The 115,343-nt window shown below is 46.6% G+C and carries 101 protein-coding genes, 2 tRNA genes, 1 other RNA gene and 7 pseudogenes (2 of these 111 running past the window's edge); 77 read left to right on the top strand and 34 right to left on the bottom strand.

The features are described 5' to 3' along the window. On the top strand, positions 1-1,982 hold the 3' portion of the coding sequence (locus UNITIG_RS18415) for a class I SAM-dependent methyltransferase (protein WP_101759818.1). The gene continues 316 nt to the left of window position 1, outside the view; only the last 1,982 of its 2,298 coding nucleotides appear in the window; its start codon lies beyond the left edge, outside the window; its stop codon occupies positions 1,980-1,982. Between the two features lie 591 nt (positions 1,983-2,573). Here the strand turns inward: UNITIG_RS18415 and UNITIG_RS18410 are convergent. The 3 genes from UNITIG_RS18410 to UNITIG_RS18400 form a co-directional block, all read right to left on the bottom strand. After that, the gene (locus UNITIG_RS18410) at positions 2,574-3,971 is read right to left on the bottom strand and encodes a cyclodeaminase/cyclohydrolase family protein (protein ID WP_101759817.1); all 1,398 of its coding nucleotides are present in this window, start codon (positions 3,969-3,971) and stop codon (positions 2,574-2,576) included. Positions 3,972-4,445: 474 nt separating this feature from the next. Then, positions 4,446-4,841, bottom strand: a transfer-messenger RNA (tmRNA) gene (gene ssrA / locus UNITIG_RS18405). Between the two features lie 270 nt (positions 4,842-5,111). Continuing rightward, positions 5,112-5,732: a TetR/AcrR family transcriptional regulator gene (locus tag UNITIG_RS18400; RefSeq protein WP_101759816.1), complete on the bottom strand. Its 621-nt coding sequence runs from the start codon at positions 5,730-5,732 to the stop codon at positions 5,112-5,114. Positions 5,733-5,850: 118 nt separating this feature from the next. Here UNITIG_RS18400 and UNITIG_RS18395 point away from each other — a divergent pair, with 118 nt between their 5' ends. From UNITIG_RS18395 to UNITIG_RS25200, 3 genes and pseudogenes are all read left to right on the top strand, one after another. Beyond that, entirely contained in the window at positions 5,851-7,008 is a 1,158-nt protein-coding gene (locus UNITIG_RS18395) for an efflux RND transporter periplasmic adaptor subunit (protein ID WP_159931211.1), read from the top strand. Then, positions 7,005-8,597, top strand: coding sequence for an efflux RND transporter permease subunit (locus tag UNITIG_RS25205; RefSeq protein WP_200821378.1), 1,593 nt, complete (start codon positions 7,005-7,007; stop codon positions 8,595-8,597). Before UNITIG_RS18395 ends, UNITIG_RS25205 begins: the two co-directional genes overlap by 4 nt. Then, positions 8,567-10,098, top strand: a pseudogene (locus UNITIG_RS25200) (efflux RND transporter permease subunit). Before UNITIG_RS25205 ends, UNITIG_RS25200 begins: the two are co-directional and overlap by 31 nt. 44 nt (positions 10,099-10,142) lie before the next feature. Here UNITIG_RS25200 and smpB read toward each other — a convergent pair. Continuing rightward, a complete protein-coding gene (gene smpB, locus UNITIG_RS18385) occupies positions 10,143-10,619 on the bottom strand; it encodes an SsrA-binding protein SmpB (RefSeq protein WP_101759814.1) in 477 nt (158 codons plus the stop codon). 189 nt (positions 10,620-10,808) lie between these two features. On the opposite strand from smpB, the gene UNITIG_RS18380 reads away from it, so the two are divergent. From UNITIG_RS18380 to UNITIG_RS18370, 3 genes are all read left to right on the top strand, one after another. Then, positions 10,809-12,179: a sodium-dependent transporter gene (locus UNITIG_RS18380; RefSeq protein WP_101759813.1), complete on the top strand. Its 1,371-nt coding sequence runs from the start codon at positions 10,809-10,811 to the stop codon at positions 12,177-12,179. A gap of 87 nt (positions 12,180-12,266) precedes the next feature. Continuing rightward, positions 12,267-12,704, top strand: a complete 438-nt coding sequence (locus UNITIG_RS18375) for a type II toxin-antitoxin system RatA family toxin (RefSeq protein WP_101759812.1) — start codon at positions 12,267-12,269, stop codon at positions 12,702-12,704. A gap of 28 nt (positions 12,705-12,732) precedes the next feature. Beyond that, on the top strand, positions 12,733-13,053 hold the full coding sequence (locus tag UNITIG_RS18370) for an RnfH family protein (RefSeq protein ID WP_101759811.1): 321 nt from the start codon (positions 12,733-12,735) through the stop codon (positions 13,051-13,053). 47 nt (positions 13,054-13,100) lie between these two features. Here UNITIG_RS18370 and UNITIG_RS18365 read toward each other — a convergent pair whose 3' ends face one another. Continuing rightward, positions 13,101-13,472, bottom strand: a complete 372-nt coding sequence (locus UNITIG_RS18365) for an outer membrane protein assembly factor BamE (RefSeq protein WP_101759810.1) — start codon at positions 13,470-13,472, stop codon at positions 13,101-13,103. 104 nt (positions 13,473-13,576) lie between these two features. Between UNITIG_RS18365 and fur the strand changes: the two genes are divergently transcribed. Further along, positions 13,577-13,990, top strand: coding sequence for a ferric iron uptake transcriptional regulator (fur, locus tag UNITIG_RS18360; RefSeq protein ID WP_101759809.1), 414 nt, complete (start codon positions 13,577-13,579; stop codon positions 13,988-13,990). A gap of 97 nt (positions 13,991-14,087) precedes the next feature. On the opposite strand, the gene UNITIG_RS18355 is transcribed toward fur, so the two are convergent. The 6 genes from UNITIG_RS18355 to UNITIG_RS18330 all read right to left on the bottom strand — a co-directional run bounded on the left by UNITIG_RS18355 (position 14,088) and on the right by UNITIG_RS18330 (position 20,173). Then, a complete protein-coding gene (locus UNITIG_RS18355) occupies positions 14,088-15,077 on the bottom strand; it encodes a PA2778 family cysteine peptidase (RefSeq protein ID WP_159931210.1) in 990 nt (329 codons plus the stop codon). A 28-nt stretch (positions 15,078-15,105) separates the two neighbouring features. Beyond that, positions 15,106-15,504, bottom strand: coding sequence for a PA2779 family protein (locus tag UNITIG_RS18350; protein ID WP_101759807.1), 399 nt, complete (start codon positions 15,502-15,504; stop codon positions 15,106-15,108). Positions 15,505-15,670: 166 nt separating this feature from the next. Further along, on the bottom strand, positions 15,671-16,483 hold the full coding sequence (locus UNITIG_RS18345) for an enoyl-CoA hydratase/isomerase family protein (RefSeq protein ID WP_101759806.1): 813 nt from the start codon (positions 16,481-16,483) through the stop codon (positions 15,671-15,673). Positions 16,484-16,499: 16 nt separating this feature from the next. Further along, the gene (locus tag UNITIG_RS18340; RefSeq protein WP_101759805.1) at positions 16,500-17,252 is read right to left on the bottom strand and encodes an SDR family NAD(P)-dependent oxidoreductase; all 753 of its coding nucleotides are present in this window, start codon (positions 17,250-17,252) and stop codon (positions 16,500-16,502) included. 251 nt (positions 17,253-17,503) lie between these two features. After that, a complete protein-coding gene (gene recN, locus UNITIG_RS18335; protein WP_101759804.1) occupies positions 17,504-19,165 on the bottom strand; it encodes a DNA repair protein RecN in 1,662 nt (553 codons plus the stop codon). 447 nt (positions 19,166-19,612) lie between these two features. Next, positions 19,613-20,173, bottom strand: a complete 561-nt coding sequence (locus tag UNITIG_RS18330) for a pyridoxamine 5'-phosphate oxidase family protein (RefSeq protein WP_101759803.1) — start codon at positions 20,171-20,173, stop codon at positions 19,613-19,615. A 149-nt stretch (positions 20,174-20,322) separates the two neighbouring features. On the opposite strand from UNITIG_RS18330, the gene hrcA reads away from it, so the two are divergent. From hrcA to UNITIG_RS18285, 9 genes and pseudogenes are all read left to right on the top strand, one after another. Next, the gene (hrcA, locus tag UNITIG_RS18325) at positions 20,323-21,366 is read left to right on the top strand and encodes a heat-inducible transcriptional repressor HrcA (protein WP_101759802.1); all 1,044 of its coding nucleotides are present in this window, start codon (positions 20,323-20,325) and stop codon (positions 21,364-21,366) included. A gap of 222 nt (positions 21,367-21,588) precedes the next feature. After that, a complete protein-coding gene (grpE, locus tag UNITIG_RS18320) occupies positions 21,589-22,182 on the top strand; it encodes a nucleotide exchange factor GrpE (protein ID WP_235015494.1) in 594 nt (197 codons plus the stop codon). A gap of 147 nt (positions 22,183-22,329) precedes the next feature. Continuing rightward, positions 22,330-24,255 carry a molecular chaperone DnaK gene (gene dnaK, locus UNITIG_RS18315; RefSeq protein WP_101759801.1) on the top strand — a complete coding sequence of 642 codons (1,926 nt, stop codon included), beginning with the start codon at positions 22,330-22,332 and terminating at the stop codon, positions 24,253-24,255. Between the two features lie 239 nt (positions 24,256-24,494). Then, positions 24,495-25,628, top strand: coding sequence for a molecular chaperone DnaJ (dnaJ, locus tag UNITIG_RS18310; protein WP_101759800.1), 1,134 nt, complete (start codon positions 24,495-24,497; stop codon positions 25,626-25,628). Between the two features lie 358 nt (positions 25,629-25,986). After that, positions 25,987-26,793: a 4-hydroxy-tetrahydrodipicolinate reductase gene (gene dapB / locus UNITIG_RS18305; protein WP_101759799.1), complete on the top strand. Its 807-nt coding sequence runs from the start codon at positions 25,987-25,989 to the stop codon at positions 26,791-26,793. Positions 26,794-27,133: 340 nt separating this feature from the next. Continuing rightward, positions 27,134-27,919 carry a hypothetical protein gene (locus UNITIG_RS18300; RefSeq protein ID WP_101759798.1) on the top strand — a complete coding sequence of 262 codons (786 nt, stop codon included), beginning with the start codon at positions 27,134-27,136 and terminating at the stop codon, positions 27,917-27,919. 467 nt (positions 27,920-28,386) lie between these two features. After that, positions 28,387-29,508 carry a nitronate monooxygenase family protein gene (locus UNITIG_RS18295; RefSeq protein WP_101759797.1) on the top strand — a complete coding sequence of 374 codons (1,122 nt, stop codon included), beginning with the start codon at positions 28,387-28,389 and terminating at the stop codon, positions 29,506-29,508. A 178-nt stretch (positions 29,509-29,686) separates the two neighbouring features. After that, the gene (locus tag UNITIG_RS18290) at positions 29,687-30,037 is read left to right on the top strand and encodes a DUF4212 domain-containing protein (RefSeq protein WP_101759796.1); all 351 of its coding nucleotides are present in this window, start codon (positions 29,687-29,689) and stop codon (positions 30,035-30,037) included. After that, a pseudogene (locus UNITIG_RS18285) lies at positions 30,037-31,811 on the top strand (sodium:solute symporter family protein). Before UNITIG_RS18290 ends, UNITIG_RS18285 begins: the two are co-directional and overlap by 1 nt. A 36-nt stretch (positions 31,812-31,847) precedes the next feature. On the opposite strand, the gene UNITIG_RS18280 reads toward UNITIG_RS18285, so the two are convergent. Further along, positions 31,848-32,459 (bottom strand): TetR/AcrR family transcriptional regulator, encoded by a 612-nt coding sequence (locus tag UNITIG_RS18280; RefSeq protein WP_101759795.1) that lies wholly within the window; start codon positions 32,457-32,459, stop codon positions 31,848-31,850. Positions 32,460-32,537: 78 nt separating this feature from the next. Further along, positions 32,538-33,647: a DUF1214 domain-containing protein gene (locus UNITIG_RS18275; protein WP_235015492.1), complete on the bottom strand. Its 1,110-nt coding sequence runs from the start codon at positions 33,645-33,647 to the stop codon at positions 32,538-32,540. 154 nt (positions 33,648-33,801) lie between these two features. On the opposite strand from UNITIG_RS18275, the gene UNITIG_RS18270 reads away from it, so the two are divergent. Beyond that, a complete protein-coding gene (locus tag UNITIG_RS18270) occupies positions 33,802-35,016 on the top strand; it encodes a sulfotransferase (protein ID WP_101759794.1) in 1,215 nt (404 codons plus the stop codon). Between the two features lie 92 nt (positions 35,017-35,108). Here the strand turns inward: UNITIG_RS18270 and UNITIG_RS18265 are convergent. Together UNITIG_RS18265 and UNITIG_RS18260 are read right to left on the bottom strand one after the other, a co-directional pair. Continuing rightward, positions 35,109-37,278, bottom strand: a pseudogene (locus tag UNITIG_RS18265) (malate synthase G). A 155-nt stretch (positions 37,279-37,433) separates the two neighbouring features. Beyond that, the gene (locus tag UNITIG_RS18260; RefSeq protein WP_101759793.1) at positions 37,434-38,393 is read right to left on the bottom strand and encodes a LysR family transcriptional regulator; all 960 of its coding nucleotides are present in this window, start codon (positions 38,391-38,393) and stop codon (positions 37,434-37,436) included. Between the two features lie 551 nt (positions 38,394-38,944). Between UNITIG_RS18260 and UNITIG_RS18255 the strand changes: the two are divergent. The 11 genes and pseudogenes from UNITIG_RS18255 to UNITIG_RS18205 all read left to right on the top strand — a co-directional run bounded on the left by UNITIG_RS18255 (position 38,945) and on the right by UNITIG_RS18205 (position 53,250). Then, positions 38,945-40,541: pseudogene (locus UNITIG_RS18255) on the top strand (isocitrate lyase). A gap of 178 nt (positions 40,542-40,719) precedes the next feature. After that, on the top strand, positions 40,720-41,199 hold the full coding sequence (rraA, locus tag UNITIG_RS18250; protein ID WP_101759792.1) for a ribonuclease E activity regulator RraA: 480 nt from the start codon (positions 40,720-40,722) through the stop codon (positions 41,197-41,199). Between the two features lie 73 nt (positions 41,200-41,272). After that, positions 41,273-42,316 (top strand): LLM class F420-dependent oxidoreductase, encoded by a 1,044-nt coding sequence (locus tag UNITIG_RS18245; protein WP_235015491.1) that lies wholly within the window; start codon positions 41,273-41,275, stop codon positions 42,314-42,316. A gap of 58 nt (positions 42,317-42,374) precedes the next feature. Further along, entirely contained in the window at positions 42,375-44,132 is a 1,758-nt protein-coding gene (aceK, locus tag UNITIG_RS18240; protein ID WP_101759791.1) for a bifunctional isocitrate dehydrogenase kinase/phosphatase, read from the top strand. Between the two features lie 90 nt (positions 44,133-44,222). Next, a complete protein-coding gene (locus tag UNITIG_RS18235) occupies positions 44,223-44,684 on the top strand; it encodes a thioesterase family protein (RefSeq protein WP_101759790.1) in 462 nt (153 codons plus the stop codon). 421 nt (positions 44,685-45,105) lie between these two features. After that, the gene (carA, locus tag UNITIG_RS18230; RefSeq protein ID WP_101759789.1) at positions 45,106-46,257 is read left to right on the top strand and encodes a glutamine-hydrolyzing carbamoyl-phosphate synthase small subunit; all 1,152 of its coding nucleotides are present in this window, start codon (positions 45,106-45,108) and stop codon (positions 46,255-46,257) included. Positions 46,258-46,369: 112 nt separating this feature from the next. Further along, positions 46,370-49,597 carry a carbamoyl-phosphate synthase large subunit gene (gene carB, locus UNITIG_RS18225; RefSeq protein WP_101759788.1) on the top strand — a complete coding sequence of 1,076 codons (3,228 nt, stop codon included), beginning with the start codon at positions 46,370-46,372 and terminating at the stop codon, positions 49,595-49,597. Further along, complete coding sequence (gene greA / locus UNITIG_RS18220; RefSeq protein ID WP_101759787.1) at positions 49,594-50,073, top strand: transcription elongation factor GreA; 480 nt, start codon at positions 49,594-49,596, stop codon at positions 50,071-50,073. Before carB ends, greA begins: the two co-directional genes overlap by 4 nt. A 155-nt stretch (positions 50,074-50,228) precedes the next feature. After that, positions 50,229-51,314 (top strand): DUF3089 domain-containing protein, encoded by a 1,086-nt coding sequence (locus UNITIG_RS18215; protein WP_101759786.1) that lies wholly within the window; start codon positions 50,229-50,231, stop codon positions 51,312-51,314. 214 nt (positions 51,315-51,528) lie between these two features. Next, complete coding sequence (locus UNITIG_RS18210) at positions 51,529-52,347, top strand: mechanosensitive ion channel domain-containing protein (RefSeq protein ID WP_200821376.1); 819 nt, start codon at positions 51,529-51,531, stop codon at positions 52,345-52,347. Positions 52,348-52,389: 42 nt separating this feature from the next. After that, a complete protein-coding gene (locus UNITIG_RS18205) occupies positions 52,390-53,250 on the top strand; it encodes a DUF481 domain-containing protein (protein WP_101759784.1) in 861 nt (286 codons plus the stop codon). Between the two features lie 102 nt (positions 53,251-53,352). On the opposite strand, the gene UNITIG_RS18200 is transcribed toward UNITIG_RS18205, so the two are convergent. The 3 genes from UNITIG_RS18200 to UNITIG_RS18190 form a co-directional block, all read right to left on the bottom strand. Next, the gene (locus UNITIG_RS18200; protein ID WP_101759783.1) at positions 53,353-54,081 is read right to left on the bottom strand and encodes a YebC/PmpR family DNA-binding transcriptional regulator; all 729 of its coding nucleotides are present in this window, start codon (positions 54,079-54,081) and stop codon (positions 53,353-53,355) included. A 147-nt stretch (positions 54,082-54,228) separates the two neighbouring features. Next, positions 54,229-54,411 carry a DUF2798 domain-containing protein gene (locus tag UNITIG_RS18195; protein WP_200821400.1) on the bottom strand — a complete coding sequence of 61 codons (183 nt, stop codon included), beginning with the start codon at positions 54,409-54,411 and terminating at the stop codon, positions 54,229-54,231. Between the two features lie 87 nt (positions 54,412-54,498). Beyond that, positions 54,499-54,735 (bottom strand): VF530 family DNA-binding protein, encoded by a 237-nt coding sequence (locus tag UNITIG_RS18190; protein WP_101759781.1) that lies wholly within the window; start codon positions 54,733-54,735, stop codon positions 54,499-54,501. Positions 54,736-54,844: 109 nt separating this feature from the next. On the opposite strand from UNITIG_RS18190, the gene UNITIG_RS18185 reads away from it, so the two are divergent. Next, on the top strand, positions 54,845-55,099 hold the full coding sequence (locus UNITIG_RS18185; protein ID WP_101759780.1) for an RNA-binding protein: 255 nt from the start codon (positions 54,845-54,847) through the stop codon (positions 55,097-55,099). 42 nt (positions 55,100-55,141) lie between these two features. Here UNITIG_RS18185 and UNITIG_RS18180 read toward each other — a convergent pair whose 3' ends face one another. Both UNITIG_RS18180 and UNITIG_RS18175 read right to left on the bottom strand, forming a co-directional pair. Beyond that, on the bottom strand, positions 55,142-56,035 hold the full coding sequence (locus UNITIG_RS18180) for a phosphatase PAP2 family protein (RefSeq protein ID WP_101759779.1): 894 nt from the start codon (positions 56,033-56,035) through the stop codon (positions 55,142-55,144). 291 nt (positions 56,036-56,326) lie between these two features. Next, positions 56,327-58,273, bottom strand: a complete 1,947-nt coding sequence (locus tag UNITIG_RS18175) for a TonB-dependent siderophore receptor (RefSeq protein ID WP_101759778.1) — start codon at positions 58,271-58,273, stop codon at positions 56,327-56,329. Between the two features lie 467 nt (positions 58,274-58,740). On the opposite strand from UNITIG_RS18175, the gene UNITIG_RS18170 reads away from it, so the two are divergent. The 20 genes and pseudogenes from UNITIG_RS18170 to UNITIG_RS18080 all read left to right on the top strand — a co-directional run bounded on the left by UNITIG_RS18170 (position 58,741) and on the right by UNITIG_RS18080 (position 76,249). Further along, positions 58,741-59,469 (top strand): beta-ketoacyl synthase chain length factor, encoded by a 729-nt coding sequence (locus UNITIG_RS18170; RefSeq protein WP_101759777.1) that lies wholly within the window; start codon positions 58,741-58,743, stop codon positions 59,467-59,469. After that, positions 59,423-60,253, top strand: coding sequence for a 1-acyl-sn-glycerol-3-phosphate acyltransferase (locus UNITIG_RS18165; protein WP_159931209.1), 831 nt, complete (start codon positions 59,423-59,425; stop codon positions 60,251-60,253). Before UNITIG_RS18170 ends, UNITIG_RS18165 begins: the two co-directional genes overlap by 47 nt. After that, the gene (locus UNITIG_RS18160) at positions 60,234-60,488 is read left to right on the top strand and encodes a phosphopantetheine-binding protein (RefSeq protein ID WP_101759775.1); all 255 of its coding nucleotides are present in this window, start codon (positions 60,234-60,236) and stop codon (positions 60,486-60,488) included. Before UNITIG_RS18165 ends, UNITIG_RS18160 begins: the two co-directional genes overlap by 20 nt. A 17-nt stretch (positions 60,489-60,505) precedes the next feature. After that, entirely contained in the window at positions 60,506-60,754 is a 249-nt protein-coding gene (locus tag UNITIG_RS18155) for an acyl carrier protein (RefSeq protein WP_101759774.1), read from the top strand. Between the two features lie 6 nt (positions 60,755-60,760). Next, positions 60,761-61,327 carry a hypothetical protein gene (locus tag UNITIG_RS18150; RefSeq protein WP_101759773.1) on the top strand — a complete coding sequence of 189 codons (567 nt, stop codon included), beginning with the start codon at positions 60,761-60,763 and terminating at the stop codon, positions 61,325-61,327. Next, positions 61,324-63,066: an AMP-binding protein gene (locus tag UNITIG_RS18145; RefSeq protein WP_145999226.1), complete on the top strand. Its 1,743-nt coding sequence runs from the start codon at positions 61,324-61,326 to the stop codon at positions 63,064-63,066. Before UNITIG_RS18150 ends, UNITIG_RS18145 begins: the two co-directional genes overlap by 4 nt. A 4-nt stretch (positions 63,067-63,070) precedes the next feature. Then, positions 63,071-64,159: a glycosyltransferase family 2 protein gene (locus UNITIG_RS18140; protein WP_101759771.1), complete on the top strand. Its 1,089-nt coding sequence runs from the start codon at positions 63,071-63,073 to the stop codon at positions 64,157-64,159. Beyond that, entirely contained in the window at positions 64,069-64,761 is a 693-nt protein-coding gene (locus UNITIG_RS18135; protein WP_145999225.1) for a hypothetical protein, read from the top strand. Before UNITIG_RS18140 ends, UNITIG_RS18135 begins: the two co-directional genes overlap by 91 nt. 5 nt (positions 64,762-64,766) lie before the next feature. Further along, entirely contained in the window at positions 64,767-66,356 is a 1,590-nt protein-coding gene (gene hutH, locus UNITIG_RS18130; protein WP_101759769.1) for a histidine ammonia-lyase, read from the top strand. Next, the gene (locus tag UNITIG_RS18125; protein ID WP_101759768.1) at positions 66,349-66,774 is read left to right on the top strand and encodes a thioesterase family protein; all 426 of its coding nucleotides are present in this window, start codon (positions 66,349-66,351) and stop codon (positions 66,772-66,774) included. The genes hutH and UNITIG_RS18125 overlap by 8 nt, the downstream gene beginning before the upstream one ends. Beyond that, positions 66,771-67,421: an outer membrane lipoprotein carrier protein LolA gene (locus UNITIG_RS18120; RefSeq protein ID WP_145999224.1), complete on the top strand. Its 651-nt coding sequence runs from the start codon at positions 66,771-66,773 to the stop codon at positions 67,419-67,421. The genes UNITIG_RS18125 and UNITIG_RS18120 overlap by 4 nt, the downstream gene beginning before the upstream one ends. Beyond that, positions 67,411-69,753 carry an MMPL family transporter gene (locus tag UNITIG_RS18115; RefSeq protein ID WP_101759766.1) on the top strand — a complete coding sequence of 781 codons (2,343 nt, stop codon included), beginning with the start codon at positions 67,411-67,413 and terminating at the stop codon, positions 69,751-69,753. The genes UNITIG_RS18120 and UNITIG_RS18115 overlap by 11 nt, the downstream gene beginning before the upstream one ends. Position 69,754: 1 nt before the next feature. Beyond that, a complete protein-coding gene (locus UNITIG_RS18110; protein ID WP_159931207.1) occupies positions 69,755-70,918 on the top strand; it encodes a sulfotransferase in 1,164 nt (387 codons plus the stop codon). Positions 70,919-70,939: 21 nt separating this feature from the next. Then, complete coding sequence (locus UNITIG_RS18105) at positions 70,940-72,007, top strand: methyltransferase (protein WP_101759764.1); 1,068 nt, start codon at positions 70,940-70,942, stop codon at positions 72,005-72,007. 15 nt (positions 72,008-72,022) lie between these two features. Continuing rightward, positions 72,023-72,634: a DUF3261 domain-containing protein gene (locus UNITIG_RS18100; protein ID WP_101759763.1), complete on the top strand. Its 612-nt coding sequence runs from the start codon at positions 72,023-72,025 to the stop codon at positions 72,632-72,634. After that, on the top strand, positions 72,631-72,861 hold the full coding sequence (locus tag UNITIG_RS23730) for a hypothetical protein (protein ID WP_200821375.1): 231 nt from the start codon (positions 72,631-72,633) through the stop codon (positions 72,859-72,861). Before UNITIG_RS18100 ends, UNITIG_RS23730 begins: the two co-directional genes overlap by 4 nt. Then, positions 72,861-73,841, top strand: a complete 981-nt coding sequence (locus tag UNITIG_RS18095; protein ID WP_235015490.1) for a beta-ketoacyl-ACP synthase — start codon at positions 72,861-72,863, stop codon at positions 73,839-73,841. Before UNITIG_RS23730 ends, UNITIG_RS18095 begins: the two co-directional genes overlap by 1 nt. Before the next feature lie 2 nt (positions 73,842-73,843). Next, positions 73,844-74,278 carry a hotdog family protein gene (locus UNITIG_RS18090; protein WP_101759762.1) on the top strand — a complete coding sequence of 145 codons (435 nt, stop codon included), beginning with the start codon at positions 73,844-73,846 and terminating at the stop codon, positions 74,276-74,278. Between the two features lie 17 nt (positions 74,279-74,295). Further along, positions 74,296-75,026, top strand: a pseudogene (locus tag UNITIG_RS18085) (3-ketoacyl-ACP reductase FabG2). Further along, on the top strand, positions 75,026-76,249 hold the full coding sequence (locus UNITIG_RS18080) for a beta-ketoacyl-ACP synthase (RefSeq protein WP_101759761.1): 1,224 nt from the start codon (positions 75,026-75,028) through the stop codon (positions 76,247-76,249). The pseudogene UNITIG_RS18085 and the gene UNITIG_RS18080 overlap by 1 nt, the downstream one beginning before the upstream one ends. Before the next feature lie 51 nt (positions 76,250-76,300). Here UNITIG_RS18080 and UNITIG_RS18075 read toward each other — a convergent pair whose 3' ends face one another. After that, on the bottom strand, positions 76,301-77,056 hold the full coding sequence (locus tag UNITIG_RS18075) for a hypothetical protein (RefSeq protein WP_101759760.1): 756 nt from the start codon (positions 77,054-77,056) through the stop codon (positions 76,301-76,303). A 420-nt stretch (positions 77,057-77,476) separates the two neighbouring features. On the opposite strand from UNITIG_RS18075, the gene UNITIG_RS18070 reads away from it, so the two are divergent. From UNITIG_RS18070 to UNITIG_RS18050, 5 genes are all read left to right on the top strand, one after another. After that, positions 77,477-79,741 (top strand): serine/threonine-protein kinase, encoded by a 2,265-nt coding sequence (locus tag UNITIG_RS18070; RefSeq protein WP_101759759.1) that lies wholly within the window; start codon positions 77,477-77,479, stop codon positions 79,739-79,741. A gap of 117 nt (positions 79,742-79,858) precedes the next feature. Next, positions 79,859-80,974, top strand: a complete 1,116-nt coding sequence (locus UNITIG_RS18065; RefSeq protein ID WP_101759758.1) for an acyltransferase — start codon at positions 79,859-79,861, stop codon at positions 80,972-80,974. Between the two features lie 38 nt (positions 80,975-81,012). Beyond that, complete coding sequence (locus UNITIG_RS18060) at positions 81,013-81,816, top strand: phytanoyl-CoA dioxygenase family protein (protein WP_101759757.1); 804 nt, start codon at positions 81,013-81,015, stop codon at positions 81,814-81,816. A gap of 216 nt (positions 81,817-82,032) precedes the next feature. Continuing rightward, positions 82,033-82,623, top strand: a complete 591-nt coding sequence (locus tag UNITIG_RS18055; RefSeq protein ID WP_101759756.1) for a hypothetical protein — start codon at positions 82,033-82,035, stop codon at positions 82,621-82,623. Positions 82,624-82,713: 90 nt separating this feature from the next. Continuing rightward, entirely contained in the window at positions 82,714-82,971 is a 258-nt protein-coding gene (locus tag UNITIG_RS18050; protein ID WP_200821373.1) for a transposase, read from the top strand. Between the two features lie 292 nt (positions 82,972-83,263). Here UNITIG_RS18050 and UNITIG_RS18040 read toward each other — a convergent pair. The 9 genes from UNITIG_RS18040 to UNITIG_RS18000 all read right to left on the bottom strand — a co-directional run bounded on the left by UNITIG_RS18040 (position 83,264) and on the right by UNITIG_RS18000 (position 90,880). Continuing rightward, positions 83,264-83,340: transfer RNA gene (locus tag UNITIG_RS18040), tRNA-Met, on the bottom strand. A 265-nt stretch (positions 83,341-83,605) separates the two neighbouring features. After that, positions 83,606-84,697 carry a redox-regulated ATPase YchF gene (ychF, locus tag UNITIG_RS18035; protein ID WP_101759754.1) on the bottom strand — a complete coding sequence of 364 codons (1,092 nt, stop codon included), beginning with the start codon at positions 84,695-84,697 and terminating at the stop codon, positions 83,606-83,608. A 59-nt stretch (positions 84,698-84,756) separates the two neighbouring features. Further along, on the bottom strand, positions 84,757-85,341 hold the full coding sequence (pth, locus tag UNITIG_RS18030) for an aminoacyl-tRNA hydrolase (protein WP_101759753.1): 585 nt from the start codon (positions 85,339-85,341) through the stop codon (positions 84,757-84,759). A gap of 95 nt (positions 85,342-85,436) precedes the next feature. Further along, positions 85,437-86,090 carry a 50S ribosomal protein L25/general stress protein Ctc gene (locus tag UNITIG_RS18025; protein WP_101759752.1) on the bottom strand — a complete coding sequence of 218 codons (654 nt, stop codon included), beginning with the start codon at positions 86,088-86,090 and terminating at the stop codon, positions 85,437-85,439. Between the two features lie 185 nt (positions 86,091-86,275). Further along, a complete protein-coding gene (locus tag UNITIG_RS18020) occupies positions 86,276-87,220 on the bottom strand; it encodes a ribose-phosphate pyrophosphokinase (RefSeq protein ID WP_200821372.1) in 945 nt (314 codons plus the stop codon). 370 nt (positions 87,221-87,590) lie between these two features. Next, positions 87,591-87,665, bottom strand: a tRNA-Gln gene (locus tag UNITIG_RS18015). Between the two features lie 16 nt (positions 87,666-87,681). Further along, a complete protein-coding gene (gene ispE / locus UNITIG_RS18010; RefSeq protein ID WP_101759751.1) occupies positions 87,682-88,536 on the bottom strand; it encodes a 4-(cytidine 5'-diphospho)-2-C-methyl-D-erythritol kinase in 855 nt (284 codons plus the stop codon). Next, positions 88,536-89,159, bottom strand: a complete 624-nt coding sequence (gene lolB / locus UNITIG_RS18005; protein WP_159931206.1) for a lipoprotein insertase outer membrane protein LolB — start codon at positions 89,157-89,159, stop codon at positions 88,536-88,538. The genes ispE and lolB overlap by 1 nt, the downstream gene beginning before the upstream one ends. 5 nt (positions 89,160-89,164) lie before the next feature. Beyond that, positions 89,165-90,880: a tetratricopeptide repeat protein gene (locus UNITIG_RS18000; protein ID WP_235015489.1), complete on the bottom strand. Its 1,716-nt coding sequence runs from the start codon at positions 90,878-90,880 to the stop codon at positions 89,165-89,167. Positions 90,881-91,263: 383 nt separating this feature from the next. Here UNITIG_RS18000 and hemA point away from each other — a divergent pair, with 383 nt between their 5' ends. The 6 genes from hemA (at position 91,264) to rhlB (ending at position 97,435) form a co-directional block, all read left to right on the top strand. After that, positions 91,264-92,556: a glutamyl-tRNA reductase gene (gene hemA, locus UNITIG_RS17995; RefSeq protein WP_101759748.1), complete on the top strand. Its 1,293-nt coding sequence runs from the start codon at positions 91,264-91,266 to the stop codon at positions 92,554-92,556. 10 nt (positions 92,557-92,566) lie between these two features. Then, positions 92,567-93,652 carry a peptide chain release factor 1 gene (gene prfA / locus UNITIG_RS17990; protein WP_101759747.1) on the top strand — a complete coding sequence of 362 codons (1,086 nt, stop codon included), beginning with the start codon at positions 92,567-92,569 and terminating at the stop codon, positions 93,650-93,652. 4 nt (positions 93,653-93,656) lie between these two features. Continuing rightward, complete coding sequence (prmC, locus tag UNITIG_RS17985) at positions 93,657-94,499, top strand: peptide chain release factor N(5)-glutamine methyltransferase (protein ID WP_101759746.1); 843 nt, start codon at positions 93,657-93,659, stop codon at positions 94,497-94,499. 3 nt (positions 94,500-94,502) lie between these two features. Then, positions 94,503-95,252: a molybdopterin-synthase adenylyltransferase MoeB gene (locus tag UNITIG_RS17980; RefSeq protein ID WP_101759745.1), complete on the top strand. Its 750-nt coding sequence runs from the start codon at positions 94,503-94,505 to the stop codon at positions 95,250-95,252. 77 nt (positions 95,253-95,329) lie between these two features. Beyond that, positions 95,330-95,956, top strand: a complete 627-nt coding sequence (locus UNITIG_RS17975) for a DoxX family protein (protein WP_235015488.1) — start codon at positions 95,330-95,332, stop codon at positions 95,954-95,956. Positions 95,957-96,019: 63 nt separating this feature from the next. Beyond that, positions 96,020-97,435, top strand: coding sequence for an ATP-dependent RNA helicase RhlB (rhlB, locus tag UNITIG_RS17970; RefSeq protein ID WP_101759744.1), 1,416 nt, complete (start codon positions 96,020-96,022; stop codon positions 97,433-97,435). A 24-nt stretch (positions 97,436-97,459) separates the two neighbouring features. Here the strand turns inward: rhlB and cysZ are convergent, their stop codons facing one another. Further along, positions 97,460-98,200, bottom strand: a complete 741-nt coding sequence (cysZ, locus tag UNITIG_RS17965) for a sulfate transporter CysZ (RefSeq protein ID WP_101759743.1) — start codon at positions 98,198-98,200, stop codon at positions 97,460-97,462. A gap of 2 nt (positions 98,201-98,202) precedes the next feature. After that, positions 98,203-98,415: a cysteine-rich CWC family protein gene (locus UNITIG_RS25760; protein ID WP_101759742.1), complete on the bottom strand. Its 213-nt coding sequence runs from the start codon at positions 98,413-98,415 to the stop codon at positions 98,203-98,205. A gap of 300 nt (positions 98,416-98,715) precedes the next feature. Here UNITIG_RS25760 and UNITIG_RS17955 point away from each other — a divergent pair, with 300 nt between their 5' ends. Both UNITIG_RS17955 and UNITIG_RS17950 read left to right on the top strand, forming a co-directional pair. After that, on the top strand, positions 98,716-99,261 hold the full coding sequence (locus tag UNITIG_RS17955; RefSeq protein ID WP_101759741.1) for a YfiR family protein: 546 nt from the start codon (positions 98,716-98,718) through the stop codon (positions 99,259-99,261). Next, complete coding sequence (locus UNITIG_RS17950; RefSeq protein ID WP_101759740.1) at positions 99,258-101,384, top strand: TonB-dependent receptor; 2,127 nt, start codon at positions 99,258-99,260, stop codon at positions 101,382-101,384. The genes UNITIG_RS17955 and UNITIG_RS17950 overlap by 4 nt, the downstream gene beginning before the upstream one ends. A gap of 209 nt (positions 101,385-101,593) precedes the next feature. Here the strand turns inward: UNITIG_RS17950 and UNITIG_RS17945 are convergent, their stop codons facing one another. Then, on the bottom strand, positions 101,594-102,403 hold the full coding sequence (locus tag UNITIG_RS17945; protein ID WP_101759739.1) for an ABC transporter substrate-binding protein: 810 nt from the start codon (positions 102,401-102,403) through the stop codon (positions 101,594-101,596). A 192-nt stretch (positions 102,404-102,595) separates the two neighbouring features. On the opposite strand from UNITIG_RS17945, the pseudogene UNITIG_RS17940 reads away from it, so the two are divergent. The 14 genes and pseudogenes from UNITIG_RS17940 (at position 102,596) to UNITIG_RS17880 (ending at position 114,827) form a co-directional block, all read left to right on the top strand. Further along, positions 102,596-103,851: pseudogene (locus tag UNITIG_RS17940) on the top strand (glutamate-5-semialdehyde dehydrogenase). Positions 103,852-103,884: 33 nt separating this feature from the next. Further along, positions 103,885-104,541 carry a nicotinate-nucleotide adenylyltransferase gene (gene nadD, locus UNITIG_RS17935; RefSeq protein WP_101759738.1) on the top strand — a complete coding sequence of 219 codons (657 nt, stop codon included), beginning with the start codon at positions 103,885-103,887 and terminating at the stop codon, positions 104,539-104,541. A gap of 18 nt (positions 104,542-104,559) precedes the next feature. Further along, positions 104,560-104,892 carry a ribosome silencing factor gene (gene rsfS / locus UNITIG_RS17930; protein WP_101759737.1) on the top strand — a complete coding sequence of 111 codons (333 nt, stop codon included), beginning with the start codon at positions 104,560-104,562 and terminating at the stop codon, positions 104,890-104,892. A 103-nt stretch (positions 104,893-104,995) separates the two neighbouring features. Further along, complete coding sequence (gene rlmH, locus UNITIG_RS17925) at positions 104,996-105,463, top strand: 23S rRNA (pseudouridine(1915)-N(3))-methyltransferase RlmH (protein WP_101759736.1); 468 nt, start codon at positions 104,996-104,998, stop codon at positions 105,461-105,463. 18 nt (positions 105,464-105,481) lie between these two features. Then, positions 105,482-106,252 carry a hypothetical protein gene (locus UNITIG_RS25755; RefSeq protein WP_369809222.1) on the top strand — a complete coding sequence of 257 codons (771 nt, stop codon included), beginning with the start codon at positions 105,482-105,484 and terminating at the stop codon, positions 106,250-106,252. Then, entirely contained in the window at positions 106,228-107,379 is a 1,152-nt protein-coding gene (mrdA, locus tag UNITIG_RS25750) for a penicillin-binding protein 2 (protein WP_369809221.1), read from the top strand. The genes UNITIG_RS25755 and mrdA overlap by 25 nt, the downstream gene beginning before the upstream one ends. Beyond that, positions 107,376-108,517, top strand: a pseudogene (rodA, locus tag UNITIG_RS17915) (rod shape-determining protein RodA). Before mrdA ends, rodA begins: the two are co-directional and overlap by 4 nt. An 81-nt stretch (positions 108,518-108,598) precedes the next feature. Further along, entirely contained in the window at positions 108,599-109,597 is a 999-nt protein-coding gene (gene mltB, locus UNITIG_RS17910; RefSeq protein ID WP_101759735.1) for a lytic murein transglycosylase B, read from the top strand. A 15-nt stretch (positions 109,598-109,612) separates the two neighbouring features. Further along, positions 109,613-110,470, top strand: coding sequence for a septal ring lytic transglycosylase RlpA family protein (locus UNITIG_RS17905; protein WP_101759734.1), 858 nt, complete (start codon positions 109,613-109,615; stop codon positions 110,468-110,470). 83 nt (positions 110,471-110,553) lie between these two features. Then, entirely contained in the window at positions 110,554-111,711 is a 1,158-nt protein-coding gene (locus UNITIG_RS17900; protein WP_101759733.1) for a D-alanyl-D-alanine carboxypeptidase family protein, read from the top strand. 1 nt (position 111,712) lies between these two features. Further along, complete coding sequence (locus tag UNITIG_RS17895; RefSeq protein WP_235015487.1) at positions 111,713-112,009, top strand: YbeD family protein; 297 nt, start codon at positions 111,713-111,715, stop codon at positions 112,007-112,009. Positions 112,010-112,056: 47 nt separating this feature from the next. Beyond that, positions 112,057-112,755, top strand: coding sequence for a lipoyl(octanoyl) transferase LipB (gene lipB / locus UNITIG_RS17890; protein ID WP_101759731.1), 699 nt, complete (start codon positions 112,057-112,059; stop codon positions 112,753-112,755). A 2-nt stretch (positions 112,756-112,757) separates the two neighbouring features. Next, positions 112,758-113,759 (top strand): lipoyl synthase, encoded by a 1,002-nt coding sequence (gene lipA / locus UNITIG_RS17885; protein WP_101759730.1) that lies wholly within the window; start codon positions 112,758-112,760, stop codon positions 113,757-113,759. Positions 113,760-113,864: 105 nt separating this feature from the next. After that, on the top strand, positions 113,865-114,827 hold the full coding sequence (locus UNITIG_RS17880) for a DUF1838 family protein (RefSeq protein ID WP_159931205.1): 963 nt from the start codon (positions 113,865-113,867) through the stop codon (positions 114,825-114,827). Positions 114,828-114,868: 41 nt separating this feature from the next. Here UNITIG_RS17880 and UNITIG_RS17875 read toward each other — a convergent pair whose 3' ends face one another. After that, positions 114,869-115,343: the 3' end of an EAL domain-containing protein gene (locus tag UNITIG_RS17875; protein ID WP_101760323.1), read on the bottom strand. It continues 1,661 nt past the right edge of the window; the window shows 475 of its 2,136 coding nt (coding positions 1,662-2,136); the start codon falls outside the window, past its right edge; the stop codon is at positions 114,869-114,871.

Below are 115,343 nucleotides of genomic sequence, written 5' to 3'. Positions count from 1 at the left end.
ATTTTATAAAAGTGCACAACAGTCTGGGCACAGTTTTGCAAAAGCAAGGTAAGTTAAAAGCTGCAGCTGCCAGCTACCAAAAAACCATTGCACTTAAAGCTGATCATTTTGGGGCATACTATAATCTTGGTAATGTTCGACAAGAACAAGGTGATCTGGATGCAGCGGTTACCAGCTACAAAAAAGCTATTGCAATAAAACCGAAATTTGCGGAGGCATATACTAATCTTGGTGCTGTTCTTCAATTTCAGAATAAATTGGAAGAAGCTATTGTCAGTCATAAAAAGGCTATTGAACTTAAACCTGATTTTGCAAATGCTTACTACAACCTTGGTACGGCCCAAATGGATGCGGGTAAGTATGAGCTTGCTTTTTTTGAATTGCAGCACGCGGTTACTATTGAGCCAAATAAGAGTACATATTGGAATTCTCTAGCTTTATGTGTTGAAAAAATCACAATAGACTCATATCACCAGGATTTAGAACAATTGTTTTTGCGCATGCTTGACCAGCCCATAGTTTTGCCAAAGCGTGTTATGGGGACAATAACAAACATGTTGTTTCAGCACCCAAACTTTATCTCGGTTCTTGAGTTTGCACGTACAGATGATTTAGAAAATAATCTGCAAGAAGCCATTACGCAATTAACTCAAATACCACTTTTTTTAAAAATATTAGAATTATCGCCTAACCAGAATTTGGACGGTGAAATGATGCTTAGCGGAATGCGTTCCGCCATCATAAATTCCTGGGATGAAAGAACTGATGACCCGAATAGGCTGTTGTTCTGCATTAGCCTGGCGCATCAATGTTTTATCAATGAATATGTTTATATCGAAACTCCACAGGAAACGTTTGCCGTAAACAAAATAATAGGAGAAGTAGAACGTTTCCTCGAGGAAAAACGACCTATCCCACCTGTATTAATTGCCATTTTAGGGTGTTACCGCCCGCTTTATACTTTCTCCTGGGCAAAAAGTTTACTTGAATTCAGCTGGCCAAATAAATTTCTGGAAGTAATTAAAAGTCAGATTTCAGAGCCGCTGGAAGAACAGGCTATTCGGCCTACATTGCCTTCAATGACAACCGTTGAGAATGTGACATCGATGGCAGTTCGTGATCAATATGAGGATAACCCCTATCCGCGTTGGACGAAGGCAGGGCTAGGTGATGAGCCTAAAGCTGTGGCGCAAGCGCTTAAGGTATATGCGATTGATCTCAGTAATTATAAATCGCCCGCACAACCCAGGATTTTGATTGCAGGGTGTGGCACTGGTCATCAAGCTCTCCAGGCCGCTTCCCGATACGCTGATTCCCATATTCTGGCAGTTGATCTAAGTTTGAGTAGCCTTTCTTATGCGTTAAGAAAAACCAAGGAGCTGCAATTCAATAATATTGAATACATGCAAGGGGATATACTTGAATTGGGTAGTTGCGGGAGAGACTTTGACCTTATTGAATGCAGGGGCGTATTACACCATTTAAAGGAACCTTTGGTGGGGTGGCAGGTATTGGTAGACTTATTGCGGAAAGGCGGCATTATGAAAATAGGTTTGTACAGTAAAATTGCAAGACGTCAGGTTATCGCAGCACGCGAGATGATTTCTGAATTGGGTTACGACGCGTCTCGCGAGAATATCCGCCAGTTCAGGCAGGAACTAATCACCATGTCGAGGAAGCCAGGTTCGGAGGTGGATTCTCTTGTAGGGTCCGAAGATTTTTTTAGTCTCAGTGATTGTCGGGATTTACTTTTTCATGTTCAGGAACATCAGTTTACATTGCCAGAAATTGAATTAATTTTAAAGGATCTTGGTCTTCAGTTTCTTGGTTTTGAAATTAATAACAACCATACGATGAGTAACTTTAAAGAACTTAATCAGGAAAAGAATTCGTTGGTTTCGTTATCACGGTGGCACGACTTTGAACTTCAAAATCCATATACTTTCGGTAATATGTATGAGTTTTGGGTGAAAAAAATATAAGGGTGTTTTGGCATGTTTGTAACAGGCGAGTGTTATTTTTAGGACGCTTGATTAATAGGTTCTATTATCGGATTGATGGGGGCTCTCGAGCATGGGTAGTGCCAGCGGGAATTGTTCGTAGCTAAAGCTACGAATCCCTGCGGGACCGCCTGTTCAGGCGTCGTCTCTGCGAGCGTTGTTCGTTCCGGCTCAGAGTGGCCCGCGAGTGTAACAAGTGCTTTGGCCAGAGCCCGGCGATATGCCTCTACGCCAGTGGATCGACCAATAAAAAAAACCCGCCCTTTCGGGTTGGGGTTTTGTATTGGTGGAGCCGGCGGGATACGTACACGTACAATTGGCTGAAAAGTACAGTTTTTAAGTTATTGTTTTTAAAGGGTAAAGTATAAAATTGGTGGAGTTGTAGTCGTACATTTGTTTATACATTGTACGACCAGATTGTACGACCTATGCGGCTTTAATACGGGCTTGCTAGCGGCGTTATGGGTGTGTTGAAGCGTGCTTGGTCGAGTGTTGCGTATTGTTCTTGTATGGGTGGTGCAATGTGCAAAAGTCAGTTGTTGGCTTTGTAGTAGCTCTCAGGCTGATAAAACTTTAAAAGCGAACAAGGTCTAATTCTTCAAGCCTTCTAGCCATAGCTGTAGTGGATACATTGAACAGCTTGGCCAAAGATGATCTCGGCTTGCCATTATAATATTCGAGGGAGGTTAGTATTATTGAAAGGTCTCTAATGTTGCTAGCATTACGAAGTTTGTCCGCATCCTTAGCTAGTGCTAAATTTACTCTCAGGTCACTGATCTCGAAAAGGCTAGTTAGGTACATTGTTTCAAATGCTCTTCTTACCTGTTTTTCAGGCATTAAGAAGTATGTTGCAAATTTGTCAGCTTGATACTCGATGTTATCTTTTTGGGGTGAGTTATTTGAGCCGTCTAACGGTCTATCCCTGTGCAAGACATTTTGTTCATGCATTAAGGCATGCCCAAGCTCGTGTGCGGCTGTAAAATTACGGTATTCCAAGGGGAATTGCTCAGAAATAGAGATGCTCTTCTCAGGGTTGTGAATTATCCCCGCAACATCAAATGTGATGCCCTTGTCTACATGTTGCCCGAGTGTGACCATTTCTTGGAAATTATAGCCAATAAATCGGATGGCAAGTTCCGGCTTTAACATCTCTAAGGGCAATTTGGGTGCGTCTTTTCCCCAAATCTTCTTACGGTATACCCACATAAAGCGCTGTAAATAAATGGTATAGTCTTCAATCTCTTTATCAGAAGATAATGCTTGCGGAGTCTTAAAAGCATTGGCTCTACTATAAAAATCAATATTTTTAGTAAGCTCGCCACTAAGGTCATCGAGCCCAGCAAATGACTTGGCAGATAAAGTTTCGTACTTGGTTCGCAACAGTTTGGCTTGTGTAGATATGTTCGCTGACCAATCAGATGGCTCAAACTTTAGTAGGTTGAGATCAATAATCGATAGGCAGCCAGCTATTGCTGAAACAGCCCCATTCATTGCGACGCTGGCATCGCCACGAGCAGATTTAAAACCATTATCAAAAATAAAAACCCCATAAACAGCAAGCTCTGCGCATAGTTCAGCAATCTCAACAGGAATCTCTGTCGCAGGGGTTAGTGCAGCAGTTGCTTCATCGTCAAATTGCTGCTTTTTAATAGGGTTTTTTTCAGCATCGCGCTGTACACGTAGTTTGATTACCTTATCAAATAATGCAGAATCTTCGAGAAATAGACGTTGAAGCGTCGGATAGATACGACTTCTAATATCCTCAGCCGCCTCTTTAGTCTTTTCGACACAGTGTTTGTATGCATCATGGCGCTTGGGGTCAATTGTAAGGCTGATGACCGTAAGTATCAGTTGAGCAGATAGCATACCTTGTAATGCTGCAGCACTACCTGAACCAGGTTTATGCTCACCAGCACCGAACATATCCAGCAGCTCAGATGTGGTTTTAGTATCAAGTAAATTTCTATCCATAAAATATTTTGTAATACATGCCTACATAGGAAGTGGTTATAAGTGGGTCAAATATTAGTCAATTATGGCAGAGTTCATAGGATAACTAAACTACCAATGGGCTGTTAACAAACAATTTAAAGCGTGCTTTAGCGCGGTGCTTTCAAATGCGCCAGATCAAGCCCTCAGTAAATAAAGGTGCCGGAGGGAATATTTTTTAACCACTTACTCCGGGTTTAAACTTATGACTCGCTACCTGTTGGTCGACCAATACAAAAAAGGCCCCACCTTGGAAAGGCTGGCTGGTGGGTGCTGCGAGATCACCGGCGGGAATTGTTCGTAGCTAAAGCTACGAATCCCTTCGGGACCGCCCGTTCGGGCGTCGTCTTCGTTCGCTGCGCTCTCTACGGCTGAACCCGGGCGATATGCCTCAATACCAGTTGGTCGACCAAATAAAAAAGCCCATCCGGTGAAAACTGGATGGGCTTTTTTATTTGGTGGAGCCGGCGGGAATTGAACCCGCGTCCGTCAGTCCGCTGCTTAGCGCTCTACATGCTTAGATTCCGTCAATTAAATTTAACCGCATTCAGCCCGACGGGCAGGACGAGTTTGGCGATCCTGATTAAAATTTAGCAGATCCGCCTCAGGCGCGGCTTCACAGCGATCCAGTTCTGAGTGACAGACGGTAGCGCGGTACTGGCACCTTGCTAAAGTCCGCTAGCGGACGCATCCACTAGATGGTACTACAAAGAGCTACTTACGCAGCTAGTTGTGCACCGTAGTTGTCATCGTTGGCAACTAATAGTTTGCAGCTTTGGATTAACGTGATTGGCTACCATCACGGCATGCACACATAAGTTTTGTAACCGGCGTCGAATCCAAATCGGCCCCGAAAACTGTGTAACGTGACTATTCTACACTAACTGCGAGAAATTGCTCAGGATGATTTGGGGAATTGTTGGGGGAGGAAATGGAGATGTTGTTAAAGTAAATATTGGGGCGCGGGGGGAGTATTGCGCTCCTCCCGGTCCCCTGGCCTTCTCTCATTGAAGGCAATTGTGGTCACTTGGACCAATTAAATAATGGCACAGATTAATGGGAATACAATCTTCTGGTTAGAGCGATTATGATTAAAAATCCCTTTATTTATAGAGCTAAAAACTATTTCTTGGCGTAGGCGCTCAGAAATAGAGTGACGCAGCTTTGTAAGTAGGCGGGTAGTTCAGCTTCTGGTTTGCCATCGCTGAGGCCAAAGATGCGGCGGTGGTGATATTCGCCCTTTAGCATGAAAATTAATTGCTGTGCGGCAAAATCAATATTGGGAATACTCAATGTGCCGCGTTCAACTTGTTGCTTTAAGTAGTGGGACAGGCGCGCTTTAAGCTTGACCGGGCCTGCGCTCCAGAAGAGTTCTGCGATGGTGGAGCGCTGATCCGTACTGGCGACGCAAATTCGGTGCAGGCGGATGGCTTGCTCGCTCAGTAATAAATCGGTGAAATGCGTCGCGAGCTCTAACAGTACTTGCTCGACGGGGCGCTCCGGGTCGAATAGTTGATCATTGATCTCATGCTTATCACATTCAAATTCAACCGACGCAGAAAATAACTCTTCTTTATTGCCAAAATGGCTATAGACCGTCTGCTTTGAAACATCGGCACTTTTTGCCACGGCATCCATGCTAACCCCTTCAAAACCCTCTTTCAAAAATAGGTTGCAGGCGGCATCGAGTATTTGCTGGCGTTTCTGTTCACTTTTGCCGCGGTTGCGGATGGGGTTTTCCACTGTGGGGGTGGCTCCAAGAAAAATTTTAACTAGTGTAATAAAAATTAAACTAGACCGTCCAGTCTATTTTTGATAGTTTTGCCATTCTTTAAGCATATTCCTCAGGAGGATCCGGATTGTGCGTCCCACATTTCCATTGTTATTGACTCGTTTGGGTCTGTTTACCTTGATATTGCTGGTGCTGCCTGCTTGTGAATATGGTGTCAGTAGCCCCGAGCCCTATTACCACAAAGTCAGTGCCTTGACGGTGGTTAGTCGGTCGGATTACCAGGTACTGCGCCATTTTGTCGGGCATGCGGAGGCTGGGCAGCGGGCTACCCTTGGTTTTGAAGTTGCAGGCACTATCGAAAAGGTGCTGGTGGATGAGGGTGATAGCGTGGTGGCGGGTCAGGTGCTGGCACGGCTGGATAGCCGATTGCTGGAAACCCAATTACGGGTAATTGCAGCAGAGGCGGAAGATTTGGTGGCCAGCAAAAAACTAGCCCAGTTAGATTTGCAGCGTCAGTTTGAGCTCAATACCAAAGGTTTAGCGGCACAGCAGCGGATTGATCAATTGCAGTCTGAGCTGTCGTCGTTGGACGCGCGCTTGAAGCGTCAGCAGGCGTTATTAGAATCCACTCAAACCCAGCTAGAAAAACAAACGCTGTTAGCACCTTACAGTGGTGAGATTAGTCGTCGACTGGGTGATATTGGTACTGCAGTTAGCCCTGGTATGGGCATTTTGCAGTTGCTGGAGCGTGGCAATAATGAAGTTCGTGTTGGCGTCCCCGCCGATTTATTAGCGGCATTGACAGTTGGCGATAAAGTAACAGCGCTGATTAAAGGTGAGCCAGTAGAGGCGACAGTATTGGCATTGGTGCGCAATGTGGACACAGTTACCAATACCGCTACATTACGAGCGTTACTCCCTAACGGTAGCGCTGTGGCAGATGGCGAAGTCGTGTATGTCGCTTTGTCGGAAGTACTAAAGCAACAAGGTTTTTGGTTACCAGAAACAGCCCTGAGCGGTGGTGTTAGGGGGATGTGGAATGTCTATGCGCTGGTGCCAGCAGATGATAGTTTGTTTCGGATAGAAGCGCGTAGCATTGATGTTTTGTATATGGATCAGGGCAAGGCCTTTGTCAGTGGCGCGGTAAAAGATGGCGAGCAAGTAGTCGCGACTGGCTTGCATCGAGTTGCGCCTGATCTGTTGGTCAGAATTGAGCCTTTTACCGATGTGCTGATGGATAGTGTTGCAGTGAGTACTAACGAGAACGCTAAGGTTCTTGAACCATGAATAGTTTGTTAACCAACCCGCGTGCGTTTGCACTGATTATAGCGCTCATTATTGTTGCTGGGTTGGCTGCGTTAAATGATTTACCCCGGAATGAAGATCCTCGCCCCGCCAATCGTCACGCTATTGTTATGACCGAATTTCCCGGAGCCAGTGCTGAGCGAGTAGAAGCATTGGTGACTGAGCCGTTGGAAAACCTGATTAGAGAAATGCCTGAAGTCAGCCATATTGATTCGCGTTCCAGTGCAGGTTTTTCATCCATGTCGGTGACATTGGTTGATGAAGTAGCTAGGTCTCAAACTGAAGCTGTGTGGTCAGAGTTACGCGATAAATTGGAAAAATCACAGTCGATGTTACCGGTGGAAGCGAGCAAGCCGCTGGCGGAAGAGCGTCGATCTTATCCTTTCACAACGATTGTCGCGTTAACCTGGGCACATGTTGATACCGAACCGGACGTGATGATTCTGGGGCGCTATGCGGAAGAGTTGGAGAGCAGGGTTCGGCGATTGCCAGGTATTGATTTTGTCGATATTCAAGGCCAGCCACGGGAAGAAATTGTAGTAGCTGTGGATAGCGGCAGAGCGGCTGCGTTAGGTCTGGCACCACATTATATTGGTGAACAGGTTTATCGAGCGGACGCAAAAAATACGGCTGGCGAGATTCATAATTCGCATATGCGAGTGGCGGTGGAGGTTGAAGGTGCGCTGGATTCGCTAGAGCGTATACGCCGTATACCCTTGCGGCAAATGGCGGATGGTAGTGCTATTTTATTGGGCGATGTGGCGCAAATAAAACGTCAGCCGAAATTACCGCACAGTGAAATAGCTATCGTCAATGGCCGTGCTGCGGTCACGATAGGGGTGCGGATGCAACCCGATCAACGCAGTGATTTATGGTCACTGGCGGTGCAGGCTGAATTAGAGGCGTTTCGTCAGCGATTGCCTGCGAATGTTGCATTGGAGGTTATTTTTGATCAGGAGCGCTATACCACTGCACGCTTAAGTGAGCTTATCGGCAATATTATTATAGGTTTTTGTCTGATTGTGGTGGTGCTATTAGTCACTTTGGGTTGGCGGTCAGCCATTGTAGTGGCGGCTGCGTTGCCGTTAACGGTTTTATTTGCGCTAGCGTGCATGAACTTTACTGGTCTGCCAATCCATCAAATGTCGGTTACCGGCTTAATAGTTGCGTTAGGTATTATGGTGGATAACGCTATAGTAATGACCGATACAGTCAACCGCAAAAAACAGGAGGGTATGAGTGGTTTGCAGGCCACGCAGTATGCGGTAAAACATTTGTGGTTGCCTTTATTGGGGAGTACGTTAACCACCATGCTGGCGTTTATGCCCATCATTGTTATGCCGGGTAGCGCCAGTGAATTTGTCGGTGCGATCGGTATTACTGTTATTTTTTCTCTATTGGGTTCTTATCTTATTTCTCACTGTATTGTGGCGGGCTTGGCGGGAAGGTTTTTAACCAAACATCGTCGCACAGGTTGGTGGCAAGATGGTCTGGATGCACCGCAATTATCAGAAAAATTCAAAGCATCAATTAACTGGGGATGGCGCGACCATTACCGGTATTGTTGTTAGTGCTAGTGTTGCCGCTGATGGGTTTTGGTATCGGTTCGACTTTACCTGAGCAATTTTTCCCGCCTTCGGATCGGGATATGCTTAGCCTGGAAGTTTATCTACCTGCGGCTTCCAGTATTGAAAAAACGGTGGCATTAACCAAAAAAGTGAGTGAGGAATTTAATAAGCAGCCTGGGCTAAAAAGTTTACATTGGTTCGTGGGCCGCAATGCACCACTGTATTACTACAATCTGAAACAAGGGAATGATAATTCGCAGTATTATGCACAGGCGATGCTGACCGCTGATAATTTTAGTATCGCCAATAATATGGTTGCAGTGATGCAGCGGCGGTTGGATGAAAAATTTCCAGAAGCACAAATTATTATTCGGCGTTTGGAGCAAGGGCCGCCTTTCGGTGCGCCGGTAGAATTGCGTTTGCTTGGTCCGGATTTAGATGTTCTCAAAACGCTTGGCGATCAGTTGCGATCTGATGTGTTGGCCGTTGAAGATGTTGTGCATGTGCGTAATAGTTTGTCTGAGGCTGTGCCTAAAATATGGTTGCAGGTTAATGAAAACCAGGCGCTAAAAGCACAGCTTGGGCTGAGGGATGTTGCTTCACAGTTGCATCGAGTAGTCGATGGTGAAGTGACAGGTTCAGTGTTGGAAGGGACGCAATCTTTGCCGGTAAGAGTAAAGGCGGGCGGCCAAAAACAGATTAGCTTAGGCGCGGCACATAGTTGGTTTTTAGTACCTGAAGGCGGTTCGTTTAGTCGTCCTGTACCCTATTCCGCTCTCGGTGAAGTGGATATTCGCCCTGAGCTAGGGGTGATTTCAAGACGTGATGGTGAGCGAGTTAACACCGTGCAGGTTTATCTTCGGGATGGACAATTACCGGCAGTAGTATTAGCACGAATTAAAAAATTGTTAGCGCAAAGCGAGCTAGCGCTGCCGTCAGGCTATCACCTGGAAGTAGGGGGTGAGGATGCGGAGCGCTCCGAGGCAATTAGCCAGCTAATGGGCAGCATGGGTTTGATTTTTGTGTTGTTGGTAGTAGCCATCGTGATGTCGTTTAATTCATTTCGCTTAAGTGTGGTTATTTTTCTGATCGCTATCCAGGCTGCTGGTTTGGGGATGTTGGCGTTGTCGCTGTCGGGGCGCCTTTTGGTTTTACTTCCATTGTCGGCCTGATGGGGTTGATTGGTTTGGCCATTAATGCCGCGATCGTTATTCTAGCTGAATTAAAATCTGATCCGGATGCTGTCGCTGGCAATCAGCAGGCAATTGTATTGGGTGTAGTGCGGTGTAGTCGTCATATCTTATCGACGACAATAACTACCGTGATGGGCTTCTTACCATTGATTTTAGCTGGGGGAGGATTCTGGCCTCCGTTTGCGGTCGTAATTGCTGGCGGTACTGTGTTAACCACTATCCTGTCGTTTTATTTTGTGCCAGTGGTGTTTTATTTAATGACTAGAAAACGCCGGTTTGAATTAACCGAAGTAGCGCTAGCGGCGGCTTAATTGTTGGGGCCGATTCAGGCGGTGGGGAGCCAGCAACTAACGACCTAGTTATGCTGGCGAACGACACGCTGCTTTTGTTTGTCCCAGTCTCGTTCTTTTTCAGTTTGGCGCTTATCATGTTGCTGCTTACCTTTGGCAATACAGACTTCTGCTTTCACTAAATGATTTTTCCAGTACAACGATGTGCACACTACGGTGTGACCATCTTGTGAAATAGCCACCAACAGCTTGGCCAGTTCCCGTTTATTAAGCAATAACTTGCGGTTGCGGTTGGGGTCGGTGACAAAATGGGTAGAAACGGTATTGAGTGGCGAGATATGCGCGCCATGTAAAAACGCTTCGCCCTTATGCATCATCACATAGCAATCAGTAATTTGAACCTTGCCCATACGCAAGCTTTTGACTTCCCAGCCTTGTAAAGCCACGCCCGCCTCAAATTTATCTTCAAGGTGATAATCGTGTCGCGCTTTTTTGTTCTGCGCGATCGTATTGCTGGAGGTTTTTGGTTTCTTTTTAGACATAGCCGCGCATTATAGCGGTAGTGGCTGGTAATGGGCATGGTTCTGGGTTAAAAAGTCTGCGATATTTTACGGTCCTGCTTTTCTTCGTGGAGTGGGTAGTGAGTCGTTCAGTTTTTAGCCAGACTGCTGCGTTGAGTGATTGCACGGGGCGGCTACCAACCAATTGAGCATAATGAATAGAATTAACACATGAGTTTTTACGATTCCAAGCGCCGCGGCTGGCGCAGAAGCTGGTCCTTTGTGGCGGCGACCATTGGCGCCACCTTGGGTCTGGGCAATCTATGGAAGTTTTCTTACCTTGCTGGTGAAAATGGTGGCGCAGCTTTTGTGCTGGCCTATTTAGTGTGCACGTTACTGGTAGCTATGCCGATCATGGTGGCAGAAGTTGTATTGGGCAGCCGTGGTCGTGCTAACACTGTAACTGCGATGGAGTCTTTAAGTTTAGAAGCGGGGGTGTCTCGCGGCTGGCAGATCATTGGTTGGCTGGGTCCTATCGCAGCGCTGTTGGTGTTGTCGTATTACGCGGTTATTGCTGGCTGGAGCTTTGCGTATGTTGGCAAACTCGTTACGGGTGAATTTATCGCCGGTAGTGCGCAATTGGCAGGAGATAGTTTTAATCAGCTATTAGCATCTCCTTTGGTGTTAATGCAGTGGCAATCATTGTACTTAATCCTGCTGTTATTTATTGCGATCGCCGGAGTCCGAAAGGGACTTGGTGGTGTTGCGCGTTTTTTAGTGCCGTTACTTTTTATATTGCTAATCGCCTTAGTGATTTACAGCTATCAGGTAGGTGATTTTTATGCCGCGGTAGATTTTTTGTTTGCAACGGATTTTTCGGTGATGACCGCGCAGCTGTGGTTAAAAGCGTTGGGACATGCTTTTTTTACCTTAACTATTGGTGTTGGAGCGATGATGACCTACGGCGCTTACGTGCCTGACAAACGGTCTATTACCCGGATGGTGGGTATCGCCGTTACTGTAGATGTGTTGGTGTCATTGCTAGCGGGGCTGGCTATTTTCCCTTTGGTATTCAGTTTAAATATGGCACCGGCTATGGGCCCAGGCTTGATGTTTGTGGCCATGCCCTATGGTTTTGGAAATATGCTATACGGAAATTATTTTGGCGGTTTGTTTTTTTTGATGGTGTCACTGACCGCTATTGTGTCCGGGGTGGCTTTACTAGAGCCAGCGATTGTCTGGTTATCGGAACGGTTTGGTTGGTGGCGTCCAGCCGCTGCGGTAGTAGTTACTCTACTCGTATGGTCGCTGGGCTTGGTGACGATATTTTCCTTTAGCGCATTGCAGCATATTCAACTATTGGGTTTGTCTGTATTTGGTTTGCTGGATTTTTTAACCGCGAATATATTATTGCCCGTTGGCGGTTGTTTAATTGCATTTTTCGTAGGTTGGCGGATGCGTATAGAAGTGCTGCGGGATGAATTGTATGTGGAGAGCGATAAAGTATTTGCGCTTTGGTATTGGCTTTTAAGGTATATTGCTGCGCCCAGCGTGTTGCTGGTATTTGTCTGGACTTTATCGAAGGCGTTATTATCCCAATGAGGGTGTCGCTGTCGTCCATGTTGATTAGAGCGTACTTATGCTCAATTACCGCTATATTCATCACTTCATCTATAGGTAAAAGCTGATATGACTGAGATTAGTCGCAGTGCTTTACTGCCCTATCCGGCGGTAGAAGTGTATGACTTAATTAATGATGTAGCAGCGTACCCGCAGTTTATGGATGGTTGTGTCGGAGCCGAAATCTTGTCCCGGGACGAGCAGCATATGGAAGCTCGATTGGATTTATCGAAAGCGGGGTTGCAATACAGCTTTACTACCCGTAACCGTTTGCAGGCGCCCCATACGGTGGCGATGGAGTTGGTCAATGGCCCCTTTTCCGAGTTTTCAGGGGTGTGGACGGTACTGGCTTTGAGCGACGAAGCTTGTAAAATTAGTCTGCAATTAAGCTTCTCTTTATCGAGTCGCGTATTAGCTGTGGCTGCCAAGGCTCTATTTAATCCCATGGCGGATAATTTGGTGGATGCGCTGGTGAAACGTGCACACCATCTGCATCAAAATAATTAGAACGAACAGATCGAGAGTGCAAACTGGTATGAGTGATATCAAGATTAAGGTAGAAGTGTGTTATGCACTGCCAAATAAGCAGCAAATTATTGCTTTGGAAGTGGCTGAAGGCACCACCGTTTTTGATGCGGCGGAGCAGTCCGGTATTGTTAAACAGTTTCCAGAGCTGGATTTAGCCACGGCTAAAATGGGGGTTTTTGGCAAGGCAGTAGCCAATCCGAAAAAAGAAGTACTATCAGCTAACGATCGAGTGGAAATCTACCGCCCCCTGATTGCTGATCCCAAAGAAGTACGGAAGGTCAGGGCTGCTAAGGTTAAAGCTGAAAAAGCTGCCGATAAAACGCATTAAGGTGAAAGTGAAGCGGGATGGGATGTTTCCGCTGTTGCTGAGCTTATTTAGCTTTCGCTGTCGTCGTCAGCATCGGTGGCCGCTTGTTGGTCGGTGGCTGATGGCAGAAAATCGCCAGTAAAATAATTTAAATTGCCATCTTTGAAGAAAATAGCCATGCGGTATTGCTCACGAGTATCGTTGCCGCGTTTTATATAATAAACGTAGTCCCAGCGATCGACATTGAAGGTGTCTTTTACCAGCGGGCTGCCCATAATATATTCCACCTGGTCTTTGGACATGCCGGGTTTTAGCTGGTCAATCATTTCCTGATTCACCACATTGCCCTGCTCAATAGCGATTTTGTAAACCCCTGGGAATTGCAGGGTGCTACAGGCACTTAATGCTGCTAAGGTGAGGATAAGAATAAATTTTTGCATTTGGGTTCCACTCGATAACCGGGACGTGGATAATACCTCAAACCAATCATGAACGCTAAGGGCTAGCCGGCTTGAGCTAGCACTAAAATCAGAGATCCGTCGTTATGACCATGGAAAATCAGGAATTGCGTAAAGCGGGGCTTAAAGTCACGTTACCGCGGGTAAAAATCTTACAGTTAATGGAACAGGCTGAAGAGAACGAACACCATCTCAGTGCTGAAGATGTCTATAAAGCGTTGCTAGAAGCCGGTGATGATGTGGGCTTGGCCACGGTTTATAGAGTATTGACCCAGTTTGAAACGGCGGGTTTGGTAGTACGTCATAATTTTGAAGGGGGTCACTCGGTATTTGAAATGGCCAAAGGCGATCATCATGATCATATGGTGTGTTTGGAAACTAATCAGGTGATTGAGTTTCTGGACCCTGTTATTGAGCGTCGTCAGCACGAGCTGGCTTCTGAGCATGGTTATGAGATTGTCGATCACAGTTTGGTGTTGTACGTGAAACCAAAGAAATAGCAGCAATTTAATTAATCTATAGTTTAAAGGCCGTCTTTCGTACGGCCTTTTTGCTATTTGGTTCTATATTAGGCGTTGAGAAAGTTTGCTGCCGGTGTTAAAGCTTGCTTAAGTCATTTTGTGAACAGTTTATGGGCCGGCAGTCGTCTTTGGTTAAACTGCTTTTAGTCTGAGTTATCTCCTGCTGACTTTCAATTAGAATAATATTCTCCGGTTGAATCCTTAACCCGCAGTTGATGGCTGTTTTGGCTTGAATCACACAACCTGTTTGAAATAAGGTGTGAGCCAAATTATTCCAGCCCTCGACAGCGCTGGGTCGCAGTGTTACATAGGCCGAAAAATACTGTTCTGCTGTTCGGTAATCAGCTAGCGAATAAGCCGCGTTTCCTGCGCCGAACTGAGCAACTGGATGATCGGGCCACTGCGCAAGTATGGCTTGATAAACTGCCAAAGCTGCTTTTGTTTCACCCACCTGCTCCAGTTCATTGGCAGCGCTGATCATGGTCTTAGCCTCGGCAGTTGCCGGTAGCCTTTCCGGGCGGAGTATTACCAACGCCCATGAGTCAGCCCGTTGCCAGGTTCTAACAAACAAGTCAAAGTCGACCTCGTGAGCTTTTTCTTTTCCAGAGCGCAAGCTGATTGTTTGCTGGTTGAGGTCGTAGCCTATGGCCACACTAAAATGCCAACGTGGTAGCCAGTTGTAGGCAAGATTTTGCATGACTAGCACTGGGTTACCGGCATTAATCTCAGTGAGTACATCGATAAGTTCCGGACGTAAAGGGTACGGCAGCAACCCATATCTTCTGGAACGAGCCACAATTTCAGTAGTGACTGTACCTTCTTTGCCCGGGATGTAAATTTTGCTGCGCAATTGCTCCGGGCTGGCGTCAATTCCCTGCACCGCCAGCATAGTGGCTAAAGAAGCGGGACCGCACTGATCTTCAATTTGAGGGAAAAAGGGGATGTTGTCGAGTTGCCGGGATGAATCGAGTTTCGCAACCTCCGGGATTTGATACCAGAGGTTGCTGGTGCAAGCCGTTAACAGAAATAGGCTGGCTAGTATTATTTTTCTTGCAGCTTTACTCAAAGTATTAGCAGCGAAAAGCATGAAATTTTTACTTATTAATACATTTTACAAAGGTAAATACATCAGTGGCACAAAGCATATCGGTAATAACGAAAACAATAAAAATCGTTAGTAGCACACCTACAATCCCGCCTGCTGGTTGTTGCTCAAGCTGGGTGTTAAGTTGCTGAATTTCTGCCGGCGTTAAACTCGCAATGCGATCATTTAATTGATCGGTATCGACACCCATCTCTTGTAATTGTTGTTTTAGTTCAACAGAAGCCAGTGCAGATTGCAGGCTCTGCTGGTTGTATTGCATGTTATCTGAGTGAATGATAGTGGTAGTGGGGATCATGCCTGCTTGTGCATAAGCGGCAAGCATTCCGGTTATGACTATGACAGTTGCCAATACTTTTTTCAGACCTTTGCTATTGAATAAGCGATTCATTATGTAGTCTCCTGTTAGTGGGCGATGTAATAAGTTTCCGATATCTGCCGTGTAATAGCTATCAAATTATTTTTTTGGATATTGAACATTATCGGTGGTTGTTATTTTTCTGATGATTTCTTCAGCTTTAGCTGGGGGTTACCCTGAAGTTTGTTAATTATCGTATTTATAGTGGCCGCCACTTGGGTGTGCGGCCCTCGCTGAAGGCCGCCATCATTTCTTCCATGCAGCCGGTGAAGTAACCAAGGGCCTGGGTGCGGTTTTCGATTTCCATGGCATGACGTAAGCTGGGCGCATTGATATTGTTCCAAAATCCTTTCTTGGTCATCCAGACGCCATATTCCGAGTTTTCAGCAATTGCGCTAGCGTATTCGATGGCTTTTTCCCTTAGTTGCTCAGGTTCAACCAATGCGTTGAGCAGCCCTAGTTGATCGGCTTCCTCGGCTTTAAAAATACGTCCCGTTAGCATCAGCTCCATGGCCTTGGTGGGGTTGATCAATTTAGGCAGAAAATAGCTTACGCCGATGTCGCAGGATGAGAGCCCGGTTTTGATAAACACTGAGCCAAATTTTGCGCCTTTGGCTGCCACCCGCAGATCGCAGGCCAACGCAAAAGCCAAGCCTCCGCCTACTGCGGCGCCGTTAATCGCAGCAATAACCGGCTTGTCACATTCGTGAATAGCGAGTGCGGCTTCAGCAATGCGCTCCTGATATTTATAGACAAACCCCAGTTGGCTCATGCCTTCTGTGCCTTGGATAGAACCCGGGCCGGATTGTGTGGTGAGGTCGGCTCCGGCACAGAAGCCTTTGCCTTCGCCGGTAACAATAATCACCCTAACGCTACGATCGAGCTGCGCTTGTTGAAAGGCGTCGATGAGTTCATCCAGCATCTGCGGGGATATAGCATTCATCACCTCAGGCCGATTAAGTTTGATTTCAAGAATATCGTTGTTGATTTTTTGCTGCACTACTTGGGTCATGGTGTTGTCCTATAGGTTATTTTGCCAACATGCCGCCATCAGCGGTGAGGGTAATGCCTGTTGTATAGGATTCCCCAGCGAGATAAAACACCGGGTTGAGAATTTCTTTGCTATCGGCAATACGTTTGATCAGGTTAGCTTCCAGCATGCCGTCTTCCATGCCCGGTATGGCGTCGATAACCCCATCGGTCAAATCAGAATGATAGCTGCCAGGTGCGATGGCGTTAACGCGAATATTCATCGGCGCCCATTCTTGTGCCATCACTTTGGTTAAGGCTTCCAGAGCGGCTTTAGTGGCGGCATAAAATCCCATAAATGCAGGAGGTCTCAGCCCGGCTACCGACAGTATGTTGATAATGGCACCGCCGCCATTTTCAGCCATATAGGGTGCTAACTTGGTAGCGAGATACCAGGGGCCGCGCTGATTAACCTGATACATTTTGTCAAAAGCGGCAGGCGTTTGATCGGTAAGCGCGCCCATGGCGATATTGATGCCGGCATTATTAATAACAATATCAACTCGGCCATAATGATTAATGGCCGTCTCTACCAGCCGATCAAGATCGTCGGTGTTACCGGTGTTGGCAGCCACCGCTAGTGCGTCGCCACCTTGATTGATGATGTCAGCAGCCAAGGCCTGACAGGATTCCAGCTTGCGGCTGGCAATAACCACCTTCGCGCCAGCAAGCGCGAAGCCTTCCGACATTGCTTTACCCAAGCCGCGGCTGCCGCCGGTGATCAGTACTACTTTATTTTCAAAATTAAACATGATGATTACGCCGCTCAATGAAGTCAGGGATGGGCATAAACTGCGAAGGTTTATTGCTGGTTTGCAGTGCATGATGATGCGAATTGCCCGTGTAGGTGACCACATTAGCACGGCTAAATTTCAACAGAAAAGGGTGAGAAGGGCCAAATAGATTGATCAAAATGTGCAGGGGCCATCTTCAGCGTGTGCCGAAGTGTTTGCCCCTGAATGATCTATGTCTGCCAATACTCTAATTGTGTAGACGATACAGGCTAGTGCGCCAACATCGCCTTGGCATGCGCCAGTGATTGATCGGTGATGGCAATGCCTCCCAGCATGCGGGCAATTTCTTCTACTTTATTGTCATCGTTCAGTTTTTTCAGTTGTGTACTGACACTGTTTTTACTGGCGGTTTTGCTGACATACAAATGGTGATGACCTTTGGAGGCGACCTGGGCTTGATGGGTGACACAGAGAACCTGACCCTGTTCGCCTAACTCTTGTAATAAGTTGCCCACCACTTCAGCCACAGCACCGCCAATGCCGACATCAACTTCATCAAATACCATGGTGGGGATGGCGCTGGTTTTAGCGGTGATCACTTGAATGGCTAAACTGATACGGGATAGTTCACCGCCAGAGGCGATTTTAGCCAGAGGCTGTGGTGCCTGCCCGGGGTTGGTGCTGACCAGAAACGCGACGTCCTCATTGCCATTTTGGTGAGGGATGTTATCGGTTTTTGCGGTGAGTAGAATTGTCAGCTGGCAATTAGCCATGGCCAGTTGCTGTAGCTGTTGTTCGACTTGCTTCTGCAGTTTTTTGGCCGCTGTTTTGCGTTTTTTGCTGATGACTTCTGCTTGCTGGCGATAATCTTTGTCCAGCGTCTGGAGCTGCTGCTTAAGCTGGTCAATTTCTTCATTACTGCCGCTAATGCTGGTTAATTCTTGTTGAAGTTGTTGATGCAGTTCGGTCAGTTGTTCGGGCTTGATATGATGCTTGCGGGCCACTTCATAGATAGTGCTTAAGCGTTCATCCACATATTGCAGACGCTCCGGATCCAATTCAAAACCGTCGACATGATGTTGTAGCTCGTGGCTGGCTTCTTCGGTTTGGATCAGTGCGCTGTTGAGTAGCTGTTCGGCTTCGGTCAGTGCCTGAGTTTTAACCGGAATGCTGGATAATGAACGCACGGCTTGATTTAAAATACTAATAACATTTAATTCACCCTCCGAGCACAGCGCAATTGTGTGCTGGCAGTTTTGCAGAATCTGTTCGCCGTGGGCTAATTGCTTTTGCTCCTGCTCTAAATCATGTAGTTCAGATTCTTGCACGTTTAAGCTGTCCAGTTCATCAACCTGATAACCTAACAGTTGCGCTCTGGCGCTTTGTTCGCTGCGGTTGGTTTCCAGTGTCGTTAGTCGCTGTTGTGCTTGCTGGTGTTGTTTGGCGATGACTTTTAATTCTTCTGTTTGGTGGGTTAAGCCAGCGTAGTCATCCAGTAAGCGTCGCTGTTGCTCTTTGCTCAGTAGTGATTGATGCGCGTGCTGGTTGTGAATGTCGATCAACATACCGCCGATGGCTTTTAAATCCTGTAGCGTGGCTGGGCTGCCATTGATAAAGGCCCTTGAGCGGCCCTCTTTGGTAATCACCCTGCGCAGAAAACATTCTTCACCGTCGAGTAATTCTCGCTCCTGCAGCCAGCGTTTGGCTTCCTTGATCGCGCCTATATCGAAACAGGCATTGATATCAGCACGCTCACTGCCGTGGCGCACTACGTTAGGGTCGGCTCTATCCCCCAGAGCTAGCCCCAGAGCATCGAGCATAATGGATTTACCGGCGCCGGTTTCGCCGGTGATGACGGTCATACCGCGTTGGAACTCCATCTCCAGTTGTGAGGCGATGGCAAAATTATTGACGCTGAGGTGGGTTAACATGGGGCTAATCCATAGTCTGTTTATTTGTACAGTATTATGGATGTATATACAGTATTTTGTCTAGCGGGCTTACAATGTTTTTTTGGGCTAGGGGCATGCTAATAACGTCATTCCCGACACCGATCGGGAATCCAGAGCTACAAAGTGATGAGTAAGGGGCTTTCTATAAACTCTGGGGAAAGCTAGCTATTTTGCACTCTGTAGCTCTGGATGATTCGCTCCGCTGGGCCTGCCCAGTGAAGCGTTTTGGGTACACCCTAAAGGGCCGCACCTTCGTGCGTTCAACGCACTGCGTGCTTTTTCCCGATCGGGCCGGGGATGACTTCGACTTGTTTATGATATTTCAGATTCATTCCGAATTGTCGTGCAATCAAGTCGGGATGGTCTGAGACTATTTCAGGCGCTATGGTTGATAGAGTCAGCTATAACTAACCCGCTCACAAACCACTAAGTCCCCGCATAACGCCCTTGCTTAGCCTGCACGTCATCCTGGTCCCGGTGCCAGATTTGCCTAGGCGCATAACCTTCCTTGCGCAACATATGCTCGGTATAAACAATGCGTTCCGGGTCGATTCGCAATAATTGCCCCGGTGGCAGACGATTAAAGTCCCGTCCCATTTCAAAGTTGGAGGAGGGGTATTTAAAGACCTTCATTCCCAGTTCCCATTCTTCGGTACCGGGATCTAGCAGTGTTCCGGTGCCGAAGAATTGCGCGCCCATTACGCAGGTCCAGCCGGCCATAGGATTGGCAACAGCAAATGAAATACGCGGGTCCCGTTTGATCGCTTTGGTCTTAGGGCTATTGGCCTGCGGAAAAATATAGAGTGTTAAGTGGTGGGTATAAAACTCGACGGGGCTAACCACTGGGCTGCCGTCTTTGCGTACCGTACCTAAATAACCCAGGTTGGTCATAGTACTGATGCGTTCTATTTTGGCTTCGAGTTGTTGTTTGGATAACAGTTGGGTTGGCCAAGGGGTTTCCTCTAGCCACGGGTGGGCAAAACTCATTGTGTGATCCTTTATTAAATTATTGTTTAGGTGGGCTGGATTGTTACATGAATCAGCTGCCGCGTTGCGGAGCTTTTAACATCTTTACATGCGGTCCATTTTTATCGTTTACTGACAATATAGTAGTAGCTTTGAAGAGAGGATTAGCTATGAGCACCGAGATCGTCAGCGAGCGGGCACAAGTGCTGTTAAAAACGCTAGTGCAGCGCTATATCCGCGATGGTCAGCCGGTGGGTTCGCGCAGTTTATTGGAGGATTCCGGTCTGGCGGTCAGCCCGGCCACCGTGCGCAATGTCATGTCAGATTTGGAAAGCATGGGCTTTATTACTTCCCCGCATACCTCGGCAGGGCGCATACCGACGACGCAAGGTTACCGTTTATTTGTCGATAGCTTGTTAACCATGCAGCCAATCAATGCCCATGCCTTACAAAGTCTGGAGCAACAGTTGGACCCCGATAAAAGCAGTAAGGAGCTAGCCCAAACCGCTTCAAAATTATTATCAACGATCACCTCACAGGCGGGGTTGGTCAGCGTGCCCAAACCGAAGAAACAGGCATTGCGGCAGGTTGAGTTTTTACCGCTCTCGGGTAATCGGGTGTTGGTGATTTTAGTGATCAATGAGCGTGAGGTAGAAAACAGGGTGCTTCACACGCATCGCGAGTACACCGCAGTGGAGTTGCAACGGGCGACAGCCTTAATCAATCAGCGTTACGCCGGGCAAAGTTTGGGGCAGGTGCGGCGCTCGGTGCTGGCCGCTATGCAGCAGGATAAGGATTCTATTGATAGTTACTTGCAAACGACGCTGGATTTGGCCAGCCAAACGTTCACCGAGGATGCCGATGCCAGCGACACCGATTATGTGGTGGCTGGCGAAGGGCAGTTGGTGGGCATGAGCTCCGCGGAAGATATTGGTCGTTTACAGGGCCTGTTTGAAGCCTTTGAACAAAAGAAGGATATTCTGGAATTGGTCGATCGCAGTATTCAGGCGCAGGGCATTCAGATCTTTATCGGTGAGGAATCGGGCTATGACATGCTCGGCGGGTTTAGTCTGATCACCGCGCCCTACCAGGCTGATGGGGATAATCTGGGGGTGCTTGGCGTTATTGGTCCCACCCGGATGGCCTATGAGCAAGTAATTCCCATCGTTGATGTCACAGCGCAAATGCTGAGTTTGGCGATGAAGAAGTCCTGAGTCTGACTGGCGAAGGTTTATATTACGCTTAAATTGCAAAATCAGGGCCTCTCTTGCCTCTCGTTTTCTATTCTAACTCATTGAATATATTGGTTTTTCCTCTATTATTTCCGGCCCGCAAATAATCCCCTTGAATTAAACACCTTTGCCCCCATATAGCAGGGCAGTAACGCCAGCGTGCTGGTTGATTTAAAACCTGAACCTGTAGGATTGGAGAGCACAGTGTCCAACGAAGAACAAACTAACCCTGAAGTAGAAGAACTAGTGGATGAGATTGCCGCAGATGATGCTGAAGTGAATGCCGCTGAAGCTGAACAGGCGCAAAGCCCGGAAGCGCAAATAGAAGAGCTGCAAGAGCAGCTGGCTAAAACCAAGGATGACGCTTTGAGAACGCTGGCCGAAGCGCAGAATATCAAGCGCCGCGCCGAGCAGGACATAGACAAAGCCCGTAAATTTGCGCTGGAGAAATTTTCTACCGACCTGTTAGCGATCGCCGATAACCTGCAGCGTGCAGTGGATGCCGCTGACAAAGACAATGAGTCGTTAAAGCCGCTGGTCGAAGGTGTTGAGCTGACCCAAAAAGCCTTGAATGACACCTTTGCCAAACATGGTGTACTGAAAGTTGACCCCATAGGCGAACCATTTGACCCCACCTTTCACCAAGCGATTTCAATGGTTGAAAACCCTGATGTCGAACCTAATACCGTGACTATGGTGATGCAGACTGGATATACCTTGAACGAGCGCTTGCTGCGCCCAGCGATGGTGATGGTATCGAAGGCCGCTCCAGCTGCCTCGGTTGACGAGCAGGCTTAACGGTCCGCTGTTATAAGGGCTGATTTTTAAACAATTTGTGGTAAATGCGGGCTTGAATAATTTGGCTTCGCACCCATATAGACAACAACTGAATTGAAACGCTGATGTTAATGATGATCAGCAATGAAGAGTAACTGGAGAACAACAATGGGTAGAATTATTGGTATTGACCTCGGCACCACCAACTCCTGTGTGGCAGTGTTAGATGGTAAAAGCAGTAAAGTAATCGAGAACGCTGAGGGCGATCGCACCACACCTTCTATTATTGGTTATACCGAAGATGGTGAGATTCTGGTTGGCCAGAGTGCCAAGCGTCAGGCGGTCACCAATCCACATAACACCTTATATGCAGTTAAGCGTTTGATCGGCCGCAAATTTAAAGATGATGTGGTGCAAAAAGACATCGGCATGGTGCCTTATAAAATCGTTGCAGCCGATAACGGTGATGCCTGGGTTGAAGCGCGCGGCAAGCGTATGGCTCCACCACAAGTGTCTGCTGAAGTATTGAAAAAAATGAAAAAAACCGCTGAAGAATATCTGGGCGAACCAGTGACTGAAGCCGTAGTCACTGTACCTGCTTACTTCAACGATTCGCAGCGTCAGGCCACTAAAGATGCCGGTAAAATCGCGGGTCTGGAAGTTAAGCGCATTATCAACGAGCCAACGGCGGCAGCGCTGGCTTATGGTATGGATAAAGCACAGGGCGATCGCACTATTGCCGTATACGATCTAGGTGGTGGTACCTTCGATATTTCTATTATTGAAATTGCTGAAGTAGATGGCGAGCACCAGTTTGAAGTGCTATCTACCAATGGTGACACGTTCCTGGGCGGTGAAGATTTCGATATGCGCTTGATCGAGTATTTGGCCGCTGAGTTCAAAAAGACTAACGGTATGGATCTGAAAGGCGATCCATTAGCGATGCAGCGCCTAAAAGAAGCGGGCGAAAAAGCCAAAATTGAATTGTCTTCTTCGCAGCAGACTGAAGTGAACCTGCCTTATATTACTGCGGATGCGTCTGGTCCCAAGCACTTGGTTGTGAAACTAACTCGCGCCAAATTAGAATCCTTAGTAGAAGATTTAGTGGCCAGAACAATAGAGCCGTTGAAAGTCGCATTAAAAGATGCCGGTTTATCTACCAGTGAAATTAACGATGTCATTCTGGTTGGTGGCCAAACGCGTATGCCACTAGTACAGGCTAAAGTTGCAGAGTTTTTTGGCAAAGAGCCACGTAAAGATGTAAACCCTGATGAAGCGGTAGCTCTGGGTGCTGCAATTCAAGGTGGTGTATTAAGCGGCGACGTGAAAGACGTATTGTTGCTGGATGTTACGCCATTAACTTTGGGTATCGAAACGATGGGTGGTGTTGCCACTGCCTTGATTGAGAAGAACACCACGATTCCTACAAAGAAATCGCAGATCTTTTCAACAGCAGATGATAACCAGTCAGCGGTAACAATTCACGTCGTACAGGGTGAGCGTAAGCAAGCGTCGGGTAACAAATCGCTGGGCCGTTTCGATTTGGCTGACATTCCACCGGCTCCGCGTGGCATGCCGCAAATCGAAGTAACTTTTGATTTGGATGCTAACGGTATTTTGCATGTTGCTGCCAAAGACAAAGCGACGGGTAAAGAACAGTCTATTCGTATTACTGCTTCTTCCGGTTTGTCAGAAGATGAAATTGAAAGCATGGTACGCGATGCCGAAGCGAATGCCGAAGCCGATAAGCAATTTGAATCATTGGTTACAGCGCGTAACACCTTGCAAGGCTTGATGAACGCCACCAAGAAAACCTTGGAAGAAGCGGGTGATAAAGCGACTGATGAGGAAAAATCTGCCATCGAAGCGGCGCTGGCCGAAGCCGAGACTGCGGTTACAGGTGATGACAGTGCAGCGATGGAAGCCGCTACCCAGAAACTGACTGAGGCATCCAGCTCACTGGCGCAAAAGCTGTATGCTGAGCAGGCTGCAGCGGCGGAAGCTGCTGGTGGTGCTGAACAAGCTGACAGCTCAGATGAAGCTAGCGATGATGCTGTCGATGCCGAGTTTGAGGAAGTAAAAGAAGATAAGTAATTGAGTACCGCAGTGTCAGAAAGTAGTGATTGAATAAGCTACTTGTTGGCAGGCGGCAACAGTTTACTTATATCAAAGCGCGGGCATGCCCGCGCCTTTGTATTTAAGGTTTGTTGCTTTTTATTGCTTATGAGCAATGACCTATTTGAACAGATAATGAAAAACACAGTGCGCAGTTAATACCGTAAAAGATTTGGTTTGGCACTGATTTAATAGCTTACTACTGGAATACACACCCCATGTCCAAACGCGACTATTACGAAATTCTTGGCGTTGCCAAAGATGCTTCGGAAAAAGACATTAAAAAAGCATATCGTCGAGTAGCGATGAAACATCACCCTGATCGTAATCCGGACGATAAAACATCAGAAGATAAATTTAAAGAAGCGTCTGAAGCTTACGAAATTTTATCGGACCCACAAAAGCGTCAGGCCTATGACCAGTATGGCCACGATGCGGTCAGTGGCAATGCCGGCGCTGGTGGTTTTGGCGGCGGTGCAGGTAACTTTAGCGATATTTTTGGTGATGTGTTCGGTGATATTTTTGGTGGCGGAGGCGGTGGTGGTCGCAGTCGTGGTCCTGCCAGAGGCAGTGATTTACGATACAACCTCGATGTAAATTTAGAAGAAGCTGTTAAAGGCACCGAAGTAAAAATTCGTATTCCTACGCTGGTGGCTTGTAATCCCTGTGATGGTAGTGGAGCTAAAAAAGGCAGCTCGCCAGTAACGTGTACCACGTGTAACGGTATGGGCCAGGTGCGGATGCAGCAAGGCTTTTTCTCGGTGCAGCAAACTTGTCCTAATTGTCGCGGTAAGGGCAAAATGATTTCTGACCCTTGTAATAGTTGTCATGGTCAAGGGCTGGTAGAAGAAACCAAAACGCTGTCAGTAAAAGTGCCGCCAGGTGTTGATACTGGTGATCGCATTCGCTTGAGTGGAGAAGGTGAGGCGGGGCCGGATGGTGGTCCATCAGGTGATCTGTTTGTACAGATCAACGTTCGCGCACATAATATTTTTGAGCGTGATGGAAAAAATCTCTATTGCGAAGTGCCCATCAGTTTCATCGATGCCGCGTTAGGTGGCGAAATGGAAGTGCCGACGCTGGATGGCCGGGTTAAATTAAAAATTCCTGCAGAAACGCAAACCGGTAAATTATTTCGTTTGCGCGGTAAAGGGGTAACGCCAGTACGCGGAGGTTCAACCGGGGATTTATTGTGCCGTGTAACACTGGAAACACCGGTTAATTTGACCAAGCACCAAAAGGAATTGCTGACCCAATTACAGGCGTCGTTTGAGAAAGAGGGTAATCAGTCGCCGCGGAAGAATTCCTGGTTTGATGGGGTTAAATCTTTCTTCGATGACATGAAAATTTAAGTGTTTATAGAAGGATCTAGCACGCTATTGCCGTGTCAGTGCTGTGCTCGGTTGGTCATGTACTAAATGTACATTGCCGCCCTGTGCGCAGTACTTCCTTGCACTAGCGCACTACCTCCTCCTCTAAACACTTAAATTACGTGCTAATAAGAGTGTCGCACTGCAGCACAATCTCGCACTCTATAGGCTTAAGTTGGGTGCCGTTTATAGGTATTGCATCGCCGCCCATTCTTGCGGTTTAATTCCACAAAATACGAAACCAATAAAATAATTGTCATTCCGCAGGCGGGAATCCAGAACACAACAATAAATTAACCACGTCAGTGAGCTACTGGCTATTAACAAAGGCTTTCAAACCATGACCGTAAAAATTGCTGTGACCGGAGCTGCCGGGCGTATGGGTAAAATTCTGATTGAAGCAGTGAGTTTAAATCCTAATGCCGAATTAAGCGCTGCTATTGAGCGGGCGGAAAGTCCGGCGCTGGGATTGGATGCGGGCGAGCAAGCGGGTTTGGGTAAAAATGGTGTATTGATTGTTGATGATATTCAGCAAGTAATTAATGATTTTGATGTGCTAATTGATTTTACTGCGCCGGCGGCGACGGTTGCTAACGCCAAAGCTTGTGCTGCGGCAGGCAAGAAAATGATTATTGGTACGACAGGATGTACGGATGCAGATAAAGCAGAAATTGCTACAGCGGCAGGCCAATCTGCTATTTGCATGGCGACTAACTTCAGTACCGGGGTTAATTTATGTTTTAAATTAGCCAAAGAAGCGGCCGCTATTTTGGGCGACGATTACGGTGTTGAAATTGTCGAAGCCCATCACCGGCATAAAGTGGATGCCCCTTCCGGTACTGCCTTGAGCTTGGGTGAAGCCGTGGCTGAAGGACATGGTCGCCAGTTAAAAGAGGTGGCGGTGTATAGTCGTGAAGGTCAAGTTGGCGCCCGTACCGAACATGAAATTGGCTTTGCCACCATTCGCGGCGGTGATGTAGTGGGCGATCACACAGTGATGTATATGGCTGATGGCGAGCGCGTAGAAATTAGTCATAAAGCCAGTTCAAGAATGAGCTTTGGCCGCGGCGCTATTCGCGCCGCTGTATGGGTAGCGGCTAAAGATGCCGGCTTATTTGATATGCAAGATGTATTAGGCTTTAAATAAGGTCCAAGCAACCCTCTCAAGTCTGGCAGGGTGCGGGGACAGGCCAGCTTTTGCGCCGTCTGCAACGTTAGCTCTGTCCCCAGTTTGAAACCCTTGGCACACACGTCAGCTCAGAAATCCTTTCTTTGCCACAATAATAGCTACCAACAACGCTAATTCTCAAAATGAACATTTAGCACTAGCGATTCCATATTAGGCCTGGCGCTAATGTACTTTTACTTCAAGTATATTTTTAAATTTTCACGCTGTTATTCATAACCCATAAAAGCTTCATCTGCCCCTGTTTATTTATGATCTGGTTGGGGGTGGTACCCGTATCTGGTCTAACAGAGGGCTTTTTATGAATTCAGCAGCGCCATCAACGTCCGATTCTGATGTTAATTCTTCGATACCTGTTCCTTTAGAGGATACTGTGTTGGTGAGGGATAAAATCATACAGCACTGCCATCTGACTGAAGTAACCGAGAACGGCGCAGCCAAGATGCGTCTTAACATGAAAAGGTCACCTTTTGTTGAGGCTGGCTGGGTTAGACTTTGGCAAGCCCCTGAAGATTCAGTGATCGACCGTCTCTATCATTTATATATTGGCGGCCCTGGCAACGATATGAATTTGATGTACGCGATGACCCGCATCGACTCAGCGGTCCCCCACTTTCTGATGCACTACAATCTTAATCCACCGGGGGTTTGGAGCTACCATATAGACTTGGCACCCAAAGTTGATCCTGTTATGTACCCTGATTATTGGCGCAATGCGTATTCACCGCTAAGCACTATTACCGAAAGCAAACCGTTTAAATCAATACTAACACCTCGTATTCAAGCTGACCGTAAGCAGTATTTATCTACCTGGGGATTGTATGGAAAAGAGGTAGGGCAGGTTGAATATGAAACCGTGAGAGACCAGGCGATGCCGTTTTATGTCGACCACTTTCTTCAACTGTGCGACCAGTTCAGTTTCGATCAGGTTGATCAAGCTTATTTGCGTGAACGCGGTGAGCAGGTTATGGATATGCTGCTAGCAAGAGAAATGGATGTGCGTGGATGGGGGCGTTTTGACGCCTTGTTTGGTGCTGAGGTGACTGATCAGGTCCGTGAGCTTTGTCGACGTGAACTGAAAACCTGATTATGCAAAGGGAGCAATGATCAGCGCAGTAACGCCAGTAATCAATTAGCCTGCTTTAATGTCTGTTTGTCGAAAAAATTATTACATGACTTATTCATTACACCTTCAAAAATCAGTTATTTCTATTGTTGCGAACATAAGTAGTAGTTGTTTACCTATTTTTGCCTATTTCCATTGTGCCATTTCAATCACTTAAAGTGGGCAGTAGTAATGTTGCTGTTTATTTGCAATGAGTAGCTAGTGGATCACTATTCAGTTTTGGGTATTTAGCGCCTGGATGCTGGAGGCCACCAATTCCGTCTTTGTACCAACGTGCTTTGCGCAATTTCTGGGCTAAACTATTTGCAATTCAAGTGGCATGAACAAAAAATCCATTAGAAATTGGCCTGCCACGCCATTGAATGATGGGTGGCGATGGCCGCATGATTAAGGCAATAAATACCCTGAATACGAAGTAGGAGTCAGAGATGCAAACAGAATTCGCTAAAAAGTTAGGCATAGATGTGCCCATTTTTGCCTTTACCCATTGCCGTGATGTGGTGGTGGCGGTCAGTAAAGCGGGAGGTATCGGTGTATTGGGTGCGGTGGGCTATTCGCCTGCCCAGCTGAAAGAAGAGCTGGACTGGATCGATGAGCATATAGGCGATCACGTCTATGGCGTTGATACGGCAATTCCACAAAAATACGAAGGTATGGATAAAACCAGTCCGGACGAATTGGTGGCGATGATTCAGGATGCGATTCCAGAGGAGCACCGTAAATTCGCTGCGGGACTGTTAAGTAGCCACGGTGTACCTGAATTACCCGATAAAGATGACGGCGTGACCCTAAGTTTTTCTGCGGTTCAGGGGCAGCTATTAGTTGATGAGGCGCTAACGCGTCCCAATTGCCGGATTATTGTCAACGCATTGGGAACCCCGCCTGCCGAAATTATCAAGCAGGTGCAGGATTCCGGTCGGATGATCGGCGCTTTGGCTGGGCGTTTGAAGCATGGTATTAATCATAAAACAGCCGGTTTGGATTTTGTTGTTTGTCAGGGCACAGAAGGTGGCGGTCATGCCGGAGAGGTTACTTCCATGGTGCTTTGGCCGCAGATGGTTAAAGAGTTGGCACCGTTGCCGATTTTAGCGGCGGGCGGTATTGCCAGTGGTCAGCAAATGATGGCGGCAATGAGTATGGGCGTCGAAGGTGTTTGGTTGGGTTCAATGTGGTTGAATTCGAGTGAAGCCAGTGCCGAACCAGCACAGCGTGAGTCATATATGAAGGCGACGTCGGAAGACACTGTTCGTTCCAAGTCCTTTACCGGTAAGACGGCGCGGATGTTGAAAAACGAATGGACCGAAGCCTGGGAGCGTGAAGACACGCCTGATCCATTACCCATGCCTTTGCAAGGCTATCTTACCTTTGACGCGGTAAGGCGCACTCATAAATACGCGGGCGTAGCCGAGACGCAAAAAGTGGCCTTTAACCCTATTGGCCAAGTGGTAGGTCAGATAAATCAAATTGAATCCTGTCGCGATATTATGACCCGTTTACTGACCGAGTATGCAGAGTCTTATGAGCGTATAAACTCACTGATGCCAGAATAGTGTAGCTCGGTATTTCAGCAAAAAAGGGAAGCTCGGGCTTCCCTTTTTTGTGCCTGAATTTCGGGCTGCTATAAGCCTTGCGGTTTTGCTGTTATAACTTCTGGTCTTGCTGGGCTGCAAAATAAGATCAAAAGCACTATTCTTATTGGTATGAATAATAATAACTGCGGTGATATTTATGAGTGACTCCAATAAAGCGGCGCTGGCAAGTAACAGCAAAAGTTTGTTGCAGCAAACTAATATCCAGAATTACTGGCGTGCCAATAAACGGGTGTTAGTGATACTACTCAGTGTTTGGTTAGTGGTTTCGTTTGGCTTGAGCGTGTTGTTGGTCGATTGGTTGGATCAATTTTCGTTGGGTGGTTTTCCCTTGGGTTATTGGTTTTCCCATCAGGGTGCATTGCTTGTTTATATCGCGTTGATTTTTATTTACCACGTCTGGATGACACGTATTGAAACAGCTTGTGGTTTTGATGAGGGCGAACGCAATGCTGACTCTGCGACAGCGACACAAGGAGGTAAGCACTAATGGATGCACAATTACTGAGTTATATTTTTGTCGGTCTTTCTTTTGCGCTGTACTTCGGCATTGCGGTGTGGTCACGGGCTGGTTCCACCAAGGATTTTTATGTGGCGGGCGGCGGGGTTAATCCTATCGTCAATGGAATGGCGACGGCCGCAGACTGGATGAGCGCGGCTTCGTTTTTATCACTGGCAGGTATTATGGCTTTCGCCGGTCGCGATGCTTCGGTGTATTTGATGGGCTGGACTGGTGGTTATGTATTGCTGGCGTTGTTATTAGCGCCTTACTTACGAAAGTTCGGCCGTTTTACCGTGCCGGATTTTATTGGTGAACGTTATTACTCCGACGCCGCCAGAGTGGTGGCGGTGGTTTGTTTGATATTTATTTCCTTTACCTATATCGCCGGTCAGATGCGCGGTGTCGGGATCGTATTTTCCCGTTTTTTAGAAGTGGAAATAGAAACGGGTGTAGTGGTCGGCATGGCCGTGGTATTTAGCTATGCCGTACTCGGTGGCATGAAAGGAATAACATATACCCAGGTTGCACAATATTGCGTGCTGATTTTTGCGTTTATGGTGCCGGCTGTGTTTCTGTCGATCATGTTTACAGATAATCCTTTTCCGCAGTTAGGTCTGGGCAGTGAATTGAATGATGGTTCCGGCTTAACCGTGTTACAAAAATTGGATCAAGTGACGGTTGAGTTGGGCTTTGGCGCGTATACCAGTGCCAAAAAATCAACCCTCGATACCATGGCTATTGTTGCCGCGTTGATGATTGGTACTGCTGGGTTACCCCATGTCATCGTGCGTTTTTTTACCGTGCCCAAGGTCTCCGATGCGCGCTTGTCGGCGGGTTATGCCTTGGTATTTATCTGTTTGATGTACACAACGATTCCCGGCGTCGCCGCATTCTCCCGGTTAAACCTAATGGATAACGTTAACGAAGTCCCGTATCAGCAAGCACCAGAATGGTTTGCCAATTGGGAGGGCACCGGTCTGTTAGCGTGGCAAGATAAAAATGGTGATGGCGTCATGCAGTATCGGGCAGGCGCACCCTTTTCGCCCGCAAAACCGGAATTTATTGAGGGACAGGGCGCTTTTGGTGAAAGAGTAATTAGCAACCAGCCAGCGGATAATGCAAACGAGCTTTATGTGGATCGTGACATTATGGTGATGGCTAACCCCGAAATTGCCCAGTTGCCCAATTGGGTAATTGCCCTGATGGCTGCTGGAGCTGTGGCGGCGGCGCTGTCTACAGCAGCAGGATTGTTATTGGTTATTTCCAGTTCGGTGTCCCATGATTTGTTAAAACAAACCTGGATGCCGAATATCAGTGACAAGCAAGAATTATTATTTGCGCGTTTGGCAGCTGCGACGGCGGTGGTGATTGCCGGTTGGTTTGGTATTTATCCGCCTGCGTTTGTTGCGCAGGTGGTTGCCTTTGCTTTTGGTCTGGCAGCGTCATCGCTGTTTCCGGCTATTTTTATGGGAATATTTTTTAAAAGGATAGGTAAAGAGGGCGCCATAGCGGGGATGTTAGTGGGTTTGATATTTACCTTTAGCTATATCGTGTTTTTAAATTTGCCGCGCCGGAATTAAATACTGCTGAGCATTGGTGGTTGGGAATTTCGCCTGAGGGTATTGGTACATTGGGCGCAGCGCTGAATATGGTGGTGGCGTTTCTGGTGAGCACAGTTGCGGTTAAGCCTCCGCAAGTGGTACAGGATCTGGTTGACGATATTCGTATGCCTGCTGGCGCGGGAGTTGCACATAAACATTAGGCGTTGGCGCAGCCAGACCTGTGAACGCCAGCCTTATTAATTGTTGTCGAGTTCGTTGTCGTTAAGGAGTTGCTGTACCAACTGCTTAATTTCTTGCAGTAAAAAAGCTTTGCTATTATGCGAGGGGTTAAATAGTGCAGCGGTACTTATGCCGGTGGTCATATTCACTAGTCGTCTGGCGGCGGTAGTTGCGTTTAAATGTGCTGGTAGTTCTCCGGCTGCAATCGCACAATTTATATCGTTTTCAAATTGTTGAATGGCATAATTAAAACGCTTTTTTTGTTGTTTGCGTAAATCGCTGTGGATAGCCGCCATACTCCAGTAAATTAAGCGTACCTTCCACTCATCAGCAATCGTAGCTGTTAACGGCAGCGAAGCTTGTAATCTTTTTTCTAACGCTTTTATCCCGCTGATATTGCGGGTGAGTTTATCTGCTCGCAGCTGGTAGCAGTGGTTTGACCAATCTAATGCGGCACTGATGACCTGTTCTTTATTATCAAAATAATGTTCGATAACGCCTTTGGAGTAACCACTGTGGCGAGCGATTTCGCGCAAGGTGGCGGCCTCTATACCTCCGCTAGCAATTAACCGGGCGGCGATGGCGCTAATCTCATTGCGGCGCAGTTGATGGTCGACAACTTTAGGCATATTAATACCTGAAGCGGTTGTGAATACCGTGCCGCCGCTGCGTCAGTTGTGCGCTGCGCTGTGATGGTGTGAGCAGCTTTATATCAGCGGGTAGGTGTTGTTGCAGGGCTGACGCTTTGATTTGTTGGCATGTCGGTTGTGGATAGTTTTCGGTGCCAATCCAGCGCAAGGTGATATAACCTTGTTGATGGCCGACGGGTCCAGCCAGTTTGGCACGCCGGCATCGATATGGCTGACTACCAGGATTAATTCGCCATTATGTTCCAACTTGGCGTAGTGACAGTTGGTGCTGCATAAGCGATAACGGTAGTCCATGGTTTCCCACCAGTAGCTGCCAAATTCTACGGCCCAGTAATCAGCTGGCGGCGGGGTAACGCGAATAATCAAGGCTTCATCATCGGGTAATTGCCAATAGCAAATTAAAGGCTCACCGCCCGGGGTCGCATCAATAGCATTGTCGTCCAGTTGTCGATAGCTGAGAAACTGATTGGGAATGGCTTTCCATTTGTCGATCATTTCTGCCCAGTAAAAGGTGGAGTCGCGCACCCAGCTGGCGCTTTGTTTTAGTCCGTGAGTAATTTGATCTACTGAGGTTTCTGCTTTGATGAGCGAGGGGCCTATGCGATCGATACGAGCATTCATGGCTTGCTCATTTTCCCAATCAGCAAAAAATTGACGCACGGTAACCCGCCAACTACCCGGCGTGGTTTTTATCCAGTTACCGGGCTGAGGCTCGGGACTAAGGATAATTTCAAAACTGCCATCCTCAGCTACCAGTATATCGCGATTAATTAAATTACCTACCACAGCGCCGCCCCAGGGCGTGTCGCCATCTTCCACTACGGTGACAGCAAAATAACGGGCATTACCGCGTTGGCCGGTAATGCGATAGGTATTGTCGCCATTGATTGGGGAGCCTACATAGAGTGCGTCACAATTGTCGCCACCCTGTTTTCGAATAGGATCAAAATAATGCATTAATTCGGGTTGATCAGGGTCTATATTTTCCAGATTAAATTGCAGGGCTAGTGCGATGTTACGGCTGAGCAGGCGAAAGCCTTTGGCGCGATCGAGGTCCTGTTTAGGTGAGTTGTCACGAAACACGAGATCGCTGCACTGCTTTAGTTGTTCGCAAAAATCATCCCAGCTTGCTTTTAATTGTTTGTCGTTAGGGTTATCTCCATACATGCGATTGTGCCTCGTTGATATTTTACCTTTTATGATTTTATTTATATTAGGACGTATGTCCTATATAAATCAACGGTAATTATTTTTAGGTTGCCAAATATATTATTAACTTTCATAGTGGCAGCGGGTGCATCAGCGAGCAGGAGAATAAATTATGGCGAATGGTACTGAACCGTTATGGTCGGCGCCTGATCACCCTGGCTGGGTGGCTGCGATTAATCGCGAAGGTAGCTATATGGATTTGATGGCGACTATTCCCCTGGATGAGACATCATTAAAGCAGGCCGCTTGCGAGGCTACTGGATTAACGGATTTTGGTGATGATGACTGGTTGCAACCTTTTGCTGTATTGCTGCAATCATTGGAGCGCGAGGCCGAGTTAACCCTGATGGGCCGTTTAATGGCGCGACACGATATTTTTATGTGGTTGAAAACGCGTCTACAGGTACATAATTTATTAAACAAACACCCGGAGATTGAGCAGCAAGAAATCCATCAGCCGATGGTGATTGTTGGTTTGCCACGCTCAGGTACTTCAATTTTATTTGAAGTGTTATGGCAGGACCCTGCGGTGGGGGTGCCGCTTATGTGGGAGGCCATGCAACCTTGCCCACCACCACAAGCCGATAGTTATACCACTGACAGTAGGATAGAGCAGTGCGATAAGCTGATCACGCAGTGGAATAGAGTGGCGCCAGAGTTTGTCAAAATGCACGAGATGCGCGGGGATATTCCCGCAGAGTGTGGTTTGTTAATGGCGGCAACGTTTATCAGTGATCATATCGCTTCGCTGCATCAAACTCCCAGTTATAGTGCGTATTGTCTGCAAGCGGATTTTGAACCCGTGTATCGGTACCACAAAAAAATCTTGCAAATTTTGCAATGGAAAAATCCACGGCAACGTTGGTTGTTAAAAGCACCGGAACATCAGGTGCATTTAGATACGCTGCTAAAGGTTTACCCTGATGCGATGATTGTCCAAACACATCGCGATCCGGTCAAGTGTATGGCATCCACCACTAGCCTGATGGGAACGTTGTACTCTATGCGCAGCGATCAGCCATTTAATGCGGAAATATTTGAAAATATCATTATGGGTGAAGCGACAGCGCGGCGACTTGAGCAGGTGATGGCCCAGCGTGATCAGGGTGTCGTACCGGCGGCTAATATTGTTGATTCACGTTATCAGGATTTGATGGATGAGCCGATGGGTTGCGTGGCAAATATTTATGCCCATTTCAAATTGGTGTTAACCGCTGAAGCTAAAGCGCGGATGCAGGCGTATTTAGCCAGCAAGCCACAAGGAAAGTTTGGCCAGCATCACTATCAACTTGATGATAAAAAATTTACAAGAAAGAGCGCTGTTTGAACGGTATATGCGCCGTTATCAGGTGCCGATTGAATAGGCTATACCTGAAAAAGCCTAAACTTAAATCAGGTATTGCCATGGTAGTGATTAGATCATGCGTTTTGTGCTTTTAATGCCAAACGCATGCGATGCAGTACTGGCTCAGTATAACCGTTAGGCTGTGCGCAGCCTTCAAAGACCAGTTCGCAAGCAGCTGCAAACGCAATACCATCAAAGTCGGGTGCCATCGTTTGATAAGCAGTATCGCCGGCATTTTGTAAATCAACCACCGCCGCCATGCGTTTCATCGTTTCCATGACTTGTTCTTTGCTACAAATGTTGTGGCGTATCCAGTTGGCAATATGTTGGCTGGAAATTCTTAGTGTCGCTCTGTCTTCCATTAAGCCAATATTATTGATGTCAGGGACTTTGGAGCAGCCTACTCCTTGATCAATCCAGCGCACTACGTAGCCAAGAATACCCTGACAGTTATTGTCCAGCTCTCGTTGAATATCTTCTGCCGACAAAGTTTGCTCACCTAGTAATGGAATAGTAAGAATGTCATCGACACTGGCGCGAGCCCGCTGCTTTAGTTCTTCCTGTTTGCTGGCGACATTTACTTGGTGGTAATGCAGTGCGTGTAGGGTAGCGGCAGTGGCGAGGGCACCCACGCAGTGTTAGCTCCGGCATTGGGGTGACCAATTTTGGCTTCCATCATTTTTGCCATATTGTCTGGTTCAGGCCACATGCCTTTACCGATTTGGGCCTTGCCCTGAAGGCCACAGGCTAAACCTAAATCGACATTCTGGTTTTCGTAGGCGCCGATCCAGGTCATGGTTTTCAATTGACCTTTGGGTGCGAAGGGGCCTGCTTCCATCGAGGTGTGAATCTCATCGCCGGTGCGATCCAGAAAGCCGGTATTGATAAATACGATGCGATCTTTAGCGGCGCGAATACATTCTTTCAAATTGACAGACGTGCGGCGCTCTTCATCCATAATGCCTACTTTTAGTGTTTTTCTGGGCAGCGCTAAGGCATCTTCAATGCGGTTAAATAAAGCATTTGTGAAGGCGACTTCTTCGGGGCCGTGCATTTTAGGCTTAACAATATTAATGCTATTGGCGGAGGAGTTTTTCAAACTGCCATCGCCCTTTAAATCGTGGATGGCGGCTAGTGCGGTGATCATGCCATCCATAATGCCTTCGGGAATTTCTTCGCCGTTTTTATCGAGAATAGCCGGGTTGGTCATCAGGTGGCCGACGTTGCGCACAAACAACATGCTGCGACCTTTTCGAGTAATAGTTGAACCATCGACTGCAGTGTATTCACGGTCGGGATTCATTTTACGAACAATAGTTTTTCCATTTTTTTCCAGACTTTCCTGTAAATCGCCTTTCATTAAACCGAGCCAGTTGCGATAGGCTAATGCTTTGTCCTCGGCATCAACTGCAGCAACAGAGTCTTCGCAATCCATAATTGTGGTAAGCGCGGCTTCGAGCACAATATCTTTCATGCCGGCGCTATCATGTTTACCAATGTGATGGTTGCGATCGATCTGAATTTCAATATGCAACTGGTTATGTACTAACAGTATTGCTGAGGGGTTAGAACTATCGCCTTGGTAGCCGACCAATTGTTTAGGATCACCAAGGGTGGCTTCGCTATTATCTATCAGCGTCGCAATAAGCTGGCCATCACTGATGCGGTATTGGGTGATTGAATCGTGAGAGCTTTTATTGAGCGGCGCTGCTGAATCCAGAAAGTGGCGGCCATAGGCAATGACTTCATCACCGCGAATAGGATTGAATGCTTTGCCTTTTTCGGCGCCGTTGGCTTCGCTGATGACATCGGTGCCGTAGAGTGCGTCATAGAGGCTGCCCCAGCGCGCATTAGCGGCATTCAAGGCAAAACGGGCATTGGTGATTGGGACCACTAACTGTGGCCCTGCCTGGCTGGCTATTTCAGGTTCTACCTGAGCAGTCCCGATTTGGAAATCATCTCCTTCAGGGACCAGATAATCGATTTCTAATAGAAATTGTTTATAGGCCGCCGCATCGTGACCGTTAGCGGCATGCTTGCGGTGCCAGTCGTCAATTTGTGCTTGCAGTTTGTCGCGCTTGGCGAGTAAGGCTTTATTTTTGGGCCTAGTTCGTCTAATAGTGTTTCCAGCTTTCGCCAAAAATCTGCTGCGACAATACCAGTGCCGGGGATGATGTCGTCATTAACCAGAGTGTAGAGCGATTCGGCAATCTGTAAGCCGCCTTGTTGGATGCGCTGGGTCATTGGAAAAGCCTTGTAATAGCAGAATTAGGTCATTGAGTGTACGGGTTGCAACTGTCTATGAAAATATCGGGTGCATGTTAAAGATTCACCCAAAATTTAGCTAATTGATCGTTTTCATGTCGATCATTCGTGTAGTGAATGGTGATAGTAGTTAATCAGCCTTTGCTTTGCTCAATAATATTTTTAGCCACCTCAACAATCAGGCGTCTTAGCCAGGTGTGGCCTAAATCATGATGAAGCAGCGGACTCCAGGCCATTTTGAGCTCGATAGGTACAATCGGGAACGGCGGTGGCTTGATAGTCAGCGGGCTGTTGTCCCCCAGTGTATGACGATAGGCGGCTTGTTTGGGTAGTGTAGCAATGAGGTCTGGCTGCTCGGCAAGCAGGGCGGCAACCTGATAATGACGAGTAAATACACGGATGTGGCGGGTGCGCTCAATTTCAGCCAGCGCCTCATCGACGCGTCCCAAGCGTTGGATATCGTCGGGATTCATACCGACGCCGACGCCCATGCCGGTTTTACTGACCCAGATGTGATGGGCTGCAAGATAACTTTCCAGGTTGAAATCCTTAAGGATGGGATTGTTTTTACTCATCAAGCAGGTGAAGTTGTCGCGCCAGACGTTTACCTGATGGAAGGATTGGGGCAAATAGTCAAAGCGGTTGATAGCCATATCGACTTTGCCTTTCTCGACATCCTGAAAGGTCACATCACTCGGGGTCAGTACATCAAGGCGTATATGCGGGGCTATATCACGTATCTCATTAAGCAGCGCGGGTATCAGGGTGGACTCTGCATAGTCACTGGCCATGATACGAAATACGCGGGTGCTGTCCTCGATGCTGAATTCCGCGGCGGGTTGTACCGCTAGTTCGATACTGGACAGGATCTGCCGTAGTTGGGGCTGTAATTCTTCTGCCCGCTGGGTGGGGGTCATACCCTGACTGGTACGGATAAGTAGCGGATCATTAAACAGGTCGCGCAGCCTGCGCAAGCTGTTACTCATGGCTGGTTGGGTAATGCCGAGTTGGTCTGCCGCTTTGGTGACGTTCTTTTCGCGTAATAGCACATCCAGGTAAACCAGCAGATTGAGGTCGATACGAGATATATTCATATAATAAATGCCAGAAATAAAACCTATAAATTAGCTTTATTTAGCTCGTATTTCTAGTCTGAGCGTAAGTTTTTTGGAAGTTGTTTGCCTTGTTTGGGGGTGAAGTACCCAAACTTCGCGAATTGGTTGTCGGAAACTTAATACCATTCGAGGTCTATTACAGGGTAATGGTGTCATGGCTGTTACAGTTATGCCACCGCTGGTTGCATCCTTCCCTGCTAGTTTGCTCGCGTCCTATCAACTGAGTGTTGCTGGGCTGCGGGCATTTTTTTTGGCCGTCATAGGGTGATTTGTCAGCGAAATTTTGGAAATTGTATGCATTACCTGTTCTGTCAGCGATTGATTGTGTGTTTATTGCCGATTTGCTGTGCTGGCGCTGGCCATAGGTGGGGATTTCAACTTAGCTGAAAAGGTGAAGGGAGTGGTGCTTTATTCATATTATGAATGACGAGGATAAAAAACATCAATTTCCTAAATTTTGGTTGGGGGCGTAGAGTCCACACCATCAAATTCAGCCAACGACAGTAGTCATTACATACCGGGGAATTATCATGTCAAATTACAATCAGGATATCAGCCAGTTAGCTGATTTATGCGCTCAACAGGGTGAGACCTGGAATGCCATAAGCCCAGAATACGCAGCACGTATGCGCGCTCAAAATCGTTTTAAAACCGGTTTGGAAATAGCTAAGTACACTGCTCAAATTATGCGTGCGGATATGGAGCGCTACGACGCTGATAGCTCGCAGTACACTCAGTCTTTAGGTTGTTGGCACGGTTTTATCGGACAGCAGAAGATGATTTCTATCAAGAAGCACTTTAATAGCACTGATCGTCGTTACTTGTACCTTTCTGGATGGATGATCGCGGCTTTGCGCTCTGAGTTTGGTCCTTTACCTGACCAGTCAATGCATGAAAAAACTTCTGTACCAGCGTTAATCGAAGAGCTATACACCTTCTTGCGCCAGGCCGATGCGCGTGAAATGGGTGGACTGTTCCGTCAGTTAGATGATGCGCGTGAAGCCAATGATGAGGTGAAGGCAAAAGACCTGCAAAACCAAATCGACAATTTCCAGACTCACGTAGTACCTATCATTGCTGATATTGATGCCGGTTTTGGTAATGCCGAAGCGACTTACTTATTAGCTAAGCGCATGATCGAAGCGGGTGCTTGCTGTATCCAGTTGGAGAATCAGGTTTCTGATGAAAAGCAGTGTGGTCACCAGGACGGTAAAGTAACCGTTCCGCATGAAGATTTTCTCGCCAAAATCCGCGCAGTTCGCTATGCCTTTTTGGAAATGGGTGTTGAAGACGGTGTCATCGTTGCCCGTACTGACTCCTTAGGTGCTGGTTTAACCAAGCAAATTGCAGTGACTAAAGAGCCTGGCGATTTGGGTGATAAGTACAACGCCTTTCTTGATGGCGATTACGTAGAAAGCGCTGCTGATATCGACAATGGTGATGTTCTGGTTAAGGCTGATGGCAAGTTGTTAAAGCCCAAGCGCTTAGCCAGTGGTTTATTCCAGTTCAAGAAAGGTTCTGGTGAAGATCGCGTAATTCTGGATTGTTACTTCGTTACAAAATGGTGCAGACTTATTGTGGATTGAAACTGAGAAACCACACGTTGGTCAGATCGGTGCCATGGTTAACCGCATTCGTGAAGTGGTGCCAAATGCCAAGCTGGTTTACAACAATAGCCCATCATTTAACTGGACCTTGAACTTCCGTCAGCAGATTTTTGATGCCTGGACTGAGGCCGGCAAAGATGTTTCAGCTTACGATCGCGCTAATCTGATGAGTGTTGAATACGATGAAACCGAGCTGTCAATTGAAGCTGATGAGAAGATTCGTACCTTCCAATCAGATGCGGCTCGCGAAGCAGGTATCTTCCACCACTTGATCACTTTGCCGACTTACCACACCGCGGCTTTGTCTACTGACAATCTGGCCAAAGAATACTTCGGTGACCAGGGTATGTTGGGTTACGTTAAAGGTGTGCAGCGCAAAGAAATCCGTCAGGGAATTGCCTGTGTTAAGCACCAGAATATGGCCGGTTCTGATATGGGTGACGATCACAAAGAGTATTTCTCTGGTGATGCCGCGCTGAAAGCGTCTGGTAAAGACAACACGATGAACCAGTTTGGTTAATTGAAAGTTTTGTATACCTTCCCGGTATCTCAGGCGGCTTCGGCCGCCTTTTTTACGCTTGTTATATAGCTATCTTGTGGTTGTAAGTGCTTGTTGTTGGCATGGTAATCCGGCCAGCTTAAAGGTATCGTGCCAATCACTGGCTGGTTGTTACAGTATTTTTTATTGTTAGGGATTTATGATGATTTCTACCCCCGATCTCTGTGATCAGTATGGCGATCAAGTACAAGTCGCTGATCCTGTGTTTAAGCATTATGGTGGTGTGCGTCGCTTCGGTGGCGAAGTGCTTACCGTCAAATGTTTTGAAGACAACTCTAAAGTTGCTGAGTTAGTAAAAACGCCGGGCCAGGGCCGGGTGCTGGTCGTCGATGGTGGCGGTTCCCCAAGACGATCGCTACTAGGTGATAATTTGGCTCGAGCTGCCCAGCAAAATGGTTGGAGCGGGATAGTTATTTATGGTTCGATTCGAGATGTTGAAGATATTACCGAGATGGCGATTGGCGTAATGGCATTAGCTACGATTCCGTTGAAAACAGAAAAACGCAATCAGGGCGATGTGGGAGTAGAGCTGGCCATGGCTGGCTTGAAAATTAAGTCAGGATCATTTCTGTATGCGGATGGTAGTGGTGTAATTGTGAGTGATCAATCACTGCTGTAATGCCTTCTGGATAGTCAGAAATATTTTATTGAATTGCTGCGCGTGCAGAGCGTTAACCAAAGAGAGCAAGATTATGATTAAATTAGGTGTGATGTTGGGGTATTCCGGTAAGCAGGTTCAAGTGCCAATCGACATGATAAAGCAGGCCGAGGCACTGGGTTATGATTCACTCTGGACAGCTGAGGCCTATGGCTCAGATGCCATTACCGTGGCGTCCTGGATTCTGGCGCAAACGACTAAGATCAAGGTAGGCACTTGCATCATGCAAATGCCTGCACGTACTCCGGCGATGGCAGCGATGACGGCGATGACGCTAAATCAGTTATCCAGTCATCGATTTATTGTTGGCTTAGGTGCCTCTGGCCCGCAAGTGGTTGAAGGTTGGCATGGTGTGCCATACGGCAAACCCATTACGCGTACCCGTGAGTATATTCAAATTATGCGCAAAATTATGGAGCGTGAAGGCCCCGTGGTTTTTGATGGTGACATGTATCAATTGCCCGTAAAAGGTGCGGGGACGACGGGCTTGGGCAAACCGTTAAAATCTATCTTGCATCCCGATCCATCCATTCCTATCTACACCGCGTCGGTGACGCCAGCAGGCTTGGCTTGTGCTGCGGAAGTAGGCGATGGTGTGTTTCCCATCTGGATGAGCCCTGAACGCTTTTCGGTACTTGAGCCACATTTGAATAAAGGCTTTGAGCGGGCAGGTAATGGCAAGTCGCTGCAAGGTTTTGACATTGCGCCGGGAGTCGCAGTCGTGTTGGGTGATGATGTTGAGGCCTGTCGCCAGCCTTTAAAAGAGCATATGGCTCTTTATATTGGGGGTATGGGTGCTAAGGGTAAAAACTTCTATACCACTTACACGACGTCGATGGGGTATGGCGAGGCGGCTGAGAAAATTCAGGACTTGTATCTGGCCGGGGACAAGGCAGCGGCTGCAGCGGCAGTGCCGAACGAGCTGGTTGATGAAGTTGCTTTGATTGGTCCCGAAAGCCGGATTCGTGAACGTGCTCAGGCGTGGATTGAAGCGGGTAAAAAAGGCCATGTTGGAACTATGATGCTACATATTCGTCAGCCTGAAGTATTACCGATAATGGCTGATATTTTTAAGTAGTCGTGGCTGATCAGGCATTGAGTGCTGCGCAGCAAATACTTGGGAGTAAATAATTCTAATGGGTATGAGTAATGCGCAGCGTTTGGCCAAAGTTATTTTAAATAGCTTTGATGCTTTCTTTGGTGATTTCCAAAATGTCACGCTAGGTGCGCAGTCGCGGTTTGAAAAAGCCGATTGGCAATTGGTGCATAAGGCGATGAGCCATCGCTTGGAAATGTATAAAAAGAAGGTGCGCGATGTAGCTGCGTTGGCTGATGATATCGCCGGTGGCCATGCTCAGGATCGTGAACTATGGCGCGATGCCAAAGACGAATATTGTCAATTGGTGGCAGAGCACAGCAATATAGAAATTGCCCAGACTTTTTTTAATTCCGTTTACTGTTTTGTTTTTAATCACGAAAGAATTGGCGACCTTAACGCGTCGGTAGTTGCGCCTGATTCACTCCCTGCCAGTGTGTTTGAAGATGTTATTTATACTGAGTATCCGGCTATTGCGGATCTCGCAGTTAATGTGCGCAGTATTCTGGTTGATACCCGGTTCAATATTCCCTTTGAGGATTTCGAGCGCGATGTGGCGCGTATAGTTTCACTGATTGATAAGCTGTTGACGCCGCGGATCGAGCAGGGTCAACAAGTAAAAAGCCAAGTATTAAACTCACTTTTTTATCGAAATAAAGCGGCTTATTTGGTCGGCAGGATCGTTGTTGATAATGGTGAAATGTTACCGTTTGTATTTCCTATATTAAATAATGAACAGGGTGCGGTTTACGTCGATACAGTTTTATTTTCAGCCGATGATGTCAGTAAATTATTCAGCTTTACACGCAGCTATTTTATGGTGGATGCCTCAGTACCATCACAATATGTCAGTTTTTTAAAAACCATCATGCCGCAAAAAGAGTGGTTTGAATTATATAGTGCGATTGGTTTTGGCAAGCATGCCAAAACCGAGTTTTATCGCACCGCCGTCGCGAATACGGTAAAAACCAACGATCAATATATTATTGCGCCGGGAATTAAAGGAATGGTGATGTTAGTGTTTACCCTGCCTTCTTTTGATTATGTGTACAAAGTGATTAAAGACCGTTTTACCCCGCCAAAGGATATGACCCGGGAACAGGTTAAAGGAAAATATAAATTGGTTAAGCGCTGGGATCGTGCTGGGCGGATGGCGGAAACACAGGAATTTAATAATTTGGCGTTTGATCTTCGTCGTTTTTCTGACGAGTTGATGGCGGAATTGAAAAAGGAAGTGGGCTCCTTGCTTGAGGTGCGTGGCAATGCTTTGATCTTTAAACATGTTTATGTCGAGCGTCGGATGACGCCACTAAATTTATATTTAAAAAATGCCACCGATGAACAAATCCATAATGTGATGGATGAATACGGCAATGCGATTAAACAGCTGGCCGCAGCTAATATTTTTCCCGGTGATATGCTGCTGAAAAACTTTGGTGTCACCCGCCATGGTCGAGTAGTGTTTTATGACTACGATGAAATCTGTCCCTTGGTCGATTGTAATTTCAGAAAAATACCTGCGCCCATGAATGAAGAGCAGGAGATGGCTGGGCAGCCTTGGTATGACGTTGCTCCCGCCGATGTTTTCCCGGAAGAGTTCCGCCTGTTCTTTTCAGGTAATCGCCGCGCCAGGGAGGTGTTTGATAAATTGCACCCTGATTTGTATCTGGAGACTTTTTGGCAAGGCCTGCAGCAACAAATTAAACAGGGAAAGTTTGGCGATGTATTTCCTTATCGTCGACGTTATCGTTTTTCGCGGCCTGCGACGCTCGCTAGTAAGTCAACAGCTGACAGTTAATGGATGCATATTACCTTATTAGCGGTGTTGTTTTATCGCTGGATCGTCCCCATATAAGCTACTCGTATTAGAGCCAGGTTACAGGTAGCAATGATTATGTCTCGAGTAGAAATAACGCTTCCGGAGCGGTTTAATTTTTCCATCGATCTTCCCATTTATATTAGCCATATCAATCGTGGTGATCATTTAGGTAATGACGCATTGATTAGCTTTCTCAACGAAGCCAGAATTCATTATATGCGGGCGCACGGCGTTGATGAGACCCGTGAGCAGGGCTATTTGTTTGTGAATGCTGATTTAGCGGTGATCTATAAGTCCGAAGGGCGCTATGGTGAAAGCCTGAAGATTGAAGTGGCTGCCAGTGCGTTTCATAAATATGGCTGTGACATTGTTTATCGCGTTAGCGAGGCGAAAACCGGGCGAGAAATTGCTATCGCCAAGACGGCTCATATTTTGTTCGATTCAATTAATAGCAAGCCGGTACTGGCGCCACCCTCGCTGCGTGAAAAGCTGGAACAGGAGCCGCGGTCGAAAGCAGCAGAAGGCGATTAGGCTGATGCTCGAGCAGGAGAATTCAGGGACTGCGATTACTGCTTAACGGCCTCCTTTGCCCGGGAAATTTTGTTGCTGCTTGCTGACGGTTTTAGCCGTATTCGAGGTGGACAGCCATAGCTTATTTGCGTACAATCGCCCGCCAAGTTAAACCGGTGTTCAGCAGCCCGGCGACCCCTTTCCAGCCACAATGCTGGAGCGTTCAGGGGAAAGAATTTAAAGCGAGATAAGGCTGTACCTTCATCTCGCTTTTTTACGGCCGTGTTTTTTCGTCTTTTGTTAGGGCCGCTGAGTTTTTCATTATCGCCAAAGAATGCAGTGTTTAAAATTCTTTGTAAATAAAATCAATAGCTTAGCGGGGTTGATTTTGCGTTTTCCGGTTTCACCTCATCGCTTTTTGTCACTCTTGTAGGAGGTTTGCTTGACGGTACCAGCCATATTAGCCCTTGAAGACGGTAGTATTTTTCGGGGAGTCGCCATTGGTGCTATCGGGCACTCGGTTGGAGAGGTCGTTTTTAATACGGCCATGACCGGTTATCAAGAGATCTTGACGGACCCTTCCTATGCCAAGCAGATTGTCACGCTGACCTACCCTCATATTGGTAATACCGGCACCAACGCTGAAGATGAAGAGGCGACTGATATTTGGTCGGCGGGTTTGGTGATTCGGGATCTGCCGCTGTTAGCGAGTAGCTTTCGCAATGAGCAGAGCCTACAAGACTATTTAGTTGCCAGAAATATTATTGGTATTGCCGATATTGATACGCGTCGCTTAACCCGAATTTTACGTGATAAAGGTGCCCAGAATGGTTGTATCATGGCAGGTGAATCTGTCGATGAAGCCAAAGCCTTGGAGCTAGCCAAAGGTTTCGACGGTTTAGAAGGTATGGACTTGGCCAAAGTAGTTTGTACCAAGGAGGTCTACAACTGGCAGCAGGGTAGCTGGGCTTTGCCTTCAGATAAATTAACCGGCGATAGCTACAAGCAATGGACTGACGAAGAGTGTAAGTATCATGTCGTTGCTTACGATTTCGGTGTTAAGCGCAATATTTTACGTATGTTAGTCGATCGCGGTTGCAAGTTGACCGTGGTACCTGCGCAAACGCCTGCAGCTGAAGTATTAGCGATGAATCCCGATGGTGTGTTTCTCTCTAATGGCCCTGGTGATCCGGAGCCATGTACTTATGCGATTGAAGCCATTCAGCAAATTCTTGGCACTGACATTCCGGTATTTGGTATCTGTTTGGGGCACCAGTTATTAGCTTTGGCCTCAGGGGCCAAAACCATGAAAATGAAATTTGGTCACCACGGTGCCAATCATCCGGTACAAAACCTGGAAGACGGCACGGTGCTGATTACCAGCCAGAACCACGGTTTTGCAGCTGATGAAACGTCGTTACCGTCTAATTTGAAAGTAACCCACAAATCTTTATTTGATGGTTCGCTGCAGGGCATTCATCGCACCGATAAGCCGGCCTTTAGTTTTCAAGGACACCCGGAAGCCAGTCCAGGGCCGCGCGATGCTGCGCCCTTGTTCGACCACTTTATTGAATTGATTGAGGCTCGCGCCTGAGTTAATTTCGGCGGCGATATTTTCGACTAACGAATTTATCGAGTGGCCATTTAGATTCCCGCCTTGGCAGGAATAACGATTTCTAGCAGACATATTTTGGGTTTTAACAACCATGCCAAAAAGAACCGACATACAATCCATCCTCATCCTTGGCGCCGGTCCGATCATTATCGGGCAGGCTTGTGAGTTCGATTACTCCGGGGCGCAAGCGTGTAAGGCATTAAGGGAAGAAGGTTTCCGCGTTATTCTGGTGAACTCTAATCCGGCCACAATAATGACCGATCCGGCGATGGCGGATGCTACTTATATCGAGCCGGTAGAATGGCAAACTGTTGCCCGTATTATCGAAAAAGAAAAGCCCGATGCCTTGTTGCCTACTATGGGTGGCCAAACCGCCTTGAATTGTGCCCTTGATCTGGACCGTCACGGCGTGCTGGCTAAGTACAATGTGGAAATGATTGGCGCCACCAAAGAAGCGATTGATAAAGCTGAAGATCGAGATCTATTTGATAAGGCAATGAAGCGCATTGGTCTGGAAACGCCGAGGGCATCGATTGCGCACAGCATGGAAGAGGCCTTGCAAGTACAGGGTCAATTAGGTTTCCCCTGTATTATTCGCCCTTCCTTTACTATGGGTGGTTCGGGTGGCGGTATCGCATACAACAAGGAAGAGTTTATTGAAATTTGTGAGCGGGGTCTGGATCTTTCGCCCACTACTGAACTGCTGATTGATGAGTCACTCATCGGTTGGAAAGAATATGAAATGGAAGTTGTGCGGGACAAAAATGATAACTGCATAATTGTTTGTTCCATTGAGAACTTTGACCCAATGGGTGTACATACTGGTGATTCAATTACCGTCGCGCCAGCGCAAACCCTGACCGATAAAGAATATCAAATCATGCGTGATGCCTCGTTGGCAGTGTTGCGTGAAATCGGTGTTGAAACCGGTGGTTCCAATGTGCAGTTTGGTCAGTGTCCAAACACTGGACGGCTGGTTATTATCGAAATGAATCCTCGGGTTAGCCGTTCCTCGGCGCTGGCGTCCAAGGCAACCGGTTTTCCTATTGCCAAAGTCGCGGCGAAGCTGGCAGTAGGTTATACCCTGGATGAATTGCAAAACGATATTACTGGTGGCGCAACACCGGCTTCGTTTGAGCCATCTATTGATTATGTAGTAACCAAAATCCCACGTTTTACATTTGAAAAATTTGCCGAAGCCGACAAGCATTTACACACACAAATGAAATCCGTAGGTGAGGTCATGGCTATCGGTCGTACCTTTCAAGAGTCAATGCAAAAAGCGCTACGCGGGCTGGAAGTAGGGTCTGCAGGGTTTGAGCCGCAGCTGGATGTCAGCAAAGCGAGTGCTCGCAATCAAATTATTAGTGAATTAACCAACCCGGGCCCCGATCGTATTTGGTTTGTTGCTGATGCGTTTCGTGCAGGCTTCAGTGTAGATGACGTGTTCGGTTTTTCGAAAATTGATCGTTGGTTCTTGGTGCAGATTGAAGATATCGTTAATAGCGAAAATGCACTGCAAAGTCGACAGCTTAGTGGCTTGTCAGCTGATGAGATGTATCGATTAAAGCGCAAGGGTTTTTCCGATAAGCGTTTGTCTGATTTGTTGAGCGAAGAAGAAGCTGCTGTACGTGCACACCGTCATGCATTAAATATTCGTCCAGTTTATAAGCGCGTTGATACTTGTGCGGCGGAATTTTCTACCAGTACTGCTTATATGTACTCAACCTATGAAGAAGAGTGCGAGGCTGATGTGAGCTCCAGGGATAAAATTCTGGTTTTAGGTGGCGGCCCCAATCGGATTGGTCAGGGCATCGAGTTTGATTACTGCTGTGTGCATGCGGCACTGGCAATGCGTGAAGACGGTTACGAAACTATTATGGTTAACTGTAACCCGGAAACAGTATCTACCGATTACGACACATCAGACCGTTTATATTTTGAACCGGTTACTTTGGAAGACGTGTTAGAAATTGTTGAAAAAGAAAAACCGAAAGGGGTTATCGTTCAATTTGGTGGCCAGACACCGTTAAAGCTGGCTCGCGAGTTGGAAGCGGCCGGCGTGCCGATTATTGGGACTACGCCTGATGCGATAGATCGCGCCGAAGATCGTGAACGTTTTCAGCAAATGATTCAAAAACTGGGTTTAAAGCAACCGCCTAATACTACTGTAAGGTCAACCGAGGAGGCTGTGGCTGCTGCTGATACCATTGGTTATCCGCTGGTTGTGCGGCCATCCTATGTGTTGGGCGGTCGGGCAATGGAAATTGTTTATAATCAGGATGAGTTATTGCAATACTTAACCGTTGCGGTGAAAGCGTCTAATGACTCCCCGGTGCTTTTGGACCATTTCCTTAGCTCAGCAGTAGAGATTGATGTGGATGCTGTGTCCGATGGTAAGGAAGTCGTCATCGGGGCCATTATGCAGCATATTGAGCAGGCAGGAATCCACTCTGGTGATTCGGCCTGTGCGCTGCCACCTTATTCGTTAGATCCTGCGCAGCAAGATAAAATGCGCGAACAAGTGAAAGCTATGGCGGTTGAGTTAGGTGTCTGCGGCTTAATGAATGTGCAGTTGGCTGAGCAGGATGGGGAAATTTATATTATTGAGGTCAATCCGCGCGCTTCTCGCACGGTACCTTTCGTTTCTAAATGCATTGGTGTTTCATTGGCAAAAATAGCAGCGCGCTGTATGGCTGGCACTAGCTTGGCTGATCAGAATTTTACCACTGAGCGTATTCCACCTTTTTTTAGTGTTAAAGAAGCAGTATTTCCATTTAATAAGTTTCCTGCTGTTGACCCTATCCTTGGTCCAGAAATGAAATCGACCGGAGAGGTGATGGGCTTGGGTGACTCATTTGCAGAAGCTTATGGTAAAGCGCAGCTTGGAGCAGGTGAACGTCTACCGCAACGCGGTAAAGCATTTCTTAGTGTGCGAGACGCTGATAAAGCAGGCGTGGTTGATGTGGCCAGGAAGCTAATGGATCTAGGTTTTGAGTTGGTGGCAACCCGTGGAACGCACAAAATTATTACCGATGCTGGTATTCCTGCCGGGTTGATCAATAAAGTGAATGAAGGTCGCCCGCATGTTGTTGATGCGTTAAAGAATGATGAAATTGACTTGATCGTTAATACGACCGAAGGAAGGCAGACCATCGCAGATTCATCTTCTATCAGACGTACCGCGATGGCGAAAAAAGTATTTTGTACTACCACTCTGGCCGGTGCTGATGCCGTGTGTGAAGCAATAAAAGTTAATAAGGGCGCTGCACCTACAGTGCGTCGCTTACAAGATGTTCACGGGAGAATTTCTGCATGAGTGATCGCGTACCAATGACTAAAGCCGGTGAAGCGGCATTGCGAGCTGAATTAAATAAATTAAAAGGCGAGGATCGCCCGCGTATTGTGCAGGCAATAGCAGAGGCTCGGGAGCACGGCGATTTAAAAGAAAACGCCGAGTATCATGCAGCTCGTGAGCAACAGGGTTTTTGTGAAGGTCGCATTCAGGAAATTGAGGGCAAGTTAAGTAATAGTATTGTCATCGATGTGGCTACTATGCCAGTAACGGGTAAAGTCATTTTTGGGGTTACTGTACAGCTGATAAATTGCGAAACTGAAGCAGAAGTTACTTATAAAATTGTTGGTGAGGATGAGGCTGATGTGAGTAAGGGTATGATTTCGGTGACTTCACCTATTGCCCGGGCTTTGATTGGTAAAGAAGAAGGCGATGTGGCTATAGTTAAAGCGCCCAGCGGCGATATTGAGTATGAGATTGAGAAGGTATCTCATATTTAACAGGATATTTGTCAGCTAGTCGTCGTAAAAACACTGTTGTAATATAAGGGCTGCCAAATGGTGGCCTTTTTTATATGCGTTTTTGCGAGCTTATAAAATTGAGGTTAGTGCGTAGAAATGTTACACCACTATTTTTCTTAAAATAGGTACCACTTGTGGCTAAAATAAAATACTTGTCGATTCTGTTAGCGCTGCTTGTTGTAATGGTATTCGCGGGTAAGCTTTTATTGGGTAGTTGGATGATGTCGGTTCCTGCACAGCCGTTCGCTAACAGTCCGGTTTACGATCCACCAGATTATAATAACCCTGATCATTGGGCGGCATTGCCAGATAGGGATGATGGCGCTGACTGGTTGCCCGCTAATTCGACTTATAAAGATAATCAGTTTAACGCTAAAGCGGATGTGTTCTATGTTTATCCAACCGCCGGCTTTTATGGAGATGGCTGGAATGTATCAATGGATAATTGGCTGGAGCGATTTATATCATCAAGGGGCAGTCTTCCTCAACAGGCGACGCCGTTTAATGGTGTAGCAAAAATTTATGCACCTCATTATCGCTCAGTGCGAATGTCTATTTGGACTGCGGAAGATAGAGATAGTGTTGCTAAAGCAACTGATCTGGCTTATCAAGACGTTAAAAAAGCGTTTGATTATTATCTTGCGAACTGGAACAAAGGGCGTCCGATTATTTTGGTGTCACACAGTCAGGGTACATTGCACCTGCTGCGTTTATTGCAGCAGGAGTTTGATCAGAAACCGCTAACAAAGCAGTTGGTAGCAGCTTATATTATTGGTAATACCGTACCGGTTAATGCCTTGTCGGAACAAATACCGCTGTGTCAAACCCCCCAGCAAACACATTGTTATGTAACCTGGAATACAGTGTTGGAAGGCGGTAGTAGTTACCACTGGGTTGAGGAAGAGGGGCTTACTGAGATCGCTTGCGTTAACCCGTTAAGCTGGAAGGCTGATTTAATCGCAGTTGATAAGTCGGCTAATAGTGGTTCTATTCCCTTGATTGGGCTATTGGGGCTGGCGCCGTTGGATAAAGGGGTTGTCGGTGCGCGTTGTGGCCCCAAAGGAATTTTATGGATAGCCGAGGCCCCAAAGCAAGCGGGTTATAACCGGGCTTTATTTGCTGGTGGGCAGTACCATACTTACGATATTAACTTTTATTACCACAGCATTCGTACTAATGCTGAATTGCGTCTGGGGGCTTTTTTATCGAAAACGCCTTGAAATGTAAGCTAGCTTTTGCTGTGGGGAGATTTGATGACGTTCATGTTGTAGAAATACATTTCTCGCAAGAACTACTTGATTTTTTCGGGCTTACTATTTAATACTGATTCATTGGCTGCGATAGGTCTATATATAATAATCGTGGTTTTTTACTGACATGATAGACTTGCAATAGAAACTAATATTTATTTCACCATAAATTTAAAAGGAAAGAATGATGGATTTTAACCTTGACAAAATAGTTGAAGATGCCCCTGATTTAGCGGTGACATACGGTGTCCAAATAGTTACCGCCATTATTATTTTCCTGATTGGTAAGTGGTTGGCTAAAAAGATATCAGCTGTCATTGTTGGTGGTATGGAAAAAAACAATGTCGACAAAACGATATGTAAATTTGTTGGCAGTATTATTACTACAGTTTTGTATGCGCTGGTTATCATCTCGGCGCTCGGTCAATTAGGTATTGAGACTGCCTCCTTTGTTGCGATTGTGGGTGCCGCGGGTCTGGCGGTTGGTTTTGCATTACAGGGTTCGTTGTCAAATTTTGCGTCCGGAGTATTGCTGATACTTTTTCGTCCGATTCGAGCAGGAGATTTCGTCGAGGCAGGGGGTGAAGCTGGTGTAATTTCTGAAGTGGGTATTTTTGCCACAGTAATGAAGACGGGTGATAACAAAATTATCATTATTCCTAACTCTAAAATAATGGGCGGTAATATTACTAACTATTCCATGGAGCCAACTCGGCGAATCGATATGATTGTAGGTATTGGCTACGATGCCGACCTGCTGAAAGCCAAGCAGTTGATTGAAGATATCATGGCGAAGGAAGAGCGTGTGCTAGCAGAGCCTCAGGTAACTATAGGCGTGGCAGAATTGGCTGATTCCTCGGTGAATTTTGTGGTGCGCCCCTGGGTTAATTCGGCGGATTACTGGCCAACCAAATTTGCTTTGCTGGAGACGATTAAGCTCCGTTTTGATGAAGAGGGTATTACCATTCCCTTTCCGCAAATGGATATCCATATTCAGCAGTAATTACTAATTTTAATAACAGTCAATCAACAGGGATTATTACCTATGTTAAGTTTTATGTTTAGATTATTGACGGCGAGTGCTGCGGTTTTTGCTTTGCTTGTGTCGTTGAGTGTGGCCGCAGAAGAAACTGAAGTTACTGATCTGTCGGCGACAAAAAAAATTGAAGAGATTAATGCCGAGATTCAGCGGCTAAATGAAGAGCTGGAACAGATCACCGCGGCTTCTGAGCCAGTAGCTGAGGTCGAAGAGGCTCCCAAATTGTGGTCAGGTGACTTGGAATTTGGTTATTTTGAATCAACCGGTAATACTGAAGAGTCCTCGATTAAAGGTAAGGCGGACATTAATAGAGAGAAAGAGCAGTGGCGCTACAATATCTTTTTTGAGTCACTGAGCTCCGATACTGATGGTGACCGTACCGCAGAAAAATATTTTTTGTCTAATCGCTTGGCTTACCAGTTTACTGAAAAAAATTACGCTTTTGCGTATGCGTCGTATGAAGATGACCATTTTAGTGGTTATGATTATCAGGCCACGGTGGCGGCAGGTTATGGTCGACGTATAATGAACGAAGAAACAATGCACTGGGATGTGGAAGTCGGTCCCGGTTACCGTGAATCTAAAGTGGATGAAGATTCTACTGAGGAGGATACGGATGAGGTTATTCTGCGTATGTTTTCAAAATATAAGTGGGATTTCAGCGAAAATGCGACATTTAGTCAGACAGTGAGTGTTGAGGCTGGCGATGAGAATACCGTTAGCCGTTCAATAACTTCGTTAAGTACTCGGGTTGTCGGGGCTTTATTATTAAAGTTGTCGTATACGGTAAAATATAGCGAAGAAGTTCCAGTGGATACCAAGCATGCAGATACTGAGACTTCGGTAACCTTGGCTTATTCGTTCTAAAGCCGAAGTTACCAGCACCTCTATTGCGAGTTTGTTTGTTCGCCTTAGAGGTGTCGCTAAATTTGTGTAGCTTTATAAGCTGCCGTCGCTGAGAGTTGCTTTTCAGTCCTCAACATTGTGATAGATATTCTGCACATCATCCAGATCATTCAGCATGGCCAGAAACGTTTCAAAAACCGGAACCTCATCAGCACTAATTGGGGCAGTGGTTTGTGGTAAAAACTGAATCTCGTCAACCTCGAACTCCATCTCACCATTGTCATCACCAAAGGCCTCAATTAGCGCGGTTCTAGCTTTAAAGGAATCGGTATGGGGGGCGAATACCGTAATCATGCCATTTTCATTTTCGATGTCAGTTACGTCGACGTCGGCCATCATTAGTGCTTCCAGTGCCGCTTCTTCATCATTTCCCTTGAACATAAGAATTGCGCTGTGTTCAAACATATGACTAACTGAGCCTTGCGTACCAATTTTACATTTGGTTTTGGTAAAGCATTGGCGCACGTCGCCAAAAGTGCGATTGGGGTTGTCTGTCAGGCACTCGATGATTACCATGCAACCGCCAGGCCCAAAACCTTCGTAGCGAGCGACTGAAAAATCTTCGCCACCACCGCCTTTGGCTTTATCAATAGCTTTTTCAATGACGTGGGTAGGCACCTGATCTCTCTTGGCGCGTTCTATCAGTCCGCGTAAGGTTAAGTTGCCTGCGGGTTCTACGCCGCCGGCCTTGGCGCTAACGTAAATTTCCCGACCATATTTGCTATAAATCTTGGCCTTGGCATCAGACGTTTTGGCCATCGATTCTTTGCGGTTTTGGTATGCTCTGCCCATGATGAGATCCGGTAGTGGTAACAATTATTTGTGGAGTATTTTACGCTATTATTGCGACGGCAAAAACCCACCTTGAGCAGATGCTGACCCCAAATACTACCGATTATCTTATTATTTTAGCGGTGGCTGGGTATTGTTAACTTCGCTTTAGTTCTTAGTTAGCTTGTCAGTTAGTTTGCCTACCAGTGGGGAAATGAGGATCACCACGGGCAGCGCGATCATAAATGAAAATCCCCACGCCTGAAGCCAGAGGCTAATAATGTTTGTAACCAGTCCTATATTAAAGAGTGTGATAATGAGTGACATTAAGCCAGACATAAACAGTGCCATAAAAAAGGCGAAAACCAGAGGCTTGAATTTTTTCGGTATCATGGGTGCGTTCTTAAGTTATGAATAGCGGCTAATTTACAGGTAGAGTTAAGGCTTGCTCCATAATTTGGGCTGGGTGCTGAGGAATAAGGCTTCGACTTGCTCTCTTGCCCACGGTGTTTGTCGTAAGAATTTTAAGCTCGATTTAACTGAAGGTTCATTGATAAAACAGCGTATTTCGATGCGTTTGGCCAATTCCTCCCAGCCAAAGTGATCAACCAGACTATTAACAATCACCTCCAGGGTTAGGCCGTGTAAAGGGTTGTTGGGCTGTGAGTTACTCATAAATATAAAACTCTTAGGGTGTCTCTGCTATTACTGATAAGATCTGCATCAGTGCCGTTATTCAGGCACTTGTCATCCTTTAATTACTGTATACCAACATGGCACGCTGATGAAACTATTAATACGCAACTTAAACCGCGCTACAACAGAGGATCAGCTTAAAACCTTATTTTTAAGTTATGGATCAATACAGTCTTGTACTTTGGTACTGGATAAAGTCACTGGTGCTTCGAAAGGGTTTGGCTTTGTGGAAATGCCGGATAATGGTGAGGCTAAAAAGGCGATGAAAAGTCTTAATGGCACTGCGTTGGATGAAAGTATTATTCGCGTGAAAAAAGCAGAGGATAAAGCCAGCAAGGAGTAACTTGCTGGCAAGATGCTTGTTATTGGTGTTGTTGCAAAGCGTTTAGGGGCTCGCCAGTTTAATTTTGCTAAAAAGTTTAGGTGCTATAAAAGCCATCATTATGGCTATGGCAAATCCATTGGCCCATACCAGTGGGTTGTGTAATAACTGATCTTCAGCTGGATAAAGTGGGCGGAAGCCGAGTAGTACGCCGAAAGTTAGTGCGATACCCAATAGGTATCGTGCTGTTTTTTGAGTGATAGTTCCGTTCACGTTAAGTAGCGGTTTTTGTTTGTCCAGGATCAAGCTCAGCATGGTGGCAGAGACGGCACCGGCCACGACTAAAGCGCCAAAATAATCAAAGTAATAATAATGAATAGTGCCTACCAGTGCAGGTACCACAAATGACCACAATACCTGCCGATTGAAATTCATATAGCGTAAATTTTTGTTGGCCAGATGTTGTAATTTGATCCAGCCCCAGAGGTAGATGAAGCCCATTAGCCAGCCAAAGATGACGTCGTGTGGATAATGCACGCCCAGATAATTTCTGGATAGGCCAATGAAAAATATTAGCGATGCCAGCAACCAGCGCAGCCAGCTTTTATCTGTCCATAACATGAGTAAACCATAGAATACCAGCGATCCCATGGCATGGCCGCTGGGAAAGCTGAAGCCGTGTTCGCCATCCGATATTATTCGTGTGTCAGCTAGATAAGGTCGTGGCTCCTGCACAATATCTTTTACCAGCATGACAATATATTGTGCGATTAACATTGCTAGCAAGGCGCGAAGCCCGAGTCGGGGTTCTATGCACCAGAGTAATAAGGGAATTACCAGAATATAGGCGAAGCCGCCAAGCTGGGTGATAAGATAAAAAAAGGTGTCGAGCAGCGGAGATTTAAATGCTTGTAAAGCAACAATAAATTCGATGCCTAATTGTTGGATTTCGTTCATGTAAAGCCTATGTCATTGTTTGTGATCAAGTCAGTACTTGATGGCTGCGCTAGAGCAAAAGAGCCCGGATATAAGTTTTAGGCCTTAGCTGCAGAGGTGTGCCTGATTCTTGGCGATAGGTCACAGTTTTGCGATGCGCATTATATCAATAACTAATATCGTTGAGTCTACGGGATATTGCCAGATGGTAATGAGTGATAGTGTTGTGCGGCAAAATATACCTGCAGTTACCTTTAATGATGTTCAAGTCTGACTCAGTTTCACGTGTCTGGGTTGGGTAATAATTACCGGCTAAAATTTAATCGATAAATCTGCGAACACGCCTTGTGCATGGGATTGCGGGTAGGTATTTACCAGCCTGCGCCCCAGTTCGGGGTAATAGACTTCTTCGTCAAGTAAATTATTAGCGTAGATGGCAAGTTCGATATTTTTCCACTGGCTATTGTCTAGCACTCTGCCAATGTTCGCGCGTAAATTAATACTGAGTAAGTTAAAGGCGTCGGCGTCAGGGTTGACCACGGCAGTGTTGTTACCTTCAAGATTTTCCAGTTTGCTGGCTTTACCAAAATAACTATTCCAAAGCCCCATTTGATACCCTTTGGGTGATTGGTAGGCGAGTCCAATTTTAGTCATGGTTCTAGCTGCCGGCATAAAATCTTGTTGACCGTTATCATCTTCATTAATTTGATAGTGGTAGGAACCCTGGAATTGCCAAGTGTTACTAATGGTCCATTTACCTTCGAGCTCGAAACCGTCAAAACTAATTTTTGAGTCTTCATTCACTGCTGTATTGGTGCCATTCACAATCGCACGACCAATGCTGTTTTCGGTATTACTGTGATAATAGGTCATGGCCAAATAAAAATCGCTAGCTGTATAGGTGCTTTGAACTTCTGTGGTTGCAATGGTCTCTGGCTTTAAATGTGGGTCGCCTTGCAGAAAGCCGGCATCGAAATACAGTTCAGATCCGTAGGGCGAGCGAAACGCTTCGCTATACAGTATTTTACTTGACCAGCTAGAGCTCCAGGTATGGATGATGCCGAGGCGAGGGGAGGTTCTGGCCTCCTCGTCTTCCGGGTCATTCCATTGTGCACCGATTGACAGTTTGGTGGCGGCTTGTAATTGGTAATCCAGTTGGCCGTAAACCCCGGTGCGTTTGTTGCTATAGCTACCACCACTCGGACCCAAATCGCCACGCAGTTGATCGACTACCGCACCCATTACGATGGATGAGTGATTATTGATCGCGCCTTTGACGGTGATTTCATACAGATAGCCGTTGGCGAGAAACTCCGAAGAGGGGCCTGTCGGGCGCTCGATATATCGATCTAATTGATTGTAGGTATAGTTGACGCCAATGGACCAGTCTTTACTGAGGGAGTGTTCATAACCCAGGTCATAAAACTCGCGCTTAAGCTCAAGCTCGGCAATATTGCTCCAGCGAAAAGCGCCGCTGCTTAAGGGGGTTGCTATTTCATTGATGATGGCATTAAAAGTAAAGCCACCGTAATAACTATCGACTAGCAAACTTTGGCCGTCACGGTAAAGGTCAAGAGAATCTGTAGTGCCGGCTTCATCGACTGCGCTAATAGTTTCACCATCGCTATTCAGGTCGCTCACATGCACGCTGATGCCACCATATTCACCAATAGGCGCTTGCAGGGACGCTCCTGTGCGCACATAACTATCACTGCCAGCGGTCAGGTTCAGTTGTACTTGATTATCATCCTTGGGCTTCCTGATGATAAAGTTTACCGTGCCACTGAACGCGTTGGTGCCATAAAGGACGGAGCCTGGTCCGCGAATAACTTCGATACTTTCGAGTGCGGTTACCGGCACTAGTAAGTTAATGTCAGTATGTAGGCCGCCATTTTGGGATTCGCGTAGAGGTCTGCCATTGATTAGATACAAAACATGATTGTTCAGGTGTTGGGTGGCGCCTGCTCGCATGGTAACGCCTGAGGCGCTAAAGGTGCTGGAGTCAAAAATATAAAAGTTTGGGATGCGTAATAACACATCTTTGATACTGGTGGCGCCGAACATTTTAATTTCAGCGGCAGTAATGACTGTGACTACCCCGGGGGCTTGCAGTGCCAATTCATTCTTTTTGGAGACAGTAGAAATATTAATATTGCTGAGATCTTCCAAAGAAAGAGAAAATAAATCATCGCTTGCTGGGTCTGCATTGGCCATTGAGCTGGTTACTGCGGCGGCAAGAATGTAGTGAAGTTGCTTCATCTCTCTGTCCTGGTATTGGACCTGCAATTTCCCCGTGTTGTTGGCACCGGCGTACAGTTATCCTACGTTGAAAATACACGATTTAGATAAGATGGCAAGAAGGTCCAGGCTTGGGTGTAATAGAGAGCGATTAAGAGATCTGGTTAGCGCTAGAGAAAGTGGCGGCAGCAGAGGGGCGTAGGGCAAGCTATTGGCTCGTATTTAGCCGCTTATTTAGGGCATTAGCGGCCAATATAGCGCTTTAAGAGCTGGGGTTTTGTATGTATCATTAGCGCCGGGTTCCAGACTGGATTGTGGATCAAATAAGGGTGTTTGGAAGTGCCAATGTCTAGACGTGTTTAATGAAGATGGGATGTGGTTTTTTAAATAAGCTTCCTATGCTTTGGTCGGCATCATTGGGCTGTTGAGTGATTTTAGTCTTTTCGGGTGGTATTCCTGTAGGGGCGTGTTAGGTAGTAAATATAATTATGAGCGCGTTAAGTGCCACACTTGAGAGCTGGTCGGCCTGGGCTCCTGGACTCGACACTCGTGACAGTTGGGAGCGGTGGGCACAGGGTCAAATCAGTATTGGTGCTCAAGCCAAACCCGATGTATCGTTTTTGCCCGCGATGTTTAGGCGGCGGCTCAGTCCGTTGAGCCGAATGGCGCTGCTGGTGGCTAACCAGTGTGCAGATGAGCCTATCCGAACTGTTTTTTGTTCCCGCCATGGTGAGTTAGCGCGTACAGTGACTTTGTTGCAGGCATTGACTACCTCCGAATTGATTTCACCAACAGCCTTCAGTATGTCTGTTCATAATACGGCTTCCGGTTTGTACTCGATAGCGAATAATGATCGTTCTATAACCACTGCGGTAGCGGGTGGTGTCGATGGATTTGAATCAGCGTTTATGGAATGTGCGGCGATTATAGCGTCCGGACAAAGTGATAAAGTGATGTTGGTTATTGCTGATGAGCCATTACCCGCATCGTTAGCAAACTTTGAGGATGGGAATCCTGTGCATTACGCTGCGGCTTTTGTACTCGGGAAAAGTGATGGTGGTATGTCGATATCACTATCGATGGATGCTGAGGATCCAGGCGTTAAAGCAGATTTTCCACACGCGCTGGAATTTATCCGATTTATATTATCGGGTTGTCAGCAGCAATGTCTTGAAGGCGCACGTTTTGGCTGGCAGTGGCGGCGAGATGCTAGTTAAACTGAATTATTATTGGCGTTTAGTGGCCACCGGTTTTTGTTTTTCTTGTTTTGGTATTGGTGGCTTATGCCTGGCGGTATTTGTATTTCCGTTACTGAGATTGTGCTCGCCAAAAAAGTCAGTTCAACAGCAGCTGGCGCGCAAAGTGATCCATTGGGGCTTTCGCTTATTTGTGGCATTGATGCAATATAGTGGCGTCCTAAGAGTTAAATTAAAAGGATTGGCTGATCTACCGCAAAACGAAGGTTTACTGTTGATCGCAAATCACCCATCTTTGATCGACGTGGTTGTTTTGATTTCGATTTTTCCAAAAATGGATTGCATTGTGAAGCAATCCTTATGGAATAATTTTTACTTGGGGGGAGTAGTTTCATCTGCAGGATATATTAGCAATGATAATCCTCAGGTTCTGCTTGAGGATTGTGTTGATATTTTGGTACGGGGGGAGAGCTTGTTGGTTTTTCCTGAAGGTACTCGTTCAACCCCGGGGCAGCCAATAAAATTGCAGCGTGGTGCTGCCAATATGGCATTGCGGGCTCAGAAAAATGTAACGCCAGTGACTATTTCATTAAGTCCGAGTTCGTTAACCAAAAGTGAAAAATGGTATCAAATACCAAAACAAGGTTTGGTTAATATGAATATTCAATTTGGAGAGGTGATTGATGTTAAGCCATTCCTCGCAGAGTCGGAAGGTAATGTTTCGTTAGCTTCTCGTCATTTAAGTCAGTTTTTAGAAAAATATTTTATAAGGAACTTGCAACAATATGAGCAGCTTAGTAATTGAAGTAAAACAATTAATCATCGATTCATTGGATTTGGAAGATATCACTGTTGATGATATTGAAACGGACGGATTATTGTTTGGCGATGGTTTGGGGCTTGACTCCATAGATGCGCTGGAGCTGGGTTTAAGTATCCATAAGAAATTCGATGTAAAGCTGGACGCAAATTCTGAAGAAACAAAAAAACATTTTCAGTCTGTGGCTTCCCTGGTGGCCTTGATTGAATCTCAGCGATAAGGTTATAGGTTATTCTGATGGAAACTAAAGACGAAATTTTTCAACAGTTATGTACTATTATGCAGGATTTATTTGAGATTGAGCGAGCAGATATAACGCTCGATGCCTCGCTATACGAAGATCTGGATCTTGATAGTATTGATGCTATTGATATGGTAGTTAAATTACAGGAATTAACCGGAAAAAAAGTTAAGCCCGAAGATTTTAAAAGTGCTCGTCAAGTACATGATGTTGTTGATGCGGTATATGAATTACTGCAGTCTTAAGCTGCAATGAGCAGAGTTGCGCTGGTAATAATTTCCGGAATTTTATTATTATATCCGGTGTTAGTGTTTTTTGGTTTGCAGCATTTGCAGCCCCGTTATATTGGTCTCATTCTGGTGGTGGCCTTATTGAGCCGTCTGTTGTTGGTTAAAGTGAAAATGAATATTGCTGCGTTGCGCTCGTTAATGCCGGCCACGGTAGCGGGCGGTGTGTGCTGCCTGCTGATTTTACTGAGTAATGATCCGCTAATGGTCAGGGCGAATCCGATCATTGTTAATGTTGCAATGCTGCTGTTATTTACTTTTTCACTGTTTAAACCCCCTTCGATGATAGAGCGTTTTGCTCGCCTTACGCAGCCTGATTTGCCCACCCAGGGCGTGATATATACCCGGCAAGTCACCAAGGTGTGGTGTTGGTTTTTTTTGTTTAATGGTATCGCTGCAAGCTACACGACTTTTTTTTGCAGTCTTGAAGTGTGGACCTGGTATAACGGTTTGATTGCTTATCTGATAATGGCTCTCATATTTGGCATTGAGTATTTAGCAAGACAGCGAGTAATGAGGGCAAATACTTGAGTAGTATAAGCCTTAAGCTGTTATCGCTGGTTCCCAACGTGGCTGCGAGTACTCGGTCGATCATGGTTACCTCAGCAGGCGCTGTCACTGGCCGGCAGTTTGCTGCTGCAGTCGCTGGCTGTTATTCGCAGCTGATGGAGTCAGATGCCAGAGTCGTTGCCATTTATACGGACTGTGCCTATCTATTTAGTGTCGCGTTATTTTCAGCATTACATGCGCACAAGGAAGTAGTCATTCTACCGAATGTACAGACCGGTTTTTTGCAGAAAATTGCCGATGAGTTTGATCTTTTGATCATCGACCAGTCATCATCGTCAGAGTTTAAGGGCGTGCCGCAATTATTGCTTGAGCATAGCGAGTTAAATCCGGTTGATAAGACTCTGCTGCCGGCAATACCTGATGATGCCGGGTTAACTTTCTTTACCTCAGGCTCTACGGGACAGCCATCAAAAATCCTTAAAAAAATTCAACAAATTACTGATGAAGTGGCCGTGTTGGAATCCGTTTGGTCGTTATCAACAGGCACTGGAGGGTTGTACGCTTCGGTTTCGCATCAGCATTTATATGGATTTTTGTTTAAGTTGATGTGGCCGCTTGCGGTGGGAAAATTAATTCATACTACCCAGTACCATTATCCGGAACCTTTGATGGCGGCTTTGGCGTCAGAGTCTGAAGCGGTGCTGGTTTCCAGTCCGGCTTTGCTTAATAGAATTGGACGCTTGGTAGATCTTTCGGCGTTGATGGGTTCAGTACAAACTATATTTTCCTCGGGAGGGCCATTAGATAGTGTTGCAGCGATGGAAATTGCTGCTTTGTCAGGTGTTGCAGTGCAGGAGATATTTGGTAGTACAGAGACTGGCGGGGTTGCCTATCGCAGTCAGTCATCAGCTGCAAAAACATTTTCACCCTGGACATTGCTGCCAACAGTGAATATGAAAGTTGATACTGATAGTCAATGTTTGCTGATTGAATCGCCCCATGCTGACGGCGATGATTTTTTTGCCATGGGTGATGTAGTGGAATTGATAAATGAAAATCAATTTATCCTTAAGCATCGCGCAGATAGAATTGTTAAAATTGAAGAGAAACGCTTGTCATTGCCGGAAATGGAAGCGGTGTTAAAAGCGCACGCTTATGTAAAAGATTGTAGCTGTGCAGCGTTGGCGGCAGCGCGCCGGATTATAGTGTCGGTGGTTAAATTATCTGCGCTGGGTGAAGACGCTCTGGCCAGTGGCGGTAGGCACTCAGTGAATCAGGCGCTGCGAGCGCACTTGCTGGTTTATTTTGAAGCCATATTACTTCCCAAAAAATGGCGTTATGTAGAATCTATACCGGTGAATAGCCAGGGTAAGGTGACAGCTGATGCGATAACGGCACTGTTTTCTCCAGCGTCCTCATCAACAACGCGCCCTGATGTGGCTGCAGTTGAGCAGCAGCAAAATGAGGTGAAGCTGGACCTGAAAATAAATCCTTCGCTGCGTTACTTTGATGGTCACTTTGATGATAAGCCTATTTTACCGGGTGTGGTGCAGGTCGATTGGGCAATTAACTATGGGCGGCAATACTTTACGGTTGGAGGAGAGTTTATGCGGCTTGAAGTTATCAAATTTCATGAGTTTATTGAGCCGGGTGACCAGATAGAGCTTTCTATTATCCATCAGCAGGAAAAAGGAAAATTAGTTTTTCAGTATTCGTCAAGCAAGGGGATTCATTCCTCTGGCAGAATTGTATTTGGTTAAGTGAATGGAATTTTCTCCCTGCATCATTATTCCGGTTTATAACCATCCTGATACGATTGTTGATACCTATCAGGGAATCAAGGCGTTTAATATACCGTGTTTATTGATTGACGATGGTAGTGATGAACTTACCCGCAAGGTATTAATTGAACTTGCTGAGCAGAACGCCGGTATTCATTTAATGCGTTTACCTGTTAATCAAGGCAAAGGTGGTGCTGTCAAAGCAGGTTTGGTGCTGGCTGCTGAGCAAGGTTTTAGTCATGCCTTACAAATAGATGCAGATGGGCAGCACGATATAAATGATGTTCCGGCATTGTTGCGGTTGGCAGAAAATAATCCAGCCGCATTAGTTTGTGGTCAGCCTTGCTACGATGAATCCGTGCCGATGGGACGCTATCTCTCGCGCTATATTACGCATTTTTGGGTGTGTGTAGAACTACTGCGCTGGTCTGCGCCGGATAGTATGTGCGGCTTTAGAGTTTATCCATTAGTGGCAGTTAATGTATTGATTAAACGTCAACATCTTGGTCAACGAATGGATTTTGATACGGAAATTATGGTGCGGCTAGTGTGGGATGATGTTGAGATTGTTACTCATGATACGCAGGTAATTTATCCGCAAGATGGCCGTTCGCATTTTAACTATCTGAATGACAATTGGTTGATTACTAAAATGCATACGCGGTTGTTTTTTGGCATGTTATATCGGTTGCCGCGCTTGCTGACTAAGGAAAAGCGTCACTCTGCACATTGGTCACAAGTACGTGAGCGGGGCAGTATTTGGGGGATTAAATTCCTACTGTTTGTTTATAGGCTGTTAGGCCGCCCATTCTTTAAAGTATGTTTGTATCCAGTATTGGCATATTTTATGGCGGTGAATCATTCGGCGCGTAAGGCGTCACAAGATTATTTACAGCGGGTTTTTAGTGCTGGTAGTAAACATCCGGATCTGATAGTCAAGCCGGGATTGGCAACAAGCTATAAGCATTTTGTGCAGTTTGGTTGCAGTGCTCTGGATCGTGCAGCATCGCTGTTGGGCATATCAGAAGGGAAGATATCCACTTTCCTAATAGTAATGAATTTATTGATTTAGCAGCCAGCGGTACTGGTGGTGTTGTGGTGGGTGCTCATTTAGGGAGTATTGAGTTGTGTCGGTTGCTGGCTGAAGGTGAAGTGCAGCAAAAGATGACCGTGTTAGTGTTTAATGAGCATGCTGCCAACTTTAATAATACGCTAAAAAAAATAAATCCGGCTTTTGAGCAAAATATATTGCATGTAGATCAGCTGGGGCCGCAGACCGCAATTCTGTTAAAAGAAAAAATTGATGCCGGTGAGTTAATCATTATCCTCGGTGATAGAACAGCGGTGAATTCAGACAAGCGAATTAGTTATGTGCGATTTTTGGGTGAGTTGGCGCCATTTCCGCAGGGGCCGTTTATTTTAGCCTCATTACTCTCTTGCCCAGTGTATTTAATGTTGTGTCTGGCAGAGCCAAGCGGATATAAAGTTTATTTTGAGAAGTTTTCAGATGCACTGACGTTTAATCGCAAACAGCGAGAGCGCGAGTTAACCGAAGTTATTCAAAGATACGCTGAAAGATTAGAATATTATTGCTTACAGCAGCCATTGCAATGGTTTAATTTTTTTGATTTTTGGCAACAAGAAAAAATAGAGGCGCCTAGTAAGATAGGCTAATAATTATGTCGTTATTAGATAGTAGTAAGCATACAGAATCATCACATTCTCGGGCCAGTGCTATTGCCGTTCGCTTCGATGGTGGGCGGGTTAGTATCGAGCAGGTAGTTGCAGTGGCTAAAGGTGGTGCCCGTGTAGAATTATCAACCGAGCCTGAATTTGTTCGCAGGATCGATAAAGGCGCTGAGTTCCTTGATCGCTTATTGCTGGAAGATGGCGTCATATACGGTGTAACTACTGGCTACGGTGATTCGTGTACGGTTGCAGTGCCGCCTGATTTGGTTGAAGAGTTGCCCGTCCATCTAACCCGTTTTCATGGCTGTGGAATGGGCGCGTATTTTGATGTGCAAACATCATTGGCGGTGCTGGCGACACGTTTGGCATCGTTGTCTCAAGGTTTTTCAGGCGTGCGTTACGAGTTGCTTGATAAAATTGCCCTGTTTATTAATAACGGTTTAGCACCCCGTATTCCCGAAGAAGGGTCGGTGGGCGCGAGTGGTGATCTAACACCGCTCTCATATTTGGCGGCGGCGTTGATTGGTGAGCGGGAGGTTACTTATCATGGCGAGGTAATGACTTCTTTAGCTGCGATGGATGCGGCCAACATCACGCCTTTAAAACTGCGTCCCAAGGAAGGCTTGGCAATTATGAATGGCACTGCAGTAATGACTGCAATCGCCTGCCTTGCTTATTCACGCGCAGAATACCTTTGCCAGTTATCGGCACGTATTACTGCTATGAGTTCTATCGCCTTAGCGGGTAATAGCAATCATTTCGATGAATTACTGTTTTCGGCTAAACCGCATCCTGGCCAAAATCAAGTTGCGGGTTGGATTCGTGATGATATTAATCACGTTGAACATCCCAGAAATTCAGACCGTTTACAGGATCGGTATTCTATTCGTTGCGCGCCGCATATTATTGGTGTGTTACAGGATGCCTTGCCGTGGATGAGGCAGAATATCGAAAATGAATTAAACAGCGCCAATGATAACCCCATTATTGATGGCGAAGGCGAACATGTATTGCATGGTGGTCATTTTTACGGTGGCCATATCGCTTTTGTAATGGACTCCATGAAAAACTGTGTAGCTAATCTGGCAGACTTAATGGACCGGCAGATGGCATTGTTGATGGATGTAAAATTTAATAATGGTTTACCCCCGAATTTATCAGCTGCTGCACCGGGAAGAACAATGGTCAATCACGGATTTAAGGCGGTGCAAATTGGTATGTCGGCGTGGACTGCTGAGGCATTGAAATTAACCATGCCTGCCAGTGTTTTTTCTCGTTCTACTGAGTGTCACAATCAGGATAAGGTGAGTATGGGTACAATTGCCGCTCGCGACTGTATAAGAGTGTTAGAGCTTACCGAGCAAGTGGCGGCAGCAGAGTTATTGGCCGCTACGCAGGGCATTAAGTTACGGCTGCAAAAAGGTGATATTACTGAAGCATCATTAAGTCAGCCGATTAAATCCATGTTAGCTGCAGTGTCAGCAGAGTTTGATATGTTGGAAGAGGATCGCCCTCTCGAGGCCAGCCTAAGACAATTTGTCAGCCTTATTCAGCAACAACAATGGGATATTTATGGCTAAGCGACCTGCACTGGCAGAAGCCAGTGTCACCATTACAGTTCCGTTTCACGATGTTGATATGATGACCTACGCCTGGCATGGTCACTATGTAAAATATTTTGAAATAGCGCGCTGTGAATTGTTAAATAAAATTGACTATAACTATTTGCAAATGCATGACTCGGGTTATATGTGGCCGGTGATTGATATGCGCATTCAATACGTTCGGCCGGCAAAGTTCGGGATGGATGTTATTGTTAAAGCCAGTTTGGTGGAGTATGAAAATCGATTAAGAATTGATTTTCTTATCACCGATGCCGAGACAGGTCTTAAGCTTACCAAGGCTTACACCTGTCAGGTTGCTGTTGATATGGCTACACAGGAAATGTGTTTTGTCTCGCCGGCAATTTTGGCGCAAAAACTGGGTCTTGAGCAGTGATGCTGTCTCGCTTGCTGGTTGTACTATTGGCTGCCGTACAAGCGAGTACAGCGTTGGCCCAGCCCGCGGTTTTTAATTATCCGCAGGATTTACAGCAACCGTCCGCTGAGCTTTTAAGCACCACTGCCGCGATGAGTGAAGTGACGGTGTTGCGAGGAAAGTTTCAGCAAACCAAGCAGATCACCGTATTGAGCCGGCCGCTAATCTCTACGGGACAGTTTATGAGCGTCAAAGCTCGTGGATTGCTTTGGCAAACTGTGCAGCCGGTTAAGTCTACTTATCTGATTTCGCCTCAGGGCATTAAAAATATTGCGGCTGATACGGCAATACCCGGTGGCGGATTTTCACAGTCTCTGGGCGGCGTTTTTTCCGCTTTGATCAGTGGCGATTTGCTTACGCTTAAGCAGTTTTTCAACGTCTATTTTTATCAAAGTGAAATTGATGCTGACTGGAGTATAGGTTTAATACCGCATAAAGAGAGTCTGATTGCTAAAGGTATCGCCAGTATTATTTTAACCGGTGATGAGTATGTTCAGGCGATTAGCATTGATGAAGTCAGTGGTGATACCACCAAAATAGTATTTTCTGCGTTGCAAACTGAACCGGCAACGTTGTCGTCAATGGAAGAGCAGTATTTTGCAAAATAATACCCGTACTCGCTTTTCTATTTGGTGTGTATTAACGCTAACGTTATTAGTGGTATTTGCTGCGCAACTCTATCGTGGTTTAACCATTGATAGCGATATTCTTGGCCTGTTGCCAGAGTCGGAAAGATCGGTGGTAGTACAGCAGGCGTTAGATCAATTTGCTGAAAATTTTTCCCAGCAGTTAGTATTTCTGGTTGGGGCAAATGAGCGGGCGAGTGCATTAGCCGCCAGCGATATTGTGTACAGTGATTTGCAGCGTGCCGATTTGTTTTCCCGGTTGACGTATAAAGTTGATGGCGATTTTACCTCAGCAGTGTTTAATACTTACCTCCCTTATCGAACCGGGTTGCTGTCTAAGGCTGATAGGGACTTATTCGCGGATAATAATACTGATGCGATAAAGCAACAGATAATCTCTGCTTTATATAGCCCTGTTTCCCCGTTGTCTTCCAGCATGTTGGCTATTGATCCTTTGTTTCTATTGGCAAACTTTCTTGCTGAAAGCCAGCAGCAGGGCGCCGGCAGCTTTGAGTTATATCAAAATGTACTATTGGCTGAACATCAGCAAAGCCATTATGTGCTGATTACTGCAGAGCTTAACGACTCGCCGTTTAATATGGCTTATCAGGATAAGCTGAAGTTGTTGCTGTCAGAGCTTAATGCAGCAAGCGCTCAGTCAGCATTACAGTATCGGTTGATCACGGCAGGTGTTCCATTGCATGCTATTGCAGGTACCGATTCTGCTAAACACGAAATTTCACTCATTGGTGGCGGTTCTTTAGTCGGTATAGTCGTGCTGATTTTTTGGGTGTTTCGGTCGGTCACGCCTATCGCTGTTGCGGTATTGGCGATTTCAATAGGTGTCGTGGCTGCGACTGTGGTTTGCACTCTGGTATTTGGCAAGATTCATATACTCAGCATGGTGTTCGGTGCCAGTTTAGTCGGGGTTTCAATTGATTATTCTTTTCACTATTTTTGCGAAGGCATTGATGGTGACGATGAAAATATTTTGACGCATATTTTGCCTGGGATCAGTTTTGGTTTAGTGACCAGTTTGATTGGTTATTTGGCGTTGTTTATCGCGCCATTTCCAGGGCTGCATCAAATGGCGGTGTTTTCCAGTGTGGGTTTATTGGCGGCCTATTTTACGGTGGTGGGTTTGTATCCCGTATTGCTTAAGCAAACACAGAAGACTAATGCTGTCAGGCCCATAAAGCTGGCGGCCTCACTGCTTTTACTGTGGCAGAACATTATTCAAAGACGGCAGTTGTTAGCTGTTTTGCTCGCCTTGGGGGTAGCGCTGTTATTGGGAGTGCCCATGGTGCAATCTAATGACGATATCCGTTTGTTGCGCAATACGCCGGATAATATTTTGGCCATGGAATCCACCTTTACTGAAATCTCAGGGGCTCGTCTGTCCTCTGAGTTTTTTTTAGTGACGGCGGCTAGTCCGCAGGCGGTGTTGGAGGCGGAAGAATCCTTGCTTGCTCGATTGGGTAAGATGGAAACGGCACCAGCCTATCAGGCCTTGACCGCATCGATACCCTCAATAAAACGGCAGACAATGCAGCGTAAGTTACTGTTAAATGTTATGTCATCACCGGAATCATCGTTGTATCAGTTTTTACTAGCAACGGGTTTTGATGCCCAATTGCTTGATGACTATGTGGCGCTGTTGGTCGAAAGTAATCCGCAGTATTTAGCGCTATCCAGTTGGCTGGATTCGCCTGCGGCAAGCCGTCACCGACAGCAGTGGATTGCGAATAAGGATGGTAGCTATGCCAGTATTGTTTTTCTCTATGATCTGAAACAACAGCAAGCCATGCGGGATTTGGCTAATGAATTTGATGATGTTGAGTTTATTGATCAGGTGGGTGATGTTTCACAATTATTTAAACAATACCGTCAATTAGCACTGCAAGCAGTATTTATCGCTTATAGCTTAATATTTTTACTGTTGTTGTTTCGCTACCGGTTACGGCTGGCAATATTGGTTATCTTACCGCCGCTTTATGCAGCGGCTTTTGCTATGGCGGTAACAGTATTATTCGGTTATTCAATTAACCTGTTTAGTATGTTGGCATTGCTGTTGGTGCTGGCCATTGGCATTGATTACACCATCTTTTATGCTGAATCACGTTCTGGAAATAAAAATAAAACAGCCTTGGCCATTGCTCTATCCTGTGCCACTACGCTATTAGCTTTTGGTTTGTTGGCGCTAAGCGATACTCCAGCTATTAAGTCTTTTGGTCTGACCATCGCTGCCGGCATTGCCTTTTCCTTTTTATTATCCCCGATTGCTTCTTTTGAAAATCTACAAAGAGGTGATTGATGTGACTATTATCTCCAGTAAAGTATTGCTCGCTTATGCTGCTCAATGTTCACCGTCTGAACTATTGATTGATCAGGATTATTTGCACCGGATTAATATCTTATGTTCTGCGATCAATGCTAGCGCCCGCCTGAATATCAAAGGGAGAAAATTAATCTTCCGGCAATTAGCTGATGCAATAGTCAATTATTCTGATACAAAACGAATTGTCAGGGACAATCCGGAGGTATTGGCTGAAAAAATTAAACGGCCAATTTTACTGGCCGGCTTGCCTCGTACAGGTTCAACTTTTTTACAGCGGTTATTGTCTCTGGATCCTGATAATAGATATTTGAACTTTGAAGAAGGATTAAAGCCCTGTGTAGAAATTACTGATGGTGACGGAGCTCAGCAAAGGTCGGATTTTTCTCATCGCTGGGCGAATGTCATGCATGGGCACCTGCCCGCGGTACAATCCATGATTACGCTGCAACCGGACTTTCCTGTGGAGTGTAATTTTTTAAAGCGTAATAGCTTGCTGTGTGACTCCTGGTGCTTCCAGTTAGATTTACAAGAGTTGCGCGAGTATTGGTATCACCCGGATTCGCAGACAACAAAATACCAGCTTTATTTGCGTCAGTTACAAATTTTACAGTATCGGTCGGCAGCTGCTGAGCGGTGGGTATTAAAATCACCTACACATCACCCGGTCATCGATAGTCTGGATACTGTTTTTGAACAGCCTCTTATTATCAATACGCGCAGGAATTTGGACGAGGTGGTGCCTTCACTGATCAATCTTGTTTATGCGTTGAGAAAAGGCTTCTCTGATCATATTGAACTGTCGTCGGTGAGAGATGAGGTGTTAGAGTTTCTAAAAAATCAAATAGCCTGCAATCAGACTGCAAGAAAAAAAATGCCAGATAGCCACCTTATTGATATTGATTATCCGGATTTAATTCAAGACCCCCAAGCTGTTATCGAGCATATTTACGCACGCTTTAACCTTGATTTTACTAATGAATATCAGGGTAATATAGAGTCATGGTTACAGTTACAGCCCCAGTCTTCCTATAAACCAAAGTCATACCGCTATAATCTACGCAGTCTCGGTTTTAGCGTTGTCGATATTCACCAGTATTTTGATTCATGCTTTGATAGTGGTCAGCTAGTGGCCGACTGTTAGCAATATAAAAAGGAAAAAACAATGATAAGTTACGACGCGCCAGATTCAATGAGTGCATTAGATGCCAAGTTTGAAGCCCAAAAAATTGCTTTTGCGCCGATAGTGTTTCAAGCAACCTTGGCTCTACGGGATTTAGGAATATTGGAGGCTGTTAGAAAAGCCAAAGATGCAGGTATTACTGCGGAGGCGCTGGCTGAAAAAGTGGGAGTTAGTCTCTATGGGGTAAATGTATTGCTCGAAGTGGCTATGAGTTCAGGTATTGTCCGCTGTGTAGAAGGGCAGTTCATACTGACCAAAACAGGCTATTTTCTAGTGCGTGACGATTTGACGCGGGTCAATATGGATTTCGTTAATGATGTTTGCTATCAAGCGATGTTTAATTTGAAAGACTCAATAGTCGAGCAAAAGCCTTCGGGCCTAAAAGTATTTAGTGATGCTGATACCATTTATGAGATTTTGGCGACGCTGCCGGAAAAAGCTAAAAAAAGCTGGTTTGACTTCGATCACTTTTATTCTGACATTTCTTTTCCGGAGGTGCTGCCTCTAGTGTTTGCCAGTAAACCTAAAAAAATAATGGATATTGGCGGCAATACTGGCAAATGGGCAACCCAGTGTCTGCAATATGACGAGGATGTTGAAGTCACTATTGTTGATTTGCCCGGTCAATTAAATAAAGCCAAAGAAAATTTGGAGGCTGCTGGCCTAACGCATCGCATGCACTTTCATGAAGCTAACATGCTCGATGAAAAAAATCAGTTACCAAAAGGGGCTGACATTATTTGGATGAGCCAGTTTTTGGATTGTTTCTCGTTGGATGAAATTGTTAGTATTTTGAAACGCGCTAAAGCAGCTATGACCGAAGACTCAAGAATTTATATTATGGAGTTGTTGTGGGATAGGCAGAAGTATGAGGCTGCCGCTTATAGCCTGCATAATATTTCCTTGTACTTTACCTGCTTAGCCAATGGTAATAGTAAGATGTACCATTCGGCAGAACTATTATTGTGTATAGAAAGGGCTGGCCTGACAGTAGAGAAACAGATAGATAATATTGGGATCAGTCATAGTCTTATTACTTGTCGCCTATAGTTGCGGTTGTTGAAAATGTGCATTCGATATTTTGTCCGTCTGTTAAAGGGTTGCCTGGCGCTGTTTATAGCTTATGTGCTACAGGCTTGTGTGTCCCATCAGACACCTGCGCGAGTCGCTGTTGATATTGCGGAATCGGTACGCTTTACCGTTTTACCTGCGGGCAGTGGTCAACTGAATTATTCGTTGCTGCAAAGTGTGCGAGCAGAATATGGTAATGAGACTCAGGATTTATTAGTACAAATTGAATCCACTGCTGAGAAGTTAGTGATGGTGGTGCTGACGGCAACTGGAACACGGTTGGCGACGATCAGTCTGATTGATGGTGTGGTGAGTAGTGAGCAGTTATCTGTATTGCCCGCAAGCTTTCAGGTTGAACAAATGTTGGCGGCCTATCAACTAAGTACCTGGCCAATGCCTGAGTTAAGTCGTGCCATAGCTGGACTGGATGTGCGTTTTACCGAGTCGGCGGGTATTAAGCGGCGACGAGAATTGACGGCCAGCGGTAAGCCGCTTATTGAGATCGTTACGAGCTCAAACAATCAGGGGCAACAACAGGTATTGTATCGTCATCTGCAATGGCAGTATCAAATTACCAGTACGACATTGGAAAGGCTCGCGCTATGAAATCTCCCCGGCAAGCTTTGTATTTACCGGCTTTAGGTATCGTTAATTGTCTTGGGCGGGGTAAGCAAGCGGTGTGGGATGCGCTGTGTCAGCAGGATCAGGCGGGTATCACAGTGCGATCAGATTTGTTGGTGGCTGGTGATTGTTATGTGGGTGAAGTGAAGGGGGGCTACCGGCCATTCCGTCAACTTTGCAGCCGCAGGCGTCGCGAAATAATCAGTTATTAATGGCGGCAGCTGAAGAAATTATGCCCGAGTTGCAACAATTGGTTGCTCGTTTTGGCGCTGAACGTATCGCGGTTATTGTGGGTACAAGCACATCCGGTATCGCTGAAACTGAAGCGGCATTTGCGCAGCACCAAACGGATGGCGCTTTTCCGGATAATTATCATTATCGACAACAGCAAATGGCAGCGCCGGCAGAATTTATGGCACAGTGGTTGGGGTTAAAGAATTTGGCTTACACCGTTTCTACTGCCTGTTCATCCAGTGCCAAGGCATTCGCCAGTGCCAATCATTTAATTCAAACGGGTGTTTGTGATGCGGCTATTGTGGCTGGTGTGGATACACTGTGCCGGTTAACGCTGAATGGATTTAATGCGCTGGAATCCATTTCACCGACAATTTGTTCGCCATTTAGTAAAAATCGCCGAGGCATTACTATTGGTGAAGCGGCTGCTGTTTTTATTGTTACGCCCGAGCCCGACGCTATTCAATTGATGGGCGTGGGTGAGTCTTCTGATGCCCATCATATGTCGGCGCCAGACCCTGAAGGTCATGGCGCTGAAGCGGCAATGAAGGGGGCTTTAATGGCTTCAGGTTTAGCACCGGCAGACATTGATTATATAAATTTACATGGCACTGCCACGGTCAAAAATGATCAGATGGAGGCGCTGGCAGTACACCGTTTGTTTGGTGAACGTACGCCTTGTAGTTCGACCAAAGCCTTGACCGGCCATACACTTGGCGCTGCTGGTGCCACTGAAATAGGTTTATGCTGGTTAGCATTGGCTGCCAATAATTGGCAACACCGATTGCCGCCGCATTGCTGGGACGGGGAGGTGGATGAGGGTTTAGCGGCTATTAATTTGCAGCTTATAAATTCAGTTTATCAGCCGACAGCAGCCAGCTACATGATGAGTAACTCTTTTGCCTTTGGTGGTAATAATGTCAGTGTTATCATCGGCAGCGCTGTAGCGGAAAATTAAAAATGAATAATACAGTCAGTCAATATACCGTGGATGAATTGGTGCCACACTCTGGTCACATGAGTTTGCTCGATCGTGTTATCAATCAGACTGCGGAGCGTTTAATTGCAGAGGTTGATATCACTGCGCACAGTTTATTTCTTGATGGTGATATAGGTGTGCCGACTTGGGTTGGGATTGAGTATATGGCGCAAGCCGTGGCCGCATGGGCGGGAGTGATTGCACGGCAAGCGGGAGAAGATGTACGGTTAGGGTTTTTATTGGGCAGTCGTAAGTATACTGCCCATGCTAGCCATTTTGGTTTGGGTGAAACGTTAACCGTTACTGTTGAGAGGGCGTATCAGCATGATGAGTTAGGTGTTTTTGATTGCAGTATTTACCTCAATGGCGATGCCGAGGTTGCCAGCGCCAGACTTAATGTTTATCAACCACAATGATTGAGAAAAAGTTTGTTATGGCAGAAGAAAAAACAATTTTAGTCACAGGTTCCAGCCGCGGTATTGGTAAAGCTATTGCGATTAAATTAGCGCAAGATGGTTTTAATATTGTCCTGCATTGTCGCAGCGGTGTGGCGGAGGCGGAACAGGTGATGGCTGAAATCGCGGCGGTGGGCCGAGCAGTGCGCTTGCTACAATTTGATGTCAGTCAGCGTGAAAGTACACGCAACGTGCTAGAAGCCGATGTCGCTGCGCACGGCGCTTATTACGGTGTTGTTTGTAATGCCGGCATCACTGCGGATAATGCGTTTCCGGCATTGACTGATGAAGAATGGGATAACGTTATTCACACCAATCTTGATGGTTTTTACAATGTGTTATCACCGCTGGTGATGCCCATGGTCAGACGGCGAGCCGCTGGTCGAATCATTACCCTGTCATCGGTTTCCGGGGTGATGGGTAATCGCGGACAGGTCAATTACAGTGCCTCCAAAGCGGGTATCATCGGTGCCAGCAAAGCGCTGGCGTTAGAGTTGGCCAAACGTAAGATTACAGTTAATTGTGTAGCGCCTGGACTTATCGAAACAGAAATGACAACGGATGCGCCGGTTGAGGAAGCGCTTAAATGATCCCCTTGCGGCGGGTAGGGCAAGCGGAAGAAGTGGCTAGTTTGGTAGCATATCTTTGTTCAGAGGGTGCGGCTTATATCACCCGGCAAGTAATTTCAGTTAATGGCGGAATGTATTAATGAAACGTGTAGTAGTTACAGGTATGTCGGCAATCACTTCTATGGGCGATGATTGGCAAACGTTTAAGCGTAATATCGAAGCGGGTAACACCGGTATTGCCCGCATGGATGAATGGGATCGCTATCTAGATTTGCGGACACGTTTGGCGGGCCCTGTTACGCATTTTGTACCACCGCCACACTACAATAGAAAAATATTAAGAAGTATGGGGCGGGTAGCGCAAATGGCGACTACCGTGACCGAGCAGGCGTTAACCCAGGCCGGTTTACTGGATGACCCGGAAATTAAAAGTGGTGCCATGGGGGTATCCTATGGTTCTTCGTCGGGCACGCCAAAAGCTATTGGTGACTTTGGCAATATGCTGCTTAACGATAAGATGGAAGGCATCAATGCCAATACCTATATCAAAATGATGGCGCATACCACGCCGGTGAATATCGGTGTGCATTTTGGTTTGAAGGGGCGGGTGATAACAACTAGCAGCGCTTGTACTTCTGGCAGCCAAGGTATTGGGTATGCCTATGAAGCGATTAAATACGGTATGCAAACCATGATGGTAGCGGGTGGTGCTGAAGAGCTGGATGCTACCCAGGCAGCAGTTTTTGATACTTTATTTGCAACCAGTACTGCTAACGATACCCCTGAGCTTTCACCACGTCCCTTCGACCGCGATCGGGATGGTTTGGTAATCGGTGAGGGTGCCGCTACATTAGTGCTGGAAGAGCTGGAGCACGCCAAGGCCCGTGGCGCCACTATCCTCGCGGAGATTGTTGGCTTTCATTGTAATTCGGATGGCAGCCATATTACCCAGCCGCAAGCTGAGACTATGCAAGTCACCATGGAGCAAAGTTTGGCAGATGCGGGTTTAGGTGCCGAGCAGATCGGTTATGTTAGTGCCCATGGCACTGCCACTGATCGTGGTGATGTAGCTGAATCAACGGCAACCCAGCATGTGTTTGCCAATAAAACCCCGATCAGTTCCATGAAATCTTATCTGGGGCATTCCTTGGGTGCCTGTGGCTCCATAGAGGCCTGGCTGAGCTTGAAAATGATGCAGGATAATTGGTTTGCAGCGACAAAAAATCTGGAGAATATTGACCCGGCTTGTGGCGATTTGGATTATATAATGGGTGAGGCGCGCCATATTGATACAGAATATATTATGAGTAATAACTTTGCGTTTGGTGGTATCAATACCTCGTTGATTTTTAAGCGATGTTGATTTTTTTGCCATCCTTGGCATCTATATGTAAAAAATAAACTTGTTCAGAGGCTAGTAATAATCTCTCAGATATTTGCTAGCATATTTTTTTACTTTTCTATTGCCGGCTTCATTAGCTACCATGCTAACTGTGTCTTTGTATTTAGTATTGCCAGACCCTGCAATAGCTTTGGTTAACCAGGCCATACAATCAATTTCAGTTTTATCAGAATAATTATCCTTATAAAGTGCTTTAACTTCTGCTTCAACGGCATCTAGCAAGAATTCGTCGTAAAGATGTTCAAAGTGAATGCGCTTCGCTGCTATTCTTTTTAATTCCCAGTCCTGACTTTTAATCATGTTTGCGAAGCCATTGATTTTTTGTGAATACTTTGGGTTATAGCTACTTTTATCACGAATGATAGGATTCCATTGTTGGTATTTTTGAATGTTATCCAAGCCTTTAGAAGCGTATTTTTTAACTTTTTTATTGGCCCCTGAATTAAGTATGCCTTTAAGGGTGGTCGAATATTTATCATCGCCTGACGCCCCTAGGACTTTTGCATACCAACTGGCCTGCTCTATTTCAGCCTTGGAGCTGGCCGTTGGGTAAACCGTTTGCAAGTTATTCTCGATCACATCATAAATTGCAACGCTGGAAAGGCCGGACCATTGCAGATCGTTTAATGCGTCCTTCTGAATTGGCCAAGCCTTGCCGGAAAATATGCCGATATATTTTTGCTCTTCGGAAGTCGCAGCAGCGATTAGTGACGAGTAGGCCGTTAGGGATAGCATTAACACTAGGCTGGTGATTAGCTTCTTGCTCATAATTTTTCCTTATTGGTTAGACGGGTTAATATAATTTTTATTTTTAGCTGGGTTATCGCACTGCTCTAATGCGTATAGGCTCCGTGCTAGTGGCTTTGCTTGAGCTAAACTAGATTCTGGCTCTTTGCCTTTCCCAGATGTTGCCAGTGCTATTATCTATTTTAATAGGGTTATGTCGAGTGTCTTTTGTGTTTTTCATGCTCCAATATATAACAATTTTTTTATACCTCCTGTATTCGTGTATTTATGTGCTAATTTCAGGGTATATCTCTATCCATGGGAGAGGAGACATAACAAGAAACATCATTCATAATACTTCTTGTTCTATTAACTATAAAAAGCTGGGTGCTTCAGGTTTGATCTGTCGGTGTGCTTGATTCTGATAGTTATGACTTGCCGCCAGCATAGAAGGACAGAGGCTTGGCTACATTACCGGAAATTCCTGATTATAAAATTGAGAGCACCCTCGGTCGGGGTGGTATGGCCAGTGTCTATAAAGCCAGACATCTGCGCCTTGATCGACCGGTCGCACTTAAAGTCATGCACATGGATCTGGCTGACCGTGATCCTCAATTTAGTGAACGCTTTCTGCGAGAAGCACGGATTGCCGCCAATCTTTCCCATCCCTACCTAGTCCAAATCTACGACGTAAATAAATATAAGACTTACCACTACATTGCGATGGAGTTTGTCAGTGGTGGTGATTTGGAACAGCGCATGCAAGCCCCGATTGATCATGAGGAGTTGCTCGGGATAATCGCACAAATAGCTAGTGGGCTCGATTACGCTCACGACAAGGGGTATGTGCATCGCGATATCAAACCCGCCAATATTTTATTCCGTGCAAACGGTGAAGCGCTGCTATCAGACTTTGGTATTGCCAAGGCTATGGATTCGACCACGCAACTTACGGAGCTTGGAAGTGTCATTGGTACGCCTTCCTATATGAGCCCGGAGCAGGCGGAAGCTAAAACGCTGGATGGGCGCAGTGATCTCTACAGTCTGGCAGTTATGATCTATCAGATCCTGGTTGGCAAGTTGCCTTATACCGCAGATAGTTCGCTTTCTATCGCTATCATGCATATCAATAATCCGATACCCATCTTGCCTGATCCACTGGTATCGCTACAACCTTTTATCAATAAAGGCATGGCCAAGGACCCGCAGCAGCGTTTTGCTAATGGTGCAGAATTAGTTAGCGGGCTCAGGGAATGTTTGTCGCAATTACAACCCGGTGATTTGATCGCCACGCAAACCATGTTGCTGCAAAACCTGGCTGAAACCGAACGGCGGCAGCCAGCAACCACCACTAAAAAAACGACTACAGTCACTATCCAGCTTCCTCAGATGTCAGTTGTTGCAGCAGTGATAGCAGTCGTTGCCGTGATTGCGGTATTCATTTGGTTTTTTATTCCTTCTGGCCCTACTCAAGTCGATATGGCACGGATAGATTTATTACTGGGTGAAGCGCAACAGGATATACGTGCTGGCCGTCTGGTCGGCCCGGACGGTAATAACGCTTTGCAAAAATACCAGGATGCCCAGGCTATTGCGCCAGACTATGAGCCGGTACAACAAGCGATGCAATATTTGGGTGGTATTTTGTTGGCAGAATCGGAAAAAGCACAGGATAGAAATGATTGGAATGCGGCCGCAGATATGGCGAAGCAGGCTTTGCAAGTGGTGCCTGATAGTCCCGCTGTGGCTAAACAAATGCAGGAAATTGCCGGCGCGCGTCAAGCTTTGCTGGAGCGGCAGCAAAGCTTGCTTGATCAAGCAAACGGTTTGGTCGCTGAAAATAATTGGCAGCAAGCGCTGCAGGTTTATAAAAAACTACCTGATGATGTTTTGCAGCAAGATAGCGTACAGCAAGATCTTGCTGGGCAGTTGACCTTAACACTTCAACAGGCGAAAAATAAAACGGTAGCTAATGATTTTGATAGCGCTGAGCAGCTCTTTTCAGGGTTAATCCCTTTGAGTGGTTTGCTGACTGATAAAACGCTCACAGGTAAAATTAAACAAGCACAGAGTGAAAATCGCAATCAACAAAATAAACTTAGTAGAGAGAAAAATTTAACGCAAGCGCTACAACAGGCTGCAAGTGCAAATAGCTCCACACAGGCGCTAAAGTATTATCAGCAAGCGTTGAAAATTTCGCCTAACAATCAGCAAGCAAAAGCGGGAATTAAAAAAAATAGCGCGGTAATATTAACTGGTATTAATGAGTCTATAAATAAAGGTGATATCACCCAAGCTAGACAGCAAATCAATAGCGCCGAACAAATACGAACCGCAGGTTTGCTAAGCAGCGAGCAGGTATCCGAGTTAGCGCGCTTGCAGCGAGGGGTTGATTTATCCAGTGCCGAACAGGAACAATTGAGAGTATTATTCGATCGTTTTCGACGGTATATGCAAAAACCTAAAGTCACAAGTGCGAATAAAATCTACCAGCGTATTATTGCTATTACCACCTCTGATCCGCGATTGCCTGAATTACGGCAACAGTTGGGTGATGGTTATGCGGATCTCGCGCGTAAGGAGCAGGCGGCAGGTGATTGGGGGGATGTATTGACTTGGACAGAGCGGGGTTTAGCAGTAAATCCCTCTCATGTGGAATTGCAGCAGCTGAAAGCAAAGGCGGAGGAAATGCTGCCAGAGGGGCGTAAGCGGTTTATTTTCTTTTAAGCTGGTGCTGCTCACATCCCTTGGTTGATATTTTGCGTGGTTTTTCTAAAAATTAGTTGGTAGTGGTGAATAGAGTGTGCAAGCTAAAAATAATAATTACGGTTTCCAATAATTTGTATGAATAGAAATTATTCTATAGCACTGGACGCGATTCGTGTGGTCGCAGCTGCTGTGGTATTTTTATCGCATTTTTCCTATCTAGGGTATACGGGGGAGTATGCGCATTTTTTTCACGAATATGGCCATGTCGGGGTGGTCATGTTCTTTGTACTTTCCGGCTATGTTATTGCCTATGTATGTGAGGAGAAACACAAAACATTTTCACATTATATGACGGCAAGACTGGCGCGCTTATATTCCGTATTACTGTTTTGCCTTATATTAACCGTGGCGCTAGATTTCATTGGCCGATCTCTGGATAAGAGTGTATATCGAGGTATTAGTTTTGATAATGTTTTTTTGACCTCGGTGTTGAATATTCTTTTCTTGCAACAAGCATTGGTTTTCTCTGCGAAGCTGGTTTCCAATGGACCTCTTTGGTCATTGTCTTATGAGTTTTTTTACTATCTTTTGTTCGGTGTGGCGATATTTTACCAGGGTGGTCGCCGGATAGCAGGCTTGGTTGTCGTGGCTATAGTGGCTGGCCCCAAAATTTTGTTATTAATGCCATGTTGGATAATAGGAGTGATGGTTAGGAGGTGGCATGTTATGGGTGTGTGTGTCCCGCGTGCGCGAATCAGTGTGATTGCGTCGGTCTGCTTTTGGTTGATTTTTTGTTATATTGCCTCACTTGAGCAGCTGACGGCGAGAGTGATTGCTTTTATTGAGTCGGGTAATACCCTGGCCATTAATCTGGCATTTTCAAAACGTTTTCTGCTTGATTACTTTTTGTCATGTATCTTTGGTTTGTTTTTGTGGTTTGTTTATTATGCGGTAAGTCTAATCCGCTTTAAGGATTGGTTTACTTCCTGTGTCGATGTTTTGGCCAAATCATCTTTTTCGCTCTACCTCTACCATGTACCGTTGATTTTGTTTTTTTCCGCAACCGGGTGGTTTGATTTGACCAGTGCCTGGCAGTCCACAGCAATGGCCGTCATTATCCTTTTGGTGATTTATTGGCTATCCTTGGTGACTGAGTACAAAATCAAATGGTATCGGGACGTTATACAGCGCGGGCAAATTAGCCTGGGTGCTGTGCTAGCGGTTTCAGGGCGCAAACGTGACCATAAATAGCTAAATTCCAGACCCGTCTTAATTATGTTGGTAGCACAATGTCAGAATATATAACGCAGTTGCAGGCACAGGGCTTTACGGTTATCCCTGCGGTAGCGCCACTGGAAAAGCTTATAGATATTCGTCAGTTGACCGAAGAGATTGTTGAATACTCTGAGCAGCATCTGGAGGACCCTTTTGACTTGTATTACTTGCGTCACCGCAGTGATCAGGGCGTGTTATATGATTTGTTTCAGCGCCACCCTGAATTTCAGGATTTAGCCAAGAGTAGTGAGGTAATGAAAACGCTGGCCTCGGTATTGGGTGATGACATTTTTTTATACGAGAATAGTTTGGTTTATAAGCCGCCTGGTTGTGCTAATGCCGTGCCATGGCATCAGGATTTTATTTCGCGCCCAAATGAGCCAAAGAAATTTATTGTCTGGATAGCGATTGATGATGTCAGTGTCGAGAACGGTGCGTTAAAAGCAATTCCTGGGTCACATAAAGAAGGGTATTTACCTTGGTACCGGGTAAAAGGTGAGACCCATCATGATCGCGTCCAAGAAGAATTTATCCGCGGCCGTGAGGCCCGGTATTTGGAAATGAAAGCCGGAGATGCGTTGATTTTCGATGCAATGCTGTTGCACTCTAGTGATGAGTGTCATTCAGAACTGCCGCGAAGAGCCTATCGTATTTCATATCAAGGTTTCGATGCCATTCGCCCGCCAAGAGGGACCCCGGTTGTGGTCTATGGTGGTCGCCCAGATTCGTTGAGTAAAAAATATTCAGCTCCTAGGGTGGATAAACCTTCGTGGCGAGTGTTTATGAATAAAGTGGGGAAACGATTGGCTCGGCTTTAGGTTTTCGCTTTTACTTTAAGTCATGTATTAATTGCTTTAACCAAGAGTGCGGGTATCATGCATTCAGTAAAAAATTTAACAATTATGGAAAAATACTAATAACAGCAGGGATGTTTCTATTAATCAGACGGTTCACTTTTTTAACATTTAAACCTACCAATTGGCTTGGCTTTCAACCCTGCCGATTGAATATAATCCAAATAATAAGGTGAAAAAATGCATAAGTTTTATATTTTAACTATTGTTTTAATGGTGGCTTTAGCTACCGGGTGTTCAATTAATCATCCGGTGGCCAAAGAGTACGACCAGCATTTGGTAAAGTATGGGCAAGAGACAGTATTGCCCAAAGTCGATATGGAGGCAGAGTACATTGTTGCTGATGAAACCAAGAACCATAGTTATCAATTTCGGGCGGCGACCGTAGGCTATGCTCATGTGTGGATAGTTGAGTTTGGAGCGATTCTTGATAAAACTATACAGGCGGATTATGTGCAGTCAGCTTTTGGAAAATTAGAAAAAAGTTCAGGTGGCTCTGAAAGTGAAAGGTTAATAGCGTTTGAATTGGAGAGTTTTGAGTTTGAAAATTACCGAGCTTACGCTTCACTCAATATAAAAGTGATGCAAAGCGGTCAGCAAGTATTTAATAAAACCTACCGTTCTGCAGGTAGTTCTCAGGGCGGTCAAATGTGGATGGGCGGTCCGTTTGCTATGAAGAATGCCACCTTAAAATCGACTAAAAGTTCTGTCGATAAAATCCTGGAGCAGTTTATTAATGATTTGAATGCTGGGGTGTTGGCGTCTAAGTAATTACCTGCAAGTGGGGTGGTTTTTTTGAAACTGTAAAAAAATCTGGGTAACTGTCTATCATTAACCCCTCGCAGGAAGGATAGACAAATTATGAATAAAAAAGACCTGGAAGCTTTTGCGCGCGAAGCGGCAAAAGGTATTAAAACCGAACAAGACCTTAGAGTCATGCTCACCAAAGTCATGGTGGAAGCAGCCCTCAGCGCTGAGCTTGATGACCACTTGGGTTATAGCAAGCACGAACAATCAACCTCAGAGAATAGCCGCAATGGCGTCACGCGTAAAACCGTGCGTACGGAAGACGGTCAATTTGCGCATATAGGGGTCAGCGCATATAGGGGGCAGTTCTAACATTTAACAGTCTTCCTTTATGCCTATAACGCATTCAGTGTTTATTCCTTCTGGTAAATCAAAGGGGGTGTAGCAGGAGCGAATTTTTGTGGAGTGAGGTGCCAACGGTTTTTAGCAGGGGGCAGAGCAAATTTTGTAAACGGCACAAAATATTGGTCAGTCCCCGCACCATGCCGTGTCGTGCGGTGTTGGTGTCTGGTTTAATTTGACTTAATACGGACTTAAATTCCGCGCAAACAAAAAGGCCCGCAATTAAGCGGGCCTTTAAGCTGTTGGTATTCCAACAAGAATTTGGTAGCGAGAAGTGGATTTGAACCACCGACCCCATCATTATGAGTGATGTGCTCTAACCAGCTGAGCTATCTCGCCATAACTTTTATCTGGAAATAACCATTGGTTAGCTCCTAAAAAGAGGCGCGTATTCTGGCGATTTGGTCCGCTGCTGTCAAGTCGCTTTGGGGTTTTTGTTTACTGCTAGAGTGATGTTGCTGCTATTGCTGGGTGGTGGGCTAGGTCAAGGGGGCTTTGTGGGTGCACGGCGGGCTGCTGGTTGAATCGGTTAAGTTATGAGGGGACGATCCCCAATTTTCTGTTAGCGGCCATGCAGGCCACTAACAGAAATAATATGGCAGGCTTAGACGTTAAACTTGAAGTGGATTACATCGCCGTCTTTAACGATATAGTCTTTGCCTTCCAAGCGCAGCTTGCCTGCTTCTTTTGCGCCCTGTTCACCGTTGTATTGTACAAAATCTGCGTAGGACATGACTTCAGCCTTGATAAAGCCGCGCTGGAAGTCGGTGTGTATTACGCCGGCCGCTTGCGGCGCGGTTGCACCAATGGGGATGGTCCAGGCGCGCACTTCCTGTACACCAGCAGTGAAGTAGGTTTGCAATCCAAGTAGTTCATAGCCGGCGCGAATAACGCGGTTAAGGCCAGCTTCTTCCATGCCTAGATCTTCTAAAAACTCGGCTTTTTCTTCGTCGTCTAATTCGGCGATTTCGGATTCCAGTTTGTTGCAGATAGGTACTACGATCGCGCCTTCGGCTGCGGCCAGTTGTCTAACGGTTTCCAGATGCGGATTGTCTTCAAAACCGTCTTCATCGACATTGGCGATATACATGGTTGGCTTGGTGGTAAGCAGATGTAGACTTGGCAGCGCGTCTTGTTCGGCTTCGGTTAATACCAGTGTCCGGACCGGGTTGCCCTCGGCCAGGTGCGGGATTAATTTTTCGATCAGGCTTTTCTGTACGATGGCTTCTTTATCACCACCTTTGGCACTGCGGTTGACGCGCTGTAATTGTTTTTCAACGCTATCGAGGTCGGCCAGAGCGAGTTCCATATTAATAATGGTAATGTCTTCAGCGGGATCAATTTTATTGGCTACGTGAATAATATTTTCATTTTCAAAACAGCGGACTACGTGGGCGATGGCATCGGTTTCGCGAATATTGGCGAGAAACTTATTACCCAGTCCTTCGCCTTTGGAGGCGCCTTCAACTAGGCCGGCAATGTCTACAAATTCCATGGTGGCGGGAACCACCCTTTCCGGTTTTACAATGTCGGCCAGTTTGTCCTGGCGTGGATCGGGGATAGGCACGATACCAGCGTTAGGTTCGATGGTGCAGAAAGGAAAATTGGCTGCATCTATTCCTGCTTTGGTCAGTGCATTAAAGAGAGTTGATTTACCCACATTAGGTAAGCCGACAATGCCACAATTAAATCCCATAATATTTCTCGCTATAGTGTTCGCTGCTGACGTCGGTTACTGGCGTCGCGCAAGTAGTGTTACGCTTTAAAGGTGTGTAAATAATTCATCGCTTTAGCCCAATCCCCGTTGATGGCATCAGGGAGTACGCGGATTGATTCATCAATAGCATCCAGCATTTTTTGATGATCTGCCTGTGGGGCTTTGCTAAGTACATAGCCGCTGACTTTATCGGCTGAGCCGGGGTGGCCGATACCGATGCGTAAGCGGTGAAAGTTTTTGTTGTTTGCGCTGTGGCTAATAATGTCGCGCAACCCGTTGTGGCCGCCGTGGCCTCCGCCTTGTTTAAAGCGTGCAGTGCCAGCTTCAATATCCAGCTCATCGTGGGCGACTAAAATTTCTTCTACCGCCACTTTATAAAAATTGCAGAGTGCGGCGACCGCTTGGCCGCTACGATTCATAAAGGTGGTGGGAATGACCAGACGAATATCGTGGCCATCCAGATTAATGCGTCCGGTGAGGCCGAAGAACTTACTTTCCGGTGTTAAGTTGCCGCCTTGTTGGCGTGCCAGCTCTTCTACAAATATTGCGCCAGCGTTGTGGCGGGTGTCTTCGTATTCACGGCCTGGGTTGCCTAAGCCAACAATTAATTTAATGCTGCTCACCGGTGGATCCTGTTTCTTACAATGCTAAAAAATAAAGAGTGTAAACGAAAAATGGGGACTGAGTCCCCATTTCTATACTGCCAGGCACTGGAAGATTAATCTTCTGCAGGTGCTTCGCCTTCATCTGCATCAGTCGCTGCTTCTTCATCATCTTCTGAACCGCCGCCACGAGGAGCATTAACTGCGGATACCAGTAGATCGTGATCTTCACCGTGAGCCAAGGCTACGCTTTCAACACCAGTTGGTAAGGTTAGGTCTGACAGGTGAATATTTTCACCGGTGCTCAGACCAGCCATATCAACCTCGATGTATTCGGGTAGGTCTTTAGGTAAGCAGCTAACTTCGATGTCGTTAAGTGCGTGCGAAATAGTACCGCCTTCCATTTTTACACCATGACAGATATCTTCATTGATGAAGTGCAATGGTACGTGCATGGTGATTTTGGTAGAGGCATCAACGCGTAATAAATCGATGTGCATAACAGAATCTTTGGCTGGGTGGCGTTGCATGTCTTTAACAACAACTTTCTGTACTTTACCGTCCAGGTTTAAATCGACGATGCTGGTAAAAAACGCTTCGTTCTGAATGAGCTTAGCGATTTCGTTAGTAGCACAAGTTAGCGGTGCTGGTGCATCAGAGCCACCGTAAACGATACCCAGTACTTTGTTTTCCAGACGACGTAGGCGGCGGCTCGCACCTTTCCCTAAGTCGGTTCTGGACTCTGCATTGATAGTAAATTCGCCAGACATAATAAGTCTCCTTTAATAAGCGAAAAACACATCACGCCTGCGACCAGCAATGATGTGGATTGCGAAGCAATCCGGGAAACTGTGGTCAGAGCTAAAGATCTGACCCCGAATCCCTGACTTCTTCAGGGTTACCCGCTTTCATTATGAAAGCGGGCGGTTAAAAACGTTTTGTCCTGCTGTTCTATTTAGCGAAACAGCGCGCTAATAGACTCTTCATTACTCACTCTGCGAACCGACTCAGCTAATAAGTTAGCCATAGTTAACACGCGAATTTTATCGCAGGCTTGAGCTTCGGTGGTTAGCGGGATGGTGTCGGTAACGACTAATTCATCCAGTTGTGAGTTGTTTAAATTATCCAGAGCTTTACCTGATAGGACCGGGTGCGTGGTATAGGCAACGACTTTGGCAGCGCCGTGTTCTTTCAGGGCGGCGGCGGCTTTACATAAAGTGCCCGCTGTATCGACCATATCGTCGACCAGAATACAGGTGCGGTCTTTAACTTCACCGATGATGTGCATGACCTGCGCTTCGTTGGCCTGCGGACGACGTTTGTCGATAATCGCCAAATCACAGTCATCTAATTGTTTGGCGACAGCGCGGGCGCGTACTACGCCACCGATATCCGGTGATACGACTACCATGTTTTCATAATTTTGCGAATTAATATCGTCTAGCAGCACAGGTGAGCCGTAAACGTTATCTACTGGCACATCGAAAAAGCCTTGAATTTGTTCGGCGTGCAGGTCTACGGTTAATACCCGGTCTACGCCTACACCTGTCATCATGTCGGCAACGACTTTGGCACTGATGGGAACCCGTGAAGAGCGTACCCGGCGATCCTGGCGTGCGTAGCCAAAGTAGGGGACTACAGCGGTGATGCGGCCAGCGGAAGAGCGACGCATGGCATCGATCATGACAATCAATTCCATTAAATTGTCGTTGGTAGGCTGACAAGTAGGCTGGATAATAAAGACATCGGCACCACGAACATTCTCGTTAATTTCTACGGCGATTTCGCCATCGCTAAACTTGGTCACGTCGGCATCGCCTAGTGGAACATGCAACTGGGCGGCAATCATCTGTGCGAGTTGTGGGTTGGCGTTGCCAGTAAAAACCATCAATTTGGACACGGTGTAGTTCCTGTGTAGTTCCTGTTTGTTGATTGAGCGAGTTGTCTGTTGCGTGTTCTAACCGGGGGAAGGGGAGAGCTGGGGTATGCCCGAGCTGAATGTGGTGCCCTTGGCCGCCAGCTTTGGTGGGGGGTTAAGCCCACGTTGCTGTGTTACTTCAGTAAAACAGCCGATATTACTTAAGCTGGGACGATGCGGGTGGCTTTTTCACCCAGTTGTTTCACCCAACGTGTGCCATTTATCATTGCTGCTTAGGCATATTGGCGAAACCTGTATCGGTTGGAACGCTGTATCTGTCTATAGCGTGTGCTTAATAGATGAACAGTGCTCTTAACCAGCGTTCACAGTAGCCAATGGCACACTGTAAAATTGGCTGGGGCGGAAGGATTCGAACCTACGAATGCCAGGATCAAAACCTGGTGCCTTGCCGCTTGGCGACGCCCCAATAAACTTTTGGGTGGTTACATTAAGTTGAGCGACCGGTGGGTGGGAGAAATATTCACCCCTTTGGCGACGAAACCGTGTAAACCGACTGGCAAATGCTGCAGTAATTGTTGTGCTGATTGTTGATCAGGGAAACAAGCAAAAACACAGGCACCGGTGCCAGTTAAGCGAGCGGGAGTGTGGTTTGGGCTGTGGCTGCTAAGCCAATTTAAAGCTGACTCCACTTGAGGATACAGCACCCTAACAACTGCCTCACAATCATTGCGATGGCCCTGCTCGAAAACGGCGGCTATTGTGATGGGAGAGGTGTCCCGTGTCAATTGTTTGTGGGAAAAAATTTCTGCTGTGGACACACTGCAGTCTGGCTTGGCCACAAAGTACCAAGTTTCAGCAATTTCAATAGCTTGCAGTTGCTCGCCGACACCTTCCGCCCATGCTGAATGACCGCGGACAAACACCGGCACGTCGGCTCCCAGTTGCAGCCCCAGCGTGGCTAGTTGATCGAGGTCCAGACCTAATTGCCACAAGTGATTTAGCGCTAGTAGGGTGGTCGCTGCATTGGAGCTACCGCCGCCGATACCCCCTCCCATGGGGAGGATTTTATCCAGCCAGATGTCGATGCCGAGCGGGGATTGGCTGTGAGATTGTAATAAACTGGCCGCTTTCACGATTAAATTGTGTTGCGGTTCGACCCCGCTAAGCTCGGAATGCAGCTGAATTTGGCTATCGTCACGCAGCTGAAAATGCAGGGTGTCGCCATAATCCAGCAACTGAAACAAAGTCTGTAATTGATGATAACCATCAGCGCGTCGGCCGGTGATGTGCAACATCAGATTGAGTTTGGCCGGTGATAGCAAGCTTAGTCGTGTCATTACAGTTGGCACTGGCTGGGGAGCTGCCAGTCTTTAATAATCAGGGTGACAGATAAGGGTGATGCGCCACTGAACGGGATGGGGTCCAGATGAGTGGCTTTCAGTTTAGTGGGTAGCTGGTAGCTATCAATGGCGGTAAAACGCGGAAAGTTGAGTTGCCACTGCTGTTGTTCAAAATCATAGTCAGTGTTGCCAGGCTGAAACGGACTGGTGGGCGCAGGGATGCCACGCACCCAAAAGTGCAGCTGTGATAGCGGCAGCGTCCAGCCTAGTTGCTCGAACAGTAATTGCTCGGGGCTGGCGGCGGTAAATATCTGGCCGTCACTGGTTTGCAAGGATGTTATTGACGCATCACCAAAGAGCTTGGCAGCGCCTTGCCCCAGAGGGCCGGTGAGACGAATTTCAAATTGTTGGCCGCACTGGTGCCAGTTGAGGTAAGCGCTTTCGGCTTGGTCGCCATGGCGCCAACCTATTTTGCCGCTGATTTGCCAGTGCTGAATATGGCTATTGGCTGCCAGTGCTTGCTGCCCTGCTGGTGTAACCGTCGGTAACTGGCTACACGCTGAAAGTAGTAAGCAGGCGGCGAGTACTATCCGGTGGCGTATTGTGGCAAGAGCGAGCACAGTCATTATTCGTTTGTGAGGCTAGTAGCTGGGGTGCTGGTCAAACGGTTGATCGTTTCGGTAAGTATGGGGCTGTTAGGTGTCTTTTTCAGCGCTTGCTGCCACAGGGCATTTGCTTGTTCTGTCTTGCCAAGTTGCCATAACACTTCCCCTAAATGGGCAGCCACTTCGTGGTCCTGGAAGGCCTGATAGGCCTGTTGTAATAATGTAAGCGCTTGTTGCAGGTTGCCGCGCTTATATTCAACCCAGCCTAGACTATCCAAAATAGCCGGGTCACCAGGTTTGGCCGCCAGTGCGCGGCTAATTAACTGGAACGCTTCATCGAGACGTTCTGTGCGATTAGCCAGCACATAACCAAGAGCGTTAAGGGCGGTGGCATTGTCTGCATCCTGTGCGATGATTTCACGCAGGTCCTGCTCCATCGCAGCCAAATCGCCAAGCTGCTCGCTAAACATCGAGCGGGTATAGAGCAAGCTACCTTGTTGTGGGTAGATCAGCAGCGCCTCAGTGAGTAATTCAAAGCCCTGTTGGGGCTGACGGGTAGACATTAATAATTCTGCCTCCAATAAATACAGGCGCACAGCGTGCTCGGGATACTGCTGCCGCAGGGCGGTGAGATATTCGCGAGCCGTGTCCTGACGGCCCTGCTTTAGGTACAGGCTAGTAATACGACTGCTTGCGGCCAGAAAATCGGCGCCAGGTGGGATTAACCGGTAATACTCAATCGCTGCCTGCCAATTCTGGTTCAGTTCGGCGAGTTGGCCCAAGTAGTAATAGGATTCAGTGGTGCGCTGGCCAGAAGCTAGCAACCGTTGAAAATAGCTTTCAGCGTCGTCGAGTTGATCAGTTTCTTTGCTAATTAAGCCTAGCGATAGTAATAGATCCGGGTCATTGGGGGCCATATTCAATAGGATTTCAAATTGTTGTTTGGCTTTGACAATATCTTTGGACATCAGCAGGCGAGCATATTGCAATCTCAGTCGGCGGTTATTCGGGTATTGTTTGACTACCACTGACAGGCGTTGGAAGGCTTCGCCTTCGCGTCCCAGTTGTTGCAGTAATCGCGCCTCAACAACTACCGCGTGTAGATCTTTATTATCCAGTTTTAGTACTTCGCGGATCAGTTTTAGCGCGGCTTCGGTTTCATCCCGTTGCTGAAGTAATAATGACTTTGCCGTCATTAGCTGGGTGTTGTCAGGGTGCAGAACCAATAAACGATCGATTTCAGCTTCCATCGTATTGCGGTTGGTCTCAGGTAATGGCAGAGCGCTGGCGGCGATAGCGGCAAAATTGGTTTTACCGTCTTGCTCTAACACTATGGCCATATGTACAAGTGCTTCCAATGGCCGCTTGTTCTCAGCCAAGATAGTGGCAAGGGTATATTGGGCTTCCGTATTGTCTGGTTCCAGCTCTACCCATAATTGAGCCGCATCCAGTGTTGCATTATCGGCATTAAGAAATTGTGCCAGCCTGGTGGCGCGAGCGGTAACGCCGGGGTCGCGAGTCTGATGCGCTTGTTGTAGATAATTGCCCAGCGCTAAATCGTAGCGGCTGCGACGCACCGCAAATTCAGCCACCAGCAAATCATGAAAGCTATCACCGGGGAATGGACGGCTGGGTATTTCAGCGCTATCTGTCGCTATGGTGGCTTGTTTTTCTGTTGCTACGTCTGCTGTTTGCGGTGCGGGTGCGCTTGCACAGCTGGCTAGGATTAATAGCATTGGGATCAACGCAAGTCGCCAATAGTGTTTTGGCAAAAACGATGAACAGTGCTGGAGAGTTAGGCGATACTGGTTAGAGTAAGCTGGTGAATTGGTGATGTGCATTCCACGTTGATCCTAATTATTCAGCCGATATGATGACGGCAATAGTCATTGAGTGCAAAGCTTTGGACCTTAGCAATCCACTTTTTATCGCTTACTTGTTAGAATTGTGCGCTTTTTGGGATTCAGCAGTGGCATAATTCGTCTCTTTGGCCCCGTGTTGGGGGTGGTGAGTCCTTTCTGTTACTCCCTTTTTACTATTAATAAAGTGTGAACGTCTATATGTTGTCGTCACACTTGGGCAGTCAGGCTGCCAGTTTCGGAGTTTGTTAGACCGTTCTATGGCATTAATCGCGTTAGGTATTAATCATAAATCAGCCCAGGTAGCCCTGCGTGAGCGGGTGGCGTTTGCGCCTGAGCAAATGTCGGAGGCACTGACAGATGCCATGCAGGATGCTGGTGTCAATGAAGTAGTGATTTTGTCTACCTGTAATCGTACCGAGGTGTTCGCTATTCTGGCGGTGGATAGTGTTGAGGCCGAGCAACAGTTACTGGCCTGGCTGGCCGGCTACCATCACATTCCTTTGACCGAATTAAACGATCATTATTATGCCTACCATGAGCAGCAGGCCCTGCATCACATGATTCAGGTGACCAGTGGTCTGGATTCAATGGTGTTGGGGGAGCCGCAGATTTTCGGACAAATGAAATCTGCGTTTGTGGTGGCGCAGGAAGCGGAGTCGGTGGGTAGTGAGTTTTCGCGCATTTTCCCCCACGTATTTTCGGTGGCAAAAAAAGTACGCACGGATACTGCCATCGGTGAAAATCCTGTGTCGGTAGCCTATGCGGCGGTGAGCTTATCGCATCATATTTTTTCTGATCTATCAAAAACCCGTGCTTTGTTAGTGGGTGCAGGTGAAACAGTTGAGTTAGTCGCCAGACATTTATCAGAAAATGGTGTGAATGACATTGTGGTGGCTAACCGAACGCTGGGACGCGCCAGAGAATTAGCACAGCGTTTCGGTGCCGAAGCCGTACTGCTATCGGAAATCCCTGAGCAGCTAATCAATGCGGATATTGTGATTACTTCTACCGCTAGTCAGCTACCTATATTGGGTAAAGGCGCAGTCGAGCACGCATTAAAAATGCGCAAGCACCGACCGATTTTAATGGTTGATATTGCCGTGCCAAGAGATATCGAAGAGCAAGTGGGTGAGTTAGACGATATTTATTTATACACGGTGGATGATCTCACCGAAATTGTGGATGAAAACAAACGTAGCCGTGAATCAGAAGCACGCAAAGCTGACAAAATTATTGCTGCCGGCATTGAAAATTATTTACAGCAATTAAAATCCTTAAACGTGGTAGAAACATTAAAACAGTATCGCAGCCAATCAGAGCAGGCCCGTGATATTGAACTGGAAAAAGCCTTAAAGTTACTAGCTAAAGGTGATGACGCTGAACAGGTATTAACCCAGTTGGCGCGTAATCTCACTAATAAGTTTATGCATAAGCCCAGTATAGAAATGAAAAAAGCCAGTGTCGCCGGGCGTGAAGACTTAATCAGCTGGGCACATGATTTATTCGGTTTAGCTAGCGATGAAAAACCGAATGTGAATGATAAAGAGTAATTAAATCGATATGAAAGAATCTATTGTTAATAAACTGGATCATCTGGTTGATCGTCATGAAGAGCTGGGGGCATTACTCAGTGATGGTGAGATCATCAGTGATCAGGATAAGTTTCGCGCCTTGTCCAAGGAATACTCGGAAGTGGAGCCGGTGGTCAAATGTTACGGTGACTACCAGCAGGCGCTGGAGGATATTGAAGAGGCGCAGGCATTGTTGAAAGACGGCGATGCCGATATGCGTGAAATGGCGCAGGAAGAATATGCGGGCGCCAAAGGGCGCCGTGACGAACTGGAAGAGGAATTGCAGACGTTATTACTGCCTCGCGATCCTAACGATTCCAGTAATGTGTTTTTGGAAATTCGTGCCGGTACCGGCGGTGATGAGGCGGCAATTTTTTCCGGCGATTTATTTCGTATGTATAGTCGTTATGTTGAAACAAAAGGCTGGCGTATAGAAATTATCAACCAGCGCGAAGGTGATCATGGTGGTTTTAAAGAAATCATTGCCCGTATTATTGGTGTCGATGTGTACGCGTATTTAAAATTTGAGTCGGGCGCTCACCGGGTGCAGCGGGTGCCCGAAACTGAATCCCAGGGGCGTGTCCACACTTCGGCTTGCACTGTGGCGATCATGCCGGAAATTGATAGCGTTAATGAAATTGAAATTAATAAAAATGATTTGCGAGTGGATACCTTCAGGGCGTCTGGTGCCGGTGGTCAGCACGTTAACAAAACGGATTCAGCGATTCGGCTAACCCACATCCCTACAGGAATTGTGGTGGAGTGTCAGGACGAGCGGTCACAACATAAAAACCGTGCACGGGCTATGTCATTATTGCAATCCAGAATACTGACCGGCATTCAGGATAAGCAGCAGCAGGAGCAGGCCGACGAACGGCGCAGCCTGGTCGGTAGTGGTGATCGATCAGAACGCATTCGCACTTACAATTATCCGCAGGGCCGGGTTACCGATCACCGTATTAATTTAACGCTTTATAAGTTGGATGATGTGATGGAAGGTGCTTTGGGTGAAGTGATTGATCCTTTGCGCAACGAGTATCAGGCCGATCTGCTTGCGGCCATGGCGTCAGATTAAAGCGATGGCAACCGTTGCGCAATTGCTAGCAATGCGGCAACAGTTGACCGCTATCAGTGACACTGCAGCGGTAGATGTTGAATTGTTGTTATGCCATTGCCTACAGAAACCGCGCAGTTATTTACGCACCTGGCCCGAGGCAGAAGTGGCTGATACCCAGCAGCAGCAATTTCAGCAATTATTGCAACGCCGTCAACAAGGCGAGCCGGTAGCACACCTCATTGGTGAGCGGGGGTTTTGGACGTTGGATTTACAGGTCAACCCGTCCACGCTAATTCCGCGCCCGGAAACCGAATTATTAGTCGAAAAAATCCTGCAGTTATTCGCTGCCGATACCACTACTGAATTATTGGACCTGGGTACTGGCACCGGTGCGATTGCTTTATCAATAGCCAGCGAGCGCCCGCAATGGAAAATAGCGGCCTGTGATATACAGCCAGCAGCGGTGGCATTGGCTGAAACCAATCGACAGTGCACTGGTTTGGAAAATGTCTGTATTTTTCAATCTAACTGGTTTGACCAGGTTCAGGTGCGGCAATTTAATGTGATTGTCAGCAACCCGCCTTATATCGATGTAAATGATGAAAACTTAAACGTCGGTGATGTACGCTTTGAACCGTTGTCGGCGTTAGTGGCGGATAACAAAGGCTTGGCGGATCTGGAAATGATTATTCAGCAGGCGCCTGATTACTTAGCCAGAGATGGCTGGCTGCTGGTTGAGCATGGATATCAGCAAGGCCCAGCGGTTAGCAATTTGTTATTGTCACGTGGATTTACCGAGGTGTTTACCGACCAGGATTTGGCGGGGCATGACCGCATCAGCGGCGGCCAATGGTGGAGGGGTTAGGTAATGAATGATGAGCAACTATTGCGTTACAGTCGTCATATTATGCTGCCGGATTTTGATTACGAGGGGCAGCAAAAATTGCTGGCTGCCAAAGTCTTAATCATTGGCTTGGGGGGCTTGGGCTCGCCGGTAGCGTTGTATTTAGCCGCGGCGGGGGTGGGTGAACTCTGGCTGGCAGATTTTGACTGTGTGGATCTTTCCAATTTGCAGCGGCAAATTGCGCACGGCATGGAGGATATTGGTCGCCCAAAAGTCATTTCAGCGCGGGAGGCGATGAAGGCGTTAAATCCGGATATTATAGTGGATGCCATCAGCGAAAAATTGGATGGCCAAATGTTAGGTGATGCCGTTGCTAAAGTGGATTTGGTGGTGGATTGCACGGATAATTTTGCCACTCGCTTTGCGATCAATCGCGCCTGTGTTGAATATAAAAAACCGTTAGTCTCTGGTGCTGCGATTCGCAGTGAGGGACAGGTGATCGTCTTTGATAGTCGTGATTCGGCAAGCCCCTGTTACCGTTGTCTCTATGATGATGCCGCTAATGAAAATTTAAGTTGCTCCGAGGCAGGGGTGCTATCGCCGCTGGTGGGTATGGTAGGCTCGATGCAGGCGCTGGAAGTAATAAAAATAATAAGTGGGTTTGGTCAGTCTTTGCTTGGTCAATTAGTGCTAGTCGATGCGAAGACCATGGAGTGGCGGCGCCTGACAGTGACCAAAAGTGCTGATTGTCCGGTTTGCGCGATTAATGAATAGATTGCAACTTCTACAGTAAAATACAGTCTCATTCGTTCAGTTTTTACTAAGACTATTATAGCCACAGATATAAAGGAGTGCGGTATGGGTGCGGTGGTAGAGAAGTACTGGGTCATACATCATCAGTTATTCAACCGGCTGAATCTATTAGAGGGTTTGCGCCCTTGTTGCTACGCTTGTATCTGGTGCCGATTTTGTGGATGGCGGGTACTCATAAAATTGATCTGACTACCTTGATGCCCTTTGCCAGCACCGTTGCCTGGTTTGGTAATCCTGATTGGGGATTGGGCTTACCGCTACCCACATTGATGGCCTTTTTGGCGGGTTGGACGGAAATTTTAGGCGCTGTCTTTTTGGCCGTCGGTTTTGCGGTACGCTGGATATCGCTGCCATTAATCGCGACGATGGTTGTTGCTGCGCTCACCGCTCACTGGGAGTTTGGTTGGCAGGCTATTGCAGATCCCAGCGCTCCCTTTGCCAATGAGCGGGTAGTGGAAGCAGCTGCGCGACTGGATGAAGCCAAGGCGATTTTAAAGCAATATGGCGACTATCAGCGTTTGACCGAGAAGGGATCTATAGTGATGCTGAATAACGGTATTGAGTTTGCGACCACCTATTTTGTGATGTTGCTGTCATTATTGTTTACTGGGGGTGGGCGTTATACCAGTGTCGACTATTGGTTGTGCAGGCGGTTTATGTCCTAGTTTAACTCTTACTGTGGGGGTAACTGATTAAGCTTGGATCATCTGGCTGGGTTTAGTGTTAGAATGCCCGCCTTCGTAAATAGTGAGATAAAAGCATTGATTGGTAAGTTATTCGGTAAGAAAAAAGCGGGTGTCGTTAGCGATTCTCAAAGTAAGCCTCAAACAGTAGAGGCTGCGTCAAAATCCCCTTCAGCAAAATCGACTGCGCCCAAGTCGTCTAGTCAAAAACCCCGGGATCGTAAAAGTCACGCTAAATCAGCTGCGCAGCCGCCAGCTAAAGTGTGGACGGTGGATCAATTTCCTGTCCCTGAAGTTGAGGGTAAAACCCGTTTTCACGATCTGGGTCTCGATGATCGTTTGATGCATGCTATTGCCGATTTGGGCTTTGAGTATTGCTCACCTATTCAGGCGGGTGTGTTACCGCAAACCTTGCAAGGTCATGATGCAATTGGTAAGGCGCAAACCGGTACTGGTAAAACGGCAGCATTTTTAATTACTATTATTAATGATTTGCTTAATAACCCTATTGAAGATGAGCGCTATGTGGGTGAGCCGCGAGCTTTGATTATCGCGCCCACTCGCGAGTTGGTGGTGCAGATTGGCGAAGATGCGAAGCTTCTTACTAAATATACTGGTTTAAATGTCGCGACCTTGATAGGTGGCATGGATTATCAAAAGCAATTAAACCAGTTGAAACATTCTTTGGTCGATATTGTGGTGGCCTCACCTGGTCGTTTACTGGATTTTCAGAGTCGTCAGGATTTGTTTTTGGACCAGGTAGAATTTTTGGTTATTGATGAAGCCGATCGTATGCTGGATATGGGGTTCATCCCTCAAGTGCGTCGCATTGTACGCAGCACGCCGCATAAAGAAAGCCGACAAACATTGTTGTTCAGTGCAACTTTTACCGATGATGTGCTGAGTCTTACCGAGCAGTGGACTTACAATCCATTCAAGCTGGAAATTGAACCTGATAGTGTGGCAACCGATACCGTTGACCAAAAGGTTTATATTATTTCTGCTGATGAAAAATATACTCTGCTGAAAAATATTGTGAAAACGCCAGAGGCCAGCAGTGTTATTGTATTTGCCAATCGCCGTGATCAAACCCGTAAGTTGTATGAGCGTTTGCGTAAAAGTGGTTTTAAGTGCGGTATCTTATCCGGTGAAATTCCACAAAATAAACGATCGCAAACGTTGCAGCGTTTTAAAAATGGCGAATTGCAGGTGTTGGTTGCTACCGATGTGGCGGGGCGCGGTATTCATGTGGATGGTATTAGCCATGTGGTGAATTACACCTTGCCTGAAGACCCTGAGGATTATGTACACCGCATAGGTCGTACTGGCCGTGCTGGTGCTTTAGGGACTTCGATCAGTTTTGCCTGCGAAGATGATGCGTTTTTATTGGGGCCATTGGAAGAAATGCTGGGTAGTAAATTAAGTTGCCAACAGCCGCCAGCGGAATTATTAGAAAAATAACCGTTTCATATATTTGCGGTCGATTTACTCGCAGTTTTGCTGTAATTGTTCCGTCCAATAAGCCGTCGCACCACAGACGGCGATTGGCATAATAATAAAGTTAATAATAGGGATCATGGTACCGACCATAACACCGGCCCCAAACCCGAGCGACGTCATTCGTTGCATTTTTATCGCTTTCTTCATCGCCGCAAAACTTTGTTGGTGGTTATCCATAGGGTAGTCGCAGTATTGAATCACCATCATCCAGCTGCCTAATAGAAACCATAGCACTGGTGCGGCGACATTAATAACTGGAATAAAACTGATAATGAGTACCAGCAAGGCCAGTGGCAGGTAATACAGTAGTTTGGATATTTCGCGGCTAATACTCTTGGGGAAAGAGAGCAGCGCTTGCAACGTTGTTTCATAGCCCACCACTTCTTTACCGGTTAATAGCTCTTCGGTTTTTTCGGCGAGTAAGCCATTAAAGGGTGAGGCAATGAGATTGGCAACGATGCTAAAGCTGTACATGACTACAGTAAGAATCAAAATGACTGCCACTGGCCATAAAATCCAGCGTAAAAAGTCCAGCCATTGCGGCATCCAATCAATAGCCCAGTCGATCCAGGTGCCGAATTGGGTGAAACTGTAATTAATCAGCAGGCCGAAAATAAGCGTGTTTATTAGTAGTGGGGCGATGACAAAAAGCCGTATACCAGGCTTGCGAATTAATTCAAACCCTTGAACGAGATAATTAAACCCCAGTGTAGGACTATTGTTCATGGTTATTTGATCTCTTTACTCAATTTTTGGGCTGCGGTAGCGCAGGTTTTACAAATGCAGCGTTTGCTGTTGTTGCTTTGATTGGCCTTGAAAATAAGGGCTTTAGGAATAACGGTCTGTTGGCACCAGCAGTCTTGCGCTTGTGGATTGCTGGCGACAGCACACAGATTTGGCTTTGCGCACAGTGGGCAAGAGGTGGTGTCTGTCGTTCTCATCAACTAGGGTCCCGTGGCTAGCCGTAAAAGACTGCGATTGTAGACTGTCGCTATGATAGTACCAATCGCAATGTAATATTTCACTGTCTGCAGCAGTAATGCAGAGGCATAAGGGTGGTGATTGGGAGTTGCAGTGATGGGGTAGGGGTTATTAAGTAGCGGTTGGATATTGATTATTATGAAAACGGTCGCTTTGTAGTCAGGGATTTGTGAAATACTCTTTCACAAACTAAACTTTGTAGTTAGGTGAGGGTTTATATTGAATAACTACTTAAGCATAAAGTTGCCGGATATATCGCCATGAGGTCGCTACGCCCACGCCTAAGACGCTCTCATTTAATGATTCAAGTGTTTTGCCTGGTGGTTTCTCCGCTGGTTTTTGCCGCGGGAGACGTTGCGCAAGAGGAGGCGCGGCTTAAGTCAGCCTACCTATTTAACTTCGGCAAGTTTATCCAGTGGCCAGAAGGGGAAGCGACTAACCTCCGCTACTGCATTTTGGGTGCGCCCAAGGTGTACAACTACCTCAAGGAGGCTGATGGCCGAAAGCTAAACAATAAAACCCTTGAGGTTGTTGAGCTGACCTCGAAGGCAACAGTATCCAGCTGCAATCTCGTCTACGCAAGTCCTGAGTTGTTACAAACGCTGCCATCATGGCAGTATTCAAATACAGTTTTAGTCACTGATAAAACCAATAATCGTCAATCACCTGCGGTCATAGAATTTGTAGTTATCAATGATAAGTTGCAGTTCACGGTGAATCTATCTTTAGCTCGCCAGTTGGAAATTACAATTAGCGCTACACTATTAAAGCTGGCAATACAGGATCAGTCGGAGACGCAAAAGTGAAATTTATATTCGCTACCGTTATGGCTTTATTACCTACTTTAGCAGGGGCTGATGACGAGTTAGCGTTGTTTGATTTGTCTTTGGAAGAATTGATGCGAGTTCCTCTCTCGGTCTCGGCGCGCAAACGTGATGAGAAAATGCAAGATGTACCCGTGGCCGTCACTGCATTCGATAGCAAGGCTATTCGTCATCGTCATTTATGGGAAATTACTGATATTGCTAGTCACACGCCTAGTATGACTAGCACTTACTCATCCAGTAGTGCCTCTAATACGCGCATTTTTTTGCGAGGGCTGGGTCAGGGTGAGTCGTCAGTACCTACGGCTGAAGCTGCGGTTGGTCTGTATATCGATAATGTTTATGTTGCACGTTTAAATGGTAGTAACTGGAAGCTATTCGACGTTGCTCAAATTGAAGTATTGCGAGGTCCGCAGGGAACCTTGTATGGCCGCAATAGCACCACCGGTGCCCTTAAAATAATGACTAATGCGCCAACAGAAAAGTCAGCGGCATCGTTAACGGTAAGTGCTGGTTCGCGTAGCCTGAAGGAATATCAGTTGGTCGCTAGCGGGTCTTTGATTGAGCAGCAATGGTTGGGTCGTATTGCATTGATACACTCCGATCAAGAGAGCTATATCGATCGTTATGACAGTGCTATGGGGAAGGTTGAAGAGGATCTTGGTGATCGTGGTTATCAAGGGGGGCGTTTAACACTGGACTATGTTGGTTCGCAAGCGCTTGACGCTAGAATTAATGTTTACCAGATAGATGACGATGGCGATGGTCTATATGTCACCCCGATCAATGCTAATACGCAATCGTTAGCTGCTAATGACCTGTATTCAACGCTAACCAGTCAGCAGCAATTTAGCGATGTATCCCAGTCCGGCGCGTCTTTACACCTTGATTGGACGCTGGCCTTTGCTGAAGCTAAATCCATTACTGCTTATCGCACAGTTGAGGATAAACGCTTAACCGATATTTCGGGGCAGGACAGTTGGTATATTGATCAGATGGTTGATACCGAGCAATATACTCAGGAGTTTCAATTATCCAGTAACAACGTCAATAGTAAACTTCAGTGGATAACTGGAATGTTTTTTTTGTATGAAAATAATTCGGCAGATTTACTTAACACTTTGTTTGGGGGGGCGGTTACCAGTCGTCAGGTGTACGATGTTGAAACCAAATCTTATGCCGCTTACGGGGAGATTAATTACCAGACTAGTAATTCGCTGGAGTTTACGTTGGGTGGTCGTTTTACTCGCGACAATAAAGAATTCCTTGGTAGTACTACAAACACCGGAGGTGTATTTACCGATGGTAGTGCCAATTTAAAAGAGACGTTTAATAGTTTTACGCCTAAGGCAGCCATTGATTACACGGTTAACGATAATGCGAGTCTTTATATTTCTGCGGCAAAGGGCTTTAAGGCGGGCGGTTTTCAGGGCCGTGGTTTTCAGGGCGACGATTTGAATCAATCCTTTGATCCTGAAGAGGTCTGGACCTACGAAGTGGGCCTCAAGCAGCAGTGGGTAGAGCAGCGCCTGCGTTTTAATATCACTTATTACTATAATGACTTTAAGGACCTGCAGCTTAATTCTTTAAATCCTGTCAGTGGCGGTACCATTATTCAGAATGCGGCCGAAGCTTCCGTGCAGGGGCTTGAACTTGAATTGTCTTATGTGCCGACGATGCACTTACAGCTCTATGGTAATTTCGCTACGGCCAATGGTGATTATAAAAAACTATCACCGGATATCAGTAATGTTACGCCGGATAGTGATATCGCTGAAACGCCGTCGGTTAGTTCCACGCTAGGTTTTGACTATACTATTCCGGTAAAATTGGGCGGCGAGTTTATTATCGGTGGGGACTATCAGCACCGTAGTCATTCGTATCCGGGGAGTGCAAATGTGCCGTCAATAATGGTTCCTCGGTTAGATTTATTTAATGCCTTTATTAATTACACATCAGCGAATAAGGTCTGGGATATAGGGTTGTACGGTAAAAATCTTGGTGACAAAGAGTATCACTTTACCGGTTTCTCGTTTAGTAATTTCGAGTCTGTTTATGCTGCTGAGCCCCGCACGATTCGACTTACAGGTACTTATCGATTTTAAATTTTGTGACTGTGGCATGAGTTTTAATTCATCAGTTGATGGTCGTCTGCCAGTCTCTGTCCTGATAAATAAATAGTTAGGTAAAAACCCGTTGTTCAGTAATGCATACAGCCATAAGTAAAATGAAAGAACTGTCCGGTTGCTAATTGGATGTGACAGGTTTTTGCTTTGGTTTGCTAAGGTGACAGGCTTAAAAAGCCATGCAGCGGTTAGTTATCTACTGCATCTGTTTCGATCCAGTCAGTCAATCCATATTTCGCTAAAATTTTATCTAAGTCTCCCTGTTTTCTTAGTTGCTTCAGACCTTCGTCCAGAATGGCCACATAATCGTGGGATTTTGGGTTGGCTGGTGAGCAGGCCAGATAAATTTTACTTGTTACATCGGCTTCGCCTGCAAAAACAAATTGATTTAGCCATTGTTGTTTTTCAATGGTAGCGTTAATTACAGTTCGAGAACCCAATAGCGCACCTATCTCGCCATTCTTCAATGCCCTCATGTTTTCTTCCAGTGGAAATTTCCCGCGAGCTATGCTGATGCGCTGTGGATTGTTTTGGTATTGGTTTATGTACGCAGTGATCTCATCACTATATTCATAGCCACCGATAACGCCGAAGCGGATAGTGTGTAGAGATTCAATCCCGTTATAAAGCCACGGGTCAGCCTTGCGTTTTATAAAGATTGTCTGGTCAACCCCTTGATGGGTGGATGGGAAAATAAAATCCGGTGCTTCGCTTTTATAGGCACCAATCACGCAATTTTTCTTGCCCTCTCTTGTCAGGCGTAGAGCCCGCTCCCAGGACATGATTTGATAGTCAACAGTGTGGCCTGCCTGGCTAAAAACCCGGTTGGCAATTTCGATGATATAGCCTGGCTTAGGTGATTCGGGGATACCGTTATAGGGGTACCAGCGGTCAGCTACCAGCGTTATATGGTCGGCCTTGGAGGGGATTGAAAGTACAAGCAGTGCGCAAGCTAAAAAAGTGTTGGTGGTCTGCAGTAGCGACTTCGATATTTTCATGGCCAAAGAGTATGTCAAAGTACTCAAAAGCTGCCTAGTAGAATTTATGGCATATGTGTACCAGTTCCAGCTATGTGATACGGGTTATATTCGCTTAATAGAGGGATGTTTGCTGCAGCTAAGGCGAGTAGTTCATAACAACTTCGGGTATAATCCCGCCTTTTTGTAGATTCGGTAAATAGTTGAGGGTCGATGGACGTTAAACAGTATATGGCAGAGGTGGGCGCCAAGGCGCGTCGTGCTTCCAGGGCAATGGCGGCGGCGGACACTGCGGTTAAAAATAAGGCTTTATTGGCGATGGCGACTGCGCTCGAGGCCGGCCGGCCGGAGTTATTAACCGCCAACCAAAAAGACATGGATAGCGGCCGCGCCAATGGTTTGGATGCGGCCTTGTTGGATCGTCTGGAGCTGACTGATGCGCGTATAGATACCATGATTGAAGGCTTGCATCAGGTTGCTAATCTGGCGGACCCTGTCGGTCAGGTGACGGATCTCAAACATCGGCCCAGTGGTATTCAGGTGGGCTCCATGCGGGTGCCTTTAGGGTCATCGGTATTATTTATGAGTCGCGTCCTAACGTTACTGTTGAGGCTGCCAGCCTGTGTTTAAAATCGGGAAATGCCACGATTTTACGCGGGGGGTCAGAGGCGATTCATTCCAATCAGGCGATTGCGGCTTGTATTGATCAGGGCTTGGCCGCGGCCGGTTTACCTGAAGATGCAGTACAGGTCATCGCTACCACTGATCGCGCTGCGGTGGGTGAACTCATCACCATGGATAAGTACGTCGATGTGGTCGTGCCACGGGGTGGCAAAGGCTTGATCGAGCGTATTTCAAAAGATGCCACGGTGACAGTGATCAAGCATCTGGATGGTATCTGTCATGTCTATATCGATGAGCAGGCGGATTTGGATAAAGCCTATGCGATTGCAATCAATTCGAAAACCCACCGCTACGGCACCTGTAATACCATGGAAACTCTGCTGGTAGCTGAAGAGGTGGCGGCGCAGATTTTGCCTCGTTTAGCTGATGGTTTTGCGGCTGCTGATGTTGAGTTACGCGGTTGTGAGCAGGCTTGCGCTATATTGCCGGGGATTAATAAGGCGACTGAGGATGACTGGAGTACGGAATATCTGGCGCCTATATTGTCGATCAAAGTCGTGTCTGGCCTGGATCAAGCTATCGAGCATATCAACCATTATAGTTCGCAACATACCGACTCGATTGTGACCGAAAATTACAGCCGTGGCCGACGCTTTTTACGTGAGGTGGACTCCAGCTCAGTAATGATCAATGCGTCGACCCGCTTTGCTGATGGTTTTGAATACGGATTGGGCGCCGAAATTGGTATCTCCACCGATAAGATCCATGCCCGTGGACCAGTAGGTTTGGAGGGGCTGACCTCGCAGAAGTATGTGGTACTCGGTGATGGCCATATTCGTGCTTAGTAACAGGTTTGCTGAGAGTAGCGTTGGCACGCAATGGCTGAGTTGAAAACCGTCGCCATCTTCGGTGGTACTTTTGATCCGGTGCATAACGGTCATGTGCAGTCGGCGCTGGAGTTAAAACAGATATTGCAGCTGGACGAATTGCGCTTACTGCCCTGTCATATACCGCCGCATCGCCAATCGCCGGGGGCCAGTAGTGAACATCGATTAAACATGGTGCAGTTGGCATTAGCGGGCAGCGATCTGACCGTGGATGATCGTGAGTTACGTCGCCAAAGGCCGTCCTACAGCGTAGAAACGCTAGAGCTTTTACGGCAGGAATTGGGCGAGTATGTCTCCCTAAGCTGGGTGATGGGTGTCGATGCGTTCGCGCAGCTGGATAGCTGGCATCATTGGCAGGATTTATTAACGCTGGCACATATTATTGTTATGGCGAGACCCGGTGAGGTGTTGCCGACACTGGGGCCAATTGCGCAATTAAAAGCGCAGTATCAAACAGAGCAAGCTGACACGTTACGGCAACAGGCGGCCGGTGCCATTTATTGCATTGAGCTGACCCAGTACCCGGTGTCTGCCACCGAGATTAGATCGGGGCTGGCGCAACGGCAGTGGCGGGACAGTGATTTACCCGCTGGCGTACTACACTATATTCAACAACATCAGCTGTATGCTGATAATGAAAAACCCTAGAGGAAACAAACATTGCGTATGAAAGCAGAGCAAATTAAAGAAATAGCCCTGGAGGCTTTGGATGACTTAAAAGGTAAAGACGCTCTCACTATCGATGTGCGGGAAATGACGGATATGACTGACTATATGGTGATCTGCACCGGTACATCCAATCGTCATGTAAAGTCGTTGGCCGATCATGTTGCCCTGGAGTTGAAAAAGAAGGGGTGTCCTGCATCCAGTATTGAAGGAGATGATGCCGCTGCTGAGTGGGTACTGGTGGATTTTGGCGATGTGGTGGTGCATGTGATGCTGCCGGATACCCGGGATTTTTATGATTTGGAACGATTGTGGTCGGTCCCTGCTGCATAAGAGAAAACACTACGCTTTCAGAAAACAATAATACAGGTGTTGGGCTTTTGGTTTATTTTGATCCGATAAATGGCATTCGCTTAATTGCTGTAGGCACACTCTAATGCGCATTCGCTTAATCGCTGTGGGCACCAAGATGCCCTCCTGGGTAGAGCAGGGGGCGGAGGAATATACCAAGCGCCTGCCGCCGGAACTTAAGTGGGAACTGAAGGAATTGGCGCTAGGTCAGCGTGGAAAAGGTGCTGACATTCAGCGAGCGATTAATACTGAAGGTCAGCAAATGCTGGCGGCGATTGGTCAGCACGATCATGTCATTGCATTGGATGTCAAAGGCAAGCCCTGGAGTACCGAGCAGTTGGCCCTGGAGCTCCAGGACTGGCAGCGCGAGGGGCACAATATCAGTTTGTTGGTGGGTGGGCCTGACGGTTTGGCAGGTGAATGTTTGCTGCGAGCAAACAAACGCTGGTCGCTATCGCCACTTACGTTGCCACATCCCTTGGTAAGAATTGTCCTCGCTGAGCAACTTTATCGCGCTTGGGCAATCAATAATAATCATCCCTATCATCGTTGAAAGTAGCAATTAATTATAATGGCTGAACAAGTCGCACTGAAAGACACCTATAACGAGAAGCGCATTTACGGCTCTAGAACGGTTGTGTCAGGTGTATTCGTACTGCTGTTATTGAGTTTGGTAATCCTGCGCTATTTCAACTTGCAAATTACCGAGCATGAAATCTACAGCACCCAGTCCGAGCGCAACCGCGTGCAGTTGTTACCGATCCCGCCCAAGCGTGGGCTGATTTATGATCGCAACGGCGTGTTATTGGCAGAGAATCGACCCAGTTATAGTTTGACGATTGTTAAAGAGCGTGTGGATGGGTTGGATAAGACAATTGAGCTGTTGTCTGAAATCGTGTCTATCGATGAGGACAATATTGAAAAATTTAAGCGGTTGTCAGAGCGTCGCCGGCCATATTCCGCTGTTCCCCTTAAGTTACAACTCAGTGAAGAAGAGATTGCAGCGATTTCGGTCAATCGTTACCGCTTACCCGGGGTTGAAGTGAATGCTGAGCTTGCTCGTTATTACCCGCAGGGTGAATTGTTTGCCCATGTGTTGGGTTATGTTGGCCGCATCAGTGAAAAAGAACAATTTGAAATTGATGAGGTTAATTACAGCGGTACCAACCAGATCGGAAAAATAGGCCTGGAAAAATATTACGAAGATGTTTTACATGGTCAGGTGGGATATCAGAACGTAGAAACTAATGCCCGTGGACGGGTATTGCGTGTATTGGAAAGGACCGATCCGGGCCTGGTTCGGATTTACATTTATATTTGGATGCGCATGTTCAAAAAGTAGCAGATGAGGCATTGGGTGATAATCGTGGCGCGGTTGTGGCGATTGATCCGCGCAATGGTGGTGTGCTGGCGATGGTTAGCAAGCCCAGTTTTGATGCCAATTTATTTGTTGGTGGCATTAGTAGCCGGGATTATAACGTGCTGCGTGACTCTATCGATTTACCACTGTTTAATCGTGCCTTGCAGGGGCAGTATCCGCCGGCATCCACCGTTAAGCCGCTCTATGGTTTGGCGGGTTTGCATTATGGCTTAGTCAAGCCGACGACCACGATTAATGATCCTGGCTGGTATCGTCTACCCAATGATGAGCGTTTGTATCGGGACTGGACGTGGCACAAGCATAAGCGTGGCCATGGCAAGGCGGTCGATTTAGAAATGTCGATCGTTGAATCCTGTGATACTTATTATTTTGATTTGGCCTACAGAATGGGTATCGATAAGATCCATGATTTTATGGCGCCATTTGGTTACGGTGAAAAAACCGGTGTTGATATTACTAATGAGCGCAGTGGTTTATTGCCTTCCAGAGAGTGGAAGAAAATCTATAAACGCTTACCTTGGTTCCCCGGTGAAACTTTGAGCGTAGGAATTGGTCAGGGTTATATGCTGGTGACTCCAATGCAGATGGCGAAGTCGTTGGTGGCGATTGCCAATCGCGGCAAAAATTTTAAACCACAATTATTACAAAAGATGAACGATCGGGATTTACCACCTCAGCCGCTACCACCGATTGACGCGTCTGAGGAAAACTGGCAGGCAGTAATTTATGCGATGGAGCAGGTGGTCCATGGTGCTCGAGGTACCGCTACCCGCATTAATCGTGGCGCCAAATATCGTATGGCGGGTAAAACCGGAACCGCACAAATGATTGATATGGTGCAGGGAGATCAGGTTAATCCCGAAGAAATTGCCAAGCGTAAACGTGATCATGGTTTATTTATTGGTTTTGCGCCGGTTGAAAACCCTAAAATTGTAGTCGCGGTGATCGTTGAAAATGGTGAGCATGGTTCGTGGATTTCGCCTGTGGCGCGCAAGGTGTTTGACGCTTGGCTAATAGATCAGGGGATGCTGGAAGAAGAGTCGCCTGCAGAATTTGTCGGTCAGGTGGCTGTAGGGGGGGCGCAATGAGTCAGGATTTTGTACGTCAAATGCCCGGTCAGTCCTCTGACCTGGCTCGTCGCGTAGGCTTGTGGCAGCGGCTGCACATCGATCCATTATTGTTGCTGTTATTACTCACGCTCACAGTTTTTGGGTTGGTAGTGTTGTATAGCGCCAGCGGACAATCGATAGACACGTTGATCCGGCAAGGCAGATTTTTATTGATCGCCTATGTTGGTATGTTAGTGATAGCGCAGTTTGATGTAGAGAGAATAAAACGGTTGGCACCGTTAGGGTATTTAATTGGCATCGGCCTGTTAATTGCGGTGCCGCTAATTGGTGTTGGTGCTAAAGGTGCACAGCGGTGGTTAAGTTTGGGTGGCTTTCGGTTTCAGCCGTCAGAGTTGATGAAGTTAGTGCTGCCAATGGCTGTAGCCTGGTATTTTTCAACCCGAAATTTACCTCCCAGGTTTAAATATATTCTTGTGAGTCTGGGGATAGTGGCTGTGCCTACACTATTAATTGCTCAGCAGCCTGACTTGGGTACTTCCATTTTGATAGCCGCGTCCGGTATTTTTGTGTTGTTTTTATCAGGCATTGGTTTGGGGTTTATTTTTGGTGCTGTCGGTTTGGCGGTGCTAGCAGCTTATCCGATGTGGCAATATGTTTTGCGGGACTATCAAAAACAGCGAATCCTGACTATGTTTAATCCAGAAAGCGATAAGCTGGGGCGGGATGGAATATTATTCAGTCGAAAACAGCGATTGGCTCCGGAGGCTGGGATGGTAAAGGTTGGCTTAATGGTACCCAATCCCATTTGGAATTTTTGCCCGAGAGTCATACTGATTTTATCATTGCGGTATTGGCTGAAGAGTGGGGCTTGCAAGGTGTATTGGTTTTATTGGTGACTTATCTTGCGATTATTGCCCGTGGTTTATGGATTGGTATGAATGCACAGCATTGTTTTGGGCGCTTATTAGCCGGCAGTATTACCTTAACTTTTTTTGTTTATGTATTTGTGAATATGGGCATGGTGTCGGGTTTGTTACCGGTGGTTGGCGTACCGTTACCGTTAGTTAGCCAGGGAGGGACGTCGTTGGTAACATTGTTGGCGGGTTTCGGTTTGTTAATGGCAATCAGTACTGAAAAGCGAATTATGGTTCAGTAAAGGTTTTCATGCTGTGGTTAGTGAGCAGTGTTACAGTGATTAAGTATTTTTTGATTCAAATGTACTCAGTAGAGGTGAGTTTTGCAAACAATTGTAAACGGTTTTTTCAATATAAAAGGCACTCTGCTAGTGTGTTTTGCGCTAATTTTTTCAGTGGCTACAAGTGCCGATAGTTATGAGAACCACCCTGCCGCAAAGGCATTTGTTGAGAAGATGGTAAGTGATCATGGCTTCGAACGCAGTTATGTGCAGCAGTTAATGAAAAGCGCTGAACGTAAACAATCCATTCTTGATGCCATTGCTCGACCTGCAGAAAAAACCAAAACCTGGGGTGAGTATCGTCAAATATTTGTGACTGAAAAACGTACCCGTAAAGGTCTGGTTTTTATGCAGGAGTATGCTGATACATTGGCTAGAGCCGAGCGTGATTTTGGCGTGCCGGCGGAAATTATTGCCGCCATCATCGGTGTAGAAACGTATTATGGCGGGAACAAAGGCAGCTATCGAGTGCTTGATGCATTGGCGACGTTAGGCTTTGACTACGAGCCAAGGAGTAAATTTTTTAGTAAACAATTGGAAGAGTACTTACTGTTAGTGCGTGAACAAAAATTTGATGCGCAGCAGTTAAAAGGTTCTTATGCTGGTGCTATGGGGTACGGTCAATTTATCCCTAGTAGCTATCGCCATTACGCGATTGATTTTGATGGCGATGGTGTTGCCGATATTGTCAATAACCCTGTTGATGCGATTGGTAGTGTGGCAAATTATTTTAAATCCCATGGTTGGCGGCAAGGTGAAATCGTTACTGTGACAGCCAAGGTAAATGGTAATCAAAAGGTTGAAGTAGCTAACGATTCGTTAAAGCCTAAGCGTAGCGTGGCTGAATTACAGCAGGCAGGTTATCTGGCTGCCGCTGCCATCGATAGTAAGCAGTTAGCTACTGCGATGCAGCTTGATGGTGACAGCGGCGATGAATATTGGTTGGGCTTACAAAATTTTTATGTCATTACCCGCTATAATCACAGCCGGATGTACGCGATGGCGGTGTACCAATTAAGTGAAGCGTTGAAAACCCGTTAAAGCTGAATCCGTGTTATGTTAATCAACTTCGTTCAAAAGTTCTCGTTACTAGCGGTGTTGGTACTGTTAGTTAGCTGTACTCAATTCAATCGCTTTTTACCGCATGAACAGGATGCTGCCCCCACCCATAAAGTAGATCCGGCATCTATTCAGGATGCTATCCCCAGGCATGATGAGGTGACCCGTGCCGGTAACAAAAATCCCTACACAGTATTGGGTAAAACCTACCACTTGCTCCCGACGAGCAAAGGTTACTACCAAGGCGGCGTTGCTTCCTGGTATGGCACCAAGTTTCATGGCAGGCCTACCGCTAATGGTGAGATTTATAGCCTTTATGCGATGACCGCTGCCCATAAAACACTGCCAATTCCCTCTTATGTCAAAGTCACTAATATTGAAAACCAGCGCACGGCTATTGTGCGGGTAAATGATCGCGGCCCATTTCATGATCATCGCATAATTGATCTTTCTTATGCTGCTGCGGTCAAACTGGGCTATGCGGAAAAGGGAACGGCGAAAGTGATTGTGGAAGCTATTGATCTCGACAGTTTACGGCAACAATCTCTGCGACAAGCGTCCCCGCAGTCACCGACAAGTATTCAGGTGCAGGATCAGCAAGTAAAGGAAGAGCACTATTTTCTGCAGGTGGCATCATTCAAAAATATCACCTCGGCGAATCAGTTACGGGCGCGGTTGTTGCTCGAGCTAAATCAACCCGTGAGAGTTATAGCCTCTGAGCCTGCTGGTTTTTATCGGGTGCAATTGGGGCCATTGGCCACGATGGCCTTGGTTGAGCAAATGAGCACCCAATTGCAAGGGCAGCAGTACACAGCACCGCAATTAATTACTGAATCGTTGTTGGCATTGGATTGAACGGGTAAGATATTTTTTTTTCTTTGCCACATGCGTTACCATCACAACACTTTTTTATCATCACAATAATGAAGCCAGACCTTATGCGTAATTTTTTTGTTGTTTGTTTTATCTTGTTTCTACCAGCAGCTATCGCGGCTCCTGCGATTATTCCAGCACCTCCCGCCATTAATGGCAGTGGTTATATTCTGATCGATGCCAATAGCGGTAAGGTCATTACCGAAAAGAATGCTGATGAGCGTTTACCTCCCGCTAGTTTGACCAAACTAATGACGAGCTATGTGCTTTCCTATGAGCTGGAGCAGGGCAACGTAGCCAATAGTGATTTAGTCACCATTAGTAAAAATGCCTGGGCGCAAAACCCGATTTTTGCTGGTTCGTCGTTAATGTGGATTGAAGTTGGCAAGCAAGTCACCTTAGGTGATTTACACAGGGGTGTGGTGATTTCATCAGGTAACGATGCCACGGTCGCCGTGGCCGAACATTTAGCCGGTAGTGAGTTGGCCTTTGCTGACGTGATGAATCAGCATGCGCAGACCTTGGGTATGACCAATTCTCATTTTGTGAATTCCCATGGATTACCCGATCCTGATCACTATATGACGGCTAGAGATTTAGCGACATTGTCAAAAGCAATACTGAAATATCCGGACGAATACGCCTTATATAGTGAGCCTGACTACACCTATAATAATATTCGTCAGACCAATCGCAACCGGTTATTGTGGAAAGATGACAGTGTAGATGGTTTAAAAACGGGCTATACCAAAGAGGCGGGTTACTGCTTGGTGACCTCTGCTGAGCGCAATGGTATGCGTTTGGTTTCAGTCGTTATGGGCGCAAACAGCCAGAGTGGCCGAGAAAAAGAAACGCAAAAACTGTTGGCTTATGGTTTTCGTTATTTTGAAACCCATCAATTGTATTCGACGGGTGACGAGTTAGCTGAAACAAAACTGTGGGCGGGCAGCAAGGATCTGTTTAAATTGGGCGTTGAGCGGGATATTCACTTAACGATTCCCCGTGGTCAGCATAAAGAAATCAAAGCGGTAATGAATCTCAACGAAGTGATTAAAGCGCCAGTCACCAAAGGTAAAGAATACGGCGAATTGGTGATAACGTTACAGGGCGAAGAATTACTGCGTGAACCACTACTAGCTTTAGAGTCTGTTGAAGCTGGAGGTTTTTTCAAGCGTCTTTGGGATGCAGTTGCGCTATTCTTTAGTCAATTACTGGAGTTCTAAGGTGTTAATTCGTGGCGATGGCAAAAGAGCCAGTGACGGTGAACCACCAAAAATTGAATTTCCCTGCGAGTACCCCATTAAAATTATGGGGCGGCAGTCCGAGACTTTTCGCGAGGTGGTATTAGCGGTGATGCGTAAACATGCCGGTGACATCGCTGAATCCAATATCAAAGAGCGTCCTAGTGGCAAAGGGACGTTTATCTCTATTACCGTCACCATAGTGGCAACCGGACAAACACAGCTGGAAGCTATATTTGAAGATTTAAAAGCTACTGGCCAGGTGCAGATGGTACTGTAAGCCTTTCTGTTATTGTGTTCCGTTAATTGCCAAGGTCCAGCTGTTGCATGTCAGATATCACTTCACACTTAATTGTTCGCCACTTGGGTCTTGCTGATTACGTACCTGTTTGGCAAGCCATGCAAAACTTTACCGATCAACGTAATGCCGACAGCCATGATGAGATGTGGTTGTTACAGCATAATCCGGTATTTACCCAAGGGCAGGCTGGGAAAGCTGAGCATTTGTTAGCAACCGGGGATATCCCGGTTATTCCGGTGGATCGGGGTGGGCAAGTGACATACCACGGCCCCGGTCAATTAGTCGGGTACCTGTTGATTGATCTCAAACGCCGTAAGTTGGGGGTGCGAGAGTTGGTCACTGCCATAGAAAACGCCATTGTTAGTGTGTTGGCGCAGTATCAGATTGCCGCCAGTCCGCGAGCGGATGCACCCGGTGTTTATGTGTTAGCCGCAAATGGTACGCCGGATGCCAAGATCGCCCAGCTGGGCTTGCGGGTGCGCAAGGGCTGTAGTTTCCATGGTTTAAGCCTCAATGTGGCGATGGATATGGAGCCCTTTTTACGTATTAACCCCTGTGGTCATGCGGGCATGGCGGTCACTAGCATGCAATTGCAGCAGGGTGTAGCGCCGTCAATTGATGAGTTAAGTGCACAGTTGGTAGGCCAATTAATGGCGGATCTCGGGTATACTGCGCGCCAAGACGTGAGTGATGGCCATGTGCCTTCGAGTATCAAGAGTGAGTAAAGATGGAAAGTGAAAGTGGTGCTTCAGTGACTAAGAATGCCAAAGTCAGGCCGCAACCGAAAAAAGTGGTGCAAGGTGAAAAGCTGCGTGGCGCTGAAAAAGTTGCCCGTATTCCGGTAAAAGTCATCCCAACTGTGGAGTTGCCGAAAAAGCCTGATTGGATCCGGGTTAAATTACCGGCCAGCCCTGAAATCGACCGTATTAAAAAGACACTGCGTAAACATAAATTAGCCTCAGTCTGTGAGGAGGCGCAATGCCCTAACCTGGGTGAGTGTTTTAGTGGTGGTACAGCGACCTTTATGATTATGGGGGAGATTTGTACCCGCCGCTGCCCTTTTTGCGATGTGGCTCATGGCCGCCCCAACGCGTTGGATGAGGGTGAACCGGTCCAGCTCGCCACTGCGATTGCGGATATGGGCTTGAAATATGTAGTGGTGACCTCGGTTGATCGCGATGATTTAAAAGATGGCGGTGCCCAACATTTTGCCGATTGTATTCGTGAAACCCGTATCCTTAATCCCGATATTCGGATTGAAATTCTCGTTCCTGATTTTCGCGGGCGCATGGATATCGCACTTGATATTTTGGCGGATGAATCCCCGGACGTGTTTAATCACAACCTGGAATCAGTGCCCAGCCTCTACAAGAAGATTCGCCCTGGCTCGGATTATCAGTGGTCACTCGACTTGTTGAAGAAATACAAAGAGCGTCGCCCCGATGTGCTGACCAAGTCCGGCTTGATGCTGGGTTTGGGGGAGACCGCTGAGGAGTTGATTCAGGTGATGCGTGATATGCGCGCGCATGACATCGATATGATTACCATGGGGCAATATCTACAGCCCAGCCGTGATCATCTGGCGGTGGAGCGATTTGTCACCCCGGAAGAATTTGATGAGTTTGGCCGTATTGCTGAAGAATTAGGCTTCAAGTCGGTTGCGAGTGGACCGTTGGTGCGCTCATCCTACCATGCTGATAAGCAGGTTGATCTCAGTCTGCTGCGCTAAGCCGGAGTAGCCAGTTGTCTAAAGCGTAACAAAAACCACTGGCAAAAACCCTATTGTTATAGCATTATTGTTTTTGATAATACTATAACAATGCCAGAGGCCTCCATGTCTATCCTGCTTCCTGATTATATTAACCGTTATGTTCAATCCAGCACCGACACTGACAGTGGTGGTGGAGTTAGCCGCTCAGCAGCACTGGATTTCAGTGACCCTATCGATAATCTTTACGCCTTCGGTAAGTTGTGGGCAACCTATGCTGACAAACCGGTTTATTCGGCCTTTCATGGCTTGATGTTTGGCATGGTTGGCGACCAGCGATTAAAGCCTCTGTTTGGTTACACCGGTTTTGGAAATTTTCAGGCGAAGGTGTTGGAAAATGGCAATGTGCGCTTGCGTGGTAAAGAAGTGGGGTATTTTAATGATCCGTTGACGGGTGAGATTTTGGAGACCTGGGATAACCCCTACACTGGCGAAACGGTGAAGGTGTTTAATTTTTTAAATGATCGTATTCGTGGCGAGTTATCGCCAGAGATGCCAACCTTTGAGTTTGGTGATAGTCATGATGCCCCGACACTGATGAACGAAGGTACCGCGATCGTTCGTGAAGATGGTAGCACTCCCTTTATTTTACCCTGGGAGCGTTACGGTGAGCAGATGATGTTGTCCTGGGATTATACTCATCGCTATAAAAACCCGGTCACTGCTGATAAGTGGCCGAAGGCGCATACTGGTCCCTACATTAACCCTTCAGAGCACTTTACCTTCACCACTTCTTTGCAGGAGTTACAGGACCGATCAAATCCCTGTGCAAAATTTACCTGTGGTTTTTCCAGAGTTTCACCTTGGTGGCCGTGGATGAAGATGGGGGGTAGTGGTATCGATGGCATGTTGTTTGGTCGCATGCACTCACATAAATCAGACAATGGCTTGAGCGATATACCGCCAAAGGTGTTGGCGTATACCGAGCAACATTACCCTGAATTTTTGCAGCCTGTTACGGATTGGGATGATGGTTTTCCCATTGGTACTTGGGAAGCGTACGCGCGAGAAGTGCCGCCGGAAAAATAATTCCAATTGCGATTGCTGATGGGCTGGAAAAAAACTATTAGTCAGGAGGCTTCTAATTTCTGCAAATCAAGATTTTGTTTGAACTGCTCAGCCAGTTCTTTTAGCTGCGTAGCGTGGCCAAATAAATAGCCTTGCACAATATTGCAGCCCAGTGTGTGCAGATAATTGAGTTGCTCAGTACTCTCAACACCTTCAGCGACTATTTGCATTTTTAACCCTTTCGCCATTGATACGATAGCATTGACGATACAGGCTTCATCATTTGAGTTTTTGATTTCACTGATAAAACTGCGATCAATTTTTAATGTAGTGACTGGCAGATTCTGCAAATAACTTAAAGATGAGTAACCAGTGCCAAAGTCATCGATCGCTAAGTGTATGCCTACAGCCGCTAATCTATTCAACTTATCGATAGTATCCTGGCCATCGCTCATTAAAATATTCTCGGTAATTTCCAATTCTAACTGCGAGGGTGGAAAATTTTCTTCCTTCAACATGATGAGAATATCGTCAACA

It is taken from the genome of Oceanicoccus sp. KOV_DT_Chl (genome assembly GCF_900120175.1).
GTDB lineage: Bacteria > Pseudomonadota > Gammaproteobacteria > Pseudomonadales > Dasaniaceae > Oceanicoccus.
This window is presented reverse-complemented; position numbering and strand designations above follow the sequence as displayed.

What these genes read in the sequence shown, in the direction of transcription:
- UNITIG_RS18410 (WP_101759817.1), bottom strand. Translation starts at nt 3,971, where the DNA reads ATGGATAGAAATTTACTTGATACTAAAACCACATCTGAGCTGCTGGAT.
- UNITIG_RS25205 (WP_200821378.1), top strand. Translation starts at nt 7,005, where the DNA reads ATGAATAGTTTGTTAACCAACCCGCGTGCGTTTGCACTGATTATAGCG.
- smpB (WP_101759814.1), bottom strand. Translation starts at nt 10,619, where the DNA reads ATGTCTAAAAAGAAACCAAAAACCTCCAGCAATACGATCGCGCAGAAC.
- UNITIG_RS18380 (WP_101759813.1), top strand. Translation starts at nt 10,809, where the DNA reads ATGAGTTTTTACGATTCCAAGCGCCGCGGCTGGCGCAGAAGCTGGTCC.
- UNITIG_RS18375 (WP_101759812.1), top strand. Translation starts at nt 12,267, where the DNA reads ATGACTGAGATTAGTCGCAGTGCTTTACTGCCCTATCCGGCGGTAGAA.
- UNITIG_RS18370 (WP_101759811.1), top strand. Translation starts at nt 12,733, where the DNA reads ATGAGTGATATCAAGATTAAGGTAGAAGTGTGTTATGCACTGCCAAAT.
- UNITIG_RS18365 (WP_101759810.1), bottom strand. Translation starts at nt 13,472, where the DNA reads ATGCAAAAATTTATTCTTATCCTCACCTTAGCAGCATTAAGTGCCTGT.
- fur (WP_101759809.1), top strand. Translation starts at nt 13,577, where the DNA reads ATGACCATGGAAAATCAGGAATTGCGTAAAGCGGGGCTTAAAGTCACG.
- UNITIG_RS18350 (WP_101759807.1), bottom strand. Translation starts at nt 15,504, where the DNA reads ATGAATCGCTTATTCAATAGCAAAGGTCTGAAAAAAGTATTGGCAACT.
- UNITIG_RS18345 (WP_101759806.1), bottom strand. Translation starts at nt 16,483, where the DNA reads ATGACCCAAGTAGTGCAGCAAAAAATCAACAACGATATTCTTGAAATC.
- UNITIG_RS18340 (WP_101759805.1), bottom strand. Translation starts at nt 17,252, where the DNA reads ATGTTTAATTTTGAAAATAAAGTAGTACTGATCACCGGCGGCAGCCGC.
- recN (WP_101759804.1), bottom strand. Translation starts at nt 19,165, where the DNA reads ATGTTAACCCACCTCAGCGTCAATAATTTTGCCATCGCCTCACAACTG.
- UNITIG_RS18330 (WP_101759803.1), bottom strand. Translation starts at nt 20,173, where the DNA reads ATGAGTTTTGCCCACCCGTGGCTAGAGGAAACCCCTTGGCCAACCCAA.
- hrcA (WP_101759802.1), top strand. Translation starts at nt 20,323, where the DNA reads ATGAGCACCGAGATCGTCAGCGAGCGGGCACAAGTGCTGTTAAAAACG.
- dnaK (WP_101759801.1), top strand. Translation starts at nt 22,330, where the DNA reads ATGGGTAGAATTATTGGTATTGACCTCGGCACCACCAACTCCTGTGTG.
- dnaJ (WP_101759800.1), top strand. Translation starts at nt 24,495, where the DNA reads ATGTCCAAACGCGACTATTACGAAATTCTTGGCGTTGCCAAAGATGCT.
- dapB (WP_101759799.1), top strand. Translation starts at nt 25,987, where the DNA reads ATGACCGTAAAAATTGCTGTGACCGGAGCTGCCGGGCGTATGGGTAAA.
- UNITIG_RS18300 (WP_101759798.1), top strand. Translation starts at nt 27,134, where the DNA reads ATGAATTCAGCAGCGCCATCAACGTCCGATTCTGATGTTAATTCTTCG.
- UNITIG_RS18295 (WP_101759797.1), top strand. Translation starts at nt 28,387, where the DNA reads ATGCAAACAGAATTCGCTAAAAAGTTAGGCATAGATGTGCCCATTTTT.
- UNITIG_RS18290 (WP_101759796.1), top strand. Translation starts at nt 29,687, where the DNA reads ATGAGTGACTCCAATAAAGCGGCGCTGGCAAGTAACAGCAAAAGTTTG.
- UNITIG_RS18280 (WP_101759795.1), bottom strand. Translation starts at nt 32,459, where the DNA reads ATGCCTAAAGTTGTCGACCATCAACTGCGCCGCAATGAGATTAGCGCC.
- UNITIG_RS18275 (WP_235015492.1), bottom strand. Translation starts at nt 33,647, where the DNA reads ATGTATGGAGATAACCCTAACGACAAACAATTAAAAGCAAGCTGGGAT.
- UNITIG_RS18270 (WP_101759794.1), top strand. Translation starts at nt 33,802, where the DNA reads ATGGCGAATGGTACTGAACCGTTATGGTCGGCGCCTGATCACCCTGGC.
- UNITIG_RS18260 (WP_101759793.1), bottom strand. Translation starts at nt 38,393, where the DNA reads ATGAATATATCTCGTATCGACCTCAATCTGCTGGTTTACCTGGATGTG.
- rraA (WP_101759792.1), top strand. Translation starts at nt 40,720, where the DNA reads ATGATGATTTCTACCCCCGATCTCTGTGATCAGTATGGCGATCAAGTA.
- UNITIG_RS18245 (WP_235015491.1), top strand. Translation starts at nt 41,273, where the DNA reads ATGATTAAATTAGGTGTGATGTTGGGGTATTCCGGTAAGCAGGTTCAA.
- aceK (WP_101759791.1), top strand. Translation starts at nt 42,375, where the DNA reads ATGGGTATGAGTAATGCGCAGCGTTTGGCCAAAGTTATTTTAAATAGC.
- UNITIG_RS18235 (WP_101759790.1), top strand. Translation starts at nt 44,223, where the DNA reads ATGATTATGTCTCGAGTAGAAATAACGCTTCCGGAGCGGTTTAATTTT.
- carB (WP_101759788.1), top strand. Translation starts at nt 46,370, where the DNA reads ATGCCAAAAAGAACCGACATACAATCCATCCTCATCCTTGGCGCCGGT.
- greA (WP_101759787.1), top strand. Translation starts at nt 49,594, where the DNA reads ATGAGTGATCGCGTACCAATGACTAAAGCCGGTGAAGCGGCATTGCGA.
- UNITIG_RS18210 (WP_200821376.1), top strand. Translation starts at nt 51,529, where the DNA reads ATGATGGATTTTAACCTTGACAAAATAGTTGAAGATGCCCCTGATTTA.
- UNITIG_RS18205 (WP_101759784.1), top strand. Translation starts at nt 52,390, where the DNA reads ATGTTAAGTTTTATGTTTAGATTATTGACGGCGAGTGCTGCGGTTTTT.
- UNITIG_RS18200 (WP_101759783.1), bottom strand. Translation starts at nt 54,081, where the DNA reads ATGGGCAGAGCATACCAAAACCGCAAAGAATCGATGGCCAAAACGTCT.
- UNITIG_RS18195 (WP_200821400.1), bottom strand. Translation starts at nt 54,411, where the DNA reads ATGGCACTGTTTATGTCTGGCTTAATGTCACTCATTATCACACTCTTT.
- UNITIG_RS18190 (WP_101759781.1), bottom strand. Translation starts at nt 54,735, where the DNA reads ATGAGTAACTCACAGCCCAACAACCCTTTACACGGCCTAACCCTGGAG.
- UNITIG_RS18185 (WP_101759780.1), top strand. Translation starts at nt 54,845, where the DNA reads ATGAAACTATTAATACGCAACTTAAACCGCGCTACAACAGAGGATCAG.
- UNITIG_RS18180 (WP_101759779.1), bottom strand. Translation starts at nt 56,035, where the DNA reads ATGAACGAAATCCAACAATTAGGCATCGAATTTATTGTTGCTTTACAA.
- UNITIG_RS18175 (WP_101759778.1), bottom strand. Translation starts at nt 58,273, where the DNA reads ATGAAGCAACTTCACTACATTCTTGCCGCCGCAGTAACCAGCTCAATG.
- UNITIG_RS18170 (WP_101759777.1), top strand. Translation starts at nt 58,741, where the DNA reads ATGAGCGCGTTAAGTGCCACACTTGAGAGCTGGTCGGCCTGGGCTCCT.
- UNITIG_RS18160 (WP_101759775.1), top strand. Translation starts at nt 60,234, where the DNA reads ATGAGCAGCTTAGTAATTGAAGTAAAACAATTAATCATCGATTCATTG.
- UNITIG_RS18155 (WP_101759774.1), top strand. Translation starts at nt 60,506, where the DNA reads ATGGAAACTAAAGACGAAATTTTTCAACAGTTATGTACTATTATGCAG.
- UNITIG_RS18150 (WP_101759773.1), top strand. Translation starts at nt 60,761, where the DNA reads ATGAGCAGAGTTGCGCTGGTAATAATTTCCGGAATTTTATTATTATAT.
- UNITIG_RS18140 (WP_101759771.1), top strand. Translation starts at nt 63,071, where the DNA reads ATGGAATTTTCTCCCTGCATCATTATTCCGGTTTATAACCATCCTGAT.
- hutH (WP_101759769.1), top strand. Translation starts at nt 64,767, where the DNA reads ATGTCGTTATTAGATAGTAGTAAGCATACAGAATCATCACATTCTCGG.
- UNITIG_RS18125 (WP_101759768.1), top strand. Translation starts at nt 66,349, where the DNA reads ATGGCTAAGCGACCTGCACTGGCAGAAGCCAGTGTCACCATTACAGTT.
- UNITIG_RS18105 (WP_101759764.1), top strand. Translation starts at nt 70,940, where the DNA reads ATGATAAGTTACGACGCGCCAGATTCAATGAGTGCATTAGATGCCAAG.
- UNITIG_RS18100 (WP_101759763.1), top strand. Translation starts at nt 72,023, where the DNA reads ATGTGCATTCGATATTTTGTCCGTCTGTTAAAGGGTTGCCTGGCGCTG.
- UNITIG_RS23730 (WP_200821375.1), top strand. Translation starts at nt 72,631, where the DNA reads ATGAAATCTCCCCGGCAAGCTTTGTATTTACCGGCTTTAGGTATCGTT.
- UNITIG_RS18095 (WP_235015490.1), top strand. Translation starts at nt 72,861, where the DNA reads ATGGCGGCAGCTGAAGAAATTATGCCCGAGTTGCAACAATTGGTTGCT.
- UNITIG_RS18090 (WP_101759762.1), top strand. Translation starts at nt 73,844, where the DNA reads ATGAATAATACAGTCAGTCAATATACCGTGGATGAATTGGTGCCACAC.
- UNITIG_RS18080 (WP_101759761.1), top strand. Translation starts at nt 75,026, where the DNA reads ATGAAACGTGTAGTAGTTACAGGTATGTCGGCAATCACTTCTATGGGC.
- UNITIG_RS18075 (WP_101759760.1), bottom strand. Translation starts at nt 77,056, where the DNA reads ATGAGCAAGAAGCTAATCACCAGCCTAGTGTTAATGCTATCCCTAACG.
- UNITIG_RS18065 (WP_101759758.1), top strand. Translation starts at nt 79,859, where the DNA reads ATGAATAGAAATTATTCTATAGCACTGGACGCGATTCGTGTGGTCGCA.
- UNITIG_RS18060 (WP_101759757.1), top strand. Translation starts at nt 81,013, where the DNA reads ATGTCAGAATATATAACGCAGTTGCAGGCACAGGGCTTTACGGTTATC.
- UNITIG_RS18055 (WP_101759756.1), top strand. Translation starts at nt 82,033, where the DNA reads ATGCATAAGTTTTATATTTTAACTATTGTTTTAATGGTGGCTTTAGCT.
- UNITIG_RS18050 (WP_200821373.1), top strand. Translation starts at nt 82,714, where the DNA reads ATGAATAAAAAAGACCTGGAAGCTTTTGCGCGCGAAGCGGCAAAAGGT.
- ychF (WP_101759754.1), bottom strand. Translation starts at nt 84,697, where the DNA reads ATGGGATTTAATTGTGGCATTGTCGGCTTACCTAATGTGGGTAAATCA.
- UNITIG_RS18025 (WP_101759752.1), bottom strand. Translation starts at nt 86,090, where the DNA reads ATGTCTGGCGAATTTACTATCAATGCAGAGTCCAGAACCGACTTAGGG.
- ispE (WP_101759751.1), bottom strand. Translation starts at nt 88,536, where the DNA reads ATGACACGACTAAGCTTGCTATCACCGGCCAAACTCAATCTGATGTTG.
- UNITIG_RS18000 (WP_235015489.1), bottom strand. Translation starts at nt 90,880, where the DNA reads ATGCTATTAATCCTAGCCAGCTGTGCAAGCGCACCCGCACCGCAAACA.
- hemA (WP_101759748.1), top strand. Translation starts at nt 91,264, where the DNA reads ATGGCATTAATCGCGTTAGGTATTAATCATAAATCAGCCCAGGTAGCC.
- prfA (WP_101759747.1), top strand. Translation starts at nt 92,567, where the DNA reads ATGAAAGAATCTATTGTTAATAAACTGGATCATCTGGTTGATCGTCAT.
- prmC (WP_101759746.1), top strand. Translation starts at nt 93,657, where the DNA reads ATGGCAACCGTTGCGCAATTGCTAGCAATGCGGCAACAGTTGACCGCT.
- UNITIG_RS17980 (WP_101759745.1), top strand. Translation starts at nt 94,503, where the DNA reads ATGAATGATGAGCAACTATTGCGTTACAGTCGTCATATTATGCTGCCG.
- rhlB (WP_101759744.1), top strand. Translation starts at nt 96,020, where the DNA reads ATGCCCGCCTTCGTAAATAGTGAGATAAAAGCATTGATTGGTAAGTTA.
- cysZ (WP_101759743.1), bottom strand. Translation starts at nt 98,200, where the DNA reads ATGAACAATAGTCCTACACTGGGGTTTAATTATCTCGTTCAAGGGTTT.
- UNITIG_RS25760 (WP_101759742.1), bottom strand. Translation starts at nt 98,415, where the DNA reads ATGAGAACGACAGACACCACCTCTTGCCCACTGTGCGCAAAGCCAAAT.
- UNITIG_RS17955 (WP_101759741.1), top strand. Translation starts at nt 98,716, where the DNA reads ATGAGGTCGCTACGCCCACGCCTAAGACGCTCTCATTTAATGATTCAA.
- UNITIG_RS17945 (WP_101759739.1), bottom strand. Translation starts at nt 102,403, where the DNA reads ATGAAAATATCGAAGTCGCTACTGCAGACCACCAACACTTTTTTAGCT.
- nadD (WP_101759738.1), top strand. Translation starts at nt 103,885, where the DNA reads ATGGCTGAGTTGAAAACCGTCGCCATCTTCGGTGGTACTTTTGATCCG.
- rsfS (WP_101759737.1), top strand. Translation starts at nt 104,560, where the DNA reads ATGAAAGCAGAGCAAATTAAAGAAATAGCCCTGGAGGCTTTGGATGAC.
- rlmH (WP_101759736.1), top strand. Translation starts at nt 104,996, where the DNA reads ATGCGCATTCGCTTAATCGCTGTGGGCACCAAGATGCCCTCCTGGGTA.
- UNITIG_RS25755 (WP_369809222.1), top strand. Translation starts at nt 105,482, where the DNA reads ATGGCTGAACAAGTCGCACTGAAAGACACCTATAACGAGAAGCGCATT.
- UNITIG_RS17905 (WP_101759734.1), top strand. Translation starts at nt 109,613, where the DNA reads ATGTTAATCAACTTCGTTCAAAAGTTCTCGTTACTAGCGGTGTTGGTA.
- UNITIG_RS17900 (WP_101759733.1), top strand. Translation starts at nt 110,554, where the DNA reads ATGCGTAATTTTTTTGTTGTTTGTTTTATCTTGTTTCTACCAGCAGCT.
- lipB (WP_101759731.1), top strand. Translation starts at nt 112,057, where the DNA reads ATGTCAGATATCACTTCACACTTAATTGTTCGCCACTTGGGTCTTGCT.
- lipA (WP_101759730.1), top strand. Translation starts at nt 112,758, where the DNA reads ATGGAAAGTGAAAGTGGTGCTTCAGTGACTAAGAATGCCAAAGTCAGG.
- UNITIG_RS17880 (WP_159931205.1), top strand. Translation starts at nt 113,865, where the DNA reads ATGTCTATCCTGCTTCCTGATTATATTAACCGTTATGTTCAATCCAGC.